At 38.4% G+C, this 115,343-nt stretch carries 105 protein-coding genes and 18 tRNA genes (1 of these 123 only partly in view); 50 read left to right on the top strand and 73 right to left on the bottom strand.

The window, feature by feature from the left end:
• Together BUA72_RS22175 and BUA72_RS22170 are read right to left on the bottom strand one after the other, a co-directional pair.
• Window positions 1-582, bottom strand: partial view of a hypothetical protein gene (locus BUA72_RS22175; RefSeq protein WP_072925249.1) — the 5' portion only. Its footprint begins 369 nt before the window's first position; only the first 582 of its 951 coding nucleotides appear in the window; it begins with the start codon at window positions 580-582; its stop codon lies off the left edge, out of view.
• 268 nt (window positions 583-850) lie between these two features.
• Window positions 851-1,285: an FKBP-type peptidyl-prolyl cis-trans isomerase gene (locus tag BUA72_RS22170; protein ID WP_051891234.1), complete on the bottom strand. Its 435-nt coding sequence runs from the start codon at window positions 1,283-1,285 to the stop codon at window positions 851-853.
• 381 nt (window positions 1,286-1,666) lie between these two features.
• On the opposite strand from BUA72_RS22170, the gene BUA72_RS22165 reads away from it, so the two are divergent.
• Entirely contained in the window at window positions 1,667-2,671 is a 1,005-nt protein-coding gene (locus BUA72_RS22165; protein WP_072925247.1) for a catalase family protein, read from the top strand.
• A gap of 74 nt (window positions 2,672-2,745) precedes the next feature.
• On the opposite strand, the gene BUA72_RS22160 is transcribed toward BUA72_RS22165, so the two are convergent.
• The 9 genes from BUA72_RS22160 to BUA72_RS22120 form a co-directional block, all read right to left on the bottom strand.
• On the bottom strand, window positions 2,746-3,159 hold the full coding sequence (locus tag BUA72_RS22160; protein ID WP_047454837.1) for a nuclear transport factor 2 family protein: 414 nt from the start codon (window positions 3,157-3,159) through the stop codon (window positions 2,746-2,748).
• A 3-nt stretch (window positions 3,160-3,162) separates the two neighbouring features.
• A complete protein-coding gene (locus tag BUA72_RS22155) occupies window positions 3,163-3,690 on the bottom strand; it encodes a TetR/AcrR family transcriptional regulator (RefSeq protein WP_072925244.1) in 528 nt (175 codons plus the stop codon).
• A 167-nt stretch (window positions 3,691-3,857) separates the two neighbouring features.
• Window positions 3,858-4,901, bottom strand: coding sequence for a TerC/Alx family metal homeostasis membrane protein (locus BUA72_RS22150; protein WP_047454834.1), 1,044 nt, complete (start codon window positions 4,899-4,901; stop codon window positions 3,858-3,860).
• Between the two features lie 175 nt (window positions 4,902-5,076).
• Window positions 5,077-5,685 (bottom strand): TerD family protein, encoded by a 609-nt coding sequence (locus BUA72_RS22145; RefSeq protein ID WP_034703446.1) that lies wholly within the window; start codon window positions 5,683-5,685, stop codon window positions 5,077-5,079.
• 59 nt (window positions 5,686-5,744) lie between these two features.
• Window positions 5,745-6,668: a hypothetical protein gene (locus tag BUA72_RS22140; RefSeq protein WP_072925242.1), complete on the bottom strand. Its 924-nt coding sequence runs from the start codon at window positions 6,666-6,668 to the stop codon at window positions 5,745-5,747.
• Window positions 6,669-6,708: 40 nt separating this feature from the next.
• Window positions 6,709-7,875: a toxic anion resistance protein gene (locus tag BUA72_RS22135; protein ID WP_175548927.1), complete on the bottom strand. Its 1,167-nt coding sequence runs from the start codon at window positions 7,873-7,875 to the stop codon at window positions 6,709-6,711.
• 2 nt (window positions 7,876-7,877) lie between these two features.
• Window positions 7,878-8,435: a TerD family protein gene (locus BUA72_RS22130; protein WP_047454832.1), complete on the bottom strand. Its 558-nt coding sequence runs from the start codon at window positions 8,433-8,435 to the stop codon at window positions 7,878-7,880.
• Window positions 8,425-9,249 (bottom strand): phosphoribosyltransferase family protein, encoded by an 825-nt coding sequence (locus tag BUA72_RS22125; RefSeq protein WP_047454831.1) that lies wholly within the window; start codon window positions 9,247-9,249, stop codon window positions 8,425-8,427. Before BUA72_RS22125 ends, BUA72_RS22130 begins: the two co-directional genes overlap by 11 nt.
• Window positions 9,250-9,255: 6 nt before the next feature.
• Window positions 9,256-9,924, bottom strand: a complete 669-nt coding sequence (locus BUA72_RS22120) for an HAD family hydrolase (RefSeq protein WP_072925240.1) — start codon at window positions 9,922-9,924, stop codon at window positions 9,256-9,258.
• 511 nt (window positions 9,925-10,435) lie between these two features.
• Between BUA72_RS22120 and fusA the strand changes: the two genes are divergently transcribed.
• The 5 genes from fusA to BUA72_RS22095 all read left to right on the top strand — a co-directional run bounded on the left by fusA (window position 10,436) and on the right by BUA72_RS22095 (window position 16,911).
• A complete protein-coding gene (gene fusA / locus BUA72_RS22115; protein WP_072925429.1) occupies window positions 10,436-12,502 on the top strand; it encodes an elongation factor G in 2,067 nt (688 codons plus the stop codon).
• Window positions 12,503-12,915: 413 nt separating this feature from the next.
• Window positions 12,916-14,445: a SulP family inorganic anion transporter gene (locus BUA72_RS22110; protein WP_072925238.1), complete on the top strand. Its 1,530-nt coding sequence runs from the start codon at window positions 12,916-12,918 to the stop codon at window positions 14,443-14,445.
• A gap of 638 nt (window positions 14,446-15,083) precedes the next feature.
• Window positions 15,084-15,521 carry a transposase gene (locus tag BUA72_RS22105; protein ID WP_047454826.1) on the top strand — a complete coding sequence of 146 codons (438 nt, stop codon included), beginning with the start codon at window positions 15,084-15,086 and terminating at the stop codon, window positions 15,519-15,521.
• Between the two features lie 12 nt (window positions 15,522-15,533).
• The gene (locus BUA72_RS22100; RefSeq protein ID WP_034727369.1) at window positions 15,534-15,881 is read left to right on the top strand and encodes a helix-turn-helix domain-containing protein; all 348 of its coding nucleotides are present in this window, start codon (window positions 15,534-15,536) and stop codon (window positions 15,879-15,881) included.
• 295 nt (window positions 15,882-16,176) lie between these two features.
• The gene (locus BUA72_RS22095; protein ID WP_072925236.1) at window positions 16,177-16,911 is read left to right on the top strand and encodes a DUF1796 family putative cysteine peptidase; all 735 of its coding nucleotides are present in this window, start codon (window positions 16,177-16,179) and stop codon (window positions 16,909-16,911) included.
• 816 nt (window positions 16,912-17,727) lie between these two features.
• Here BUA72_RS22095 and BUA72_RS22090 read toward each other — a convergent pair.
• The 4 genes from BUA72_RS22090 to BUA72_RS22075 all read right to left on the bottom strand — a co-directional run bounded on the left by BUA72_RS22090 (window position 17,728) and on the right by BUA72_RS22075 (window position 20,900).
• The gene (locus BUA72_RS22090; RefSeq protein ID WP_072925234.1) at window positions 17,728-17,964 is read right to left on the bottom strand and encodes a phosphate ABC transporter substrate-binding protein; all 237 of its coding nucleotides are present in this window, start codon (window positions 17,962-17,964) and stop codon (window positions 17,728-17,730) included.
• An 88-nt stretch (window positions 17,965-18,052) separates the two neighbouring features.
• Window positions 18,053-18,577, bottom strand: a complete 525-nt coding sequence (locus BUA72_RS22085; RefSeq protein ID WP_072925233.1) for a DUF6584 family protein — start codon at window positions 18,575-18,577, stop codon at window positions 18,053-18,055.
• A gap of 245 nt (window positions 18,578-18,822) precedes the next feature.
• On the bottom strand, window positions 18,823-19,350 hold the full coding sequence (locus BUA72_RS22080; RefSeq protein WP_072925231.1) for a hypothetical protein: 528 nt from the start codon (window positions 19,348-19,350) through the stop codon (window positions 18,823-18,825).
• A 32-nt stretch (window positions 19,351-19,382) separates the two neighbouring features.
• On the bottom strand, window positions 19,383-20,900 hold the full coding sequence (locus BUA72_RS22075) for a TROVE domain-containing protein (RefSeq protein WP_072925230.1): 1,518 nt from the start codon (window positions 20,898-20,900) through the stop codon (window positions 19,383-19,385).
• A gap of 656 nt (window positions 20,901-21,556) precedes the next feature.
• Between BUA72_RS22075 and BUA72_RS22070 the strand changes: the two genes are divergently transcribed.
• The 3 genes from BUA72_RS22070 (at window position 21,557) to BUA72_RS22060 (ending at window position 24,328) form a co-directional block, all read left to right on the top strand.
• Window positions 21,557-22,003, top strand: coding sequence for a VOC family protein (locus tag BUA72_RS22070; protein WP_047454814.1), 447 nt, complete (start codon window positions 21,557-21,559; stop codon window positions 22,001-22,003).
• Window positions 22,004-22,011: 8 nt separating this feature from the next.
• Window positions 22,012-22,818, top strand: coding sequence for a helix-turn-helix domain-containing protein (locus BUA72_RS22065; RefSeq protein WP_072925427.1), 807 nt, complete (start codon window positions 22,012-22,014; stop codon window positions 22,816-22,818).
• A gap of 82 nt (window positions 22,819-22,900) precedes the next feature.
• The gene (locus tag BUA72_RS22060; protein WP_072925228.1) at window positions 22,901-24,328 is read left to right on the top strand and encodes an MFS transporter; all 1,428 of its coding nucleotides are present in this window, start codon (window positions 22,901-22,903) and stop codon (window positions 24,326-24,328) included.
• A 79-nt stretch (window positions 24,329-24,407) separates the two neighbouring features.
• On the opposite strand, the gene BUA72_RS22055 is transcribed toward BUA72_RS22060, so the two are convergent.
• The 35 genes from BUA72_RS22055 to BUA72_RS21900 form a co-directional block, all read right to left on the bottom strand.
• The gene (locus BUA72_RS22055; protein ID WP_072925227.1) at window positions 24,408-25,757 is read right to left on the bottom strand and encodes an SWIM zinc finger family protein; all 1,350 of its coding nucleotides are present in this window, start codon (window positions 25,755-25,757) and stop codon (window positions 24,408-24,410) included.
• Between the two features lie 2 nt (window positions 25,758-25,759).
• Complete coding sequence (locus BUA72_RS22050; protein WP_072925225.1) at window positions 25,760-28,456, bottom strand: DUF6493 family protein; 2,697 nt, start codon at window positions 28,454-28,456, stop codon at window positions 25,760-25,762.
• Window positions 28,437-30,983, bottom strand: a complete 2,547-nt coding sequence (locus BUA72_RS22045) for a DUF6493 family protein (protein ID WP_072925223.1) — start codon at window positions 30,981-30,983, stop codon at window positions 28,437-28,439. Before BUA72_RS22045 ends, BUA72_RS22050 begins: the two co-directional genes overlap by 20 nt.
• Before the next feature lie 84 nt (window positions 30,984-31,067).
• A complete protein-coding gene (locus BUA72_RS22040) occupies window positions 31,068-33,326 on the bottom strand; it encodes a hypothetical protein (protein WP_072925221.1) in 2,259 nt (752 codons plus the stop codon).
• A 168-nt stretch (window positions 33,327-33,494) separates the two neighbouring features.
• Window positions 33,495-35,006 carry a slipin family protein gene (locus BUA72_RS22035; protein ID WP_228407937.1) on the bottom strand — a complete coding sequence of 504 codons (1,512 nt, stop codon included), beginning with the start codon at window positions 35,004-35,006 and terminating at the stop codon, window positions 33,495-33,497.
• Between the two features lie 100 nt (window positions 35,007-35,106).
• Window positions 35,107-35,304, bottom strand: a complete 198-nt coding sequence (locus tag BUA72_RS22030) for a hypothetical protein (protein ID WP_139259666.1) — start codon at window positions 35,302-35,304, stop codon at window positions 35,107-35,109.
• 605 nt (window positions 35,305-35,909) lie between these two features.
• Window positions 35,910-36,461 (bottom strand): 3'-5' exonuclease, encoded by a 552-nt coding sequence (locus BUA72_RS22025; protein WP_072925218.1) that lies wholly within the window; start codon window positions 36,459-36,461, stop codon window positions 35,910-35,912.
• Between the two features lie 74 nt (window positions 36,462-36,535).
• Window positions 36,536-37,081, bottom strand: a complete 546-nt coding sequence (locus BUA72_RS22020; protein WP_072925216.1) for a 3'-5' exonuclease — start codon at window positions 37,079-37,081, stop codon at window positions 36,536-36,538.
• Between the two features lie 126 nt (window positions 37,082-37,207).
• On the bottom strand, window positions 37,208-37,783 hold the full coding sequence (locus BUA72_RS22015) for a metallophosphoesterase family protein (protein ID WP_072925215.1): 576 nt from the start codon (window positions 37,781-37,783) through the stop codon (window positions 37,208-37,210).
• A gap of 325 nt (window positions 37,784-38,108) precedes the next feature.
• A complete protein-coding gene (locus BUA72_RS22010) occupies window positions 38,109-39,053 on the bottom strand; it encodes an MBL fold metallo-hydrolase (RefSeq protein WP_072925213.1) in 945 nt (314 codons plus the stop codon).
• A gap of 48 nt (window positions 39,054-39,101) precedes the next feature.
• A complete protein-coding gene (locus tag BUA72_RS22005) occupies window positions 39,102-40,118 on the bottom strand; it encodes an RNA ligase, Rnl2 family (protein ID WP_175548926.1) in 1,017 nt (338 codons plus the stop codon).
• Window positions 40,119-40,125: 7 nt separating this feature from the next.
• Window positions 40,126-40,596 carry a DinB family protein gene (locus tag BUA72_RS22000; RefSeq protein ID WP_083544270.1) on the bottom strand — a complete coding sequence of 157 codons (471 nt, stop codon included), beginning with the start codon at window positions 40,594-40,596 and terminating at the stop codon, window positions 40,126-40,128.
• Between the two features lie 247 nt (window positions 40,597-40,843).
• Window positions 40,844-41,215, bottom strand: coding sequence for a cyclic-phosphate processing receiver domain-containing protein (locus BUA72_RS21995; RefSeq protein WP_072925210.1), 372 nt, complete (start codon window positions 41,213-41,215; stop codon window positions 40,844-40,846).
• Between the two features lie 47 nt (window positions 41,216-41,262).
• The gene (locus tag BUA72_RS21990; RefSeq protein ID WP_072925208.1) at window positions 41,263-41,748 is read right to left on the bottom strand and encodes a ribonuclease H-like YkuK family protein; all 486 of its coding nucleotides are present in this window, start codon (window positions 41,746-41,748) and stop codon (window positions 41,263-41,265) included.
• Window positions 41,749-41,882: 134 nt separating this feature from the next.
• A tRNA-Trp gene (locus BUA72_RS21985) sits at window positions 41,883-41,953 on the bottom strand.
• A gap of 9 nt (window positions 41,954-41,962) precedes the next feature.
• Window positions 41,963-42,035: transfer RNA gene (locus tag BUA72_RS21980), tRNA-Gln, on the bottom strand.
• Window positions 42,036-42,042: 7 nt separating this feature from the next.
• Window positions 42,043-42,115, bottom strand: a tRNA-Phe gene (locus BUA72_RS21975).
• Between the two features lie 89 nt (window positions 42,116-42,204).
• A tRNA-Leu gene (locus BUA72_RS21970) sits at window positions 42,205-42,278 on the bottom strand.
• Window positions 42,279-42,448: 170 nt separating this feature from the next.
• Window positions 42,449-42,520, bottom strand: a tRNA-Glu gene (locus BUA72_RS21965).
• A gap of 85 nt (window positions 42,521-42,605) precedes the next feature.
• A tRNA-Tyr gene (locus tag BUA72_RS24575) sits at window positions 42,606-42,689 on the bottom strand.
• 347 nt (window positions 42,690-43,036) lie between these two features.
• Window positions 43,037-43,118 (bottom strand) — tRNA-Cys (locus tag BUA72_RS24570).
• 191 nt (window positions 43,119-43,309) lie between these two features.
• Window positions 43,310-43,381, bottom strand: a tRNA-Asn gene (locus BUA72_RS21960).
• 122 nt (window positions 43,382-43,503) lie between these two features.
• Window positions 43,504-43,577, bottom strand: a tRNA-Ile gene (locus BUA72_RS21955).
• A 107-nt stretch (window positions 43,578-43,684) separates the two neighbouring features.
• Window positions 43,685-43,756: transfer RNA gene (locus BUA72_RS24565), tRNA-Pro, on the bottom strand.
• 69 nt (window positions 43,757-43,825) lie between these two features.
• A tRNA-Asp gene (locus BUA72_RS24560) sits at window positions 43,826-43,897 on the bottom strand.
• 6 nt (window positions 43,898-43,903) lie between these two features.
• Window positions 43,904-43,977: transfer RNA gene (locus BUA72_RS21950), tRNA-Arg, on the bottom strand.
• 6 nt (window positions 43,978-43,983) lie between these two features.
• A tRNA-Lys gene (locus BUA72_RS21945) sits at window positions 43,984-44,057 on the bottom strand.
• A gap of 96 nt (window positions 44,058-44,153) precedes the next feature.
• Window positions 44,154-44,226, bottom strand: a tRNA-His gene (locus tag BUA72_RS21940).
• A gap of 1,028 nt (window positions 44,227-45,254) precedes the next feature.
• Window positions 45,255-46,274: a tetratricopeptide repeat protein gene (locus tag BUA72_RS21930; RefSeq protein ID WP_072925205.1), complete on the bottom strand. Its 1,020-nt coding sequence runs from the start codon at window positions 46,272-46,274 to the stop codon at window positions 45,255-45,257.
• On the bottom strand, window positions 46,267-47,973 hold the full coding sequence (locus tag BUA72_RS21925; protein WP_072925203.1) for a hypothetical protein: 1,707 nt from the start codon (window positions 47,971-47,973) through the stop codon (window positions 46,267-46,269). Before BUA72_RS21925 ends, BUA72_RS21930 begins: the two co-directional genes overlap by 8 nt.
• Window positions 47,963-50,344 carry a hypothetical protein gene (locus BUA72_RS21920; RefSeq protein ID WP_072925201.1) on the bottom strand — a complete coding sequence of 794 codons (2,382 nt, stop codon included), beginning with the start codon at window positions 50,342-50,344 and terminating at the stop codon, window positions 47,963-47,965. The genes BUA72_RS21925 and BUA72_RS21920 overlap by 11 nt, the downstream gene beginning before the upstream one ends.
• Complete coding sequence (locus BUA72_RS21915) at window positions 50,335-51,078, bottom strand: hypothetical protein (RefSeq protein WP_072925199.1); 744 nt, start codon at window positions 51,076-51,078, stop codon at window positions 50,335-50,337. The genes BUA72_RS21920 and BUA72_RS21915 overlap by 10 nt, the downstream gene beginning before the upstream one ends.
• On the bottom strand, window positions 51,051-52,184 hold the full coding sequence (locus BUA72_RS21910) for an AAA family ATPase (RefSeq protein ID WP_072925198.1): 1,134 nt from the start codon (window positions 52,182-52,184) through the stop codon (window positions 51,051-51,053). The genes BUA72_RS21915 and BUA72_RS21910 overlap by 28 nt, the downstream gene beginning before the upstream one ends.
• A 6-nt stretch (window positions 52,185-52,190) precedes the next feature.
• The gene (locus BUA72_RS21905) at window positions 52,191-52,907 is read right to left on the bottom strand and encodes a hypothetical protein (protein WP_072925196.1); all 717 of its coding nucleotides are present in this window, start codon (window positions 52,905-52,907) and stop codon (window positions 52,191-52,193) included.
• Window positions 52,897-53,544 carry a hypothetical protein gene (locus tag BUA72_RS21900; RefSeq protein ID WP_228407936.1) on the bottom strand — a complete coding sequence of 216 codons (648 nt, stop codon included), beginning with the start codon at window positions 53,542-53,544 and terminating at the stop codon, window positions 52,897-52,899. The genes BUA72_RS21905 and BUA72_RS21900 overlap by 11 nt, the downstream gene beginning before the upstream one ends.
• Before the next feature lie 298 nt (window positions 53,545-53,842).
• Here BUA72_RS21900 and deoD point away from each other — a divergent pair, with 298 nt between their 5' ends.
• Window positions 53,843-54,553, top strand: a complete 711-nt coding sequence (gene deoD / locus BUA72_RS21895; protein WP_034730597.1) for a purine-nucleoside phosphorylase — start codon at window positions 53,843-53,845, stop codon at window positions 54,551-54,553.
• A gap of 76 nt (window positions 54,554-54,629) precedes the next feature.
• Here deoD and BUA72_RS21890 read toward each other — a convergent pair whose 3' ends face one another.
• The 10 genes from BUA72_RS21890 to BUA72_RS21850 all read right to left on the bottom strand — a co-directional run bounded on the left by BUA72_RS21890 (window position 54,630) and on the right by BUA72_RS21850 (window position 60,957).
• Window positions 54,630-55,415, bottom strand: a complete 786-nt coding sequence (locus tag BUA72_RS21890; RefSeq protein WP_072925195.1) for a TatD family hydrolase — start codon at window positions 55,413-55,415, stop codon at window positions 54,630-54,632.
• Window positions 55,416-55,437: 22 nt separating this feature from the next.
• A tRNA-Ser gene (locus tag BUA72_RS21885) sits at window positions 55,438-55,508 on the bottom strand.
• Between the two features lie 55 nt (window positions 55,509-55,563).
• Window positions 55,564-55,633: transfer RNA gene (locus tag BUA72_RS21880), tRNA-OTHER, on the bottom strand.
• Window positions 55,634-55,638: 5 nt separating this feature from the next.
• Window positions 55,639-57,555: a hypothetical protein gene (locus BUA72_RS21875; protein ID WP_072925193.1), complete on the bottom strand. Its 1,917-nt coding sequence runs from the start codon at window positions 57,553-57,555 to the stop codon at window positions 55,639-55,641.
• Window positions 57,542-57,967: a hypothetical protein gene (locus BUA72_RS24150; RefSeq protein WP_083544269.1), complete on the bottom strand. Its 426-nt coding sequence runs from the start codon at window positions 57,965-57,967 to the stop codon at window positions 57,542-57,544. The genes BUA72_RS21875 and BUA72_RS24150 overlap by 14 nt, the downstream gene beginning before the upstream one ends.
• Before the next feature lie 115 nt (window positions 57,968-58,082).
• Window positions 58,083-58,152: transfer RNA gene (locus BUA72_RS21865), tRNA-Ala, on the bottom strand.
• Window positions 58,153-58,157: 5 nt separating this feature from the next.
• Window positions 58,158-59,522 carry an SDR family NAD(P)-dependent oxidoreductase gene (locus BUA72_RS21860; RefSeq protein WP_072925192.1) on the bottom strand — a complete coding sequence of 455 codons (1,365 nt, stop codon included), beginning with the start codon at window positions 59,520-59,522 and terminating at the stop codon, window positions 58,158-58,160.
• 68 nt (window positions 59,523-59,590) lie between these two features.
• Window positions 59,591-60,013 (bottom strand): hypothetical protein, encoded by a 423-nt coding sequence (locus BUA72_RS24690; protein ID WP_228407935.1) that lies wholly within the window; start codon window positions 60,011-60,013, stop codon window positions 59,591-59,593.
• A 93-nt stretch (window positions 60,014-60,106) separates the two neighbouring features.
• A complete protein-coding gene (locus BUA72_RS24760) occupies window positions 60,107-60,241 on the bottom strand; it encodes a hypothetical protein (RefSeq protein ID WP_262484418.1) in 135 nt (44 codons plus the stop codon).
• Window positions 60,242-60,243: 2 nt separating this feature from the next.
• A complete protein-coding gene (locus tag BUA72_RS21850) occupies window positions 60,244-60,957 on the bottom strand; it encodes a DUF434 domain-containing protein (protein ID WP_072925190.1) in 714 nt (237 codons plus the stop codon).
• A gap of 392 nt (window positions 60,958-61,349) precedes the next feature.
• On the opposite strand from BUA72_RS21850, the gene BUA72_RS21845 reads away from it, so the two are divergent.
• The gene (locus tag BUA72_RS21845; protein ID WP_072925189.1) at window positions 61,350-62,201 is read left to right on the top strand and encodes a DUF4822 domain-containing protein; all 852 of its coding nucleotides are present in this window, start codon (window positions 61,350-61,352) and stop codon (window positions 62,199-62,201) included.
• Between the two features lie 127 nt (window positions 62,202-62,328).
• Here BUA72_RS21845 and BUA72_RS21840 read toward each other — a convergent pair whose 3' ends face one another.
• Window positions 62,329-63,375 carry an MBL fold metallo-hydrolase gene (locus tag BUA72_RS21840; protein ID WP_083544279.1) on the bottom strand — a complete coding sequence of 349 codons (1,047 nt, stop codon included), beginning with the start codon at window positions 63,373-63,375 and terminating at the stop codon, window positions 62,329-62,331.
• A 267-nt stretch (window positions 63,376-63,642) separates the two neighbouring features.
• Between BUA72_RS21840 and BUA72_RS21835 the strand changes: the two genes are divergently transcribed.
• The 6 genes from BUA72_RS21835 (at window position 63,643) to BUA72_RS21815 (ending at window position 72,061) form a co-directional block, all read left to right on the top strand.
• Window positions 63,643-65,784: an outer membrane beta-barrel protein gene (locus BUA72_RS21835; RefSeq protein ID WP_072925187.1), complete on the top strand. Its 2,142-nt coding sequence runs from the start codon at window positions 63,643-63,645 to the stop codon at window positions 65,782-65,784.
• A 246-nt stretch (window positions 65,785-66,030) separates the two neighbouring features.
• The gene (locus tag BUA72_RS21830) at window positions 66,031-67,524 is read left to right on the top strand and encodes a catalase (RefSeq protein WP_072925185.1); all 1,494 of its coding nucleotides are present in this window, start codon (window positions 66,031-66,033) and stop codon (window positions 67,522-67,524) included.
• Between the two features lie 76 nt (window positions 67,525-67,600).
• Entirely contained in the window at window positions 67,601-69,868 is a 2,268-nt protein-coding gene (gene ccoN, locus BUA72_RS21825; protein ID WP_072925184.1) for a cytochrome-c oxidase, cbb3-type subunit I, read from the top strand.
• Between the two features lie 81 nt (window positions 69,869-69,949).
• The gene (locus BUA72_RS24555; RefSeq protein WP_175548925.1) at window positions 69,950-70,096 is read left to right on the top strand and encodes a bacteriocin-like protein; all 147 of its coding nucleotides are present in this window, start codon (window positions 69,950-69,952) and stop codon (window positions 70,094-70,096) included.
• A gap of 116 nt (window positions 70,097-70,212) precedes the next feature.
• Window positions 70,213-71,679, top strand: coding sequence for a T9SS type A sorting domain-containing protein (locus tag BUA72_RS21820; RefSeq protein ID WP_072925182.1), 1,467 nt, complete (start codon window positions 70,213-70,215; stop codon window positions 71,677-71,679).
• Window positions 71,680-71,866: 187 nt separating this feature from the next.
• A complete protein-coding gene (locus BUA72_RS21815; protein WP_072925180.1) occupies window positions 71,867-72,061 on the top strand; it encodes a hypothetical protein in 195 nt (64 codons plus the stop codon).
• 114 nt (window positions 72,062-72,175) lie between these two features.
• Here the strand turns inward: BUA72_RS21815 and BUA72_RS21810 are convergent, their stop codons facing one another.
• Window positions 72,176-72,763, bottom strand: a complete 588-nt coding sequence (locus tag BUA72_RS21810; protein WP_072925179.1) for a hypothetical protein — start codon at window positions 72,761-72,763, stop codon at window positions 72,176-72,178.
• 165 nt (window positions 72,764-72,928) lie between these two features.
• Here BUA72_RS21810 and BUA72_RS21805 point away from each other — a divergent pair, with 165 nt between their 5' ends.
• Window positions 72,929-73,327 carry a hypothetical protein gene (locus BUA72_RS21805; RefSeq protein ID WP_072925177.1) on the top strand — a complete coding sequence of 133 codons (399 nt, stop codon included), beginning with the start codon at window positions 72,929-72,931 and terminating at the stop codon, window positions 73,325-73,327.
• A gap of 126 nt (window positions 73,328-73,453) precedes the next feature.
• On the opposite strand, the gene BUA72_RS21800 is transcribed toward BUA72_RS21805, so the two are convergent.
• Both BUA72_RS21800 and mce read right to left on the bottom strand, forming a co-directional pair.
• Window positions 73,454-73,527 (bottom strand) — tRNA-Ile (locus tag BUA72_RS21800).
• A 62-nt stretch (window positions 73,528-73,589) separates the two neighbouring features.
• The gene (mce, locus tag BUA72_RS21795) at window positions 73,590-73,988 is read right to left on the bottom strand and encodes a methylmalonyl-CoA epimerase (RefSeq protein ID WP_072925175.1); all 399 of its coding nucleotides are present in this window, start codon (window positions 73,986-73,988) and stop codon (window positions 73,590-73,592) included.
• Between the two features lie 95 nt (window positions 73,989-74,083).
• Between mce and rbfA the strand changes: the two genes are divergently transcribed.
• From rbfA to BUA72_RS21760, 9 genes are all read left to right on the top strand, one after another.
• Window positions 74,084-74,443, top strand: coding sequence for a 30S ribosome-binding factor RbfA (gene rbfA / locus BUA72_RS21790; protein WP_034730673.1), 360 nt, complete (start codon window positions 74,084-74,086; stop codon window positions 74,441-74,443).
• Between the two features lie 4 nt (window positions 74,444-74,447).
• Window positions 74,448-75,653, top strand: coding sequence for an ABC transporter permease (locus BUA72_RS21785; RefSeq protein ID WP_072925173.1), 1,206 nt, complete (start codon window positions 74,448-74,450; stop codon window positions 75,651-75,653).
• A 70-nt stretch (window positions 75,654-75,723) separates the two neighbouring features.
• Window positions 75,724-77,526, top strand: a complete 1,803-nt coding sequence (locus BUA72_RS21780; protein ID WP_072925172.1) for an endonuclease — start codon at window positions 75,724-75,726, stop codon at window positions 77,524-77,526.
• 60 nt (window positions 77,527-77,586) lie between these two features.
• Window positions 77,587-78,324, top strand: a complete 738-nt coding sequence (locus BUA72_RS21775) for a shikimate dehydrogenase family protein (RefSeq protein WP_072925170.1) — start codon at window positions 77,587-77,589, stop codon at window positions 78,322-78,324.
• Window positions 78,325-78,400: 76 nt separating this feature from the next.
• Complete coding sequence (locus BUA72_RS21770) at window positions 78,401-80,206, top strand: DUF349 domain-containing protein (protein ID WP_072925168.1); 1,806 nt, start codon at window positions 78,401-78,403, stop codon at window positions 80,204-80,206.
• Window positions 80,207-80,269: 63 nt separating this feature from the next.
• Window positions 80,270-81,298: a bifunctional diaminohydroxyphosphoribosylaminopyrimidine deaminase/5-amino-6-(5-phosphoribosylamino)uracil reductase RibD gene (ribD, locus tag BUA72_RS21765; RefSeq protein ID WP_072925166.1), complete on the top strand. Its 1,029-nt coding sequence runs from the start codon at window positions 80,270-80,272 to the stop codon at window positions 81,296-81,298.
• Window positions 81,299-81,464: 166 nt separating this feature from the next.
• Window positions 81,465-81,647, top strand: a complete 183-nt coding sequence (locus tag BUA72_RS24285; protein WP_139259665.1) for a bacteriocin-like protein — start codon at window positions 81,465-81,467, stop codon at window positions 81,645-81,647.
• A 233-nt stretch (window positions 81,648-81,880) separates the two neighbouring features.
• The gene (locus tag BUA72_RS24865; protein WP_410493338.1) at window positions 81,881-82,057 is read left to right on the top strand and encodes a bacteriocin-like protein; all 177 of its coding nucleotides are present in this window, start codon (window positions 81,881-81,883) and stop codon (window positions 82,055-82,057) included.
• Window positions 82,058-82,135: 78 nt separating this feature from the next.
• On the top strand, window positions 82,136-82,738 hold the full coding sequence (locus BUA72_RS21760; protein ID WP_072925165.1) for an IMPACT family protein: 603 nt from the start codon (window positions 82,136-82,138) through the stop codon (window positions 82,736-82,738).
• On the opposite strand, the gene BUA72_RS21755 is transcribed toward BUA72_RS21760, so the two are convergent.
• Window positions 82,735-83,445, bottom strand: a complete 711-nt coding sequence (locus BUA72_RS21755; protein WP_047454732.1) for a zinc metallopeptidase — start codon at window positions 83,443-83,445, stop codon at window positions 82,735-82,737. The genes BUA72_RS21760 and BUA72_RS21755 overlap by 4 nt on opposite strands.
• 104 nt (window positions 83,446-83,549) lie before the next feature.
• On the opposite strand from BUA72_RS21755, the gene BUA72_RS21750 reads away from it, so the two are divergent.
• The 19 genes from BUA72_RS21750 to BUA72_RS21665 all read left to right on the top strand — a co-directional run bounded on the left by BUA72_RS21750 (window position 83,550) and on the right by BUA72_RS21665 (window position 102,360).
• A complete protein-coding gene (locus tag BUA72_RS21750; RefSeq protein WP_047454730.1) occupies window positions 83,550-84,683 on the top strand; it encodes a GNAT family N-acetyltransferase in 1,134 nt (377 codons plus the stop codon).
• A 126-nt stretch (window positions 84,684-84,809) separates the two neighbouring features.
• On the top strand, window positions 84,810-84,986 hold the full coding sequence (locus tag BUA72_RS24550) for a hypothetical protein (RefSeq protein WP_175548924.1): 177 nt from the start codon (window positions 84,810-84,812) through the stop codon (window positions 84,984-84,986).
• 121 nt (window positions 84,987-85,107) lie between these two features.
• Window positions 85,108-85,479, top strand: coding sequence for an NADH-quinone oxidoreductase subunit A (locus tag BUA72_RS21745; RefSeq protein ID WP_034730696.1), 372 nt, complete (start codon window positions 85,108-85,110; stop codon window positions 85,477-85,479).
• 95 nt (window positions 85,480-85,574) lie between these two features.
• Window positions 85,575-86,135: an NADH-quinone oxidoreductase subunit B gene (locus tag BUA72_RS21740; protein ID WP_047454729.1), complete on the top strand. Its 561-nt coding sequence runs from the start codon at window positions 85,575-85,577 to the stop codon at window positions 86,133-86,135.
• Between the two features lie 5 nt (window positions 86,136-86,140).
• A complete protein-coding gene (locus BUA72_RS21735; RefSeq protein WP_034730701.1) occupies window positions 86,141-86,635 on the top strand; it encodes an NADH-quinone oxidoreductase subunit C in 495 nt (164 codons plus the stop codon).
• Between the two features lie 60 nt (window positions 86,636-86,695).
• Window positions 86,696-87,919: an NADH dehydrogenase (quinone) subunit D gene (gene nuoD / locus BUA72_RS21730; protein ID WP_034730704.1), complete on the top strand. Its 1,224-nt coding sequence runs from the start codon at window positions 86,696-86,698 to the stop codon at window positions 87,917-87,919.
• 128 nt (window positions 87,920-88,047) lie between these two features.
• A complete protein-coding gene (gene nuoE / locus BUA72_RS21725; protein ID WP_034703555.1) occupies window positions 88,048-88,557 on the top strand; it encodes an NADH-quinone oxidoreductase subunit NuoE family protein in 510 nt (169 codons plus the stop codon).
• An 87-nt stretch (window positions 88,558-88,644) separates the two neighbouring features.
• A complete protein-coding gene (nuoF, locus tag BUA72_RS21720) occupies window positions 88,645-90,003 on the top strand; it encodes an NADH-quinone oxidoreductase subunit NuoF (RefSeq protein WP_034730706.1) in 1,359 nt (452 codons plus the stop codon).
• Between the two features lie 5 nt (window positions 90,004-90,008).
• Window positions 90,009-90,890 carry a hypothetical protein gene (locus BUA72_RS21715; protein WP_139259664.1) on the top strand — a complete coding sequence of 294 codons (882 nt, stop codon included), beginning with the start codon at window positions 90,009-90,011 and terminating at the stop codon, window positions 90,888-90,890.
• 43 nt (window positions 90,891-90,933) lie between these two features.
• Complete coding sequence (locus tag BUA72_RS21710) at window positions 90,934-91,932, top strand: NADH-quinone oxidoreductase subunit G (RefSeq protein ID WP_034730719.1); 999 nt, start codon at window positions 90,934-90,936, stop codon at window positions 91,930-91,932.
• 95 nt (window positions 91,933-92,027) lie between these two features.
• Window positions 92,028-93,092 (top strand): NADH-quinone oxidoreductase subunit NuoH, encoded by a 1,065-nt coding sequence (gene nuoH, locus BUA72_RS21705; RefSeq protein ID WP_034730721.1) that lies wholly within the window; start codon window positions 92,028-92,030, stop codon window positions 93,090-93,092.
• A 112-nt stretch (window positions 93,093-93,204) separates the two neighbouring features.
• Window positions 93,205-93,762 (top strand): NuoI/complex I 23 kDa subunit family protein, encoded by a 558-nt coding sequence (locus tag BUA72_RS21700; RefSeq protein WP_034703566.1) that lies wholly within the window; start codon window positions 93,205-93,207, stop codon window positions 93,760-93,762.
• Window positions 93,762-94,259, top strand: a complete 498-nt coding sequence (locus tag BUA72_RS21695) for an NADH-quinone oxidoreductase subunit J family protein (RefSeq protein ID WP_034703568.1) — start codon at window positions 93,762-93,764, stop codon at window positions 94,257-94,259. The genes BUA72_RS21700 and BUA72_RS21695 overlap by 1 nt, the downstream gene beginning before the upstream one ends.
• Before the next feature lie 4 nt (window positions 94,260-94,263).
• Window positions 94,264-94,593: an NADH-quinone oxidoreductase subunit NuoK gene (gene nuoK / locus BUA72_RS21690; protein WP_034730724.1), complete on the top strand. Its 330-nt coding sequence runs from the start codon at window positions 94,264-94,266 to the stop codon at window positions 94,591-94,593.
• A 3-nt stretch (window positions 94,594-94,596) separates the two neighbouring features.
• A complete protein-coding gene (nuoL, locus tag BUA72_RS21685) occupies window positions 94,597-96,510 on the top strand; it encodes an NADH-quinone oxidoreductase subunit L (RefSeq protein ID WP_072925163.1) in 1,914 nt (637 codons plus the stop codon).
• On the top strand, window positions 96,510-98,003 hold the full coding sequence (locus BUA72_RS21680; RefSeq protein ID WP_072925161.1) for a complex I subunit 4 family protein: 1,494 nt from the start codon (window positions 96,510-96,512) through the stop codon (window positions 98,001-98,003). The genes nuoL and BUA72_RS21680 overlap by 1 nt, the downstream gene beginning before the upstream one ends.
• A 99-nt stretch (window positions 98,004-98,102) precedes the next feature.
• Complete coding sequence (locus BUA72_RS21675) at window positions 98,103-99,488, top strand: NADH-quinone oxidoreductase subunit N (protein WP_034730734.1); 1,386 nt, start codon at window positions 98,103-98,105, stop codon at window positions 99,486-99,488.
• 171 nt (window positions 99,489-99,659) lie between these two features.
• Window positions 99,660-99,911 (top strand): hypothetical protein, encoded by a 252-nt coding sequence (locus tag BUA72_RS21670; RefSeq protein WP_139259663.1) that lies wholly within the window; start codon window positions 99,660-99,662, stop codon window positions 99,909-99,911.
• Between the two features lie 127 nt (window positions 99,912-100,038).
• Window positions 100,039-102,360, top strand: coding sequence for a GAF domain-containing protein (locus BUA72_RS21665; RefSeq protein ID WP_072925158.1), 2,322 nt, complete (start codon window positions 100,039-100,041; stop codon window positions 102,358-102,360).
• 82 nt (window positions 102,361-102,442) lie between these two features.
• Here the strand turns inward: BUA72_RS21665 and BUA72_RS21660 are convergent, their stop codons facing one another.
• Both BUA72_RS21660 and BUA72_RS21655 read right to left on the bottom strand, forming a co-directional pair.
• Window positions 102,443-103,366 carry a bestrophin family protein gene (locus BUA72_RS21660; RefSeq protein ID WP_072925156.1) on the bottom strand — a complete coding sequence of 308 codons (924 nt, stop codon included), beginning with the start codon at window positions 103,364-103,366 and terminating at the stop codon, window positions 102,443-102,445.
• 18 nt (window positions 103,367-103,384) lie between these two features.
• A complete protein-coding gene (locus tag BUA72_RS21655) occupies window positions 103,385-104,572 on the bottom strand; it encodes a Pycsar system effector family protein (RefSeq protein WP_072925154.1) in 1,188 nt (395 codons plus the stop codon).
• Between the two features lie 26 nt (window positions 104,573-104,598).
• Between BUA72_RS21655 and BUA72_RS21650 the strand changes: the two genes are divergently transcribed.
• Entirely contained in the window at window positions 104,599-108,312 is a 3,714-nt protein-coding gene (locus BUA72_RS21650; RefSeq protein WP_072925153.1) for a metallophosphoesterase, read from the top strand.
• A gap of 283 nt (window positions 108,313-108,595) precedes the next feature.
• Complete coding sequence (locus BUA72_RS21645; protein ID WP_072925151.1) at window positions 108,596-109,315, top strand: hypothetical protein; 720 nt, start codon at window positions 108,596-108,598, stop codon at window positions 109,313-109,315.
• 28 nt (window positions 109,316-109,343) lie between these two features.
• On the opposite strand, the gene BUA72_RS21640 is transcribed toward BUA72_RS21645, so the two are convergent.
• The 6 genes from BUA72_RS21640 to ruvX all read right to left on the bottom strand — a co-directional run bounded on the left by BUA72_RS21640 (window position 109,344) and on the right by ruvX (window position 113,828).
• The gene (locus BUA72_RS21640) at window positions 109,344-110,228 is read right to left on the bottom strand and encodes a hypothetical protein (RefSeq protein WP_072925150.1); all 885 of its coding nucleotides are present in this window, start codon (window positions 110,226-110,228) and stop codon (window positions 109,344-109,346) included.
• Between the two features lie 2 nt (window positions 110,229-110,230).
• Entirely contained in the window at window positions 110,231-111,313 is a 1,083-nt protein-coding gene (locus BUA72_RS21635; RefSeq protein WP_072925148.1) for an FUSC family protein, read from the bottom strand.
• Window position 111,314: 1 nt separating this feature from the next.
• On the bottom strand, window positions 111,315-112,082 hold the full coding sequence (mazG, locus tag BUA72_RS21630; protein ID WP_034730756.1) for a nucleoside triphosphate pyrophosphohydrolase: 768 nt from the start codon (window positions 112,080-112,082) through the stop codon (window positions 111,315-111,317).
• A gap of 124 nt (window positions 112,083-112,206) precedes the next feature.
• A complete protein-coding gene (locus BUA72_RS21625; RefSeq protein WP_072925147.1) occupies window positions 112,207-112,764 on the bottom strand; it encodes a DUF5606 family protein in 558 nt (185 codons plus the stop codon).
• A gap of 78 nt (window positions 112,765-112,842) precedes the next feature.
• Window positions 112,843-113,415 (bottom strand): peptide deformylase, encoded by a 573-nt coding sequence (def, locus tag BUA72_RS21620; protein ID WP_034730760.1) that lies wholly within the window; start codon window positions 113,413-113,415, stop codon window positions 112,843-112,845.
• Window positions 113,412-113,828: a Holliday junction resolvase RuvX gene (gene ruvX / locus BUA72_RS21615; protein WP_047454697.1), complete on the bottom strand. Its 417-nt coding sequence runs from the start codon at window positions 113,826-113,828 to the stop codon at window positions 113,412-113,414. Before ruvX ends, def begins: the two co-directional genes overlap by 4 nt.
• A gap of 115 nt (window positions 113,829-113,943) precedes the next feature.
• Here ruvX and BUA72_RS21610 point away from each other — a divergent pair, with 115 nt between their 5' ends.
• Together BUA72_RS21610 and BUA72_RS21605 are read left to right on the top strand one after the other, a co-directional pair.
• Window positions 113,944-114,420, top strand: coding sequence for a SixA phosphatase family protein (locus tag BUA72_RS21610; protein WP_034730788.1), 477 nt, complete (start codon window positions 113,944-113,946; stop codon window positions 114,418-114,420).
• Window positions 114,401-115,285, top strand: coding sequence for an archaemetzincin (locus BUA72_RS21605; protein WP_072925145.1), 885 nt, complete (start codon window positions 114,401-114,403; stop codon window positions 115,283-115,285). The genes BUA72_RS21610 and BUA72_RS21605 overlap by 20 nt, the downstream gene beginning before the upstream one ends.
• Window positions 115,286-115,343 lie beyond the last annotated feature (58 nt).

The raw sequence follows: 115,343 nt of genomic DNA, 5'->3' as shown, positions 1-115,343 counted from the left end.
GGCAAGACCGAAACCAGCTCCTACAACACCCCCGCTGATATCAATCGCGTTGCTCCATCCTCCATCTGACACAATACCGCCGGCAATAGACGCTGCAGCACCCGTTACAATGGAATAAAGAATCATTTTATTATTTCTGGAATCATTAAGGTTATCCACATAATTTCCGATCTGGGCTACCCTTTCTCCCTCACAATCGAATTCTGCAGCTACGGCATCCAGTTCGGTAAGCGCAATCGTGATTTTACTGTTGATCTTACTTTTAAGCTGTAAAACTTTCACCTGAGCGGCTATGGAAGAGTCTTTTTTCAGATCAATGATCTTATGAACCTCGTCAAGATTATCCAGGGCATTCAGGATAAGAATACTCTGATCGGAAAACGTTCCCTGAAGTTCTTTATTGGCCGCTAAAATAGAATCCGAATTATAGGACGGAACCCTGTTGCTGTAGTTATATTGGAAAGGTGCTTTGCAGTAGCTGTCTTTCAGTGTAAGGATGTTCTGCCTGATGACCTGGTTCTTTTTTGAAACACAGGAAGTCAATAAGCTGAATACGGCCAAAAGGTAAAAGAGTTTTTTCATTCAGTTTATATTTTTTCTTTGTGTGGTGTGGTAGTTGGATCATCGCAAAGGACGCAAGTTTTTTAAACAAATTCGAATGCTTTAAAGCGCAAGGATTTTATCTTCGATAAAATTTAAATCTGCTTATTTTGTATAATATTTTTCAGACTTTCGCATCCGTTAAAAAATATAGCAATCCCTGTTCTTTGAAATTGATCAACACGAATATAGTACAAATAAAAAAATTTACCTGAATTCAGGTAAATTTTTAAGCTATTTTTAAGCAGGATTATTTAATATCCAGCAATTCCACTTCGAAAACCAATGTAGAATTTGGTCCGATTTCTTTGCTGATCTGTTGATCTCCATAGGCTAAGTGCGGAGGAATGATCAGTCTCCATTTGCTTCCAACAGACATTAGCTGAAGAGCTTCCGTCCATCCTTTGATCACCTTGTTTAAAGGGAAAGATGCCGGCGTTCCTCTTTTTACAGAACTGTCGAAAATCTTACCGGAAATAGTAGTTCCGTGGTAATGGCATTTTACGGTGGATTTAGGTCCCGGCTGTGCGCCATCGCCTTCGGTAATGATCTCGTACTGCAGGCCGCTTGGCAACTGTACAACACTTTCTCTTTTACCGTATTCTTCCATGTATTCCTTACCGTCGTTAAGGTTCTTTTCTGCCTGTTCTTTTTTCTTTTTAAATAACATATCTGCTACTCCCATTGTTGATATTTTTTACAAAGATAGGGGTTTTGGAGAGAATGGAAGAGGGAAGCCGGAGGATGGGAGTTATGGAGGGAGATGACAGGGATAATGGTTAAGATGTTGTTTGTTGCTAGTTGCTGGTTGCTGGTTGGCGGTTTAGAATATAATGAAGAAAAAAATTGAAAAAGTCTTTTGGTTAAAGGGTAAATCAGGAGTTCTTCCATCTTCAGACTTCCATCTTCCATCCATTCTTCTAAACCACAGACTAGCAGCAACTTCCATCTTTTCTTCTTTCATATCCCGCCCCTATCTCCCTGTCTGTCGCAAAATTCAAATAATTTTAACATTAGGTTAACGCGGATTCAGAAACTTGGCGTTATAATTGAATTTAAAAACTAAATGCCAGAACCACTAAAATATAATAAGAAATTTGACGAACTTACCGAAGAGGAAAAAAAGCTTTTCGAAATCAATAAAAAAACCATTGCTGATTTCGTTGAACAGTCTTCTTCCATAAGTGATGTTGACTATGCCACCAGAAATGCCCATGCCAAGACTTATGCCGCAGCTGATGGTACTTTTTTCACCGATAAACACATTCCTGAAGAACTTCTTCCTTTTTTTGACGTTGAAAAATTTGACCTTACGGTCAGACTTTCCAATGCCAATCTGAAAATTCAGAACTCAGAAAAAGATATTCCTGCCTACGGATTTGCGGTCAAAATAAAGGACGAGAAAGGCGGGCTGATCGCGAATTTCCCTTTGGTTAATTTTCCTTTATTTCCCACGAATTCGGTTTCTCATTTCCTGAAACTGTTTACTGCGGTGAACCGGTTTTACATTAAAAAATGGAGCAGTTTCTTTTCACTGGCCACTCAGATGCTCAAAGTGATTCCTTCTGTTTGTACACTGTCGTTTGCACGAAATATTTTAAAGCTGCTGGGAAAAAGAAATGATTTTATTCTCTCTTTTGATTACCATTCTGTAGGTGCTTACCGTCTTGGTGACCATATGATCAAAATCAAGCTGGTTCCGAAATCTGTGGATAAAAATTTTGGGAAGAAATTAAAGATGAAAGAGGCGCTGAAACATTATTTTCAGGACCACGATTATAATGCCGATGTTCTTATCCAGTTTTGTTATAACCTGAAAGAACAGCCCATCAACAAGCTGAATGTAGAATGGAAAAATTCACCCTATATTAAAATCGGGGAAGTGAAAATAAACAAAGGTCAGCTTCTGGATCCTCGTGACTGCACCACCGAGCTCCTTTCATTCAATCCGTTTGAAAGCAAGATCTTTTTCCAGCCTGTCGGGAAGATTCAGAAACTTCGTGATGAAGCGTATAAAGTATCTGTGCAGACGAGGAGGAAGATCAATAAGCTGCTGCACAAACATCAATGAATTTGAAGGCGTAAACCTTAGCCATTCCGATACCTACAATAAAAGACTACTCTTTTCGGGCAGTCTTTATATTATTATTTAAACTTACGGTCTTCTTCTTTGATACTTACATCATTGATACTGGCATATCTTTTCTGCATAAGCCCGTTGTGATCAAACTCCCAGTTTTCATTACCATATGCTCTGAACCAATCTCCATCTTTAGTTTGGTATTCATATTCAAACCGGACGGCAATACGGTTGTCGGTATGGGCCCAATATTCTTTCTTAAGATGATAATTAAGTTCTTTCTCCCATTTTTTCTGTAGAAAAGTGACAATCTCTTCTCTTCCGTTAATGAAAGTATCTCTGTTCCTCCATTCGCTGTCAGTTGTATATGCTTTGGATACTCTTTCCGGATCCTGGCTGTTCCAGGCATCTTCTGCCATCTGTATTTTTTCTTTTGCCGTTTCAAGGGTGAAAGGCGGAAGCGGGTGTTTCTGTTCCATTTTTTAAGAAATTAAATGATTAATTATTTTTTTTGATCTTTCGATGAGTTCATTGGATTTAAAAAGCTGACTTTCTATGAGACTGCTTTCAAACAGTAGATAAATATGGTCTGAAAGTTCTTCCTCTTTCAACAGTTCTGAAAAATAGACTCTGAGATCCATTTTGTGATGCTGGATCACCGTTAAAATCTTTACATTATCTACAGGAATTTCCGATAAAATATTAAGAAAGCTGCAGCCCTGAAAATGTTCTTTTTGGTTCATATGGATCAGAAAATCGAAAGATTTTAAGGTTTTTGATTTCGGGGTTTCTTCCTGTTCACAAAAATGATTCAATTCATTGAACCAATATTCATGTCTTACATTAAGGAATTCTACACACAGGTCTTCTTTAGACTTAAAATGCTGGTAAAAACTTGCTTTGGCAACTTTTGCTTCGGAAATAATCTGATTAATGCCTGTAGAATTATATCCCTGTTTACGAAATAAATCAGAAGCTGTCTGAACAATTCTATCTCTTGGAGATGTCATATACTATCATTTATAAAACAAAGATACAACAAAAATCAATACAGACAGACAAGTCTGTCTGTATATTTATTATTATTTTAAATTCGAAAATAGGTGTGGCTTATTATAAAAAAAGCCCCTGAAATTTAATTTCAAGGGCTTCTATTTTTAAAGAAAATTCTTAAGATTTATTTATCTTCCAGTTTCTCTTTCTCATCATCTTCCTTTTCAGGGAACATAATAGATATAAGAACCGAAAGTACCAATACTCCTCCTACGATTCCCAATGAAACCGGAGACGGAATATGAATCCATGGTGCGATCAGCATTTTTACCCCGATAAATGACAGGATAATCGCCAGTCCGTAAGGAAGCTTGCTGAACATATGGATAAAGTTCGCCAACAGGAAATATAAAGATCTCAATCCTAAGATCGCGAAAATATTGGATGTATAAAGGATGAACGGGTCATTAGAGATCGCAAAGATCGCCGGAATAGAGTCTACCGCGAAAAGAACGTCGGTAAATTCAATAACCCCAACCACTACTAAAAGCGGTGTTGCCATTTTGATTCCGTTTTGGATCGTGAAGAATTTATCACCATCATAATTATCGGAAACTTTCCAGAAGCTTTTGATCAATCTTGCACCGGCAGTATTGCTGTAATCTTCGTCGTCATCGTCACCTCCGTCACCCCAGGATTTGATCCCGGCATAGACAAGGAACAGACCGAACAGGGCCATTACTACGTTGATCTGTACTGCTTTTCCGAAAACATTCATTTCAGGAAGATACGTCAGGTTGATCAACCCTACTCCAGCGAAGATAAATATCGCTCTGAATATCAATGCTCCAATGATTCCCCAGAAGAGAACTTTGTGGTGAAGATATTTCGGAACTTTAAAGAACCCGAAAACCAGGATAAATACGAATAAGTTATCCACAGAGAGGGCTTTTTCAATCCAGTAAGCGGCCTGATACTGCGTAAATTTCTCTACGGCCACAGCGTGGCTTTCAGGACTTCCGTCTGTATTGAAAACCCAATACACTACTCCGGAGAATATCATGGATAGTGAAATCCATACGATAGACCAGATGGTTGCTTCTTTGGATGATACTTCATGGCTTTTTTTGTTGAATACTCCTAAATCCAGGAGCAGCATGATAACTACCGTTACCGCAAATCCCCACACCAAGCCCGGGTGCAATTCTAAAATACTTTGATGTTCCACTTCAGTTTATGTTATTATATGATAAAAGCAATAGATGTACAGTATGCACAAATATTGCTAATTTTTAATGTTTTTTATTTGATATCAATAGGGTCAATAAGTTTTAGCTCAAGCCTGTAAAACTATTCATTTTTTTTGAATGAACCAAAGTACATTCTTACTGATGATCTACCGATTATAAATAATTCGCCTGAACCGTCTGGATCGTCTGTTCCAGCTTTCTGTCTGAAGTAGGATCTCCGATTGCGTTGAATTTCCATTCTCCGTTTCTCTTGTAGAAAACACCCATTACCATAGCAACGTGCCCTTTGAAAGAAGCATCATTAGCGATATCATATTTAGCGAAAACCTCTCTTACATTGGTAGGTGTTCCTTCATAGATACGGATAGAAGCGAAAGGAATTGTTCCGAAATCCTGTCCCTGGTAACTGTTCAATACCAATGCAACGTGTTCTACGTTAGGTTCCAGCTGGCTGAAATCTACTGTGATCACTTCATTGTCTAATCCGTCATCTCCATTCACATCTCCGGTAAGGTCATCACCGCTGTGTTTTACAGAACCGTTTCTTGATTTCAGGTTTCCGAAATAGATCACTTCCGTAAGCGTTTTGTTTGAATCAAATAAGATACAGCTTCCATCTAAGTCTACTGCTTCTTTTTTAGTTCCGAAAAGTCCTTTTTTCTCAATTGCTCCCCAGTTGATTCCCACACAGGCTTGGGTAAGCTCGGCACCGTTTTCCTTTTTCAGGTTGATTCTTTGACCTTTTTGTAAGTTAATAGCCATCTTTTTATGTTTAGTATTGTTATGTATTCTAAGGCGAAATGATTGGTTTTTCTTTCGCTTTAATTGTTATTCAAATTTAAATTAAGCATTGCGCGCAGGATATTCGTTTCTTCATCGAAATCGAATATTTTGCTCATAATATCTATATTTTCCAGGTTTTTGAGATAGTCTTTCAGCACATTGCCCACCTCTGCAGGGATCGTTCTTTTCCTTTCATTGATGGTATTTTCCAGCATCTCATTTTTTGTCTTCAGCTGATTGATGATTGAACTCTGATTCGACTGGTTCTCGGAAACATCCAGTTTTTCAAGATCCCCGTCAAACAGGTAGAGTTTTTTATCATCGATGCCGAAAATAAAATGATCATCAGACTGAAATATCTTGAAGAGTTCATACTCATAAGTCCCGATGAGATAACCGCAGACAAAACGCACTTTAAAACTCTGAATATTCAGTCTTCCCAAAAGCTTCCTTTCTATCGTATAATCTTTGTACTGATAGGCCGGAAAGGGCTTGGGTTTCAACTGCTCTTCATCTGCCTGGGTCCTGTAGAATTCCTGTCCGTATTTTTTATGGAAATACAGAACATTGTTCCAGTCTGCCGTAAAAATATCTTCAGTAAGGTCTTTGTAAAGCATTTTCAGATGCTGGGAAAATATACCGCTGTACATCTTCCGGTCGGTCTGAAAACTGTCTACCCGTCTTTCCTCAAAACCTTCAATATATTTATTATTAACGTCAATTTCATTAATCACAGCCAGCATATCATTTTCCTTCTGCCGTTTTATTTTGGTGAGAAGTTCTATGAGGCTGTCGGTATACTGCAGGTGGAAAAGTTCCAGCTTATTGTAGTCCAGAGCGGTATTTTCCTGAAACAAATTATGGATGATATCCGTTTTGATGTAAATAGATATAATATCAATATGTTCAAAAAAATTAGCAAGAAGTTTAAGCTTTGTTAATCTTCTTTTGCTCTGAGACATTATGGTTGCTGCATCATCCCCCACCTTGGTATCCTGTTAATTAACCTCTGACGTTTGCTTTTAATTCATGCTCCAGTGTCTGAAGATCCTGATCCAGTTTTCTTCTTCCTTCGGCACCCTGTTTTTGGATCTGTTTCACTTCATTCAATGTGTTGATAAGCATTGAAGTCGTTTCTCTCAATGTTTCTACAGATACAATGGTCTGCTCGTTGGCTCTCGCCACATTCACTGAATTCTGACCCAAACGTTCTGCATTTTTCTTCAGAATCGCTTCCGTAGTAGAAGATACCTTCTGCTGGATTTCGATATTCTGCTGCTGTCTGTACATCGCTACCGCCAGTGAAAGCTGGTTTTTCCAAACCGGAAGTGTTGTGGTAAGGATCGTCTGTGCTTTTTCAGCGATAGACACGTTGTTATTCTGTACCAGTCTGATCTGTGGAAGGGACTGCATCATAATGATACGCACCACTTTAAGATCAGCCATTCTTCTGTCTAATCTCGCGATGAAATCTCTCTTATCAGCGATCTGGTAATCCTGGTAGGTCTGTGGATCAGCTTCCATTTGAGCCAATTCTCCGGCAGCTCTTTCCATTCTTACATTACCGGCGATCACCAATTCTTCAATAGCTTTAATGGAATTCACATTGCTCTCAAAAATGGTCTGAAGAACAGCGTTATCTTTGGTAGAAGTGATGATTCCTGCATTTACCTTATGAGCGATTTGCTCGATATTGTTGATGATCTTATCATATTTCGTGAACAGATTTTCCACCTGCGTGATCACCTTTTTCATGAACGGGATCTTGCTCAGAAAGCTTTTCACTTTATTCTGCTGAAGTTCATCAACATCTACGTAGTTCAATTCTACCAATAGATCATTGATAAGTACGCCTACTTCACCTGAGTTGGATCTCCTTACATTTCCTAAGAAGCTGTCACTCTGATTGGATAAAGTTTTCTGAAGCTCAGCGCCGTAATTCACGATGGAACCAGGATTGGTCTCATCGATAGAATTGGCAAGAACTTCATATTTCTTACGCTCTTCTATCTGCAGCTGAGTCAGATTTACATTCCCTTCTCTGTCCACAAGAACCGCCGGTGCCGTATTTTGTACAGGCTGGCTCGGTGGAGTCGGAGCAGGTTCAAATGTTTTAAGAGGTTCAATGGATCCCATTGGATCTATAGGTTGATTTTCCTGATTGTCCATAATTACTTTTGATAAATTGATACGAATTTGTCAAGGCCGTCTCTCTGTCCTGCCCCAACAGCTTCAAATTTCCATTCTCCGTTTCTGTTGTAGATTCTACCGAATTCTACAGCAGTTTCAATAGAGAAATCTTCATCTAATTCATATTTCAGAATTTCTTCGTTCGTCTCTGAGTTGAAAATTCTGATGAAAGAATTTCTTACCTGTCCGAAGTTCTGCTTTCTAGCATCAGCATCGTGGATGGTTACCACTACTGTAATTTCCTGAATCGCTGAATCTATTTTTGTAAGATCTATTTTGATCTGCTCATCATCTCCTGAACCTTCACCGGTAAGGTTGTCTCCTGTGTGGATTACAGATTTGTCCGGAGATTCTAAATTATTATAAAAAATAAAGTGACTGTCTGAAACCAGTTTTTTGTCCTCGCCCAACAAAAATAATGAAGCGTCAAGGTCAAAACCTGTTCCTGTAGAAGTATTATTGATATCCCATCCTAAACCTACAGTGAATTTAGGTGCGTTAATGTTTTCTCTCTGTCCTTTTTGTAAGTTAATAGCCATAATATAGTTCCGTTTGTGTTAAAGTATTGATGTTATTTTCGTATTCTTTTATTAAATGATAATTGTTGCTGATTGCCAGCTCCAGAAGCAGGTCCATCTGCTCCTTTTTTACTTTAGACGTAAGATAGTCAAAATTACTTGAATCCAGGCCTAAAATATATTTCACGATCCTTGTGTTAAATTCAAAACTTGGCTTTATCATTACTTCTGCCACGTGTTTGATGTTTTTCACGGCATAATAATTAAAGAAATTTTCAATTTTCGGATCAAGGTCAAAATTCATCAGTTCCGCATAATAGAGGAACATAAAATCTGCCTCCACATGATATTCGTTCAAAATCCTGTTCACCGTAAATTCGTGGCTTCCCGTGATTTTTATATCGTCTATAAAAATACAAAGTTTTCCGCGTAAAAAATCCTTATCGATATAATAAGTATCATTCGCAATCAGATTTTTACGGTCTTCAAAATTAAGGTTCCCATAATCCGTGATATACGTGTGGTTACGGTTGATTTTGGAAATAATACTGGATCTCATTCCTTTCTGAAACAGGTACAGATCCAGATGCTTTTTAAAGAAAAAACATAAAAAATTAGAAGCCGTAGGAATGGCCATATACGGACTTGGAAGAACTACGATCTCTTTTTCTGTATTTAAAAGTTCCGCATGTTCAGCAATAAATCCGTTGAATAACTCTTTAGCAAACTTTTCAGCATACGACTTATCGCCATATTTGAAATAGCTGTATTCTGCGGGTGAAAAAGTGAACTCATCCGCGGAATGAATGTGGTGTAAGCTGTATCTTTTATTCATATCAATTTAGTGTTTAAGTAAATGGGCACTGAAGCCAAAATCTCTCGCTCCCTTATAATCTGCCACGGGATTGTCTCCGATATGCAGGATACGGTGCATCGGAAGATCCCGGTCTTTAAGATTGTTTTTCACTTCCTGAAAAATAAGAGGATTCGGTTTGGAAATATTGATCTCATCCGAATAAATATGGAAGTCTATATACTGATCCAGCTCTTCCTGAATCAGAAACTTTCTCATCGTTCTTCCTTTGATAAATCCTGTATTGCTCAGAATATTTACCGTTTTTCCTTCATTTTTGATCTGATCAAAAAATTCTTTTATGTTTTCGAAAATGACAACTGGCTTATATTCTAAAAACAGTTCTTCGCTTTTCAGATAAAACGCGTCCAGTTTTTCTTTATCCAATTGTTTTACATCTACATCCAGTGATCCCAGAATGAGTAAATACATTTCAAAAGTATCAATATTCCCTCCTGTAACCTCATTGATCGTATTGCAGAGATCATCGTAATATTTTACAGTTTTCGCAACCTCAGCAATCGGTTTATCAATAGTAAAAAACGAGGTGAATAGCTCAACTCTTTTTGTTTTAAATTCAGGATGAGATTTGATTAGGGTGAGCCACAGGTCAAAAGAAAAATGACAGTGGTTGTGAATGTCGATATCCGTTTTCAATAGTTTTAAGTTAAAAGTTTTATTTAGCTTTCTTGAAAAAGATTTAAAATTGTTTAATCATCAACAAGTGTTTAATTGGGTATTCTTCCCAAAGATAAAATTTTTCTCATAAAAGCATTACGTACTTCTCTGTTTTAAGAAATTTTTATGAATTTTCGCCTACTTTTCTACTGATGACAGTCGGCCTTAACAATTTGTTTAAATTCGCTGATCAAAAAATTTATCTGAAAAATTTTGGACAATTAAAAAATTTATCTAATTTCGCAACCGATTAAAAATCAACAATGTCAACAACAATGATAAATATAATAACTTTAAGCAACCCTGTGAGAGCTGTGTACTCTGGCAGCACTGAATATTTATCTGAATAGTTCCTTAGATCTTTTATTACTAAAAATATATTGAAGACCTATCTGTTCAGATGGGTCTTTTTTGCTGCCTTATTTCCAGACCTCAAAACGAGGAGAATACGTATCTGTATTCTCAAAATCAACAATTTAAATTCAGCAAAATGAAATATAACACAAGAAATATAGGAATCATAGCACACGTAGATGCAGGAAAAACCACTTTAACGGAAAGGCTTCTTTATTACACAGGCCTCATTCATAAGATCGGAAATGTAGACGATGGAAATACCACGATGGATAAAGACATCCAGGAGAAAAACAGAGGAATCACCATTTCATCCGCAGCTGTTTCCACTCAATGGGAAAAAGGAGAAACGGTTTATAACATCAATATCATCGATACACCCGGACATATCGATTTCGCAGTAGAAGTCGAGCGCTCTTTAAGGGTTCTGGATAGCGTTGTTGCTGTTTTCTGCGCCTCTTCAGGGGTCCAGCCGCAAACCGAAAATGTTTGGTTCCAGGCCGAGAAACATGGAATTTCAAAGATATGCTTCATCAATAAAATGGACAGAATTGGAGCTGATTTCTTCGCCGTTCTTAAGGAGATTGAAACGAAACTTAATGCAGTTCCTATGGCACTTCAAATCCCGATCGGAGCTGAAGCCCAGTTTGAAGGAGTGATTGATTTAATCAGACAGAAAGCTTTATACTGGACAGATGAAAACGGGGAAACCATTATTGAAAAGGAAATTCCTGAGGATCACAAATCGGATGCCGATGAATACAGGATGAAATTAATGGAAACCCTCGCGGAATACGATGAAACGTTCTTTGAGGTTTACATGAATCCTGAAAACAGCATTCCCTGGGAAATGATCACTGAAGCTTTACAGAAAGTCTGCAGATCAGGAGCTGCGGTTCCGGTTCTCTGTGGTTCTGCCTTTAAAAATAAAGGAGTACAGCCTCTTTTGGACGCGGTGGTCACTTATTTCCCGGCACCGGATCAACTTCCGGCCGTTCATGGGAAAAATCCTGAGACAGAAGAAGTCGTGGAACTGGTAAGAAATGAAACGGAAACTTTTTCAGGACTTGTTTTTAAAGTCGTGATCGATAAACATATGGGAAGGCTTGCGATGCTCCGTCTGTATTCCGGTTCGATAAAATCCGGAGATACGGTTCTGAATGTAAGAACAGGAGAAAGTTTCAGAATATCGAGAATTCTGAAGATGCAATCTGACAAAACCTTATCGATTGAGGAAGGAAAAGCAGGAGATATTGTGGCTTTAACAGGAATTAAGGATGCCAAAACCGGAGATTCTTTATCCGCGGTTGAGAAACCTGTCCTTCTGGAAGCGATCACCATTCCTGCCCCTGTGATCAGGGTTTCGATAGAGCCTAAAACGAACAGTGATGAGAAATCTTTCGGTTTGGTTCTGGCTAAAATCCAGGAAGAAGATCCGTCTTTAGTAGTGGAAAGAGACCGGCAGACCGGAGAAACTTTATTGAGCGGTCTGGGTGAGCTTCATCTTGAGGTCACTCTGGAAAAGATCCGTCTGAATCACGGGATAGAAGTCAATCAGGGGAAACCTAAAGTGTCTTACCGTGAGATTTTAACGGAAACCAAGACGCACAGGGAAAAACTTTCGAAGCAGAATGGCGGAAGCGGACAATTTGCCGATATCACTTTTGAAATCGGACCAAGGGAAAATAATGAACCCGGATTGGAATTTATTAATCTGATCAAAGGAGGCGTGATTCCGGGTGAATTTATTCCTTCCGTAGAAAAAGGTTTCAGAGAAGCTATGGAAAACGGACCCTTAAAAGGTTATCCTTTGGAAAGTATGAAGATCAGGCTTCTGGACGGTTCTTTCCATCCTCAGGATTCTGGTGCATTTGATTTTGAAAATGCTGCGAGAGACGGATTCAGAGCAGCTGCTTTATCATGCAGTCCTAAACTTCTGGAACCCATCATGCAGGTTGAAATCCAGAGTATTGAAGAGTACACGGGCGCTGTAACGGCTGATATCAACCGGAGAAGGGGAATTATTTCGTCCATTGATGAAAGATCAGGAAGAAAGATTTTCACGGCGGAAGTTCCGTTGGCTTCTACGTTCGGATATATTTCCGATCTGAGAACGCTGACGAGCGGAAGAGCTTCGATCAGCATGAAACTGTCGCACTATGCTTTGGTGCCGGATTTCATTGCAAATACATTAATAACCTAAAAGACAAGGGCTGTAAAGTGATTTTACAGTCCTTGTTTGGTTATTGCAGGTGAATGGTCAATGGTGAAATGTCAATGGTGACTTTTTGTGGTTGATATTTTTATTTCCTTCAGATTTATGAGATGACACAGACTTTTTAAATTTTTGAATCTCCAAACCTTTTAATTCTTACATTTTTAAATCTTTCAATCTTCCTCCCCCAAACTCCATTCGTTTTATTTTTCTACCTTTGTGGTCTGTTATGAAAATATTTACAGTTACATCTTCGCAAATCACACCGCCTTAAGGGTTAAGGTGACCTATTTTTCTTATATCCGGAATTTCTTTTGGATATTTATTCTTTTATATATCAATCAGTTTTAATCATAATACCTTATTTGTTGAAGGGTGTACTATAATAATTTCAATCATTTATGGAAAACATATTATCTGGTTTTCAATTGCGTAATGTAAATTTTAAAAACGAAATTCTGGCTGGCCTTACGGTTGCTATGACCATGATTCCTGAATCATTATCATTTGCCATTCTTGCAGGGCTTTCACCTCTTACGGGATTATACGCTGCATTTTTAATGGGAATCGTAACGGCTGTTTTTGGCGGCAGACCGGGAATGGTTTCCGGAGGTGCGGGTGCAACAGTTGTTGTTTTAATAGCATTAGCTTCATCTCACGGCGTTCAGTATCTCTTTGGAGCTGTGATATTGGCCGGAATTATTCAGATCCTGGTAGGAACATTTAAACTTGGGAAGTTTGTACGGCTTATTCCGCAGCCTGTCATGTATGGTTTTTTAAATGGTCTTGCCGTTATTATTTTTATGGCTCAGGTAGCTCAGTTTAAAGTTGTCAAAGAAGGTATCAGTACATGGATGGAAGGCTCAGCACTATTGATTATGGCAGGTTTAACGGCTGTTACGGTTATAATCGTTTTAGTTTTTCCAAAGATCACCAAGACTGTCCCGTCGTCATTAGTGGCCATCATTATTGTTTTTGCACTGGTTTATTTCTTTAATATTGATACCAAAAAGGTTATAGATATTGCTTCGGTAAGTGGTTCTCTGCCTTCTTTTCATATTCCGGAAATCCCGTTGAATATGAACACTTTAAAAATTATTTTCCCTTATTCAATAGTGATGGCCGGTGTGGGTTTAATAGAATCTTTACTGACCCTGAATATGGTGGATGAAATTACCAATACCAAAGGAAAATCTGATAAGGAAGCAGTAGCCCAGGGAATTGCCAATATTACCAATGGCTTCTTCGGAGGAATGGGAGGTTGTGCAATGGTCGCTCAGACTTTAGTGAATATCGGAGCCGGTGCAAGAACCAGAATTTCTGCTATTGTGGGTGCCTTAACGATTCTTTTTATTATCCTTTTCGGAGGTTCTGTCATAGAGCAGATCCCGATGGCTGCATTGGTGGGTGTGATGATGATGGTAGCCATCACCACTTTTGAGTGGGCTTCTTTCCGGATCATTACAAAAATGCCTAAATCTGACATATTTGTAGGCGTACTTGTCGCTGTCATCACGGTTGTTCTTCATAATCTTGCTTTAGCGGTATTAATAGGAGTTATTATTTCAGCGCTGGTCTTTTCATGGGACAGTGCGAAAAGAATCAGAGCCAGAAAATCAGTTGACGAATCGGGGAATAAAGTATATGAAATTTACGGACCTCTGTTCTTTGGCAGCACTACTGCATTTTTGGAAAAATTTGATATTGCCAATGATCCTGAGAATATTATTATAGATTTTAAGGAATCACGGGTCGTTGACATGTCGGCGATTGAAACACTCAATAAGATCACTGAAAAATACAAAGCACAGAATAAACATGTTATTCTTAAACATTTAAGTCCCGATTGTATCAAGCTTCTGAATGACGCCCATGGTTTCATTGAAGTGAATATTGAGGAAGACCCTACTTATAAAGTGATGCCAAAGTAACTTAAGAGAGACTGTTTTAAAAGACAGTCCTCGGACATGTCCTATTAGTTTATTACTTTTCCTGTATAATTCAAACTCCTTAAAATAATTCACACATATGTGTATTTAATTTGTTAATTTTCATTAAATTTTGCATTTAAGGAGATTTTTTACGCGTTTTTAAGAATTAGATTCTATTTTTTATTTAAATTTGAAAACGAACAAACGGATTATTTATTAATTAATCAAAAATCTATATAAGTAATGGTTTGTTTACACTAAGGTCAATAGTTAAAAATATTACGAATAAAACTGCATGAAAGAGCTTTAATAGGTTATATATTCTTACAGAAAAGTCTGAAGCACAAAAGAGGTCTTACCCGATCAATTGAATAAGAATACTACAGAGGAGATGAAAGAGAAAAAGTATTCTTAAGACATACATAACCTGAAAACTAATTTATCGGCAGACTGCCCCCATAGACTGCCGGCTGTACACATCAAGTATAGCACAGAGCTTAATATTCCCCTTTACTGCTGCCGTTGAGATTTTTCTTGGCGTGATTTTATTTAAAACAGTCTGTTCATTCACCGTAAAAGTGGAACAAATGACCTATTGGCTTTAATTCATGAATTTAATAAGAAATAGTACTCAAAACATGTTATATAAAGAAATTCACATAGGAAAGTTTATCAAGGAGATGGTTGATGAGAATGAGATACCCATGGAGAGGATCTGTAATTTTCTCAATAAGGATGATGAGTTTATTGAAAATGTTTACAAAAGCAAATCCATAGATGCAGAATTGCTTTTGAGATGGAGCAAGCTGCTGGAATATGATTTTTTCAGGCTTTACAGCTCACATCTTATCTTGTATGCACCACCGTCTGCTGTCAAGAAAAACCAGGATCAGAAGAAATCTGATAAAATTCCTTATTTCAGGAAAAACATTTATACTCAGGAAATCAAAGATTTTATCATGAAAAGAATTTTGTCCGGAGAAATGACGTATGGCGAAGTGATCAAAGAATATTCTATTCCAAAAAGCACCCTTCACCGATGGCTTCAGAAAAATAATGATAATACTAACGGATAAACACAACTCATTATGCGTCCCAATTACAAGAAGATCTACTATGATATGCTGAGACTGGAACATCCGGAAAAGCTGAAAGACCCAAAAATCAAGGAGCTCCTCGGAAAACTCAATACAACTGAAGATGTCCTGAATTTTAATGACAAGATTTTTGCACAGTCCAAAGAAAGCCAGATCAACAATCAAAAACTTAAAACCTATGATAAGAAAACCATGTTCAAGCTTTTACAGTATCAAAAAAAACATGGATTCTCTACCAGTTATATGTCCAGGAAATACAAGATCAGCAGAACGACGATCATGAACTGGAAAAAAACTTTCGAAGAAGAGATAGAAGAAGTAATCAATGCCGGCGAATAATTCACCGGCATTTTTTATAGAAGATTTATTTCGGGAATATTTTAAGTAAACAGTTCTGGAATAAAGAAAATTTTAAAAAAAATTTCAACTTTTATTCAAGATTTTTTACTCTCCACTTTAATTTTATCATAAAAAATTAAGCAGATAACTTTTAAAAAGCCAGTATAAATTCTACAAATTTATTTAATTGACAAAAAAAATTCAAAAAAACGAGTTATAAATTAATATCTATTTTTGTACAGGGTTAACATGGGGATAAAATCATTCCTGTGTTACCCGGTAAAAAACATAATTGATGAAAATCCCTGTACTCTTTATACCTAACACAAGGTATAAGTATTTTCTTGTCATTAAACGAAACTATGCATCTGACAAATATATTATTCCTATCGGAAGAGACTGTCATCCTGCTTATTCTTTAGAAAGACTCAACATTCGTGTTCAAAGCCTTCCTTACGACTGGATCCGGCAGAAATCAATTATGGGGCTGAAGATTGTACGGGAAAATATACAGGAACGTTTTACTTTTTTCCTCGATGATCTCAGGAAAAATGAAAAGGGAAATACCTATGCTGAAAAATATCCCGATGCAGAGTTTACTCATTCTAAAGCGGTCATCAGTGATCCTAAGCTGAGGAAAACTTTTGAAAGGCGATGCTCCAGAATGATGGATATTATTGAATGCCAATCTGTGGCGTATTTATATACTTTGTCGATTAATGGTTTTAAGACTTCGGAGGATGTTGATTTTTTTTGTGGTACGGTCCATGATTTTACGAAGATTCTGAAAACGGAAGATTCTCTTCATATGTACATCCGTTTTGATGAACACATTATAAATGAGGAAATATGTCATGCACTGCTTACGCGAATACAAAAAATACCACAAGTATACATTACCACCTATAGCCGGCAAAAAGAAAAGTTTGGAATCTGGGGCAATGAAAAGGAATACCCGAAACTCTATAAGAGTCTTCATCTGCCCATCAGGCAGATATTTCCGAAATTCTATTTAATCAACTATGAATAACGATGGCTTTTGCTCTTAAAAGATTAAAAGTTATGTTGAACACGAAACCCGTATCCCATATCCTGAAACTTGACTACCTGAATTCGGTTAATTATTGTAAAACAAGGCAACAGCTGAGCGTGTAGTCGTGCTCTAACCAACTGAGCTACTCTTCCTATGACAGACTGTGTTTTTTTGGTGGAAGAGACGGGACTCGAACCCGTGACCCCGTCGTGATGAGCGAAGTAACACTGTTCTACGGCACTTGTTTATTTTTTTTATTAAAAAGAGGCAAAAGGCGAAAAGACAGACGTGCACCTTTCTCCTTACTGTTATTCAGGCATATTGCACTTTTCTTAGATTTTTGAGGTCTAATTTCCTACTCGAAGTAAGCCTTTTCTACGGCACTCTTTTATTGAAGTCAAGGTTATCATGTTAGAATCTTTCTTTTTCACCTGCTCTGCCCAATTGAACTACAATCTCTTTACAAAAAGAGACGGCAGGATTCGAACCTGCAACCTGGTGAACCGTAATCGAAGTATGATTCTGAGACGACACTCAACTTTTTATTTTTAAATCAAGGTAATACTGAAAGGATCTTCCGTGCATTTGCTCTACCAGCTGAGCTACCTCTCCTTTTCGAGGGAAAAGGCAGGAATCGAACCTGCGTCCCAATGTTTCTAAATCCCGAAGTATGATCCTAAAACGACACTTGATTATTTGTAAGCAGGGCATTTGGCCAAACAGAAACTTACGACAGAGCGATACCCTTACGCCATCTGTTTCCAGAACAGGATTCGAACCTGTATTGCTGTCACCCAACGAAGCAATTCTGTTTTACGGCACCTGCTTTGTATTTTTCCAACGGGTTTTTCTGTATTTTTTCCAGTTTCTCTGGTAATTTTCCTGATGGGAATTCACCGTATCAAAACCGTGCGGAAAGCAATACGAACAGCCCATTTTATTTCCATACTTTAATCTTGAGATCTGTATTCCGGAAATTTTCTTTGGAAAATCAATGAGTCCGTATTCATTGATCCCAAAAGATTCTTTGAATGTTTTGAATTTTTTCATGTCTATTGAGAATTAACCTCAATACACAGTTCCTTTAAGACAAAGTTTATACATTTTCATGGTTACTTATTTTTTTATACTGTAAAATCTACCTAAATAATGAAATGATAAGTTCACGCAGCTTAACAAGTCCCAAAACCGGCAGTAAAATTACTGTTCCTATCAGTAAAAAGATTGCCACTTTACTTAGGAAGCTTGGGTTACTTTTTGAATCTATCAATCCCTTTTTATATTTTTGTTTATACTCAGGAATATAATTGGTCTTTTTTAAACTGTCCCTTTCGAGATCTTTTAAAACATTCCGTGCATAATCACTGAGCATCTTTTTATCACCTCTGAAAACAATATCTTTTAAAATAGCATTTCCAGAATAGCTTAAAGAACTTTTATAAATCTCCACAGCATTTTCCATTTCCATATCTTTCGGTTCAGATAAAATCCAAAACTTTCCCGCTTCATCTAAAAATCCTGCTTCATAATAAATCCGTCCCAGCTTTTCTCTTAAAGAAAGATCATCAGGATATTGATTTACAGCATTTCTAAGTCTGTCACATGCTTTTTTCTTTCTGCCTTCCTCAAGATCCTTCCCAATTTTGTAAAAGATATTTTCCATACTAATATTTAAAAAACCAAGCAATAAGTCATAAGCGTTTTTTGAATGTATTCAAATTGGAAGTTTGACGATGAAACGCTTAGTGTACGGCATTGGTCTGTCTGTACCGGGCATCTGGCGAAAAGACTCTGTTCAATGAAAAGTCGAAGAAGTTCTTTCCTTACGGCACCGGGTCAATAACAATTGCAAAGTTATTTCTGAAGTGCGCATTCTTTTTACGCAGTTTATTTTTTATTTGTATTTTTTTAAATACTGATATACAGTTTCTGTCCTTTTTTTATAACTTCTTCTGCGAAATTTTTAAAAACAGGATAATAATAGTTTTCAAAATCATCGTACAGATATTCTTTCCTGCTACAATTTTTGATAGATTCTAAAGTCAGCAGAAAATCATCTGCGTCGATCTCAGTACATTGAGCGCTGATATCCTGCCAGCCGTTGCATTCATTGTTTTGTCTTACAAATTCCGGCAATATGTTGTACTCTTCCGGGGTAATCCCTTCATAAAACCAATAATTTAAATATCCTCTGAAAGTTCCACCTCCAAAAAGTACTGCTTCCTGATTGCCTTCCGATTCTGTCAGCAACATATATTCTTCACCACAATCGGGTGCTCCGCAGCATGGACACAGACAAAGATGAGTTAAATCTTCTTTTATAAAAAGGCCTCTGTTTCCGGTTTCTTGATATGGATGGTTTTCAGACATGGTTTTAATGTATTTGTCATTGCGGAGAATGGAGTAACGAAGCAATCTCATCGGATTATTCATCATTCATCAATTATCATTTATAAAAACAGTGCCTTTTACAGCACCACTTTTTTAATTAATTGCACCGCAGACTTTCTGTCTTCCACAGCATTCAATACATCGAAAATCTTATCCGACCAACCTGCAATAAGATATACGTCATTTTTTCTGACATCTAACGGCTGGTTTCCGTAACCCGCTAAATCAAATATATATAATTTTGCATCCGGAGCTATCTTTTTATACTTATTCCAGGAATCTTCAAAAGAATGCTTGGTGTTTTTACTGTTCCACAACTGCGTATCGGTAAACAACATTACTTTATCTATTTGTTCTTTCTTTCTAATCAAGTCTTCAATCACCAGATAACCGTTGGTAGAATACCCTACTTCACCTTCACGCTTGTAAAACGCATTCACGTTTCTCAAAATACCGCTTTTAGGCATAGGAACTCTCATCCAGCTGTCACCGAATATACCCGTGATCACATTTTTACATTGTGACTGCAAAATCATAGACATCAATAATCCGATATCGTAAAGCAATACTTTACTTTTAGGAGAAACCGGCTTCTGCATAGAACCTGAAACATCCGCCGCGATCACCACCGAAGTATCAAAACCAAAACCTTTGATATTTTTTGCACTCACCATCACCGCATCTTCCAATGCTTCTAAAACAGATGACAAATAAGGTGATTTCTTAGCTTTCAATTCTCTGTAAGCCGCCAAAAATCTGAACGGAAGCTGTTTTGAATTAAGGACAGCTTTTTCATTGGATAGATAGCTGCAAACTTTAGCCATCGCATTAGAAGAAACTTCCGATTCCAAAATATTTCTAAGGTTTCTCAGTGTCGCCATATACCCCAGCTTATTGCTCAGGATCAATTCTTCCCACTTATTTTTAAAAGCAAGCTTTTTTTCCGTTTCATCTGCAAATTTCGTCTGACCTAATACGGAAAGCTCAACTTCCCACGTGAAAGGAGTTTCCAACGTATCACCCACAATCTTGTTAAAAACTGCCTGCTGATTTTCATCTTTTGCTTTCGGATGAACCAGGAACAACGCATCTCTAAGCGTTACTTCTGCCTTTCTGTTGTATTTTGCAAACTGATATTCATCAAATTTATTGAAAGACTTCGCAAGACCTTTCTGGATCTGCTTTGAAAGCCTGTTCAGTTTTTTCATTTCTGTTCTTTCGTTCGTCGTTTGGTAGTACGCCAAAAGTTCAGTGATTTCATCCGCTCTCTGCACCACCCCATCAACCGTTCTGCTGATTAAGTCAGTACCGGAGGTTTGCTTAGCGAGTTCGGCAGCCAATACCAATGGAATAGAACGCAAGTACATATCTTTCCTTGCATACACCGCCAGCTTTGCTACGAATTCCGGATCGTTTTTTTTGATCAGAGACTGAATTCTTACCAATCTGTCGCTCCCTTTTTCATAAGAGGTTTTGGATAATCCTGTTGTAACAACAGCACTGTATAATTCTTCAGCAGGTGTCATGGTAAATGCCTTTGCACCTTCGTAGTTCATTACGGTATTTTTCTCTTTGTTTAAAAAATTGAATTTCATGAGTTACTGTTTTTTGTTAAACATTTTTGGAGGGTCGTCTTTTCCTCTCTGATTTCTGATGCAAAGTAAAAACAGTATTGCGCATTCTTTTTGCGTAGTTAATTTTTATTCATATCTTTTTAGAAAATTGGGGGATAATTTAATCGTTGGTTGATATTTTATCAGTATTGAAAGGTTATGGTTCGTGTTTTTTTATTAACCACAGATTTCACAGATGTGCACAGATGATTGTGTTATTTGTGAAAAATATTTGTGGTATTTGTGTTTACATTTAGATTTTGGCTAAAGCCGGATGAATAAAACTATTGTGTAAGCGGGCTAAAGCCCGCTCCTATTGATGTATAGATTGTTTTTTATTAACCACGGATTTCACAGATGTGCACAGATGATTGGGTTATTTGTGAAAAATATTTGTGGCATTTGTGGTTAAATACAAGATTTTGGTTAAAGCAAAATGAGTGCGGCCTATTGTATTAGCGGGCTAAAGCCCGCTCCTATTGATGCTTAATGATAAAATCTTTTATCTTTTATCTTTTATCTTTTATCTTTTATCTTTTAAATAAAATTTTTCTATCACTCAATTCAAATAAAGGAATCAATAATCATCTGGTTTTGAAAAGGTATTGTCTAGCTTTGTGTACATTAAAATTCAGGCTATGATAAAAGGATTATATGAAACCCATGTTCAGGTAAGCAGTTTGGAAAATTCCATCCGGTTTTACACTGAGGTATTGGGTTTGAAACTGGCTCATATGGATAAGACGCGTCCTATTGCATTTTTATGGATCGGTGAAGGAAAAGATTTTATGCTGGGATTATGGGAACAGAAAGAAAACCTGCAGCCAAGACATTTTGCGTTCTCCAGCAGCAAAGAAGATATTTTAAATTATTCTGTAGATTTTTTGAAAAATAAAGACCTGAAGCCTTACAATTTTTTAAAGGACGGCATCGATGAACCTATGGTTTTTGCATGGATGCCTGCGCTGGCCATTTATTTCAATGATCCGGATGGCAATCAGCTCGAGTTTATCTCCATCCTGGAAGGTGAAGGAAAACCGGAATTGGGTGTTATTTCCTATGAGGAATGGCAGCGTCAGATATAAGAAATAATATGAATTCTGAGATCATCTTTAGTAACAGTACAGACGGACTACTGTTCAGCAGTCCTCAAAAAAACGACTATTATACCGTTATTCTCTGTCTTACGGGAGCTGTTTCCATTAAAATAGGATATCACAGTTTTGACCTTAAGCCCAGAATGATTTCTATACTTTCCCCTGACACTGTGTTTTCGTGTGAAAATGCCGACAGCCTGGAGATTCTGTCACTCTGTTTCCATAGGTCATTTCTCCGTAAAATATTTATTAAAGAAGAAATTACAGACGGTCTTCTTGAGCTTAATCCAAATTATCCACCTGTTTATCCACTTGAAGATTCTTTTGACCGGGTATCTGAAAAATTCAGACTTATCGAAAGAGAACTGAGCTCAACATATGCCTATCGCCTGGACCTTGCCCGTCTGGTTACTCTGGAAATCCTGTATGAGTACAACAGAGCTTGTGAGTTCTGTCTTTTAGGTTTTGAAAAAAATATGAACAGAGGATATCAAATCACTTATGAGTTCAAAAAACTGATTGGGAAACATTTCAGGGAATGGAAAAGTGTCGGAGATTATTCGTCAGTTTTAGGCATCAGTGCAAAACATCTGACAGAGGTCATCAAAGAAGAAACCGGACATACCGCTTTGCAGGTCATTCATGAAAGACTTCTTCTGGAAAGCAGGTATTTACTTAAACACACCTCTTATTCCGTAAAGGAATGTGCTTATGAATTAGGTTTTGAAAGTCCTTCCTATTTCACCCGTTTCTTTAAAAACAACACAGGAGTATCCCCCAACCAGTACCGTTGCATTCCGTGAAATGTGAAAGAAATACCGCATTTTAGGAATTGATAACTCTTCAATAACTTCCGAATTTTGTATGTATCAATGATTCACTAAAATGGAAAGTACAGATCATCATGCATCAACGCTGAACAAGGTATCCTGGCAGGATTTATTTTCAAATGGAAATGGTATAAAAGCAATAACTCTGGCCCTCGGAGTTATGCTTCATGCGACCAATGTATACCTTGCTACTACTGTTATGCCCTCCGTTATAAAAGAAATTGGAGGACTGGAATATTACGCCTGGAATACTACATTTTTTGTAGCCGCATCAGTCATAGGATCTGTGGTTTCAGCCAACAGACTGGCAAAACTGGGTCCAAAAAAATCCTATCAGATGGCTATCCTGTTATTTGCACTCGGCACATTGGTTTGCACAGCCGCCGGTTCAATGTACATATTGCTACTCGGCCGCTTTATTCAAGGGCTTGGAGGTGGATTGTTATTTGCACTGTCCTATGCGATGATCCGGATTGTTTTCATTAAAGATCTGTGGCCCAGAGCCATGGCGCTCGTATCAGGAATGTGGGGCATTGCTGCATTTTCAGGGCCATTTGTCGGCGGAATATTTGCGGAACAGGGGCAGTGGAGAATGGCATTCGGGGTTCTTCTGATTTTCTGTCTGCTTATATTTATTACGGCTTCCGTTATCCTTCCTTCAAAACAGAATAAACATACAACACCTCCAATCCCTTATCTGAAACTTCTTATGCTTGTCCTTGCCGCTTTCTCAGTTTCAGCAGGAAGTATTGCAGAAAGTACCATTTTTAATGTTGCAGGAGTGTTGGTTGCTGTTTTCTTTATTTATATTTTAATGGTAACCGAGAATAAAAATTCAGGACTAAGGCTTCTTCCGACAGGTTCATATTATTTCTCTACAGCATTAAGTAAAACTTATGTGGTCATGGCATTGCTGACCATAGCCACTTCCATTGAAATCTTTGTCCCCTATTTTGCACAGACCATTCAGGGATTCTCTCCGATAGAATCGGGATATCTTACCGTTCTGATTGCTATAGGCTGGACATTGGCATCCATTGCATTTTCCGGTGTAAAGGAAGCAACGGCTGGAAAGATTATTCTGGCAGGCTGTATTCTGATGTTTATAGGATTAGCAGGACTTACGGGTATTTCTTTATTATCCGGTTTTGACACATCTTACCTTCACCTGATTCTAAACTGCACTTTTCTATTCGCAGCCGGAGCAGGTATCGGGATGGGATGGCCTCATTTACTGACGCGCGTGTTTGCATTGGCACCTTCAGGACAGGAAGAACTGGCTTCAGCTTCCGTAACTACGGTACAGCTTATGGCAACGGCCTTTGGAACGGCCTTAGCAGGTCTTGCAGCCAATATTGGCGGAATACTGTCCCCGGGAGGGATACAGGGTGCACATCAGGCATCTATCATTCTGTATGGTACATTTTCCATTGCTCCTTTTTTAGCAGCGGTTGTTATTGCTGCTATAGTCCGAAAAAAATGATACTATTCTTTTACATTATAATGGTTGCGTCCGGTCGAATATCGGCCGGACGCATTTTTATCAACTATATTTTAAAATATCAGGCTTTAAGGCATACCACTTTTTTAACTGCCAAAACATGTTTGCATGGTCCTCTCTCGCCCTGGTATTTACTGAACCATTCGCAGGTACAGCGTTCTTTCCCATTATCGATAATAACCGTATGATGTACACCGGTCCCTTCTACTCTGGCTTCGGTTCTGGCTAAATTTTTATTTAAAATTTCCACCTTTCCTTCTGCAATGAGTTTTTCTGCATTTTTCATCCTTGGATTTAAACCGATAATCCGGTTGAGTTTAAATGGTAATCTACGGTAGAAAAATCCGTTATCATCAAGATCGTAGCCTAAAAGTCCCATGGCAGCCAATCTTCCTGTCAGGTTATCCGTTGTTTTAAGACTCATATTTTCCTCCACAGCAAAAGCTGAAGGATTAAAAGACTGATTCGCATAAGCGTATTTATCCAGTGCATCAATCCATTCATCGGAAATATCGTCAATCAGGCTGTCCAAAACGGCTCCTTCTCCTGAAAATCCTCTCCAGCTCTCCCTTGATAAAGAAAAACTAAACCTTATATTTCCCATATACAGCTGCCATGTGGTAGACTGCATATCTGCATGCGGAAATACCTGCATCTGGTCGATATAAGGAAGAAGCGGTTCCAGCAAGCGTAATCTGTTAAGCCCGCCAATACAGACTGCATCCGCCGATTTCACAGGAGAAAACATAGGTTTATTTCCTCTGATGATCAGATAATAGTCTGATTTTACCGGACCTTTCGGTATTCCTCTGAATAACTGCTGAGTCTGGATTTTATTAAAAGTATGAAGCTTTTCCGACTCGGAAAGATAGATCTGAACGGTACTGAGTCCTTTGATCCATTTTACAGGCAGCGGAACTTTTCTTTCCACTACTTTTTCTTCTTCTTTGTACAGTCCAACTTCTTTTTCCCCAACAGAAAGCATTATTTTTTCATTCGGCCGAATGCTTCCCAACGCAGTAATCATCGGTTGGTTAAAATCCACATTGGTGGTTCCGTTTTCCAGAAACTCACCGTGCAGTCCGTCAGGCAGAACATCTACCCTAGCGTACACTCCGGCACAGTGCGAAAATCCTTCAAACCGCAACCGCTCATTTCCGGCCGTAACGATAGGGTCTTTAAGCAAAGCCATCTGAAACGGCGACAGATTAAAGCTGGATTTCACAATATTGGAAAGGGTAATAAGGCATCTCGCCAGTATAAACGGCTGACTGACATCTCCCCAGAAAAAGCAGGGAGCATCCGTAGTCTTCTGAATTTCGCTGTACTTGGACAGAAATAATTCTTCAGATGCATCTTTTTTTATCAAAGACGATGGTCTCTGATAATTGTAAACAAGCGTATCTTCCATATCTATTTTTTTAGAAGAAGATTGCAGATTTTTTTCAGACTGGAATTCTCTTTCCAGCTATTCAGTTTTTCTTTTAAGTTTTTATCAGCTTCAGATTGGTTTAAAGCCAGAACCTCGTGGTAAATATCCAATATTTTTTTCAGATTGGTAACAGGGGTTTCCATCTGCAGCAAAATATGGGTAAGAAGCTGTTCCAGTGCCAGATTGTGGTCTTTGCTGACATTGAGCATCTGATGCTGTACCAGATCCGTAAATCTCTTCACAGGCGCCCATTCGAGTTTCTCATGCAAACCGGTCACACGGCCCAGCTGTACATTATCCATTACTTTATGCGAAACATGTTCCAGCCAGATCTCAGCAGCGGTTCCACGAATGACTTTATCGCCATCCAGGAAAATAGTTCCCAGAAACAGGTATCCCATTGCATCCAGAGGTTTTTTCATCTGATGAAGCGCCTGGGCCGTATTCAGAACCAGAGTTCTTTCATACACTTCTGCGATTCCGGAATAAAACAGACAGTCCTTAATGATCTTAGCAAAAACATTTCCAAGGGTATTCGGGAAACTCCACATGAATGAAGGGGTTTCAGAGAAATGTTTCTGCTCCGCAATAAAGAATTCCAGGAAAAGCGGATGTTCTCTTTTTTTCAGATGATATTTCGGAACATTGATGTTCAGTTCAACCGGATAATAGGAGTTCTTTTTACTGTCAATTGTTTTCCATTCATATGAGCCGGTAAGGAATTCATTAGGAATATCGTCATATCCGAAGTCTTTGAATTCTTTAAAAACAGTTCCCGGAGAACGGGTAATTCCGGCAGTCATCCACCATGATGGATGTTCAAATTTTCCTTTCGGAGCTGCATTTGGACTAAAAAAGAAAAGAAGCAGGTCTTTGTATTCACCTTTCAGCTTTTCTTCCACCAGCTTTAATCTGTCTGATGTTCTTTCAAGTGAACAACGCTGCAGTGCCAGCTGTACATCCAGATCATCAGGCTTTATATTTTCGTTTTGATAAATTTCAAATCTTTCTACCAATGCATCCGGACTTACCCAACATGGTTCATGGGTTACTGTAGACAATAACGGAGTTTTATCTCCTGATTTTATTTTATTGAAAACCTGTACTGCAATATGCTTGAAGGGCTTCATAGCCACCCCTCCGGCATAGATATCCCGGATAGGACCCAACTTTTTATGGTAGGTTGAATACACTTCTCTTGTCGCTTCGTCTTCCTGTGTTCTTTTATATATTTTTTCCAGATTCTTAAGCTGAACCGGGAATTTTTCCATTAAAGACAGTCCATAATTGATGATCAGATTGCACAGCAGCACATTAAAATGATGTACTTCCCATTTCGCAATAGTTTTACAGGCTTTCTGAAATACGGGTTCAAAAAGTTTTACGGATGCGTCATCTGCATCAGCAGCAAACTTGACAAGTCCACCAAGTGCCAGATCATAATAATACGTCCCCGGCTTTTCTATCGCCTGCGGAAGGAAAAACATCAAATCTTCAAAGCTGGCAGGCTCTTTAGCCCGGCTTTCTTCGCTGATCAGTTCCAGCTTTTCCTGCTCTACGGCATCCAGTTCCAATTGTTTATCTTCAATGTATTCAGCGAGTCCCGGTCTTACATTAGCCAAAACATTATCTGCATAATGTGATAAGGCTTCCTGGATATCTTCGGAAACAGGAATGTATTTCTGGATGATCTTTGCCGCTTTAGTCTGTATGCTTTCATCTTTGCTTACAAACGCTGCGCTCAAAGCCATTCCCAGGTTTTCAGTATCGGTTTTCTTTTTCTGAAAGATATTTTCTGTCACAGCAAGACTGGCTGCCACCACCGTTTTGACCTCTGAACTTAACAGGTTCGGAAGGAAATGGGAAAACTCACTGGTTTTGAATTCTGATTCCGGAACTATTTTTTTCAAATGAGCCAGCATGGTATTCACCGCCTTCGACTGTACGGAAGCCAATCCTGCCATCAGTTCGTCCTGAAGCATGATCAGTTCTTCGTTTGAAGGTTTCAGGATATTGAATGCATCCATGAACCATCCGGTCACGTTTTTATTAAAATTTCTGTTGGCTGCCAGAAGGCATTCCTTAAGAAATCTTTTTCTTTCAATTTTGTTTTCGGCAATCAGCTTTTGAACCAAAGGAAGCCATTCTCTTGTAAAAGGGAGTGATTTCGATGGAAATTCGCACAGATACCAAAAGTGGGTATTCAGAGTCTCCGGAGATTTATCCAGGTCATAGGGCTGAAGACTTAAATGGTATCCCAGCAGTTCAGGTCTGGGTTTTACATAGCCTTTTTCTGCCCACTCAAGAATATCCTGATAATTAAAAGCTGTAAATTCAGCTTCTATAGAATCATTGATAAATTCTGAAAACCACGGCGGGCATCCCCATTCCAGTATCTTACGGGTCTGTTCTTTGTCTCTGAAAAGGCTCCAGTAGTTTTTCCCGTAATGCTTCTGATCCATGCAGACAAATGATGCAATATCAATGATAGAGTGCTGATCTGCAGAACCGGCAGTATGGTAGGAGTTTTTCGTCATTACAATCTTACTGATCTCCCGGTCCAGCTTTTTTATTGTGGGTACCAGGGTTTTTCTTTCTTCTGTGCTTAGCTGCTTCAGAAACGGAATAATCTCATGTGCTTTTTCCTCATTAAGGATCTCATAAAGTCTTTCTTTCATTTGTTTTTAATTTGATGATAATTTTTTTCAGGTTATTTTCGTTTTTCCATTCTTCCAGCCTGGCAGCCACCGCACCATCAACTTCGGACTGATTAAGGTGCAGCAGCTCATAGTACATCTCTAAAATCTTTTTGAGATTAAAAACGGGACGATCTATCGCTGTAAGAATGGGTATTAATAGTTTTTCAAAAGCATGGTTGTGACTGGCATTCAATCCGATAAAGCCGGAAAGTCCATCCGTAAGTCTTTTCACCGTAACCAGTCCGTGACTGATCTTTTCACCGATCATTATTCCTAATATTCCGGGGTCAAAATCCTCTGAAACTATCTTATGAACAATCGCTTCAAAAGCCGTACCAGAGAAGGTTTTATCCTTGCTGAACATAGCCGCGGACAGGAATAAATAATGCATCTTCTGACATGGAAGATTCAACTTCATCCAGGCATCTAAAAATTCGGTATTGGTTCTGCTGTCATATTGATAAACAGCATTGGACAGGGTTTCGTTACATTTTTTAGCAAAAACAGCCCCCGAAAAGTACGGAGCAGTGTATAAAATCCGGATCAGATCCTGATCATAGATGCCGTGATAGGAGTTAAATAAATGATCCAGCAGCGGTGCATCTCCGGGAATTTCTTTATTTTCAATCGTTATTGTAAGCTCTGGAATTTCTTCTGCTATGTAGCCTTTGTATATTTTTCTGATGCCTAACTTTCTGTCGAAATTGCCTTCCAGATAAGACTTGTCGTAAATATTTCTATAATATTCCGGATCAAAAATGGGTTCCAACAGTTGTACATATTCTTCACTAAGCTGCTTGTGAGCATACTTTTGTGCTTCTTCGAAATTCTCTTTTCGTACCCGAAGCACTGCTCTCTGCAGATCGAAAGGAACGGGAAGTTCTTTCTGATCCTGGTATATTTTTAATTGATCTATAAGTATTCGAATATCAATCCAGCAAGGTGTATGATCCGCGACTGAAAGTAACGGAAGGTTTTTTCCTTGTTTTAAAAGATCAAATACTCCCAAAAGAATTTGATGATAGGCTTTAAAGATCAAAGGTGTACGCTTTCCAATCCAGTTTTCAAGAGCCGGAAATTCTTTCTTTGCTTTATTGAGTAGCGGAGATCCTTTTTTCAGTTTTAAAAGTGCGTATGCCATAAAAAATGTAGCATACAAATGGTGCATCCCTACACTTTCTTTTACTTTAAGGGCTGCTTTGAAAGCCGGTTCCAGCTGTGTAAGGTGCTCTTCACTGATCTCTGTATTGAACCTCAGCAAAGCATCTATAAAAAGATCAAGATCATTGGGCTTGTTTTTGCTGAAAACCTGTGGCGCAAAGAATATCAGATCACTGATGCTTTCAATAGGAGAAATCGGTTGAGATATATGCCAGGAAGTTGGTTCTTCAGCCTCTACAGATTCCAGAGCTTCATTATTATGGTTGATAAGGAATTTTTCAAGCTCTTTTTTAGGATCTGACAGTAGAGATTCTGTGTAAGCCTGTAATTCATTCTTATACTTTTCAGAACCGGGATCACCATATTTTGTAATGATTTTGGCTACTTTGGTCTGTATAGAAGCGTCTTTGCTCATAAAAACAGGTAGCACGAAAAGACAGATCTCTTCCCTGATTTTTTTATCGTTCTTCGCTATTTTCTCAACCGTCTGAAGCCATGTATTCAGAATATTTTTAACCTGAAGACTGGGTAAAGTTGCTGTAGCATTAAGAAAATCGAGTGTTTTAAAATCTGGTTCCGTGATAACCGGGCTAATAATTTTCAGTACCGGAACAAAAAGTGCCTGTTGTGAAGCATGGAAAACTGAGAATAGGTTCTCCTGAAGTGCTAAAATCTCCTGTGAATAAGGTTCCAAATATGAAAAAAGTTCCAGAAACCACATATTATGGTCTTTGGAAAAATTGAGACTCACTGCATTCAGGCAGGATTGTAAAACTTTTAAACGGTCAATTTTATTTTTTTGGACAAGATCTTTAAAGAAGACCTTCCAGTTTTTATCGTTTTTATAATGATACGTGATATTGGAAATATACTGAAAAAGGAGCCAGATATGAGCATCCAGTGTTTCAGGATAGGTGAAAAGAATTTCTTCTGCGGTATGGTCTGAAACCAATGATTCCGAAAGAAGATGGGCAGCAATTTCATCATCGAGGATAAGATAACCTTTCTGTTGCCATTCCAGGACTTTCAGGTAGTCAATATTCCTGAGAAACGGATAGCTGTTTCCGAGCCATTCCGGCGTGTAAGATTCGAATAATTCGTCAACGAGATGTATTGGGACGGCGTAATAACCGGGCGACAGTTTTGCATATTCGTCCCGGTGGGTGCTGCAGGCCAGAGCGGCCAGCATAGAAACGTGATTATGGCCCCAGTCTTTATTTAAAAATTTCTTTAAAATAACTGCAGTTTCCTTCTTTTCTTTTGGGGTCAGCTTTATGAGAAAAGGAACAATATCCTTGATTCTATAATTTAAATAAATCGTCTTCAATTCATCTTCAATAAGCATAATTCCAATCTTGAGGACTAAAATAACAAAAAATGACTGACAGACATTGAAATATCCCAGTAAAGTGATTTTTTTAACAAAAAATTATGCTTTCAACAGCAGTTCTGCGAGCATTTCCGAATAAAAGTTAAATGGAATTCTTCTTTCATCTTTGAAAAAACCATAAATATCCGTTTTCTCGTTGGACCCTGTTTTCCTGAAGGTTATATGATCGCCGTGACTGTCGTGAAACTGGCAATTGATTTCTTTATCTTCGAGGTTAATTGAAAAATGCGCAGTGATTCCGTATCCAAAAAAGTCTGATTCCACGGTATGCTCTTCTTTCTTTATATTATGAAAAAAAATGTTAAAAAATCCGTCCGGAAATATTCTCACGTAATCATTTAAAGATTGATCAGCACCCAGAAAATAATAAGTGTCAAATTTATTGACGGCAACGGTAACTGCTGAATCACCTCTCAAAACTGTCATCTCGCTTTCTGACGCTATTTCATCCCCAAATTTCAATTTCCTGACCGTAAAATTCATCAACGGGAACGCCGGATTTTCAGGAACCAGGCTGTCCAGATTTCTATGATAGTTCAGAAAAAACGGATTTCTTCCTGAATTGTTTGCCATAAATTTTTCTTTGGAATCCGTATGTTGGATATCATAACGGCTGTCCGTATAACTTTCCACATCTCCTTCTTTATTGAAATTCACTCTGACAAAATTTTGGCCCAATAAAGGAGAGACTTGCATATAGATCACTTTGAAAGCTTCTATCAATTTTTTTGAAAAACGATCACAGGTCATTCTGGAAACAACTCTGTAATAGTTGTCATACACCACTGTTCCTGATAATTGAGCTGCTTTCATGGCCCAGTCATTCCGGATGATAAAATCGTAAACCATATAATTATTAACCACTCTTTTATTGTAGTATATTTCCTCATCATAGTTTGTTGAATTTTCCAGATTGGAGCTGTCTTTTATATCATCATGATAGGATGCTTTGGTAACGTAGTATTTTCTTTTTCTGAGATCTTCTTTCGAATGGGCTTTGTAGGTTTTCCTTTTAACAAGCTTGCTATTTTGATAGATTTCTTCAGTATATTCATAAAGCGATTGGGTCTCTTTTTTAGAAATTACCTCATCCAGATGATTTTTATAAACAATCTTATATGTTTTTACAGGATCTGAAATTTCAGGAATCTCAGGAAATGCGGACAGGAAATATTTCCCGTATTCAGAATTAAAAAAACCGTTCTCATGCATTTCTTCCAATGAATACGATTCACCATCCCAATCGTCATATACGATCCTACAGGTCGGGTCCAGCTGCCCGTCTTCCTTATATCTGAAATCTTCCAGGTTTGAATATCGCGAATCACAATAATAGGCATCCTTTTCAAAGGCTACGGTCTTTCCGGTAACGACATCGATGTATTGTGCAAAGATCTTTTTTTCCAGTACATCAGTGACCCATATTTTCTTTTCGCTCAGTATATTTTTTCTGTAAAAATCGGATTCCCATTGGGTAAAACCATTTCTCTTTTCTTTTAAATACTGTACTTCAATTTCCAGAGAAAAGTCGCCATCTTTTGGTTTAAAACCCGTATCGTCATAGATCAGATAGGTCTTATTGATCCTTTGCAGATTTTCAAAATGTTCAATATAGGTAAGCTTCTGATTTCTGTATACTTTTTTATCAAAATTCCGTTTAAAGAAAGCTTCTCTAAGTGTCATTTCCTGGTCTTCATCATCTGTTGAAAAATAGCGCGCGGTTTCTAGTTCTATTCTTTCATCTGAAAAAGGGAACGGGAAAAACTGCAGATAATGATTCCATGATGGATCTGTACTGTTGATTCCGGATGCATCCATAAGAGACTGGAGAATTTCTTTCTTTTTCAGGTAAGGTCTTCCGTCTTCGAAATATTTAAATTCTACCGATTCCCCATTATTCAGATAGAAATATTTCTTCAGGAATACATTCCCGTTTGTATCGTGTATACTATATGAAGCCACAATTCTATCCTGCTGGTCATAGACAGAAAAATTTTCAATATCAAGTTCAAAACTTTTGTACCTTCTCTCGTGGACGAATTGACCTTCTCTATGATTTTTAGTCCTTATAATATTCACTCCGCCTGCCAGTACATGCTCCATCAGGATGTATTCATCCGGGATTTCCTCATCGGTAAGATACACCTTAACAGAATTGATATTCTGAAAATAAAACTGTTCGGTCTTTCTCAGCACATCATCAATATAGGTATGTTTTAAATATGATCTTTGCTCATGAAGACTGCTTTCTTCAAGTACTGTTTTATCTCTTTTTGTATATACTATTCTTGTGTCCATGATCTTTTCAAAATAATAAAATCCATCTCTTCAGCCGGTGCTAAAAATATGGATTTATCTCTTTTCTTTAGGTGTATTTCTATCTTTTCTCTTCTTTTGACCATTAGGATTTAAAAAGGGCAGACCGTTTTTACACGAGCCTACCCCTATAGTAACAGTTATCAGTTTTTATTTTGTGAAAATTTCTTTCAGCTGGGAAACGATGTTGCTGTTTCCGGAAACGGTAATATCACCAATCTTTTCTGCGATTTTTTCCATATACTCCATTTCTTTCAGCTTCCATAAAACTTCATTTTCTTCCATCAGTTTTGCAGTGTTCAGCAAACTTCTTGTGGAAGCCGTTTCTTCACGGCGCATGATGCTGTTAGCCTGAGCTTTTTTCTCAGCGATCAAAACCTGGTTCATAATTTCCTTCATTTCACCAGTTAAGATCACGTCACGGATACCCGCATCAAAAGCTCTGATTCCTAAATCACCGGCTTTTTCACCCAGATTTTCAAGAATTTCTTTACCTACCGCATCTTTCTTCAGCAACAGTTCATCCAGTGTCAAAGCTCCTACAAACTCACGCAATGCCAGCTGCATCAGAATATATAATTGCTTATCATATTCTTTATTTTCCATCAGTGCTTTTTCGATACTCTGTACCTGAAAACTCACATAAAAATTGATTCTCAGCATCGCTTTATCCTTAGTCAAAAGCTCCTGACCTGCAATTTCCATTTGCTGCATTCGCATATCAACCGTGTTGACATCGATGGAAATTTCATTATTCCAAAAACAGTAGGTTCCCGCTTCCAGAGTGTTCACCAATTTACCACCAATGATCAACAGTCCTTTATACTGATTCGGTACAGTAAATTTTCTTACGTAATGTCTCAACCTTGAATTTTCCAGGATGGTATTCGGGATATCCTCGGTGATTTCAACTTTCGTCAAATCCACTTTTTGAAAGGTTCTTTCCGTAATATCCATCCAGAATGCATATTGTCCAACGTTCAGAACATCCTTTAAAGTCCCGTTTTCATACATCAAAAGGATTTCACCATCTTTTACCTCTACGATTTCCAAAAGGTTTTTCAGGGTTTCATTTTTTAGTAAAGCAGCTACATTTTCATGCGTTCCAAACTGCGATTTTACTTCATAATTGGGATCAATTAACTTAACCTCAACTGAAATATCATTGTTCCAGAAGGAGTAAATACCGCTTTCCAATATCTGAGTTAATTTACCGTCAATTAACAATAAACCTTTGTTGTGATGAGGCACAAGAAACTTTCTTACAAAGCTTTTCACCTTTATATTTTCCAAAATTGTCTTGGAGATTTCTTCCGGGATCTCAATCTTGGTTAAGTCGATTTTCTGAAATTCTCTGTTGACCATTCCTTTCCAGAATGCATACTGTCCAACAGTCAAAACATCTTTAAAAGTTCCGTTTTCATGAACTAAAATGATTTCTCCGTCTTTCACTTCTACGGTTTCCAAAAGGTTTTTCAGGGTTTCATTTTTCAACAGAATCGGTAAATCTTCACCGGCTTCAAACCTTGATTTCATCTCATAGACTGTGACCGATTTATTTCCGAAGATATAATGATTACCTTCTTTAAGAACTTCAATTAAGTTTCGGTTTTTGAAGACCAAACCCATTTGGTAGGCTTTAATGTGTACATTTTTTATCATTTTATTATATTTTTAGTGTTGTTATTTCAATTAAAAAGAGAAAACCGAGTTTCTTTCTTCCAAAAAATGGCGGAAGCAAAGGAGTTTCAAAAAGCTCCAATCATTTCAGAAAACCGTTCTTAAACTTATTTTTCCAATCCGTAAGATCTTGGGCGTGTCCCTGGCCACCGCTGAAAGCAACAACTCGGGTCGCTACGTTCACTGCTATCTTTTTTGCATACAAAAAAGGATATCCGTTACCATCGCTCACGCGGAAAACCGTCCTTATCAGAAAATTTTGTTCAATTGCGGTATTCATCAACTGAATTTCACTTTCAGAAAAAATCTTTCTCACTGGCTTTTTCAAAAATGTTGATTCAACAACTGAAAAAACTCAGATTTTCTCTATAGAAATGTTTTTAAAGGAAAACATTGAAAACTTTGTAAAAAATAGATTTTCAGTCTATCTTCAACTACATGTGAAGTGTAGCGCTCTAACCAACTGAGCTATCTCAATCTAATTGAGAGAAGGAGTCGAACCTTCGCAAAAAAACTATTTACTCTATCCTCTTGAGTTATATTTCCCCTTAAGGAAACAGAAGGATTCGAACCTCCGTACAATAGTTAATGGTAGAAGTTTTTTGGTGAACTCCTCAAACCTTCGGGCCAAGCTGAACAGAACGAAAACAATGTTTTTCAACAAATTCTTCTGCAATGGTGTTATACAGAAACACACAACCTGACTTGCCTGATATTTTAACTGAAACCTGTCTTTCAAAATTTCAGTGTTGTTTCATTTTGATAATGCAAAGTAAAAACTGTATTACGCAATCATTCTGCGTAGAAAATAAAATTTGATAAAAAATAAAAAACTCCCTAAAAAAGGGAGTCATTGCTATACTGTTGTATGGTTAAATTGTTACATTAAGCCTGGTTTAAGCACCAATGCAAGATCTTCGCAATATTCTTCGCGTCATCTACACCTCTGTGGTGCGTACCTTCCAGCTTGAGATTCAGTTCACCTAAGGCCCTGCTCATTCCTACACTTTTTCTTACCGTAGGATGCAGCTGCCCGAACAATGTTTTTACATTGATATGGTCATCGCTCAACGGATAATCTACATTGAATCTTCTGGCCTGGTTTTGCAGCATATTCAGGTCATAGTTGCCATAGCTCGCCCATGTCAGGTCCTCAGAATCGTATTCCGCCCTAAGTATATCCAGAGCGTCTTCCAGCATGATGCCTTCATCATCCAGCATATTTTGTGTAATGGAAGTCAGTTCTGTACAGAATGTACTCACCTTTGAGTACTGTGGTTTCACTAAAATGCCTTCATTTTTTGAGACCTTCCCGGTGGCAGCATTCATAATGCACACGCCGATCTCGATGATCTCACTTTCCTGGCCTCTGGGCGGTCTGTCGTCCCAGCAGGTGGCTTCCAGGTCTATAATTAATATATTTTCTGTTGTTTTCATTTGTTTAAAATTTAATGTTGTAAAAGAGGGAAGATGGCTTTTGGCTTTTGGCCTATAGCTTCCGTCTTTAATATTTACTCCAAAATCTTCCGTAAAATTTTGGCAGCATTGTAAGCATCGTCTGCTCCGCTGTGGTGGTTTCCTTCGAAATCCATTTTCAGGTAGTCCAGAGCTCTTTTCAGGCCTATCATTTTATGGAGTCTGAAATGTTCTCTGAATTCTTCCATCACATTCAGATATTGTCCGCCAAAAGGAATCTCTATTCCAAGCCAGTCGCACTGTTCGAAAATCTGTTCCTTGTCGAAGTTTCCGAAGCCCGCCCAGGTAAGGTCTGAAGAATGATATTCATCCAGAATCTTTTCGCAGGCTTCTTCAAAATAGATTCCTTTTTCGTCAATAAGTTGCGGAGTAATTCCGGTCAGTTTTGTACAGAATTCATTGATTTCTGATCTTTCAGGAATAACATAAATGCTCTGTTTTTGGGAAATGGCCTTTGATTTTAAATCCAGTTTGCAAATCCCTATTTCTATAATATCGACTTTCTCTCCAATGGGAATTCTGTCATTTTCCCAGCAGGTAGCTTCCAGATCGATGATTAATATTTCGTTTGTTGTGTTCATTTCTTTTGTAAAATGTATAAAGTATTGAAGTACAATGTAAAATGTATAAAGTATGAAGTCTAATGGCATTACAATGGCCGCCACTCATTACTCATTACTCATTACTCATTACTCATTACTCATAGCTTATAAATCTCTACTGTCTCTTGCTCTAAACGGGGGCGTCCATTTTTTTCGCTTCATGATTTCTTTGACTTCTTCGTAAGAAATCGGGTAGAAATCGTGACAGTCTACTCCCACATCGAAGCTAAGGGCCATCTCGTCATCGGGTAAAGTTCCGTGTGAATGGCCGTAGAGCTGCCAAACTCCGCGGTGTGAACCGTTCCAGGTACGCATGGCGTAATGCAGGAGGATAATTTTCTGCTTGCCATTGCTGTTTTCCGGTTCATCAATTTTCAATTCATGATAATCTCTCACGGATTCAAATCGTTTGGGGTATGTGAGCGCAGCACCTTCGTGGTTTCCTCTGATCAAATGAATATTACCGTTTAATCTGTCGAGGATTTCTTTCGTGAAATCCGGTTTTCCTAAACTGATATCACCAAGGTGGTAGACGGTATCATTGGTACCGATTCTTTCATTCCATCTTTTGATCAGTTCTTCATTCATATGGTCTAAGGACTCGAATGGTCTCTCTGAAAATTTTATAATATTGGCGTGACCGAAATGATGGTCCGCTGTAAAAAATATATTTGGTTTCATTTTTTTAATAATTTGTTTGTTTAATTTTTACTACATCTTTTTTAACCACGGATTACACAGAATACACAGATGTTCTGTTGGTTTGTGTAAATACTCGGTGGTATTTGTTTTAAAAAAAAGACCGTTTTCTTAACCACGGATTTCACAGATTTACACAGATGATTGTGGATATTTGTGGTTTCATTTGTGGTATTTGTGTTTAAAAAAGACCGTTTTCTTAACCATGGATTACACAGATCTACACAGATGATTGTGCTTATTTGTGAAGATTAGTAGTGGTCTTTGTGTTTAAGAAAATCAATTCTTTTGTAGTTCATATTTTTAATTAATTTTCGTGAAATGCTTTATAAAAAGCAGTTTCAATTTCAATAACATCAGTTTCCGTATATCGTCTTGAAAAGTGAATGGGAATAGCTTTTTTCACCTGACAGTCTTTCATGATCTTTCCTGATGCAGAAGCAAAACTGTGGTAATTCAGCTTTGCAAATTCCTGATCAGAATCTTTATAAAAACTCTCGATATACACGAGGTCTGCCTCACTGAACACCGCTTTTATCTTTTCATAATTTTCCTGATCTGCCGCATGATCCATGATTACCCCAAGCCTGTAACCTTGATTTCTGGTCAGTAAATAAAACAGATCAGATGCTTTGTAAACGGTTCCATCAATCTCAATTTCCTTATCTTCATCATTATTTTCAAAAGCCGTTTTCAGTTCACTGATCCATTTTCCTTTTCTGAAGCCGGAAGCCTCTTCATGAAAGGTCACTGAATCCTTTTCTTTGAACAGATATGCAATGGAATCTGTTTTATGGTCAAGAATGGCAAACTCTACTTTTACCTGATCATCTTCAAAAAGAAAATTCTGCGTCTTTATCAGTTCCAGGTTCCAGTGCGGTGGACGAAGGATATACACATTAATTTCGTCAGGGGAAATGATCTCACGGATTTCATATTCAATGGCCTTTTCATCAATCAGATTCCATGTGTAAGATTTTAACCGTGCTTCAATCTGGTGATGGATATTTTTCGGTCCGCAGATCACAACTCTTTCTCCGCTACCTATCTGATGTCTGAAAATTCCGTCAAAATTCGAAAAATGATCAATGTGTGTATGGCTGATGAACACCGCTGAAACCGACTGTATTTCTTTTACCGTCAGCTGGCTGGCTTCACCGCAGTCACACAAATAATGTTTTGCTGTATTTGCTATTTTTATTAATATGCTGATGTCTTCTCTCAAAAGACTTTTTATCTCTGCCTGTATCATTGTATTAGTTTTTAAACATAAAAAAGTTCCGGTAAAAATATACCGAAACTAAACTTTAAGAGTCATAAACTCTTCTTTTATAAAATCAATCACTAAAGTATTCAACTTTTTGTTGATTCTTTTCTGTTCGTCTTTTTCCACTGAAGTGAAAGCATCCGGAAAATCTTTTCCAAAGTCTTCCAAAATATCCTGAGCAAAAAGACCTATGATCTTGCCTATCATTTTGGGTTCAAATTCTCCCACTTTGCTCACCACATTATGCAATCTGTTGACTGTAGCGTACCTCTGAATTTCTTCCCAGATATTCTGAGCATTTTCTGAAAAATCTGCCGGTTTTTGGACGTCTTTACGGTCTTTTTTCACCATTTTAGATCTTTCGACCCACTTATCATTCTTGTTTTTAAGAATAACTCTGGCACCGTTTCCAAAATATCTGGTTTTTAAAGTTTTGACAATCGTTCCTTCGCACATATTGTTCTCCATTTCGGGTAAGCCAAGCCAGCCCGGAATTTTAGAGTCAAATACATTCGGGAACCTCAAAGCGTCTTCCAAACTACCCTGAAACACAATTTTAGCGTAGAAAAATCCGGTTTCCTCAAAAATCTGATTCACCACATCGGTATCCAAATAAGTAGTACCGTTCAATTTAATATCGAATCCATAGAATTCGTTATGAGGTGCGTATTCAATACCTTTTTGTACTTTGATAGCCTCTTTTACAGGTTCTACTTCTCTATGTTTGTAGCCACCTCCGAACAGTTCACCGTAGATCACTACTGTTTCCAATTCTGGGTGAATGGTTTTCACTTTTTGGAACAAATCAATTACATTTTTTCTGTAACGTTCTAAAATAAGGTGTGCGTTGTAGAATTTTTCATCCTTTTCAATAAAGGCAGTTCTCTTCGCGATTTTAATATCCTTTCCATCGGTAAAGAAAGAGAAATTAGCACCGTGAACCTTTTCCTGCACAATGAAAACCTCATCCCCAAAACCCTGCAACCTGATCTGATCGATCACGCGGGTTTGGTAAGCGTTTTCTATAGAGTTATATGTTTTGAAAATCATTTTTTTTTTAGTTTTTAATAGTTTCTGATTCATTATTTTTCATTTGAGTAAGGTGTCGCTGAGCGTGAAGTGAAAGGAAATAAATGTATTCATATACATTGATTTTTCCCAGTCCATTCACTGTCATTGTCGTTTTACAGAGGAGACCTTCACCATTTTTCATCAGGTCTAAATAATTTAAACACTGATCATACTGCTGACTCATTAAATTCCTGATTTCACTAAGACTTAATTCTCCTTTCGGCTCCATATGTTCTGGTCTTATCCATTCAAAAGCACCGTACTCCCCTACTTTCTCAAATTTTTCATTATCGAAACTGTAGTTTTTTATTTCGGAATTCAGATCAAGCTCAAGATAATTCCGCATTGCTTTTTTTGTTCCTTTTTCAATGAGAATGAGTAAATAAAAGTTGGTAAGATAAATATGTTCCAAAATCTGTTGAACCGTCCAGCCTCCATTGGCAGGTAGAGCATTCAATGTTTTTTAATCTTTTTCAAACCACTTGTCCACCTCATCAAAATTGAGTTTCAAATGCGTTTTTATATTCTGAATTAATCTAAAAATATCCATTACAATGTTTATCGTTTTCCAAAAGGCCTGGAATATTTTCCTGCCTTTCTATCGATCATCTTCATCTTCTTTCTTTCAGTAATCTTTGATATTACGATTGTGCAAAGTAAAAAAGTAAGAACGCAATCTTTTTGCGCTGATCTAAAAATGTTGTTTATAGTTGTTTAAAATTTTCCAAAAGGCTTAGAATATTCTTCTTTCCCACCGGATTCATGGAATGACAATAGAATTTTGGGAGATCTAAATAGTTATCCATACAATATTCTACCAGCCATTTGGCACAATCGTAGCCTGTTTTTTCAGTGTATTCGTCAGCATTGGGCTTCAGATAATGAACATCTGCCAGGTCATGGTCAAAAGAAATGAGTTCCGGAAGTCCTTTTTCCATAATTCTGTTGACAAACTGCTCGTAATCTCGAACAATATGCCAGTCTTTTCTGAGGAAAATATCCTGTTTGGTATAATGAAACGCCTCAATCGGGTATCTTATATCATCCAGAAATAATAATCTTTTGGTGATTTCCATCCTGTTATTTTTTAAGCCCGAAAGCCTTTGAATACAATCTTTATTTATTACACCATCATATCAGCACAATTGGTGCTTGCGAATGCGTAAGGTTTTGCTTTAAACACATAGCCCATTCCCAGAATATAGCCCATAGCATCTTTCAATGCTGCATTTGACTTAAAATCAGGGTCGGTATTAATGTCTGCGTGTACCTCCATTTCCACACCATAAGCATCCAGAACGGCACAGATAGCGTAAGCAATTTCTACGGATCTGTTGACCTCGTTCAGCATTCGTTCTTTGATACTGATCTTCTGTATTTCTCTGTCTTTTCTGATAAAGGTAAACGCTCCTTTTCCCTCCCGTACAAATACTACTGCCGTAGCATAACTGATCGCTTCGCCGTACACGTGGGAATCTGAGCCCACACATACTTTCAGGCGGTGACCGTTAGCCTGTTCGCGGATGATGGCTTCTTCTACCAGCTGTGTGATAGATTTTTGGAAAAAATTTCCTTTCATATTCTGCCATACTTCTTGTTGCGTTTCCATTGTTTTACATGTTTTAAATTCTGTTTTATATTAATTTGTCAATTGTTAATTGTCAATTGTTAATTGTCAATTCGTTTCACTGTCAATTTTATAAAATTCACCATTGACGATTCACTATTGACCTTCATTTTTTGCACTCCGAACCGGACTCGAACCAATACCATCAGTTTTGGAGACTGAGATGCTGCCATTACACTATCAGAGTAGTTTTTTGTTGATTCATCAGGACTCGAACCTGAACAACAAGAGTCAGAGTCTTGTGTGCTAAACCATTACACTATGAATCATTTTTTGTGGATCAAAACCGAATTGAACGGTTCCCTTTTGCTTTTCAGACAAATGTGCAGACCTTCTACACCACTGATCCCTGTTTATATATAATGAGTAATTGGTAATGAGCAATCCCGACATAGTCCTATGGATATTTATCAATCATCTTTCATCATTCATGTTTTGTACAGAAAAAGGGATTCGAACCCTCAATATCTTGATCCTAAATCAAGCGCGTCTGCCAGTTCCGCCATTTCTGCAGGTTTTATAAGTAATGAGTAATTTTAAAAAATTGACTTATTGACCATTCACCATTGATTACTCATTGCTTATTACTTATAAATTTGTGAATGATCGGATCAATTTTATCTCCCCGATCTGAACTTTCATGGTATTATTATTCACAATTGATTTTTGACCATTCACATTGTACTCCATAAGGGAATCGAACCCTTATCATCTGCTCGAAAGGCAGGCGTCCTAACCGTTAGACGAATGGAGCGTTTTAAACCAACTGACCAGGAATCGAACCTGAACAACAAGAGTACTTTTCCTGCATGCTGCCGTTACATTATCAGCGGTTTTTGTGGAAGCGGTAGGATTCGAACCTACTCAGCAATAAAGCAACAGATTTACAGTCTGCCCCGGCTCTCCAACTCCGGCGAGCTTCCATTATAATGAGTAATAGGTAATTAGTAATGAGCAATTTTCTAACTTCTAACCTCTAATTTCCCTTTGAAGAAAAACAAAGCCTGTCTTAATTTTTTGTTTGATATAAGAACTTCTGCGCCTGACAAACTTTTATTTTTTCTTCTGAACTAACTAAATTTTATAAGTGATGAGTGATAATTGATCGGTAATCCTGTAACGACCACTCACTTCTAATTTCTAATCTCTAACCTCTAATTCCTATTTGGAAAAAAACAAAGCCTGTCTTAATTTTTAGTTTGATATAAGAACTTCTTCGCTCGACAAACTTTTACTTTTTCTCCGGAACTAATCTCATTTTAGTTATTTGAGATGGTTATGGGATTTAAACCCACTCAGCTTACGCAACGGTTTTGCAGACCGCCCCGACTCTTCCACTTCGGCGAACCATCAGATGTGATATAAATGATAATTGATGATTGATGGCTGATAATAAATCTAGAAACCCTCTAATTTCTAACATCTAGCTTCTCAATAAAAAAAGAAAAAGGCTGTCGGTATTTTCCATATTTGGCGTAAAGATCTTCTGCTCTTGACACACCTTATTTCTTCTCTTTTGAAACAATTAACATTTAGTTATCTGCGATTCCGGAAAGATTCGAACTTTCAACTTCCGGTTTAACAGACCGGCGCTCTACCATTGAGCTACGAAATCATTTTTTTTTATGTGAATGGTGAATAGTCAATTCGCTTTGCTTGTCAATTGTAATTATCAGAATTCACTTGCGAAGCAAAATTCACTATTGACCATTCACTTTTTCATTTTTTCATCTTTTGTAATTCCGGAAGGACTCGAACCTTCAACCTTCGGCGTATCAGACCGACACTCTAACCACTTGAGCTACGAAATTGTTTTTTGTTTATGAATGGTGAATCCGTTTTTACTGTCAATTTTTAAAATTCACTTGCGAAGCAAAATTCACCATTCACCATTCACTTTTACCCCTGGCAAAACTTGTCTGGAAAGCAAGATTCGAACTTGCGACCTCCCGCGTCCAAGACGGGTAAACAACCACCGTTATCTTTCCAGTTTTTAAGGTTCGGTTTCCAATTTTCTTTCCGGGAGACAGCCGGAGCTAAAATTTTCCTTGAACCTTTGCGGTCTATGCGGGAATCGAACCCGCAGTGCCCAAGAGACAGTCGGGCAGGTTAGCCTTTACCTCAATAGACCTTTTTGTAATTCTGAGAGGAATCGAACCTCTAACCTTCGGTTTAGAAAACCAACGCTCTATCCAGTTGAGCTACAGAATTGTTTTGTAATCCCAGAAGGAATTGAACCTTCAACCCCCGGTTTAAAAGACCGGTGCTCTGACCAATTGAGCTATGAGATTGTTTTTTATGTGAATTTAAAATTGACAAGCAAAGCAAATTGACAATTGACAATTGACCATTCACAGTAAACACGATTCACCATTCCTATTTACTTTGGGTATCTTCGGGGATCGAACCCTGTTCTCCGGTTCCACAGACCGGCGCTTTACCAAATAAGCTAAAGAAACCATAAAAAAAGCACCTCTTTTCGGGAGGTGCTGTATATATTTTGACGTGTCAGATCACTGAGACCTACGTATATAAGCACCTTTTATCAATAAATTCACTATTCAGAATACATGTATATCCTTTCGGATCCTGTCCGTCTAGTCTTGAATACTGATTAGATATGTTATGTAATTGTTTCATTATATTCCTGTTATTTAAAAAGTTTTTGAATTCTGAAAACCTGTTGCTTTCAATTTTCGGTTGCAAAGTAAGTATGAAAATTTTTAATCTGCAAATTTATTTTTCAATTAAATATTTGATAATCAATAAGTTAAATGTCGTTTTCAGCATAAAGAATAACCGTCCGCAATATCCTGCGGATCTCTTAAATACCTAAATGACTGTCTCTCATCGGGTTACTTATCACTCTTATTTATCGTATTAAATTGACATTGTTAATTAAAAAATTTTTGTTTTTACGGTTATTTTTTTTCATTCTAAATAATTTATGGCCTAAAACACAAGAAACGCCTCGAGTTATCGAGGCGTTTCTGCGGTATTTTGTTTAAATTTTTACGGGTTTATTGTAAATAATTTTCAAAGCAAGCACATTTCGCCTCATTCCATATCATCCATTCGTATCCGAATAATCCTTTTATTGAAGGGCTATCGCATAGATTTACATTGATATGTGCTCTTTGTAGTGTCATAATTTTATGGCGCAAAGATAGGAAAAATTGTTTTTCAGCAATGAAAATAATACTTTTGTTCACTGACCAGGGGGATAGTTTAACTGGAAAAACTACTTAGGTGCTGGCTTTTAGGCGGTGGCTTCGAGTACCTCAGCCACCTTGTATTTACCGGTATAAGAAATTTCTTCTAATCGTTTTAATGCTTGAATTTTTAAATTTTTAAATCTTTAAATCTTTAAATTTTAAAATAACGATCTCCTTCATTCATAAAGAAAATATTTCATTAAAACTAAGGCTACAGTTCTGGGTGGCTGAGGGCCTCGAAGCCACCTACCATTTTTTAAATCTTTAAATTCTTTAATTCCTCAACATCTTATTTCTCCCCGTTTTAAACCTCGAAATATCCTTTAAAATGACATTGTCATCAGGATTAAAATATTTCAGTTCATTGATGATTTCAGAACGGGTGCCTACTTTTTCTGCAATAATTTCATAGGCGATATTTCGCGTTACAGACTGTAGTTTCGGATCTTTCTTAAACTCATGCTTCATCGCTTCAAGATAGATTGTCTTTTTATAGGAAGGTGTTTTATGATAAAGCTTCTGAATTTCCGTTTCCAGTTTTCTGACATCAAAAACATTGGCGAAATAATTATTCAGACAGTTGAAGGCATCTTTATCTTCTTCCCAACCTTTCAGCAAAATTTTCTGGGCTTCCTCGGGCTGCTCCATTTTTTTGCTGTATACCAAAGAGGCTTTTACCATTTGATTATTGCCTGTATAGTCATCTGCAACCATCTGATAATAGATGTGTGCATTTTTTATATCACTAATTTCCCGGTAAAGATCCCCTACTTTTTCTTTCTGCTGCAGTTCTTTATACAGATCGATTGCTTTTTTGTACTGTTTTGCCTTTTCATAGCAGGAGGCCGCTTCTGATTTATTGTTTAATTTTTTCAAATAAACAGCCGCTGCTTCATTGTAGAAACCGCCGTCTTCCAGTGTTTTTGCGCCGCGGAAATTATCCTGAAGGAGGTTCATATATACTTTTGCTGCTTTTTTGTAATCTTTTTCAGCGATATATTTTTCGGCAAGTTCTTCATACCGGCTTCGGATTCTGTCGAATAAAGAGGCTTCGAGATAGAAACTTCCGCCTCCGGAACCGCGTCTTCCTGAGTTTTTTCTGTTTTGTTCTTTATCTTTTAAAGCCGTAATAACAATCATGATAATAAAGGCTATCACAAGGAAAATAGCCAACGTTCCTACTACACTCCAAAAGCTTTCGTGAAACAGCTGTGCTCCTATTCCAATGATTTTAAACACCGCCAGGATCATAAATGCGATCAGGAATTTGTCTATAAATTTCTGTTTATTCATCGTTGTCAGGGTTTAAAATGGTTTTGTCTTCGCTGAACAGTCGGTAAAGGAGAAGAATGACGCAGATCACCAGAATCCATACAAACCAGTTGTAACCGAACATTTTTATCAGTGGATAAAACAGATACACCAGCATGGACACAAGGAACACCGACAAAATAATCTTCACCCAAAGCGGAACACTGTCTCCGCCAAGGTTTAAAGATTTTCTTTTGAAGATAAAAGAATAGATTCCCACCGCTCCAAACATAAAAATCACAAGATATAGGATATCCGAAACTTTTGTTTCTTCAGGTGAACTGCTTTCGCCAGACTCCAGCTTTCCTATTTTTGAATCTTTCACCGGAGACGGAGGAAGTTCCATCATATCAAGCGTTCCATAGAGTTTTCCAAGAGAATCTGCCATGAGCACCTGCTTTTTCTTTAAAACAAATTTCACAATTTCCCCATTCACAGGTTTTCCCTTACTGTATTGTTTCAGGGAATCCGAAATACGGCGTTTCATCGTAGCTTCCTGCTGAACCAGATGTTTCGTTATCTTTTTTGAGTAAATAATTTTCAGAGAATCTCGACTGTTATGTTCTCTGCTGTTTAGTTTTTCGATATCATTCCCTACTTCTCCAAGGTTTCTTCCTCCGGATTTTTTATACTGTTCTCTTTCGTTTTTATCTTTTGACATGGCGGCACCGGCTGCAGAATATTCACGGGAGAGTTTTTTTCTTTCTTTTCCGTAAATGGAATCAATTTTCATATCAATATCTGTCACCCCGGACTGATATGCAATCATATCGGCGCGGGTTTTATCAGCACCGTTCATGATTGTACCGGATGAAACCAGAAAATCTTCTTTCAGCGTCTTGTCTTTATCTGAAGGCATAAAAATCCTGAACAGTATCGCAATGACGACAACAGCCCAGAATATTCTTCTAAAATTTCGGGTTCCGGCGGTTTCTTTTTTATCTCCGGAGCCTCCGAACAGGGTGCTCAGCCAACTGTTTCCAAAAGTAAAGTTTCCAAAGCCATCACCACGGGAAGTTCCCATAATATCCAATGGTACGCCCAGCTCTACCGCTCTGTCAGGATATTTTTCTATATATTGTAAATATTTTTCAATCTCTTTTTTATTTCCGTCCATTACTTTTTTAAGGTCAAAAGGCAGGTTCTTCATCCATTCTTCTTCATTCTTCGGCTGCTGAAGGGCGGCAAGAATTTTCTCATCATCCATCTCAACTGTAAAACTCTCAATATGCAGAGGGGTTTTCACACCATTCGAAGGTTTTCTTACTTTACCCTGTGCTATTTCAGGTTCCTGTAACACAGAAAGCCAATCTATTTCTTCCGACAGTTTTACAAATCCAAATTCCGGATGCATAATCATGAACCTAGTTCCTGCAGACTGCCAGTCTTCCGGATTGATTTTAGGATAAAATATAGTATTTTCAGGGATAAAAAGTTGATCGTCCACACACTGAAAATAGGCATTCTTCCCAATTTCCTGAGGAGCTTCATGATAAAATACCAACAGACATCCGTAAAGAACATTAGGCTGATCCGCCGGAATCGCATAGGATTTTACTTTATTGAGATCAATTCCCAATACTTCCATTTCGTGAAGCCATGCCCTTGGTGACGGATCTTTGATCAAAACCCCTTTCTTAGGATAGCTGTTTTTCGGAAAAGGTTTTATTCTAAGCTCCATAATCCAGGATTTGATCAATAAACGCTGTTAAATATTGGGAATACATTTCTTCCAGGGTTTTCACTTTCAAAAGCGTCTGTTTCGGAAGATAATATTCTGAACCGCCATATTCTGTATTGGTAGACAATGCCAGGAAACCATACTCCGTGGAGGGAATATAAAATGTTGGAATTCCAGTGTTGCTGCTCTTAAAAGTAAGCATTCCACGGGGATCTGTAATGATCTCACTGCCGTCCTGAAAGGTAAATTTATTTTTGTTCTGCTCTGCAAGAATTTTTACGGTAAACCGGTTTTTGTAAAGGTTCAGTGAATTGTCATACAATCTGCTCAGTTCATTTCCTGAGATCACCAGATTGTTATTTTCGTTGATTCCCATCCGGTTGAAATTACTGATAATCTTCATTCCGCTTCGGTTCAGCTTGGCCACTTCGGTTTCAGCTTTTGCAATATTTCTGTCTATTTCACGGTCATCATTAAAAACGGATTCTACGGATATATTTCCTTCCAAACTGATTTTATAAAGGGAAGAATTCGTAGGTTGATGCAGATAAAAATTCCGGCTGAAATAGGTCAGATGATACGAGCTCGGGATATTCAGTCCTGTAACGTTGAATTCAGAATATTCTTTCGTATTCAGATTCAGTTTGGAAATGAGTTTTTTATCCGGCTGATACTGGCAAAGGATAAACTGTTGCTGCTTATTTTTCGCCAGGGCAAACTGTCCTCTCGGTTTTACGGAAATATCTTCGATCAGGACCTCGCATCCATGATATGTTTTATAGTAATCATAGGAGCTGCGGTCATAATAATTATCAGAAAGGTACGTTTTCAGCAACTGCTTTTTTGAACTTAAAATGTAAAATTCCCCTTCGTATAAAAACTTGGCAATTGTATTGGACGGTGTTGGAAACAGGATCGGATAATTTTGAGGAAGATCCGTTTTCTTGCCATTAATGGTCGTCGCTTTCAGTTTACGTTGTGGCGGATTGGCCCACAATTCCTGCAGCGGAAGTTTGATCTTTTGAATATGTTTCCGGGCTCCTTTATGGTGTTTATAAAAATTCAGTTCGCCGTCCGAAGAGGTCGTGATCAGGAATTTCAGGCGGTCCCTGTTTTCGTGAATCACTTTCCGCACTTTTTCATCGGCAAGGTTTTCCTGATGAGTAATGAAAAACACTTCAAGATCTTTTTCCCGATGATCTTCATTAAAAAATTTCGCCAGCGCTTCCGAAACTTCCAGAATCGGACTTACTTGATTCAGGTTTTCAATAACGTCTTCCATTTTATCAAGAGACACCGGTAATCCGGCCTGTCCCAAGGCAAAAACTTTACATTCCGAATGGGCTTTCGGATGTCTGATCACCGCAATAGCCGATGCAAACGCCAATACTTTAGGTGTTCCCCAGTTTCTCAGAGAAGTATCAATTAAAATGGCTCTTTCAAATATATTTTCTTCCGGTGGAATCTCTCTCTGGATGTACAGGGCTTCATTATTTGCAATACGGTTCATAAATACTTCATCTTCATTGGCAAATTCGGAAAGCAGCATTCTGTGGAGGTCGCCTTTATTCGCCATATCAGAAATTCCCCCAATGGGTTGTTCCCCGGGAGATAAATGACGCATCGGAATTCTCAGTCCGCTCCAGATTCTTTTGATCAGGCTTCCTACCTGAAAAGTTTTCGGCTCTTCGATCAGTTGCTGGATAAAATCTTTATCGGTTTCTATGGTAGTTTCCTCTTCCACCACTTCATCATCCAGCTCAGGCTCATCAATGTGATCGCGCATGGCATCAATGATGGACTGTACGGTAGGAAATTTTTCATTTAGCAGATCAAGGGCACTTAAATCCCTGTTGATGGCAGATGGTCCTGCATATTTTTTCTCCGCACTTGCCGCCAGCATGTAGGGTCTCTTGTAATAGATGGTCAGGATCATTTCTGCTTTGCCGGGAGCGATCCTATTGTGGGCATCTTGAAAAAGAGTCTGAAACAGAACAATCCTGTTCTGCCCATGTTTGTAAACTCTGTTTAATGATTTCAGCTTTTCAAGGAACTCAATACTCTTCTCAGCTGTGAAGTCGAAGTTTCCAATGCTGTGAAAATTAGCCGTATGTTTCAGAGGACCAGCAAAATCTGTATAACCGTCCTGCATGGCATATAAAACCATCAGCAATGCCCCGAAAGGAGGCCATCCCTGCGACTGCAGCTCTTTCAGTATCTCCATGACATAAGGTCTGTAGGCTATCGCCCCAACGCCCGGAATAGAGATGAGATTATGATCATGGTACCCGGAATCTCCGGCGATATCCTCGTCGGTCTCCCACTCCCAAAAGTAGTTTTCGTATGACTGGAAATATTCGTTTAAATCCATTCTTTTGTTTTTTCAGTAAGGCGGAATGAGCTTACGGACAGTTTCCGGAAATCCTCTTTTTTCACAGGAAGATAAGTTCCGTCTTCATTCCATAACAGCCATTTGTCCGACGCTTTATTATATTGCTGCTGCAGGAGTGAACTCAAATTTTTAAATTTGAAATCAAAACCTGAAGGTAAAAGGTGGCCGTCTCTGGTCCAATAGGTTTTTCCGGGCAGACTCAACAGCGGTGTTCCGAGAAACAATGCTTTATCGTCAATCACTGCCCATTCTATTTTATCCAGTTTGAAATTCGGCTGTGCGGGAATACTGTCTTTAATTTCTGTTATTGAGCTTAATAATGCAATGGCAGGATGTTCTTCATTTCCAGGCTTCAATCTCACTTCCACTTTTTCACTGATCCCAAAATAATTATTGTTGGAAGCAGGAAAAGTAAGCCGTAATGCTTTATCTATCGGTGACCAAAGCAATGCTGTTCTCATCTTTTTACTTGGGACCAGTGCTTCTTTCTTGAATAAAAGTCCGTCACGCAGTTCGTACAGCATAAAATTAGGAAGCTGCTGAATATCTGCGGATACAGCCTGCTCTTCGGTAAAGCCTTTCAGCCAAACCGTCTCGTCGTCTACTGCAATCTGTACATTTTTCCAGTCCCGGATAGCGCCCAGAAAATCTTCATCGGCGCGGGGAAGTTCTGCCCAGAATTCTTTTATACCGTTTGAAGGATCTTCTGCCATAAGCTTTCAATTTCTTGCTGGATATACTGCTTCTGCTCCGGATTTCTGATCCAGTCGCAACGGGTCTGCAGGTATCTCAATTTATCTTTGATCACATTCTGTTCTTCAAAACTCAATGTTCCGTTGTTCCATTTTTCTATGAGGATTTGTACATCCTTCATTACTTCCTCCGGATTCGGAGTTTTGTTCTGCATCGCCTGTGGGTGGGATTTCGGGTTGTCATCTTTTTCAATGGTTTTGTTGATGATGCCTTCAAGGATCTCGATCTGTTCTTCCGTATCCCAGATATGTTTCAGCACCCAAAGGTCTGAAAGTACAGCTTCATTTCTTCCGCAGATCAGGGCACTGGCCGCAATCAGATTCTGAAGTTTTACTGCTCTACGGTCGGAAATGGCAATTCCCGTATTTCTTAAGCTGATAATTGTATTTAAATAGACTTCGTAAATAGGTCTCAAATCCACTGCTTTACACAGATTCTGAAGTTCTCTTATTTCGTCTGCAAGAATTTCGGGAATATCAGTTTCCGTTTCGTTTTCCAGCTTTCTCCCGGCAAGAAGAACCTGCTGAAGCAGTTCAGGATTTACATAATCTACATTAATTCTCACCAGAAAACGGTCAAATAATGCGTTCAAAGATTCATCTTCGGGAAGAACGTTACTCGCACCTACAAACATAAGCGCAGGTAAATGTTTTGTTTCTTTTCCTCTTTTGAAAATCTTTTCGTTCAGAGCCGTCAACAGTGAATTCAGGATGGCAGAATTCGCATTGAAAATCTCATCCAGGAAAACCAGTGAAGCTTCCGGCATCATGCCTTCGGTATTGGTAAGAAGTTCGCCTTCTTTTAGTTTTCTGATGTCAAAAGGTCCGAAAATTTCATTCGGTTCTGTGAAACGGGTCAGCAGATATTCAAAGTTTTTGCCGTCTTTCACTGTTTTGGACAGCGTTCTTACAATCGCAGATTTTGCGGTTCCCGGAGGCCCGTACAGAAATGCATTTTCTTTAGCCAGAAGACATATTCCCAGCAGATCTACCACATCATTTTTTCCTACGAAGGTGTCTTTTACGTAGTTGAGAACGGTATTGAGTTTTGTAATATTTTGAGTCATTAGTATTTATTTAATGAAAAATCTTAACAGTAAAAAGTATATAAATCCAATTACAATCAGTGAAAGAATAAGATCAATATAAAAAGTAAATGGAAGTTCTAGAAATTTAAAGCCTACAACAAAGTATCCAACTATGATCACAAGGCCCATAAGCGCCGATAGGAAGGAATACAGTGAGGAAATCATCAGGACCAATGAGATAAAAATAAAATATATTCCCACACTTAAAAAAATAAAAAAATGCTTCCCGTATGCGGTGTATTGGCTGTGAATAAAATTTACAAACCCAGAAAAGTCATTCTTTCCTGAAAACAGCAGCCAGATATGGTTTCCGAAATCTTTAAAAATCACAAGGGGATCATACCCTGAAATCCAACTGACAGCAACAATTAAAACGGTGAGCATAGTTCCCATCATTCCATGAAAAATAAAGGCATTTTTCATTGTCCGCCTATCATATTTCTTCAGTTCATCGTCATTAAGCCCCACATCCCCTCCTGAATCTGTTTTCACAAGGCTGGAAAGGGGAATATAGCCAAACTTAATTCTGAGATCATTTTTTATGGTGTAGGCATATAAGGGTTTTGAAAAGGACATGAACATCCAAATCTCATTCACTTTCGTTTTAAACATCAAAATATTGGCATAATATGCCAAAATACAGAACACAAAAAAGTAGGAAGCAACTATTCCTCCCAGTGCAACTGCAGTATTAATCTCCATGAGCAATTATTTTTAAATCCCGCCAGTAAACATCCTTATGAAGTCCAAAATCTGCCATAAGCAATTTATTAATATAGGGAATTTCTGCCAGCGAATAGGCTTTCTTTTCCACAATTCTTTCAAGATATAATTTCCTGTACACCTTATCCTGAAGCTCCTTTTCCCAGTTGATCTTATCTAAATTCAGCGGATATCCTATTCCGGAATAATGAAACTGTGTAAGAATATCTTCCAGAATCTTTACCAAAGGATCATACGGATCTGCGGTCTGCAATACGGAAGTAATTTGTGGTAAAAATCTCAGGGATAAATCCGCAGACAAAACGGAAGAAATATCAGACGATACTTTCTTCTTCGGAATCAGTTTATCCAGATCTTTTGATGTATTTTCGCGGATAAGGTAGAGCTGAGCACTGTGGTACAGAACTTTTGCTCCCCAAACTGCAGCTTCCTTATCACAATGTATAGCTGTGGATAAAAATTCCAGTCTCTCTTTTTCGAACTCTGCTTCAAAATAATCTCCGGCTTCCTGTTCTTCTTTTTTAGAAATCTCCTGAAGGTTTGAAAATACAGTAATCGATCCGCTGTTTCGCAGCAGAAAAATAGTGTCTAGAAATGGGGACCTGGTTTCCATCATCTAACAAAAATAAAACTATTTCGCAGAGAATCGTTGATCGTTACATAATATTTGAGGTGAATCATTCATAAATCTGCTGATTCAATTACTATTGAAAGTCTTTTTCTGTTTTTTTAGCTCTCGCGGATTGGGCAGATGATGCAGATCATTGCGTTGGTTTAATTTACACCTCATCGGTTTTGGAAACCTATGACGTTGGTTCGGGGAATTTATGCTTAGAAAACTTAGGACATTGAGCTACAAATCTTTAGATATTTCAATCTAAAAGTTGCTATCTTTGTCCCTTCAAAATAACATTATGAGTATTCACATCAGTGCAAAAAAAGGAGAAATTGCTAAAGTAGTATTGCAGCCGGGGGATCCGCTTCGTGCACAATATATTGCTGAAAATTATTTGGAAAATGCTAAACTGGTAAGCAAAACAAGAGGAATCTTTTATTATACAGGTCTTTATAAAGGAAAAGAGATCACTGTAGGAGCCAGCGGAATGGGCTTTCCGAGCATCGGGATCTATTCTTTTGAATTATTTACAGAGTATGAAGTAGATACCATCATCAGAATCGGGACGTGCGGAGCTTATACGACGGACCTTAAGCTTTTTGATATTTTAAATATTGAAAATGCAGCCAGCGAAAGTACGTATGCAAAATATGCATGGGAAATTGAAAATGATATTCTTCCTCATCAGGGAAATATTTTCGGAACGATCAATGAAACGGCTCAGGAGCTTTCTTTAGCTACCAAAGCGATCAATGTACACAGCAGCGATATTTTCTACAGAAAAGATCCTAATGTTCCTGCGATTGCTACCAAATACAACTGTCCGGCTGTAGAAATGGAAGCTTTCGGATTATTTGCGAATGCCCAGCATTTAGGAAAAAATGCAGCGACGATTCTTACGGTAACTGATATTATTCCTACGCATGAAAAAATTTCTGCTGACGAAAGAGAAAAAGCCCTTAAACCAATGATGGAACTGGCTTTGGAATCGGCAATAAAAAGTCTTTAACAGAAAAGAAAGTTAAGCTGCGGTTTTGCAGTTTCGCCATAAAAAAAGAGCTTTACTTCATTAGTAGAGCTCTTTTTTATAGTTTGAAAAAATTCCTGGCGGTTTCGGTGGTTTCCTCTGCGACTTCAGAAATACTCATCTTCTTCCAGTGGGCGATCGTCTGTGCTACATAAGGTAGGAAAGACGGTTCGTTCCTGCGGTTCTGCATTCGGGGCATATTCTTCGGAAGCATGAACGGGGCGTCGGTTTCTATCATCATCCGGTCCAGCGGCATGTATTTAATCACGTCTTCCAGCTGTTTAAATCTTTTGTCATCACTTATCGCGCCGGTAAATCCTAAATAAAATCCTTTATCAAGATAGGTTTTAGCTTCTCCAAGCGTTCCCGTAAAGCAATGAACAACCGCTTCTGGTAATCGGGAAAGATATTCATCGGTAATTTCATTAAATCTTTTAAAAGCTGATCGTTCATGCAGGAAAAGGGGTTTATTAACCTCAACGGCTAATTCCAGCTGGGCTCTGTAGCATTTTTCCTGAATGGGTCTGGGAGAGAAATCGCGGTCGAAATCCAGTCCGCACTCACCTACCGATACGACCTGATCTGATTGCAAAAGGTTTCTAAGTTCGCGGATGCTTTCTTGGCTAAAAGATTTGGCATCATGGGGATGAATTCCCGCTGTAGAAAATAAAATCTCAGGATATTCTTCTGCGATCTCCGCAGATTCTTTACTTCCGCGTACGCTGGTTCCAGTGAGGATCATTTGCTCCACCCCATTGTCCAGAGCGCGGTTGATAATTTCTTCGTGTTCGTTATAGAACTGTTTATTGGTCAGGTTAATGCCAATATCAATGTATGTATTCATTTGTTTTTGTTTTGTTTAAAAAGGGAGGCAAGCGGGAGTCGAACCCGCATATCACATTAGCAGTGTGCGTTTTTCCGTTAAACTATTGCTTCCGTTTATTTGAAAATTTGAGAGTTTACTATTTCTTCATTGTTTTAGTTTTTAAAATAGAAACAGACAGGGCCCGAACCTGCAACCTTCCAGTGAGGGGAATGTTTTTCCAGTTAAACTACTGTTTCTTTATTTATGCTTCCACTTCCAACAGGCTGAAATATTCTGAAGCGGTGAGCGCTCTGGGAAAGCCGCGTGGCGTAATTTCCCTTTCCAGTTCACAGATCAGAAGATCGCCCTGTCTTTTCAGACATTTGATGTGTGGAATAATATTTTCATGTATCCTGAAAGTAGATGCGATGGCGGTAAGTGCATTTCCTTTATATTCCTGTTCTATCCAAAGCCAGTGTTCCTTTTCTGTGGAAGGGCACCAGCATTTTACAGCGTAGGAATACTGATCTGTTTCACGCCATGTATAAATTCCTAATTTTTTATTTTCAATTTTATACACCTCATAACGGTTGATTCTTCGGATCTGAGTTTTATTTCCGTTTTGATCGTATTCGTTGTAATTCAGTTCCACTTCTTCCTCATTGATCTTTTCCGCTTCCAGGCGATTCATCAGATTTCCTACTCCAATATAATTAAAACAGAAGAGACGCAGATTTCTGTCCGTGGATTCGAAGAATTCTTCAAATTGTATGGTTTCCACTATATTCCAGAGTTTTTCTATTTTTTCCAGAATTTTGGTGAAAAACGGAGTTTCAAACCTCGTCCACTGGCGTTCATATTCTCTCGTCATAAAGTTCTGAAAACTGCTGTGACGCAGCTTCAGGATAGAAACCAGTTTCCGGATGGTATAATTCTGCTGATGCATCACATAGTTGAAAGACGCTCCGGAAAGGATCAGTTTATCTTTGGAAAGATACATTCTGTCATTGATCTTAAAATAAATATTTTTAGCCAGATGCTCAAAATGATCGTCTTTCTGATACAGATAGAAATTAATTTGCTTCAATGCCGGAAGGCGGGAACCGTTCTGTCTTTCATCACCGAAAAAATTAATATACTCCAGAGATTTAAAATTTACTTTAAATGCATTGATCAGTCTTCCATTAATTCTCTTAAGATGGTCAAATTCCAAAGAAGTATGCATCTCCAGATCCCCGACTTCCTGAATTTTAGGGGCAATCGTCTGGTGGGTTTTATACGTTCCTTTTACTTTTTCCAAAGATATAAAATGACAGGTTTCTCCCTGAATCTGAATATTTCCGTTCACATTCTTCAACAATGGAAATCTTACGCCTGAATTACGGTTTACAGAAATGTTACCTGAAGTTTCCAGCAATGGAAAATCTGCATAGCAACCCTGTTCCAATAGAATATTTCCCGTGATTTCCTGAAGCACAGGAAAAGAAGCTTTTGTCTTTTCAAATCTGAGGTGTCCGACTATTTTCTTCAGTTCCGGAAAATCGTGGGTAAAATAATGCCCGGTTTTGTCACGGCATTCCATATTGATCTGTCCCTGAAGAAATTCAAGGTAGGGAAAAGATACATTTTTACCGTAAACATTAATCCTTCCACGGATTTCATAGTGCGGAATAATAATATCGTTCCCGAAAATATCTATATTAAAAATACCTTCTTTCGGAAGAAATTCCACTTCGTACTGATGATTGATTGGGATGACAATTCTGGACTGCACCAGTTTTTTACCTCTTGCGATGACACTGGCTTTTTTAAGGGAAATATTTCCTCCTATCGTTGCCAGGTTTTTAAAATCAAAATCTATGATGCATTTGAAATGACTTTTTACTGTTTCCAACTCCCATATTTGGGCGAAACAATGAAGGGTAAAATTTTCTTCTACCGTCTTAAGATTGGGAAGAGAGCAGTCTGCCGCATCTACAGACAAAGACCCTTTGACTATTTTCAGGTTTGGAAACTGACATCCTTCTCCACGCAGAAGCAGGGTTCCGTTCAGTTCTTCAATGTCCCATGTGATGTTTCTGCCATATATTTCTACGGTCACAGGGTCATCAAAAGCCGTCTCCGGAAGGTCTTCCGCGGAGAATACTTTATATCTTGTCATGGGATCAGTCGTATGCATTTTCTGTCAGTTGGGTTATGGGATTGTATTCCTGCTGGATGTATTTTACAAAATGGTCACTTTCTATGCGGAGGATTTTATGTTCACCGTGAAAAATAAAGCCGTCACCATAGATTCTGAAAGTTTCCGTACTGCCATCTTTTTCAATGATCTTATATCCGGGTGCTTTCAGGGTATGTTGGTTGCTTGTCTTTTCCAGACAGTATTCTTTATAGGTTTTGATATGTTCTTCCAAGTTGTTGATTTTTTCACTTGCCTCTGAACTTTTTCTTAGGTAAGGCTTAATGTCAGATGATTCGGAAACATTCATGTTTTCTACAAAATGAAGGGTACTTTCCTGTGGGACAGGAACCACTGTTATTTCTTCAACAGGACCGTTTTCTCTAAAAAAATCAAATATCTTTTTCAACATGGCTTTTATTTTTTAATGGTAAAAAACAGAAAGAAAATCGGATTCGAACCGATAATTCGCTTCTTAGAAGCTGGTTTTCTCCGGGTTAAACTATTTCTTTACTTATTATTTTCTGTGAAACGGCAGGATTCGAACCTGCGCCTCTGGCTTGCCGAACCAGCGCTCTTCCATTGAGCTAACGTTTCTCCTTTTACCAGGCATTTATTTTATAATTTTTCAGCAGTACTCCGCTGTAATAATTTCCTTTTATTCCCTCAACGACCGGATGCAAAATTCGCGCAGCTCCGTCTACAGAATCCAGCGGCGGAATATATCCCTGCTCAAACTGTTTTTTTCGAAGACTTTCTTTCGCACCTGTAGAAATCCATCCTACATCCACGGCACTCATATAAATCTGATCATTTTCAAATTCTTTTGCAGAGGTAAGCGTCATCATATTCAGGGCCGCTTTTGTCATATTCGTGTGCGGATGAAATACCGTTTTATTATCGTAGCTGAAAATACCTTCCGAAGATGTGACATTGATGATGAATTTCTCCTGAAATGCTGAGTTTTTCATCAAAGGTTTCAGTTCTTTGATCAGAAAATAAGGCGCGATATGATTGATCAGATTTACCTCTACCAGTTCATACATGGAAACTTCTTCCAGTGTAGAATTCCAGCTCGTTTTTTCTCTGTTATCCACAGGCTGTCCGAAACGGGTAAGTGCCACCGGAGTTTCATCGTTCTGTGCATATTCAAGTTTTGCAATTTCGCTTGAAATTTCCGTCTGATTGGGGAAAAGATTCTGAATGTTTTTAAATTCAACACACTTTTCTTTCTCACGACTGATGATCGGAAGATAGTATTCATCCGGATATTTTATGGTTTGAGCGGCATTATTGATCAGGATATCCAGTGTATCAAAACGGGTTTTATAAAAATCTATAAAATCCTGTATCGCCTTTAGATTTCTCAAATCCAAACCGTATATCCAAAGACTTTCTTTCCAGTCTTCGTAATCTGCTTCCTGCTGCATCATTTCCAGCGCCAATGCGGGAAAACGGGTTGTCAAAACCAAATTGGCCCCGTTTCTCAACAGTTTCAGCGCGGTGGCCCATCCTACTTTTACTCTTCCTCCCGTCAGGATTACATTTCTTCCTTTGAGGTCTGCCATTTCAAAACGTTTTTCATAGTTTTCTGCGGCACATTTCGGACAAAGTCTTGTGTAAAAAGAATGGGCATACTGATAGCTTTGGTTACAGCAGTAGCAGTTTTTTGGGATCTGAAGCGGAGTGAGTTTTGTTTCCTCTTTTTCTTCATCATAGAAAGCTGAAGCACCTGCCAATGCTTTTTGCATCAAGACAGCATCAGAACTCACTGCGAGATCATGAGATTTCATCATGGAATAATTTTCCTGGCGGTTCTGTTTTTTTGCGTTCTTATGAATTTTCGTGATCAGTCCTGAAAATGTTTTATTGTCAGGATTGAGGAACGGATCGTCTTTCAAAGCATCCAATACCTTGAGACATGTTTCCCATTCGTTTTGTGAAAATTTTTGATCTGAAAAATTCATAGCTTCAGTTTATATCTGCAAAATTATCTGCGCAGTACGCAATCTTTTTACGCACTGAAATTTATTTGTTATTTGTTGATAAATTTTTCAAGAAAACCGATCAGCTGTTTCCCGCCGTGGCTCCACCGGATTCCGTGACCTTTTTTTTCCCTGACTTCAAAAACAAGCTCATGTTTGTAATGATAGAAAACATTCCACCAGGTTCTGTTGTCAAGAATATAGCTGATCTTTTCCATGACTTTTCCCTGTTTCTGCATATTATTTCCTTTGATTTCGCCCCAAAACTGATCATCCATTCTTCCGATATGCTTTTCACAGGCTCTCTGTGCAATGGTAATTTCACTGTTAAAAGGTTTCATGCAGGCTTCGATTAACATCTCTTTTAAAGGCGGAACAGCATTTTCATCCCGGATGCTGGCGGATGTCAGTCGCTGCCCAAGAATATTCAGCCAATGCTCAAATGGGATATTTTCAAGTCGTGATGCTTTCACCTCATCGGAGTCGTTGCTTTGGAATATATCGATGAACTGCTCAAAACTTTTCGTTCGGTCCGGTTTTATTTCTTCATTAAAATATGGAAGTTCCTATTCCAGCGTATTATCCTGAAATTTACTGATATTTTTTTCCACCGCCTGCAGATGTTCTTCAGCAAGAATGGCCTGGTATTTTTCTGTCCAGGAATCTGAAATTAACGGAATATAAGGTGTAAACAAATTCATTCTCAAATCATTTTGATGAGATTAACCTCCAGTTTTTCTTCTGTGATCAGATGTGCAATGAGATTGAACCATTGTTGACAATGATCCAGAATCCATGCATCTGAAGACACGGCAATTTCTGAATTTTCTGCTAAAAACTTATCCGGATTGAATTCCAGTGCTGCTTCCCAGTTCAGTTTGTTTTCTTCTGCAAAATCAAGGACGATTTGTTTAATCCTTCCGCTGTTGGAAACCGGTTTGTCAAAAATCCAGACGAGCTTCTGTACCTCAGCTTTCCTAAAAAATGCAGCCACCAATTCCACCGCTCTTTGAGTTTGGTTGACTCTTTTATACGTTCCGTGAACGCCTGAAAGATCGCGCAAACATCCGTCTGCTCCTTCAAAAATATAAGCACCGGACAGTAAACTTTCCATTAAAATCAATACATTGAAACCATCCAGATACAGGATTTTGTTTTTCAGATCCGAAACATCCAGCTGTTTATCTTTTCTATGCTGTATCTGCTGTTCAGATGCGGAAGCTCCGCGCAATGCCTGAATTTGACGTGTTTTCAGCTTATATCGGTTTCCCACGAGTTCAGAAGAAGCTTTTTCAGGATAATCTCTGCTTAATAGATACAACATATCCTGAACCGCCATTTTCAGCTTATCAACCTGTTTTTGCGAACCGAAAATCACATCATCACCGGTGTTTTTTCCGCGGTTTCTGTTATTCATACTCAAAAATAGTTTTTTAAGCGGATATAATGACAGGAATCTGTTTTTGACTGGCTATGATTTTAAATTTAACTCGAAGAGCCGGAAGATGGAAGATGGAGGCTGGAAGTACTGTTAGACGCTAATTTCAACAATTCCTGTAAAATTTGATGAAATTATAAAAAAATGAATAGGGCCAAGTTACAGTTTTGCTTTGGTCTTCAAAAAACTTCCATCTTCCATCTTCAAACTTCCTTACCTCATTATGACAAGATCTCAACTTTATCCCGAATTGGTATTAATTTATCAACATCTGAAAGGTGGAGTTATACATTCTACAACAAAAGAGATATTTCGTACAACGTTTTGATTTTCATAAGGAATATGTTTGCAGAGAATAAAAAATATAGATTATGAATACCTTGAAAAAATTATGTTACCTGCTGACAGCAATGCTTTTATCTGCTGCTTTTGTTTCATGCTCTGATAACGACGACATGGTCATGGAACAGATCACTCCCTCACAGAAACTTTCTTCCACTCCCTGGGAAACCACGGCTGCAAGAGACAAGAATGGTCAGACGGTGAACCTCAACGATGCCAGTGTAAACGGGTTTGTAGGTTTTGCTTACTTTAAAGCCGATGGAAATTTCGTGATTTACGGTCTGAATGACGTTTTAAGATCGAGAGGAACATGGTCTGTAGATCCGTTGGGAAAAACCAGAATCATCACGGCATTGAACCCAGACGGGACGACCATCTTTACCCGTTCTGTGGATATTCTGGTATTGAACAACAATGAATTCACGTACAGAATTCACACCAATCCAAGTGATCCTTCTGTTTATTACGATATTGTCCACACTAGAACGGCTCACGCTGAACCAGCGAATGGCCAGCTTACTTTAGCTTCTACCCCGTGGGAAACGACAGGTGCTAAAAACAGCAGCGGAAATCCGGTAGCTTTAACTGATCCTAGTGTTTCCGGTTTTGTTGGATATTCTTATTTTAAAGCGAATGGTACTTTTACCATTTACGGACTGAATAATGTGTTGAGATCTCAGGGAACATGGTCTATTTCTCCGGACGGAAAGAAGAGAACAATCACCGCTCTGGACGCGAACGGCAATGTACTTTTCACCAGAACTGTTGATATTCTTACGCTGAACAGTTCTGAATTTAACTACAGAATCACTCCTGATGCAGGAAATCCTTCTGTCTACTACGATATCATTCATACCAAAGTAGATCATAAGGAACCATAGATATTTTTTAAGTTAGTTGATCATGGATAGGCTTCGGCGGCCCAAAGGGCCGCCGAAGCCTTTTTTTTAATAAGCTTATGATCGTATCATCATGTTCAATAAAATCATTGAAACAGAATTATTTTTCTTACATCGAATCTTGCCACCATTTTTTCCACGTAATTTCTCCCAGCTGATTCAGATTTACTTTTTCACCAATCATCGGATGGGTAACCGGAATCTTGTTTTCTTCTGCATATTTTGAAACAAGTTCCAAAGGCTCAAACCACGGATGCTGAGCCAGTTTGAATTTTGAATTATGAACGGGAATAAAGTTTTTGGCTTTTAGTTCCTGTACTTCCTGAATAATCTGTTCGGGCAGGCTGTGAATGTAGGGCCATTTTTCGTTGTACTGCCCGCATTCCATTACGGCAAGATCAAAAGGTCCGTACTTCTCGCCGATCTCTGTAAAATGATTTCCGTAACCGCTGTCGCCACCCAGAAAAAGTTTTTTGGATGGAGTCTGCAGCACAAAGGAAGTCCAAAGGGAAATATTTCTATTCAGAAGTCTTCCCGAGAAATGTCTTGCTGGGGTCAGTGTAATACTGAAACCATCTGCCAGATCAATGCTTTCCCACCAGTTTTTCTCGATTATTCTTTCTGCTTCCCAGCCCCAGTATTCAAAATGCTGTCCCGTTCCCAGTCCGCAAATGACCTGGCCTACTTTGTCTTTCAGCGTCTGAACTGTTGAATAGTCCAGATGATCCCAATGATCATGGGAAATAAGAAGAACATCAATCTCCGGCATATCTTCCGGTTTGTAATGGTCTGAACCCGGAAATGCTTTTATAGAACCGGGCATTGGAGAAGCATTCCCGCTGAATACAGGATCTACCAGAAACTTTTTGCCATCAACCTGAATAAAATAAGAGCTGTGCCCGAACCATACGAGAACATTGTCTTCGGGTTTCAGGTTCTTCAGGTCTGTGGTTACAAACGGAATCGGGGATTTTGGGGTTACGTTTTCTATTTTACATAAGGTCTGCAGAAGTAATTTGGTCATACTTTCCCCTTCCAGCAATGCTGGCGTAGGAAGAATATTCTGAAATTTTCCGTTGGTATAATTGGGAAGTGTATTAAAATAGGCTTTTCGTTTTTCATTGGGAAACTGTCCCATTTGTTTTTTTAAATTCATTCCGTTGTTGTTTTTGTTCTGAACCTTCATCATTTAAGGATTAAATCAGAATAATAAATATAGGGATTAGATTCTTTATTCAAATAGATCAACGAATAAAGGATGTCGTTTACTTTATTTTTCCGTACGAAGCATAGATTTATGAATAGGTTTACACTACAAAAACATTAATTTATTGTCTTCCCTTATTAATTTTTCATTTATTTTCTCTGATTGATGTAACAAACATCCTGCAATAAGTGTCTTATTGGTGAAATATCACTTTGAATGAAGATAATTATATGTTCGGCAGCTTTACTGATGGGATCTCTGGTCTTTTCACAGGCTAAAAACGACACCATCAAGCAGAAGGAAAATCAAATTGAAGGCGTTACATTAACAGCAAGAAAACCTACTGTGGAATCTAAGGCAGACAGAACGGTTTTTAATGTATCCAACAGTTCTATCCTGGCAGGAAATACCACCTGGGACGTTTTGAGAATGACACCTTTAGTAAGTATTGACAATAATGATGCAGTGAAAGCAGAAGGTGAATCTGTTACGGTTTATATCAACGACAGAAAATCTGTATTTACTGGTAAGGAATTAAAGGAATATCTGAAAACCATTCCTGCAGATAATCTGATGAAAATTGAAGTCATCACAAGCCCGTCATCACGCTATGAAACAGCAGGATCAGTCATTAATATTGTTCTTAAAAGAAGGGATGATGAAGGAATGAAAGGCAGCGTAACCTTTAATAACAGACAAAACGCCAAAAATTCTCAGTATACGAACATTAACCTTAATTACCACAAGAAAAATTTCACGCAGACCCTGATCGGAAGTTATAGTGATAATACTTATTTCCAGAGAAATACCAGTCTTAATATGCTGTATAAGGATAATGATATTACGCAAAGCAGCAACGAAACTTTGGGACGCGGCAAAAGCCCATCCATGTCCTCTACTTCCGAATATGAATTGAATGACAAAAACAATATAGGTCTTATTCTGGAATATTATCAAAGTAAAAACACTTCAACTTCTGACGCAGATTTCCTCAGAACCAGGAACAGTCAGGATCCCGAATCTTATCATCAGGATCAGGATGTAACAGGTAGATACCGCACATTGGGGACGAATGTTTTTTATAAATATTATGACAAGGAGAAAAACAGAATTCTGGATGTCAACTTAGGTTCCAATTACAATTCTCAGGAGAATCTCAATGAATTTTTAAAAACATACAGCGATAACTCAAAAGTAAGTCAGTTGGGAATCAATTCTCATGAGCAGACCAGAAACTATTACATCAAAATAGATTATACCCAGCCTCTGGGAAAAGGCGGAAGCTTTGAAGTGGGCGGAAAAATGGATTTCAACAATAATGTGATCCCAAATACGCTTTCAGGAAACAATGTGGATAATCTCCGTACCAATGATGTTTTTCATTACGAAGACAATATCAATTCCCTGTATGCGAACTACAGCAAAACCTTCTTCGAAAAGCTGGAAACAAGAGTCGGAGTCCGTTATGAACATATCGATTATAAAATGAGAGAGGATATATCCGGAAAAAACAGAAAGGATTCCTACAGTACTTTGCTTCCCAATTTGTTATTGAAGTATTCTTTTTCAGATAAATATGACCTGACCCTGACCTACAACCGTAATCTTTGGCGTCCATGGTATTCGGAGTTCAATCCTTTTCTTGTTCCTACAAATGAGGGGACGTTCTCCCGTGGAAACATGGATCTGGAACCCAACCCGAGTCACAGGGTGTATATGAAGTTGGGAATTCTTAAAAAATACTTCCTTTCCGCAAGGTATATGTATACCGACAAGGATTACTGGACATCTTTAGCTGAGGAAGACGGCAGGCTGGTAACCCTTCCTGATAATTTCAACGGAAAAGTGCAGAAGTATTACCTTTTTGCGAATACCAACCAGACCTTCCTGAAAAACAAGCTGAATGTGAATGTCGGAGTCGGATGGTACTACATTGACAATCATGACTTTAATGAGATCAACGATTTGAAAGGGCAAAAATACATCAATTATGTAGGAGCCTCAGCCAATGTATCCTACACGAACCTGTTTAACAAAAACATCAATCTGAGTCTCTGGGCAGAGCTTTCTAACCAGAATAACGGAAATTCATACGCCAATAAAACGAATATTTTCCATAATATCTCTGCCACAAAAATATTCCCTAAAACACAGATGGAAGTCAGTCTTCAGCTGATGAATATTTTCAGCAGACCCAATTTTGACTCCACAAGCTACAGCCAGGAAGGAACCTCCAGAACTGCTACAAGATCCGACTGGTATGGATTTTCCCTTTCATTCGTAAAACGTTTCGGAAACCAGAAGGTAAAAGGAAACACGAAAATAGATGTTGAGAAAAACAGTGGCGGCGGAAAATAAAGTACCGATTTAACCTTGATAAGTCCTGAAAAAACATTTCAGAATTCATCAGACAAAAAATAAATTAAACAGCAGAAACCCCAGGGTTTTTGCTGTTTTTGTTTTTGGGCTTTCCATAAATCATGTCCATCTGTCCAAGCAAAAAACCATCATCTGATCCATTGGACCACAGCTTTTTAATCATTCTGGATGAGAGTAAAAAAATTGGAAGTGGGTAGCTTTACACCCAATTAAAAAGCTTTTCAGATGGAAAAAAACAATCTAACAAACAGAACGGGTGCTCCAGTCTCAGACAATCAGAATATTTTAACAGCCGGAAAACGTGGTCCAGCCTTACTTCAGGATATATGGTTTCTGGAAAAAATGGCTCACTTTGACCGTGAAGTGATACCAGAGCGCAGAATGCACGCCAAGGGCTCGGGAGCTTACGGAGTTTTTAAAGTTACCCACGACATTACATCCTATACAAAGGCCAATTTATTTGGTGAAACAGGTAAAGAAACACCACTATTCATCCGTTTTTCAACGGTAGCAGGAGAAAGAGGTGCAGCTGATGCAGAAAGGGATATCAGAGGTTTTGCCCTGAAATTCTATACCGAAGAAGGAAACTGGGACCTGGTAGGAAACAATACACCTGTTTTCTTCCTGCGTGATCCTTTAAAGTTTCCGGATTTAAATCATGCCGTGAAAAGAGATCCGCGCACCAATATGAGAAGTGCCGATAATAACTGGGACTTCTGGACGCTTCTTCCTGAATCTCTTCATCAGGTCACCATTACCATGAGCGATCGTGGATTGCCGAAATCTTACCGTCATATGGATGGTTTCGGAAGTCATACGTACAGTTTTATTAATCATGAAAATAAACGTTTCTGGGTTAAATTTCATTTCAAAACCCAACAGGGAATAGAGAATCTCACCAATGCTGAAGCAAAACAAATCATTGCTGAAGACCGGGAAAGTCATCAGAAAGATTTATATGAAAATATAGAAAACGGAAACTTCCCTACCTGGAAGATGTACATTCAGGTGATGGAAGAAGCGGATGCAGACACGTATCACATCAACCCTTTTGATTTAACGAAAGTATGGCCACACGGAGATTATCCGATGATCCCCGTTGGAGAATTCACCCTGAATCGAAATCCTTCCAATTATTTTGCTGAGGTGGAACAGGCGGCATTTAATCCGGCTACCATCATTCCTGGAATTGGTTTTTCTCCTGATAAAATGCTGCAGGGCCGTTTGTTCTCGTATGGTGATACGCAACGTTACCGTTTAGGGGTCAATCATCACCAGATTCCAGTGAATGCTCCGAAGTGCCCGTATATGGCTTATCACCGTGACGGAGCGATGCGAACTGATGGAAACTACGGAAGTAAGATCGCTTATGAACCCAACAGTTTCAGCCAGTGGCAGGAGCAGCCGGCTTATGAAGAACCACCTTTAGCTTTGTCAGGATATGCCGGACATTGGGACCACCGTGAAGATGATGATTATTTTTCCCAACCCGGAGATCTATTCAGACTGATGTCTGATGAGCAGAAAGAACTTTTATTTAACAATACTGCTGATGCTGTAGGAGGCGCCCAGCAATTTATCCAGATCCGTCACATCAGAAATTGCTATAAAGCCGATCCACACTATGGAAAAGGCGTTGCAAAAGCGCTTAATCTATCCTGGGAAACCGTTTGTGATTACGAGGGGTATGACATGAAAAAGCAGACGGATATGAAATAGGGAGAAATCCCTGTTTCTTCCCCTGACTTATCTGCTTTAAACTTATTAACTGTCCATCAAATACTGATATTATACAATGGAGATACAAAAATTTAGTTATGATAATAATATCGTGCGTGCTTTCCTGTATGCCACCGTCGTGTTTGGTATTGCAGGATTTATATTGGGGCTCACTACCGCTCTGATGCTTTTCTATCCTGAACTGCCGGAATTTCTCTTCGGTACGGATGATATGACGATTCAGAGTTTAAGAGAAGGAAATATTCAGGGGCTTGTGAATTCGCAGGGGATATTGGGTTTTGGAAGAATCAGAATGATGCATACCAATACGGTGATCTTTGCTTTCGTATGTAATTCTTTTTTCTGTGCAACATATTACAGTCTCCCAAGATTGTTAAAAGCTCCTATGTACAACGCTACCCTTTCGTGGATTCATTTCTGGTCGTGGCAGATCATGATTGTGGCCAGCTGGATCACGTTTGCTATGGGCTTCAATACTTCAAAAGAATATGCAGAACATGAATGGCCACTGGATATCCTGCTCACCTTTTCATGGATTGTTTTCGGAATTAATATGTTCGGAACGATTGCGAAAAGAAGGGTAAGACATTTGTACGTTGCCATATGGTTTTACATTGCCACATGGATTGGGGTGGCTTTACTGTACATCGTCAATAATCTTGAAGTTCCACTTGATTTCTGGAAATCCTATTCCTTGTATTCAGGGGTTAAAGATGCTCTGATCCAATGGTGGTACGGGCACAATGCCGTTGCATTTATCCTGACCACTCCTATTTTGGGAATGATGTATTATTTCCTTCCGAAAGCAGCGAACAGGCCCGTATTTTCGTATAAGCTGTCTATTATTCACTTCTGGTCACTTATTTTCGTGTATCTCTGGGCGGGGCCTCACCATTTGCATTATACCGCTATTCCTGGATGGACACAGGCTTTAGCCACAGGTTTCTCCATTATGCTGATTGCACCGTCCTGGGGAGGAATGCTTAACGGATTACTGACTTTAAGAGGTGCCTGGGAAAAAGTACGAGACAATCCGGTCTTGAAATTCTTTGTCGTTGCGGTCACCTGTTATGGGATGGCAACTTTCGAAGGACCGCTTTTAGCGACTAAAACTTTAAATAAAATTGGACATTATACGGATTGGGTAATTGGTCACGTACATTTAGGGGCTCTCGGATGGAATGGTTTTATGGCGTTTGGTATCGTGTACTATCTTGTCCCGATCATGTGGAGAACCAATTTATGGTCTGTAAAGCTGGCGAACTGGCATTTCTGGCTGGGAACTCTGGGCGTTCTGTTCTACGTTGTACCGATGTATATTTCAGGTTTTACCCAGGGGTTGATGTGGAAACAGTTTAATCCTGATGGTACTCTGATGTATAAAAACTGGCTGGATACGGTAACCGCCGTCATCCCTTATTACAAGATGAGGTTTCTTGGAGGGACATTCTATCTTACAGGCGGATTCCTGATGGTTGTTAATATTTTTAAAACCATAAGACAGGGCTCCTTCCAGAGAGAAGTTTCTGCGGAAGCTCCGGCATTGGCAAGAATACACGGGAGAAAAGCCGGAGAAGGTATTCATTTATGGATTGAAAGAAAACCGGTTATCCTTTCAATAGGCGCGTTTTTTACTTTATCGATCGGAGGTGCTGCGGAAATCATTCCCACGATGACGATTAAAAAAAATGTTCCTACGATTTCGGCGGTTAAACCTTATTCCCCATTAGAACTCGAGGGCCGTGATCTGTATATCCGTGAAGGCTGTAATGCCTGCCATTCCCAGATGATCAGACCTTTCCGGGACGAAATTGTGAGATTTGAAGGTAAAAACGGACAGTATTCGAAGGCCGGAGAATTTGTGTACGATCATCCTTTTCTCTGGGGCTCTAAAAGAACAGGACCGGATCTGCACAGAGAAGGAGTCAGAAACCCGGATTCATGGCACCTGAAGCATATGTACAATCCAAGATCAACCTCTCCGGGATCTATAATGCCGCGTTTTCCATGGCTGATCACCAATAAACTGGACCGTTCTCAGATGTTGAGCAAAATGGAACTGATGAAAAAATCATTTGATGTTCCTTACAACAAATCCCAGATCGACTCTGCAAACGCTTGGGCAGACGGACAGGCATCAGGAATTGTGAAGAGAATCTATGCGGAAGCAACGGATGTCAAAGAACAGCTGGAAAAAGAAAAAATGGCTAAAGGAAATCAGTTTGTTCCTCTCGAAAAACGGGAAATCGTTGCAATGATTGCCTATCTGCAAAGATTGGGAACGGATATTAAGACGACAGATGTTAAAACCGCAGGAAACTAATAGTAACAGAAGACTTTCATAAAAATATACATCATATTTAAATTATTCATACATTAGTGATTAATTACAAACTAAAATATTATGAAAAATTTAAAGAAAGTTTCAAGAGACAATTTAAAAACGATCAAAGGAGGTCTCTCCTATTGTAATGAACAACGGTATTGCAATATAAAATTCTGCTGTGCTGACGGAGTCTGCAGACATATAGATTCCGCCTACTGCCAATAATCTAATCTACTGATTTAAAATTCAATCATTATACCGTATACAAAGCTTCTGAACAATCAGAGGCTTTTTTGTTGCAGAGCCTTTAAAATCATATATTTGGCCCTTTAACGAAAACCATGAAAAAAATTCTCTTATTTCTAGGATTATCCTGTTTATCTACGTTTTCCGCTCAGGAAAATTTGTTAGATCCGAACTACGGGCAAAACAACGGTACTTCGATTTTTGCATTTTATACCAATGGACAGCCCAGCGGTGGTCTTCAAATCCATGACACGACCCAACTTCCGGACGGAAAGCTTCTGGCTGTTGGGGCCAGTTTTTATGCCCGCTTTACAGCAAATGGACTTTTAGATCTAACTTTTAATAATGGGTTGGGATATAAACTGATCTCCCCTGCCCATACCTATAATATGGTAGAACCTGCCGGAGACGGTAATTATATTGTGCTGGATGGCAGTACAGGCGGACAAATCTTAAAAATAGACGAAAACGGAAATTCTGTAAACGGTTTTACCACTTATAACGCATCCGGGGACTATGTGGATATGCATATTGATCCCAGTGGGAAAATTTATGTTATAAGGAGGGTCAGTAATAATCATTTCTTAGTCCGCCTGCTTCCCAATGGTCTTGTGGATACAACATTTGCGAATAACGGGGAGATCGCTTTAGGTTCAACTTACCAGTACAGACAAGTAAAGGTAAATGCCAACAACGAAATCTTTATTGGAGGAAAATATCAGATCGCACAAAACAACCGTTATATGCTGGTTTCAAAGTTTGATGCCGCAGGAAATCTGGTGACTACTTTCGGAACAAACGGACATTTCACACGCCCTGCAGGAGAGTATGTAGGTGATTATACCCGCCTCGAACTTCTGGAAGACGGAAAAATACAGGGCTTTACTTCAGGAAGTTTCTGCTTTGGAAACAACTGCTTTGGCCTGATCGCCTACCGTCTTCTTCCCAACGGAACCTTAGATACTTCCTATAAAAACGGAGGGGCATTCGTACTGCCAATACAGTCAAATTCCGATCCTGTAGAAGTTAGACGCATGCCGGATAACTCGTTTATGATCGGAGGAACCGGTTATCATACGATGTATGCCCTAAGGATGAAGGCTAATGGAGAACTGGACACTTCTTTCGGGGTGGACGGCAAAATCATTACCCCTATTATTGGCACCGGAAACTCCTTTGTCTATAATCGGGGTTTTGAATTATATGGAAATTCTATCGTACTGGTCGGCATCTATTCTATTTGGTACGGAGCCCAAACGAAATATGTGGGGACTGCACGGAAATATTTCTTCTCTTCAAACAATTTGGCAACCACAGATCCGGAAAAAAGCAGCGACAAGGTAAAAATTTACCCCAACCCAGTCGGAAACAATCTGCAATTCACATCCAATGATCCTGTCAACGGATTTGAAATCTATGATATGAACGGGAAAAGAATCATGTATTCTGCCACTCCTGTAAAAAATAATTTCATCAATGTGAATGCCCTGCCATCCGGAAATTATATTCTTAAGCTGGAAACTTCGAAAGAGATAATTACGGCTAAGTTTATCAAGGAATAAGACATCATTTCAGGGACAAGACTTTAAGATTGACAGATGTGAATGGTGAATTTTGCTTCGCAAGTGAATGGTGAATTTTGAGACAGATATGAGATTTTAGAGTATAACATCAACATTTATTATATGATTCACGGTATTGAGAAATAACTATTTTATGTAACTTTACCATCACTAAATTTTTAAACACATGAAAAACAAAACATTAAAATTAGCTCTGGCTTCTTTACTATTAATGAGTGCATTTTCTTTTGCCAAAGAAACTCATCAAAACAAGAATATCACCATCTCACATAACGATGGATCAAAAGGACATGGTCCAATAGGGACTACTACTCCACCGGACGACACCATCGATCCTACAAAACCAGACAGACCGAGATAGTATACAACACATACGATCTTTCATACGGCACGGCATTTCGCTTGATGCTATGTATATATAAATCAATCCAGGAATCAGTTTCCTGGATTTTTTTGTTTTCAGAAAGACGTAGGCTTATTCAATGGGATCAAAGTCTTCTGCCCACTCTACAATATCCGTATTATGAGTAGAAAAAATAATGACAGCACTATCGCCTACTTTATCATCTTTTTGAGATAAATCTGCGGAATATTTTTTACCATCCAGATAGAAATCGAAAAATGCATAGGGAGATCCCTTCCCTTTGTACTCTACAGCTTTTATTTTCACTTTCTGAGTCACCCCGTAATTCATCAGTTGGTATTTTTCGTGATTATTGGCGGAAATGACTAATCCAAAAACGGTAGCTCCACAAAAAATAAAAAATAGGGAGAGATAGCAGATATTTACCATTTGAACTTTCTTCGGACCTATGGTGTTTTTTAGAATCTGATATTTATGTCTGTCTGAAAGGGTTGAAAAACTAATATTCGCATGGGTCGGAATAATCATTTTGGTCAGAGCGATACTTAAAAGAAGCGACCCAATGGGAATGAGAAAAAAGGCTACTAGCCCTAAAAATCTTGCCCCGCTATCCGTCCACCAAACATTAAACCCGATAAATGCTCCTATTAAAATAGTGAAGAGACTGAGTAAGATGTTTTTTATGTTTTCTTTTGACATAGTTTGTATTGAGCGGGCAAAGATAAATAGTAAAGTGGTTAATATCTATTGCAGGTAAGGGAAAACAAAGGGGTTATATTAAAAAAAATGTAATCTGTATCCGTACCTGATGTATCACCCTATGAAAACATTTTGACAAGTGGTATCTTTGGAAAAAATTATTGCATGAAAAATTTTCTTATTTTCTTAATTCTTTTATTCGCTCAGAAAGTATTCGCACAATCTGAATGGATGTCAATAACCACTTCAGTTTCAGGAAGAGAATATCAAATTCGAAATCTTGAAAAAAAAGATAATCAACTCTATGATGTATGGGTAAAGAAGATTGATCCACCCATTAAAATCAAAGGAAAAAATGGAAAATACACTTACAAAAGTAAATACTCTATAAACAATTGGATTGTTTCGTGTGATACCAAGGAATATCAGAACATAACATTTGTCGAATATCATAGTAATGGCAAAATTTTATCTGAAGGCGGTTCTACTGAGGATACATATAAATTTATACCCGATTCAGTAGCTTATGGGGTTTACGAATATATTTGTTCTGAAAACAATTAACTACTCTATACGTAAAATAACAATAGTGGTTCTTTGATTCCAGTTAGCAATAAAACATTTTTTTAGACTGGGAACTAAAAAAAAACCGTAAAACTTTATTAAATAAAGAATTACGGTTTTATATTGTGGTCCCACCTGGGCTCGAACCAGGGACCACCTGATTATGAGTCAGGTGCTCTAACCAACTGAGCTATAGGACCTCAAAACTTGGTTAAATTTTGTGATTGCAAAAATAGCAAAATTTCTTTCACTACAAAACTTTTTATTGCTTTTCTTGACAAAGTTCTACCAGCACGCCATTGGTGGATTTCGGGTGCAGGAAGACAACTAATTTGTTATCAGCACCTTCTTTCGGTTCTTCGGAGATAAACTGGAATCCTTCTTTTTTTAATCTTTCTACTTCTTCCAGGATATTTTCTACACCAAAGGCCAGATGATGGATGCCTTCGCCCTTTTTATCGATAAATTTAGAGATCGGACTTTCAGGATTACTGGCTTCCAGCAGCTCAATTTTACTTTCTCCTGTTCCGTAAAAAGAAGTGACTACCCCTTCTCTTTCCACACTTTCTTTTTTATAGGATTCTTTTCCTAATAATCTGGCGAAAAGCTCATCAGAGACTCCTAAAGATTTTACGGCAATACCGATATGTTCTAGCTTCATAAAATACTAATAAATATAATTAAATCGTAAATTTGATACCGGAGCTGAATTTCAAAGGTATCAATTCAAACAAAAGTACTAAATTTGCATAACTTATGGAAAGTAACAGACAAAGAAAAGTAGCACAGATCATCCAGGAAGACTTCGCAGAGCTTTTCCGCAAACAGGCTTCAGAAAGCAAGCAAAGTATATTGGTATCCGTTTCAGACGTAAAAGTATCGGCAGATCTGGGTATTGCTAAAATTTATTTAAGCATTTTCCCGCAGGAATTCCGTTCCGCGGTGATGAAGGAAATTGAGGAAAACAAAGCTCAATACAGAAATTTTATCGGCCAGAAAATGGCAAAACAGGTACGTATCATTCCACAACTTAATTTTTATTTAGATACGGCTCTTGATGACGTTGAAAAATTAGAAAGAGAATTAAGAGGCGAAGGCGACAATCCTGTTTTATAAGATCTTGAAGAATATTGCATTTTACATAGCATCCAGATACCTTTTGGCAAAAAAAGGCAGTACCGCCGTGACGTTCATTACGTGGCTTTCGGTAGGTGCCATGATGGTTGCTGTGACTGCAATGTTCGTGATCATTTCAGTATTCTCAGGACTTGAAACCCTGAACAAAGACCTGATCTCCAATCTTCACGCTGACCTTACCCTGAAAAGTGCTTCAGGCAAAACGGTGAAAGATCTGGATAAGGTCACTTCTGTTTTAAACAACAACAAAGGCATCAGCAGTTTTTCCCGTGTCATTGAGGAAAAAGTTTACGTCAATTATAAAGGCAAAGGTGATATCGCTTATTTAAGAGGAGTAGATTCCGCTTATACAAGGGTCAACCCTATCGATAAAGATGTATTCTACGGAACATATCCAAGTTTCAAATATTCTAATGAAGTATTAATGGAAACCAATCTGCACAACAGATTATCCATTCCCATTGATTCCACCAGTAATTATGCCACGATATTCATGCCTAAGCCTGGAACCGGTATCATTAATAAAGAAGAAGACATCTATAATAAGAGAGATTTTCTTGTTACAGGAGTTTTCCCGGGGAAAGATCAGCTGGACAGCTATATCATTGCCCCTATTGAACTGACTGAGGAACTGCTTAGCTTACCCAAAAAATCAGCGTATCAGATTGTTATTAAATTAAAGAATCCTGAAAATGCAGATGCAGTAAAGCAGAGTCTTCTTAATTCTTTAGGGAAAAACATCGAGATAAAAACCAAGGAAGAGGAAAATGCAGCCTTCTGGAAGATGATCAATACAGAAAAAATGTTCATCTATCTGATTTTTGCGCTGGTGATCTTCATTACAACCTTTAATCTTGCCGGAGCTATTATTATTCTCCAGCTTGATAAAAAAGAACAGTCAAGATCTCTTATTTCATTAGGTTTCCCGATAAGCCATCTAAGAATGACCTATTTCTATACCGGGCTTCTCATTGTGATCTCAGGTGTGATTTCAGGGTTAATCATGGGAACTCTACTTTGCTATTTCCAGCTTTATACGGAATTCTTCAGAGCTAATGAATTACTTCCTTTCCCTGTAAAAATTGTTGGGAAAAATTATCTTATTGTAGCCCTTACGGCTTCTCTTTTCGGAATCATTATTTCATGGTTCTTTTCTAAGATCGGCAAGGACTATATTACTAAAAGTTAATACACTAGATTTAAAATAAAATATACTTCATTTTCAATTTTTTGTACCTTTACGGCCCAATTTTTTTTAAATGAAACGAATTTTATCCTTTTTTCTGCTGAGTTTTACAATTATCATTGTATCAGCACAAGCACCTGCCACCTATTATGACGGAACGGCAGGTCTAAGCGGTGTAACTTTAAAAAATAAGTTAAACCAAATCATTACGAACGGTCATCAGGCTAAAAGCTATGCTGGATTATGGATTGCTTACCAGACTACCGATCGCGACTACTTTTATGAAAATGACGGAAGTGTTTTAGATATTTATTCTGAAAATCCAACCGGCGCAGATCCATACAATTTCACCATCGGCACTAACCAGTGCGGGCAGTATTCCGTTGAAGGCAACTGTTATAACAGAGAACATATTGTTCCGCAAAGTCTTTTTGATGAAGCTTCACCAATGGTAGCTGACGTCAACTTCATCAGAGCAACAGACGGAAAAGTAAACGGAATGAGATCTAATTATCCTTTTGGGAAAGTGGGTACAAGCCCATCATTCACCTCTCAAAACGGATCAAAATTAGGTACATCTGCATCTGCCGGATATTCAGGAATTGTATTTGAACCTATTGATGCGTTCAAAGGTGATGTAGCAAGAATGATCTTTTATTTTGTAACGAGATATCAGTCCCAGCTTGCAGGTTTTACTTCTGCAAATGGAACAGGAGGTATGCTTGGAACAACAGCATTTCCGGGACTGCAAACCTGGGAACTTGACCAGCTAAGAGCATGGCATGCAGCGGATCCGGTATCACCTGCTGAAATTTCAAGAAACAATGCCACTTACGAATATCAGAGCAATAAGAATCCTTTCATTGATCACCCTGAATTTGTGGAGCTGATCTGGGGATCACAGGTTCCGGATTCTCAAGCTCCTACAGCCGCCACCAACCTTACTACTCAAAATCCTACTGCCAGTACGATATCTCTAAGCTGGACAGCTGCTACAGATAATATTGGTGTTGCAGGTTATGATGTATATGCTAACGGAATATTAAAAACAACGGCTTCAGGAACTACAGCAACGGTTCAGGGACTGACACCTTCTACGACTTACACTTTCTATGTAATTGCCAGAGATGCAGCAGGAAATTCTTCTCCGCAGAGCAATTCTGCAGATGGGACAACCCTTGCAGGGCAGCCTGGAGGAAATACAAGCTGTGGAACAGAAAATTTTGAAACTATTACAGGTGCTCCAAACACATATGCAACAACAATATGGACCAATAATAATATTACCTGGACTGCAACAGATGCAAGAACTGACCAGACTATTTCAGGGAAAGCAATTACCATCAGAAACGGAAGTCTTACAAGCAGCGCTATTTCAGGAGGCATTGGAAGCATATCTTTAAAAGCCCAGCTGAAATTTGGCGGGGATGCCGGTAATCTTAACGTTCAGATCAATGGAGTAACAGTAGGAACAATAGCTTACAGCGGAACAGCTCCAACAGCTCCAATTACAATTAATAATATTAACGTAAGCGGTAATATTGTCATTAAAATTGTAAATCCGATAACAACGAACAGAGTAGCTATTGATGACCTTACCTGGACATGTTTCGGTGCCCTTGGCACTTCAGATGTGAAAAAAGATCAATCTGAATTCTCAGTTTATCCTAACCCGGTAAAAAACAATGAATTATTTGTGAAAGGTGAAAACTTAAGCAAAATTTCAAAAGCTCAGATCTATGACCTTTCCGGAAAGCTTATAGAAGTGATTGAAAATCCTTTCAAAAACTCTAATAAAATAAACCTTAAAGGTCTTACCAAAGGAAATTACATCCTGAAAACAGACCGTTTCTCTACAAAATTCATTGTAGAATAAACTTGAAAAATATTTGATAACAAAGACCGATTTATTCGGTCTTTTTTTTATTTTTGATGTATGGAATCCAATAAAAAATTAGGGCTGATAGGAAGAAATATTTCCTATTCCTTTTCCAAAAAATTCTTTGAAGACAAGTTTCAGAAGCTGATGCTGAAAGACTTTACCTACGATATTTTTGATCTGAATGAAATTGATGAAGTAGAGAATCTCCTTACCGATCCGGAACTTTTAGGATTCAATGTCACCATCCCATACAAGGAAAAGATTGTTGATTATCTTGACGGGCTCAGTGATGAGGCTGAAAAAATTGGCGCTGTGAACTGTGTTTTGATTAGAGACGGTAAAAAAACAGGTTACAATACGGATGCTTTCGGTTTTGAAAAAACACTTCTGCTCCATAAGAAAAGTTATCAGGATAAAGCTTTGATCCTTGGAAACGGAGGCGCTGCAAAAGCTGTAAAATATGTAATGGATAAACACGGAATTCCATCCATTACGGTTTCCAGAAATTCTGAGATTAATTTTGAAAACCTCGACAGCAAGACGGTTTCCGACCATAAAATTATTATCCAGTGTACGCCGGTAGGCACATTCCCGAATGTGGAAGACTGTCTGGAATTCCCTTTTGACGGGATCACGCCGGAACACCTGATCATCGACCTGATCTACAACCCGAACTATACTCAGTTCATCATTAAAGCATCCGAAAAAGGAGCCAAAACTGTGAACGGATATTACATGCTTGAACAGCAAGCAGAAAAAGCTTGGGAAATTTGGAATTTTCAAAAAAAATAACCTAAATTAGTACCTTAATTGGCTTTACAGCTATATATCAAAAGGATATTAACGCCACTCACATAAAAGATTTGCTATGACTACAGAAAACAATCTTTCTGAAAACGAAGAAAATAAAATTCCTAACGAAGTATCTCAGGAGGAAACGTCAGAAACGCCCGTACCTCATGGTGAAACTACTCATGATGATGATGCAGAGCATATTGAAGAGGATCACACTGATGATATTTCTCTGGCTGATGCTTTGAAAGAAATGGAAAAAATCATCAATACGGCCAATGCTGGTGAAAATTTCAAAAGATTCAATCAGTTAAAAGAAAAAGCAAGTCATTACATCCATGATGAAGTGGAAGACAAGAAGCATGAATATGCAGAAGGCGGAAATGCTCCTGAAAATTTCAGCTACGAGCACCCTTTACAGTCTAAACTGTCTGCCCTGATCAATATTTTCAGAGAAAAGCACGACACATATCAGAAATCTCAGGATGAAGAGCAAAAGAAAAACCTCGATCACCGTCAGAGTATCATAGAAAGACTTAAAAATCTGTATACCAATTCTGAGCCGGGAACCAACCTTTTCAAATCCATCCGTGAGATCAAAGAAGAATGGTCAAAAGCCGGACAGGTAGCAAAATCTGAATTCAAGATCCTTAACAATAATTATTTCCACCACCTGAACCAATTTTATCAGATGCTGGATCTGAATAAAGAATTCTTAGAGCAGGAATTCAGCCACAACCTTGAGAAAAGACAGCACATCATTGCCCGCGCCAAAGAGCTAGAAAGCGAGCCTGTGATTCAGAAGGCCCTGAACGAGCTTCAGTACCTTCACAAACTTTGGAAAGAAGAAGCAGAACCGGTAGCAGAAGAATTCCGTGAAAAAACATGGGAAGAGTTTAAAGAAATTTCCAACAAGATTCACGAAAGAAAATCTGAGCTTTCTGCCGCTATTGAAGGAGAACAGAATGACAATCTGGAAAAGAAAAACCAGATCATCGCGGAAATCAAAAAACTATCTGAGCCTGCTGAAACGCCTAATCACGGTTACTGGCAGAACTCCATCAAAAGAGTGGAAGATCTTCGTACCGAATTCCTAAAAACAGGAAGTGTTCCAAGAAAACTGTCCAACCAGAACTGGAATGATTTCAAAACAACGCTTAGAGGTTTCAACACGACAAAGAACAATTACTATAAATCTCTTAAAGGTTCTCAGCAAGCCAATCTGGAAGACAAATTGAAACTGATCCAGACTGCTCAGGACAATATGAACAATGAAGAATGGGATATTGCTGTTCCGTTATTCAAAAAGCTTCAGGAAGACTGGAAAAAGATCGGGCACGTTCCAAAGAGCATGACCAATAAGATCTGGGATGAATTCCGTGATGCCTGTAATACGTTCTTCAACAATTACAGAGAGAAAAACAATGCGTCCAACGACAACTGGAAAGAGAATTACAAGCAGAAAAAAGAAATTCTCGAAGACCTGAAAACGGTTTCCAATGACGAAGGCAGCATTGAAAAAATTGAAGCCATAAAAACGGCCTGGAACAATATCGGGAAAGTACCGAGAGACAAAATCGCGATCAATACCGAATTCAACAGAACGTTGAGAGAAAAGCTGAAGCTGAATAAAATCAATGAGCTTGAACTGAAGGAAGAAGGATTAACAGAGAACCAACTTACCGATAAAGCAAGAAAGATCAAGAGCCAAATCTCTGACCTTGAGAGCGAAATTGTAAAACTGGAAAACAACCTGGCATTCTTCAAAAACCCGTCAAAAGAAAATCCACTTCTAAGAGATACCTTCAATACCATCGACGAGAAGAAAGTACATCTTGAAACTTTAAGACAAAATCTTCACAATATTATTGCAGGAGAATAATCTATTAAACAATATAATAAAGGCGGAGCAAAGAAATTTGTCTTCGCTTTTTCTTTTCACCCTATGAACAACGACGAATTATATATCAAAAGATGCATTGAGCTCGCCCAAAAAGCACTGGGCAAAACCTACCCCAATCCTCTTGTAGGCAGCGTGATCGTACACGACGGAAAGATCATAGGAGAAGGATATCACCATAAAGCCGGCGAAAATCATGCTGAGATCAATGCCATCAATTCTGTAGAAGATAAAAGTCTGATTCCGGAATCTACGATCTATGTTTCCCTGGAACCCTGTGCGCATTATGGGAAAACACCTCCATGTGCTTTAAAAATTAAAGAACTGGGATTCAAACAGGTGGTTATCGGTGCTATGGATTCTCATGATAAAGTGAATGGAAAAGGAAAGAAAATCATTCAGGATGCCGGAATAGAAGCCATTTCCGGAATACTGGAAAAAGAATGCATTGAATTAAACAAAAGATTTTTCACCTATCACGAAAAGAAAAGACCCTATATCATTCTGAAATGGGCAGAATCCGGAGACGGATTTTTAGATAAAGACTTTAAACCCACCGCCATTTCAAATGCATTGGTGAATCAGTTTGTGCATCAATTAAGAGCAGATGAACACGCCATTTTAGTCGGAACACAAACGGCTTTAAATGATAATCCAGGTTTGACCGTAAGAAATGCTGAAGGAGTGAATCCTGTACGAATTCTTATAGATTTTGACTTAAAAGTTCCCAAAGACTTTAAAATATATAATGACGAAGCACAAACGCTGATCATCAATTCGATAAAAGAAGAAACGGAAAGCAACGTTAAATTCATCAGAGTCGGGAAAGAGAATTTCCTGCCGGATCTTATGACTGCACTTTATAAGGAACAGATACAATCCGTTATTATAGAAGGCGGAAGCTATACCCTACTGCAGTTTATTAAGGCTGGACTCTGGGATGAAGCCATCATCATTCAAAACGAAGGTCTGAAACTTGAACATGGAACGAAGGCTCCTAAACTGGATGTAAAACCTTACGATATCAAAACATTTAGAGACAACACTATTTCATTTTATCTGCATGATCATTGAGATTAAAATCATACCAATTAAAATGATTTTAAACCATTTCTACATCAATCAATATTAACATGATCATAAATTCAATTTAACATAATAAAATTCTCTACAAATCATATTTTCAGCTGAAATTAATTAAGTAACTTAATGGTGAATTAACTAATATAAATCATCATACATGAAAAATCTAAAGAAAATTTCAAGAATCGGCTTAAAAAGCATTAGCGGTGGAGCATTTGTAACCTGTACGCTACCTAACGGACAATCTACACGATGCAGAGATAAGTGCCCTCAGGATTTTTGCGGTCCTACAAGTTATATGTGCTTAATTCCAATGGATCTTTGCGGAGATGGAATCTAGTTATTAAGTATAAAATTTAAAAAATCTAAGGAGCTGTCAAATATTTTGACGGCTTTTTTTATTGATCCTTCAGTATGTACATTTTTTTTAGATCTAATATAATCACAAAGAAAAACAACTATAAATACATATCATTCAAAAACTTAACCTAAAAATATTTTTTGATTTTTTCAATTTTATTGGATTTAATTGCTTACCTTTTTATTAAACTAACCATCAAATTCAATATTTACATGAAAAATTTAAGAAAACTATCAAGCAGAGAATTAAAGACCATTCAGGGAGGAATCCAGGGATGTTATTATTTAGCAAATGGCACCTACTTTTGTCCTTGCAGACCCGGTTACTTTAGATGCGTTCCCACGGACGCCAGTGAAGTCTGTAAACCAAATGGTACCATATGTATTTAAAATAAAAAGGAGCGGAAACGCTCTTTTTTTTATCAATATATAAACCGTAAATTTGCAGTTCAAAAGTTACGGAACGGTATGTTCGAATACAAAACGATAGAAAAACCCATAGAAAATACTTTATTAAAAGAAAAAGGAAGCAAGTTCATCGGATTTGCATTTCCTGTCAATAATGAAAAGGAACTGAAAAACGCGCTGGAGAAAGTAAGGTCAGAACATCCAAAAGCAACCCATCACTGCTATGCTTTCAGAATGGGGCTGGAAGGAGAAAACTACCGGGCCAACGATGACGGAGAACCTTCAGGAAGTGCAGGGCTTCCCATTTACAACCAGCTTTTAGCCCATGAAATCACCAATGTACTCGTTATTTCCGTGCGTTATTATGGCGGAACAAAACTCGGTGTTTCCGGATTGGTAAAAGCCTATAAAGAATGTGCAAAGATTACTCTGGAGGAAGCGAATATCATCATCCGGGAACTTGAAGCAGAAGTTGCAATTCAGTTCAACTTCAATCAGCAGAATACGATATTTACCCTGCTTTCTAAATTTGATGCGAAGGTTTTGAGTTTTGATGCTAATGAAAACTGCATATTGACCGCCTCTTTAAAATTGGCCCAAAAAGAAAGCATCTCAGATAAATTATCCGAGATGCAGTATGTTTCATTTGAATTTAAAGATTAATTTCTTCTTCCGCCAAGCAGTAAAGATCCCCAGTAAAGAAGTTGTGCCAGCGATCCGATGGCCGCCACCACATAGGTTCTTGCTGCCCATTTCAGACTGTCCTGTACGCCTACAAATTCTTCCTGAGTCACTGTGCCGGTATCTTTAAGCCATTTCATCGCTCTGTTACTCGCATCGTATTCAACGGGAAGCGTTACAAAAGCGAAAAGTGTCGTCATGGCAAACATGGCTACTCCAATCGCAAGAACGGCTGTATTTCCATTCGGATCTTCAATAGATCTTGTAGCCGCCATGATCCCAATACCTGCAAGCAGGACAAACTGCATCAGATTAGACGTTATATTGACAACAGGAACCAGTTTTGAACGCAGATTCAGCATTGAATATCCTACAGCATGCTGTACCGCATGACCGCATTCGTGAGCTGCTACTGCCGCCGCAGCCGCATTTCTCTGCATATAGACTCCTTCAGAAAGATTAACTGTTTTATCTGCCGGATTATAGTGGTCCGTCAGCTGACCGGGAACTGAAATTACCTGTACATCATTGATCCCGTTATCTCTAAGCATCTTTTCTGCCACTTCTTTCCCCGATAAACCATTTCTGAGATGTACATTGGAGTAATATTCAAATTTCGATTTCAATCTTGATGAAACCCACCAGCTCACCAGCATTGAAATACCGATAATGATATAATAACCCGTCATTTTATATAGATTTTTGTGTTTAAATTTTAACCATAATGATGTAAAAACTGTGCCAAAGTATTACATTTTATTATTTATATTTGTCCTCTAATTACCCTCTAATTATGTCAGAAGTTTCAGTTATTGAAGTAAAAAATCAAAGCGAATTAAAACAATTCGTAAGGTTTCCAATGGATCTTTATAAAAACAACCCCTATTATGTTCCTTCTTTTATCAAAGACGAATTTAAAATCTGGGACGCCAAAGAAAATCCGGCTTTACATTATTCAAAATCCAAACAGTATCTGGCTTTAAAAGACAATAAAGTAGTTGGAAGAATCGCTGTGATCATCAATCATAAGGAGGAAAAAGAACTGGGCATTAAAAAAGTCCGTTTCGGATGGATCGATTTTATTGACGATAAAGAAGTTTCCAAAGCTCTGATTCAAAAAGCCATAGATTACGCTAAAGAACATCATATAGATAAGATAGAAGGACCAATGGGCTTCACCAATCTCGATAAGGCAGGAATGCTGACGATGGGATTTGAAAAGCTGGCTACCATGATCGGAATCTATAATCACGCCTACTATCCTAAACATCTGGAAGATCTTGGACTGACCAAAGAAAAAGAATGGGTAGAATATGAGATGAATTTCCCGAAAGTTCTCCCCGAAAAAGTAGAAAAATTCAGCGGTCTGATCGCACAGAAATACAAGCTTAAGGTTCTTGATTTCAAATCAAAACAGGAAATTTTACCGTTTGTAGAACCGATGTTTAAGCTTCTGGATGAAACCTATAAACATCTTTCTACCTACACACCTATTTCAGACGAGCAGATTCAAACGTACAGAGAAAAATATTTCCCGTTTATAGACAAAAACTACGTCATCTGCGTCGTAGATGAAAATAATGAACTTGTTTCATTTGCCATCACCATGCCTTCTTATTCAAAGGCTTTACAGAAATCTAAAGGAAAACTGTTTCCTTTCGGATGGTGGCACTTTTTACAGGCAGGAAAGAAAAACGACCGCGCCAATTTCTATCTGATCGGAATTCACCCTGAATACCAGAGACGTGGTGTTACAGCCATTATATTCAAAGAGATTTTCGTTCGTTTTACCAGTATGGGAATTGATTTTGCCGAAACCAACCCGGAGCTGGAAGAAAACAAAAGCGTTCAGGTTCTGTGGCAGGATTACAATCCGGTGAACCATAAGAGAAGAAGAACTTACTCATTAATGATAAGCAATGAGTAATGAGCAATGAGTAATCGTTGATGGGTTATTAGTGACTTATTTCAAATTTAAAGCTAATAACTCATATTTTTCGTCTCGTAATATGAACCCCGTATCTCTTAACCCGTAACACGCATCCCCCACCCCATGAAACCACATCTCATAGTTTTCGCCGTTCTGATCTCAGCATTTATCGCCTATAACTTCTTTTTCCGCATCGAGGATGACAGAATAAATACGGTAGTTAACATAATCTTAGCCAGTATTCTTTTCGGATACATATCATTTATGGCCTATTCTCTGCTCAGAAAAATGAAGAAATAGACACTATTTTTATTGATTCTAAATTACCGGTTTTCCCTATTTTCAACCCACTTTTAGGCTTATTAATTTCATGCTTTCTTGTTTATTCGCTAAATTTGCAAATTGAGATAATAATGCAAAAATGAATTTACCTGAAAGTTATATTCCAATCCTTCTTCAAGCAGGTGTAGCAGTGGCATTTGTAGCCGTTTCTTTGCTTGGAGCCCATTTTCTGGGACCGAAACAGAAGAAAGGAAATTCTGTAAAAAACCAAAGCTGGGAATGTGGAGTTCCTGTGGAGGGCAATGCGAGAACACCGTTTTCCATTAAATACTTCCTGACTGCGGTATTGTTCGTACTATTCGATATTGAAATCGTATTTTTTTACCCGTATGCGGTTAACTTCAGAGAATTCGGAGTAGAAGGATTCCTGGCCGTACTTACCTTCGTCGCAATCTTCTTCATGGCGTTTTTCTATGTTTGGAAACGCGGTGCACTAGATTGGGATAAATAAATTTTAACATTAAAAGATTTAATGTATTTAACGAATTTAAAGATGGATAAGTTTTTAAATTTTTAAATGTTTGAATCTTTAAATATTTAATAAAAATGTCAGATAAAAAACCAGTAATAAGAACAGATGCACCTGCTCCCGAAGGATTTGAAGGAGAAGGGTTTTTCGCAACGAAACTGAGCAGTGTGATCGGGATGGCCAGGAAGTTTTCTCTTTGGCCTTTACCATTTGCAACCTCTTGTTGTGGTATCGAGTTTATGGCTACCCTGAACCCTACGTATGATGCTTCGAGATTTGGTATGGAAAGAAACTCTTTCTCCCCAAGACAGGCAGATATGCTGATGGTTTGCGGAACGATATCTAAAAAATTAGGACCTGTCCTAAAAGAAGTTTACACTCAGATGGCTGAGCCGAAATGGGTGGTGGCTGTTGGTGCCTGTGCATCCAGCGGTGGTATTTTTGACACGTACTCTGTATTACAGGGAATCGATAAAATTATTCCGGTAGACGTATACGTTCCGGGATGTCCTCCAAGACCGGAGCAGATCATTGAAGGCGTAATGCAGGTTCAGGCTCTTTGCGAAAGCGAAAGCATCAGAAGAAGAGATATGCCTGAATACCAGAAATTACTAGATTCTTACAACATAAGCAACTAAGGGAAATGACAAACGAATTTGTATTAGAAGCTATTACAAGAGAATTTCCGGATTCTGTGATTTCGAGTTCAGAACCTTATGGAATGCTGACGATTGAAGTAAAGAAGGAAGATATCAAAAAGATCATTCATTATTTAAGAGACTCATCACTGGAATTTAATTTCCTTACTGATATCTGCGGTATTCATTACCCTGAGTTTCCTGAAAAAGAGATCGGTGTTATCTATCACCTGCACAATATGATGGCTAATTTCAGATTACGTCTGAAGATCTTTATGTCCAGAGAAAATGTAGAAGTAGATTCTCTTGTAGAATTATTTGCCGGAGCGAACTGGATGGAAAGAGAAACTTTTGATTTCTACGGAATTAAATTCAAAGGACATCCTGATCTGAGAGCGATCCTGAATATGGAAGACCTTGGATACCATCCGATGTTGAAGGAATACCGTCTGGAAGATGGAACAAGAACAGATAAGGACGATAATATGTTCGGAAGATAAAAAGCGAATGGCCAATGGCAGCCAGCCAATAGCCGGAAGCAAATAGCTAAAGCAATCATTATGAAAGATAACTCATTATCTAATATACTTAACCAGTACGAAAGTAAGGAGCAGATTGACGGGCAGCTGTATACCCTCAATTTAGGACCTACCCACCCTGCTACCCACGGGATCTTCCAGAATATCTTAACGATGGACGGAGAAAGAATCCTTCACGCAGAGCAAACGGTAGGATACATCCACAGAGCATTTGAGAAAATTTCCGAAAGAAGAAATTATGCTCAGATCACTACCCTTACCGACCGTATGAATTACTGTTCAGCGCCTATCAATAACCTGGGTTGGCACATGACAGTAGAAAAGCTGATCGGCATAGAAGTTCCTAAGCGTGTAGATTATATGCGTGTTATTTTAATGGAACTGGCCAGAATCGGTGATCACCTGATCTGTAACGGGGTAACCGGGATGGATGCAGGAGCCATTACAGGTCTTACCTATATGTTCATCGAAAGAGAGCGTATTTACGATATGTACGAGCAGATCTGCGGAGCGAGAATGACGACGAATATGGGAAGAATCGGAGGATTTGAAAGAGATTTCACCCCGAAATTCCATGAGCTATTACAGGATTTCTTAAAAACTTTCCCGGCAAGATTCAAAGAATTCGGAACTTTACTGGAAAGAAACAGAATCTTTATGGACAGAACCATTGGTGCAGGAGCAATCTCTGCCGAAAGAGCATTAAGCTATGGTTTTACAGGTCCGAACCTACGTGCAGCCGGCGTAGATTATGACGTAAGAGTTGCACAGCCTTATTCTTCTTACGAGGATTTCGACTTTATCATTCCTGTAGGAACTGCAGGTGATACATACGACCGTTTCATGGTTCGTCAGCAGGAAATCTGGGAATCACTGAAAATCATCAAACAAGCATACGAAAATCTTCCTGAAGGACCATTCCACGCGGATGTTCCTGATTTCTATCTTCCTGAAAAGGCAGATGTTTACAAGAAAATGGAAGCGTTGATCTACCATTTCAAAATCGTTATGGGAGAAACTGAAGTGCCTAAAGGAGAAGTTTACCATGCTGTAGAAGGTGGAAACGGAGAATTAGGATTCTATTTGGTGAGCGACGGAGGAAGAAGCCCTTACAGACTTCACTTCAGAAGACCATGTTTCATCTACTATCAGGCCTATCCTGAAATGATCACAGGTTCTGTAATTTCAGACGCGATCGTTACCATGTGTAGTATGAATATTATTGCGGGAGAATTAGACGCATAATATAGTAGACAAAAAGATAACAGAAGAAAGATAAAAGACTTTCTTCAACCCAATATAAATACGAATTTAGAATAACGGACTTTAGAATCTTTTTTCTTTGTTCTTTACTCTTTAATCTCAGATAAAAAATGAGCGAAACAATAGCTTTTAAACCGGAAAGTTTAGAACAGGTACACAAAATTATCGCAAGATATCCTGAGGGAAGACAAAAGTCTGCTCTTCTTCCTGTACTTCACTTAGCACAGAAAGAATTCGGAGGATGGTTAGACGTTCCTGTAATGGATTATGTTGCTGAATTATTAAGTATTAAGCCAATTGAAGTATATGAAGTAGCTACTTTTTATACCATGTTCAATATGAAGCCGGTTGGTAAATATGTTTTGGAAGTATGCAGAACCGGACCATGTATGGTGTGCGGAAGCGAGAAAATTCTTGATCATATCAGAACCAAGCTGAACATTAAGGACGGAGAAACTACCGAAGACGGAATGTTTACCCTGAAACCTGCTGAATGTCTTGGAGCTTGCGGATACGCACCAATGCTTCAGCTGGGGAAATTCTTTCATGAAAATTTAACGATAGAAAAAGTAGATGAAATCCTTGATCTTTGCAGACAGGGACAGGTTGCTTTGGACTAAATAAATTTTAAATTAATTAAAAAAGGCGCAAAGCTGCCACACTGAGCTTGTCAAAGTGTAGAAGCCGTTCGCTAAAAGCATATAACAATGAGTAAAAAACTTTTACTTAAAGACGCACATATAGAAGGCATTCGCTACTTTGAAACGTACCGTAAACAGGGAGGTTACACCGCAGCTGAAAAAGCCTTGAAAATGACACCTGACGAAATTCTTGAAGAAGTAAAAACTTCAGGACTTCGTGGACGTGGTGGAGCTGGATTCCCGACAGGGATGAAATGGAGCTTTCTGGCAAAACCGGAAGGCGTACCAAGACACCTGGTTGTGAATGCCGATGAATCTGAGCCTGGAACTTTCAAGGACAGATATCTGATGGAATTCCTTCCTCATCTATTGATCGAGGGAATGTTGATCTCATCTTTTGTTTTAGGTTCAAATGTTTCTTATATCTACATCCGTGGAGAATATTCATGGATTCCGGATATTTTAGAAGAAGCTATTGAAGAAGCTAAAGCAGCAGGATTTTTAGGTAAAAACATCTTAGGAACAGGTTACGATCTGGAAATTTATGTTCAAAGAGGTGGTGGAGCTTATATCTGTGGTGAAGAAACGGCATTGCTTGAATCTCTTGAAGGAAAAAGAGGAAATCCAAGATTAAAACCACCATTCCCAGCTGTAAAAGGACTTTGGGAAAGACCAACGGTAGTAAATAACGTGGAATCTATTGCAGCTATCGTTCCGATCATTGATATGGGAGGAGCTGAATATGCTAAAATCGGGGTAGGAAGATCTACAGGAACGAAATTGATTTCGGCTTGTGGAAACATCAACAAACCTGGAGTTTACGAAATCGATATGACCATTACGGTTGAGGAATTCATTTATTCTGATGAATACTGCGGTGGAATTAAAGACGGAAAAAAATTAAAAGCCTGTATCCCCGGAGGAAGCTCTGTTCCGATTGTTCCTGCTAATTTATTATTAAGAACGGTAAACGGAGAACCAAGATATATGAACTATGAATCATTGGCAGACGGTGGTTTTGCTACCGGAACTATGATGGGTTCAGGTGGTTTCATTGTTTTGGATGAAGACCAGTGTATCGTAGAACATACCATGACTTTAGCGAGATTTTATCATCATGAGAGTTGTGGACAGTGTACCCCTTGCCGTGAAGGAACGGGATGGATGCATAAAATCCTGAAGAAGATAGAGAAAGGAGAAGGAAAAATGGAAGACATCGACCTTCTTTGGGATATACAGAGAAAAATTGAAGGAAATACCATCTGCCCATTAGGTGATGCAGCGGCCTGGCCGGTTGCAGCAGCGATCCGTCACTTCAGAGACGAGTTCGAATGGCATGTGAAAAACCCTGAATTATCTCAGACACAAAATTATGGATTGGCACATTATGCAGATCCTATTCCTGCTGTTGAAAAAAATGCGTAGCTGAAATGAAAAACTTATTGGTTGTTGCCATAATGATGTCGGGGGTTGCTTTCGGGCAAGTTAAAAAAGATACATTAGACAAAGAATATAAACTGGAGGTAACTCCATACAAAGCTGAAAAGAAAGAAAAACCCTTACCATTGAGTAAAAAAGGTCAGGTGTTTGTTTTCTATGGATGGAACAGAGGCGCTTTCAGCAATTCTGATATCCATTTCACGGGAAACGGCTACGATTTTCAGTTGAATAATGTACAGGCAAGAGATAAACCTACCAAGTTCGGAATCGTTTATATTGATCCAAGCTGGTTTACCGTAACACAGTATAACTTCAGATTGGGGTATTTTATAAAGGATAATCTAGCGCTTGTTTTAGGGATAGATCATATGAAATATGTGATGAAACAGGACCAGACGGCTAATTTTTCAGGAACAATTTCAGATCCGAAATATGCAGCAATGGTACAGAACGGACAGGTTAATTTAGCCGACAGCCAGTTCCTTACTTTCGAGCATACAGATGGATTGAATTATGAAAATTTAGGTCTTGAGAAATACAAAAATCTTATTCATAAGAAAAATATAGATTTAGTATGGTCTTACGGTGCAGGAATCGGGGTGATGTTTCCAAAAAGTAATATCAAGCTTTTCGGAAATGAAAGAAGCGACCGTTTTCACGTTGCAGGTATGGGAACCGACCTTAGAACCAGCCTTAACATGGTTTTCTGGAAAAACTGGATGATCAGAGCAGAGGCTAAAGCCGGATATATCAATATGTGGAATATCAAGACTACATTGAATAACAAGCCGGATAAAGCACGTCAGGATTTTGTTTTCGGACAGGTCCTTGCAGGAGTCGGGTATACATTTAACACGAAGAAGTATAATTAAAATATAGCTTAACGCCTTAAAAGCATAAGCGAAAGCATAGAATATGAGCGAAGAGGTTAAAAAATTCAAAATAACTATAGACGGACAGACTACTGAAGTTTTGCCTGGGACTTCTATTTTGGAAGCTGCCAGACAAATTGGTGGAAAATCTGTACCTCCTGCAATGTGCTATTACAGCAAATTGGAAACCAGTGGAGGGAGATGTAGAACTTGCTTAGTCGAAGTTTCGAAAGGATCTGAAGCAGATCCGCGCCCTATGCCTAAATTAGTTGCTAGTTGCAGAACTAACGTAATGGACGGTATGGAAGTGAAAAATCTTTCTTCTGAAAAAGCTCAGGAAGGTAGAAAAGCCGTTACCGAATTCTTATTGGTGAACCACCCTCTGGACTGCCCTGTGTGCGACCAGGCCGGTGAATGCCACCTTCAGGATCTTGGCTACGAGCACGGAAACCTTGAAACCAGAACTGAATTTGAAAGAAATACTTACGAAGCAGACGATCTTGGTCCGAATATCAAGTTGAATATGAACCGTTGTATTCTTTGTGCTAGATGTGTATTGGCAGCCAATCAGTTAACAGGTGAAAGAGAGCATGGTATTCTTTTCAGAGGAGATCACGCTGAAATTTCTACTTATTTAAATAAAGCTTTAGATAATGACTTTATCGGAAATGTTATCGACGTTTGCCCGGTAGGTGCATTAACAGACAGAACTTCCCGTTTTGCAAGCAGAGTTTGGTTTACAAAGCCAATGAATGCAACCTGCAAATGTGATAAATGTTCAGGAAAAGCCGTAGTTTGGATGAAAGGTGACGAAATTGTAAGAGTTACTGCCAGAAAAGATCAGTGGGGTGAAGTGGAAGAATTCATCTGCGATACCTGTCGTTTCGAAAGAAAAGAACTGTCTGACTGGAATATTGAAGGTCCTAGACATATCGACAGACACTCGGTCATTTCATTGAACCACTACGAAAAACCTAAGGATGAACTAAGAGTATTAGACAATCCTATGGCAAAAGAAATCAGTGAAAAAGACGAAAAATAATTAATAAGACTTCAGATCTCAGACAACAGACGTCAGACCGTAGATTTTCAATCTGATATCTGGCATCTGACATCTAGTATCTAAATAAATAAAAAATGGATTTACTAACATTTAAACTTATACTTGTACTAGCACTTTTCCTGCTGTCTCTTACGATAGCCGCCTACTCTACCTGGGCTGAAAGAAAAGTTGCCTCTATCATGCAGGATAGAATTGGTCCCAACAGAGCAGGGCCTTTCGGACTGCTGCAGCCACTGGCCGACGGTGGAAAGTTTTTCTTTAAAGAAGACTTTACTCCTGCCAATGCTGAAAAGTTTCTTTTCGTATTGGGACCGGCATTGGTTATGTTTATTTCATTGATCACAGGAGCGGTTATTCCCTGGGGTAAAAGTTTAAATATTGCAGGTACTTCTTTTGATTTACAGGTGGCCAACATTGACGTTGGGGTACTTTTCATCATTGGAATGGCTTCAATCGGTGTATACGGAATCATGATCGGAGGTTGGGCTTCGAATAACAAATATTCATTATTAGGTGCTATCCGTGCTTCTTCACAGATGATCTCTTACGAACTGGCGATGGGATTAGCATTGCTTTCTATCATCATGATGTCAGGAAGTTTAGATTTAAAAGAAATTACGGAAAGTCAGACAACTGGAAAATTATGGGGAGTTATTCCCTGGATTTCCGGTATGAACTGGAATATTTTCTACCAGCCGATTGCCTTCCTTGTATTCTTCGTAGCTGCTTTGGCAGAAACCAACAGACACCCGTTCGATTTACCGGAATGTGAATCTGAATTGGTAACAGGATATTCTACGGAATATTCATCGATGAAGTTAGGATTGTATATGTTCGGTGAATATGTGAACATGTTTATCTCCAATGCTTTCATGGTCGTTCTTTTCTTCGGGGGTTACAACTATCCAGGAATTGAATGGGTTACTCAGAACTGGGGTGAAAACGCTGCGGGAATTTTGAGTATCGTAGCATTTTTAACGAAAACGGTAATCGGAATTCTGATCTTTATGTGGATCAGATGGACGCTTCCAAGATTTAGATATGACCAATTAATGCACTTAGGATGGAAAACACTTATCCCAATGGCATTAGTAAACCTATTGATTACAGGTGCTGTAATTTTAGCATTTGCCAACTAGAATAATTTGAAAATGAGATGATGTGATGATGTGATAATATGGTGATGCGGGAAATAAAAACCCACTTCCATCTTCTAACATCTAACGTCTAACATCTAACATCTATAATTAAATGAAACTTACAAACAGATCAAAAGTTGTTTCCAACAAAGAAATGACCCTTGCTGAAAAAATCTACCTTCCTGCTATTTTTACCGGGATGGGGATTACATTTAAGCATGCTGTAAGAACCGTGATAAAAGGTGCTCCGGCAGTATATTCATATCCGGAAGTACAGAAGCCCAGAACCACTATCTGGAGAGGTCAGCACGTTCTGAAAAGAGACGAAGAAGGCAGAGAAAGATGTACAGCCTGTGGACTTTGTGCCGTAGCCTGTCCTGCAGAAGCCATCACCATGACGGCTTCAGAGAGAACGAAGGAGGAAAAAGGTCTTTACAGAGAAGAAAAATATGCATCAGTTTATGAAATCAATATGCTGAGATGTATTTTCTGCGGGATGTGTGAAGAAGCCTGTCCTAAATCTGCGATCTATCTTACAGACAGATTGGTGGATGTAGAAACCAACAGAGGATCTTTCATCTATGGAAAAGACAAATTGGTTGAAAAAATAAATGAAAGGATTGACATTACGACTAGACAATCCGAGAAACAAAAAAATGCGGTAAAATAATGGATCAGTTTTTATTTTTCTTGGTGGCGTTTTTAGCAGTAGCTAGTGCAGTGTATTTTGTGTTTGCAAGAAATCCGCTCTATGCTATTTTGTCATTAATTGTTACGATGTTTTCAATTGCGGGAATGTACATTCTTCTGAATGCCCAGTTCCTTGCAATCATTCAGATCATAGTGTACGCAGGAGCCATCATGGTATTATTCCTTTATATCCTGATGATGCTTAACCTTAATAAACAAGACGAAAGTAAGAAGAACAATACTTTAAAATTTGTTGGAGTTTTTACAGCCGGTCTTTTATTAATTGGAGTTTTAGGCGTATTCAGAGGCGTTCAGGACAATCACATTGTTGTTGAAAATGTAGACAAGGGTGTAGGTCTTACGAAAAATCTGGGCAGACTTTTGTTTAATCAATATGTTTTACCGTTTGAGCTTGCATCCATCCTTATTTTGGCAGGTATTGTAGGTGCGGTATTAATCGGTAAAAAAGATTTATAAAATTATGGGAGAAGTAAATACATTTATACAAAGCGTCCCTCTTAACTATTTCATCATGCTTTCTTCAGTATTATTCTGTCTGGGAGTATTGGGAGTACTGTTGAGAAAAAACGCTATTGTTATTTTGGGCTGTGTAGAGCTTATGCTGAATTCTGTAAACCTTTTATTGGCTGCTTTTTCAGCGTATAAAGGAAACGGAGACGGACAGCTTTTAGTTTTCTTCATTATGGTGGTAGCCGCCGCTGAAGTTGCGGTAGGTCTGGCAATTATTGCTATGCTGTATAGAAATACCCGTTCTGTGGATGTAAGTATATTTAATAAATTAAGAGGATAAGGAATGGAAAATTTAGTGTATGCAATAGTACTTTTACCACTATTAGGGTTTCTTATTAACGGTTTATTCGGGAAAAATCTTCCAAAAATATTTGTAGGCTCTCTGGCTACAGCTATGGTTTTCGGATCATTCTGTATCGCAGTAAGTCTTTTCTTGAAATTTGATTCTGAAAGTCAGCCTGTCATCGTAAAAGCTTTCGAGTGGTTTACGGTAAACGGGGTTCAGATCAATTTCGGATTCCAGATTGATCAGCTTTCATTAATGATGGTGATGATCATCACAGGTATCGGATCCCTGATCCATTTATATTCTATCGGATATATGAGCCACGACAAAGGTTTCTATAAGTTCTTTACTTATCTGAATCTTTTCATCTTCTCGATGCTGCTTTTAGTAATGGGAAGCAACTACCTGATCCTGTTCATCGGATGGGAAGGTGTTGGACTTTGTTCTTATCTGTTGATCGGATTCTGGTATACCAATGAAGAGTATGGTAAAGCAGCAAGAAAAGCTTTCATCATGAACAGAATTGGTGACCTTGCCTTACTGATCGGGATCTTTATGATTGCGGCTCAGACCAATGCAGTGGATTTCCTTACCGTAGCACAGAACTCTTCAAAATTTGAATTAGACGGAACAGTAATTATCTTTATTACGGCCAGTTTATTTATCGGAGCAACCGGTAAATCTGCTCAGGTTCCTTTATATACATGGTTACCGGATGCGATGGCCGGTCCTACTCCAGTATCAGCGTTGATCCACGCGGCAACGATGGTAACGGCAGGTATCTATTTAGTGGTAAGATCAAACTTCTTATTTACTTTAGCACCTACGGTTCAGGGAGGAATTTTATTCATCGGATTCTTAACAGCTGCTTTGGCTGGATTTTATGCACTTCGTCAGAACGACATCAAAAAAGTATTGGCCTACTCTACCGTTTCACAGCTTGGATTTATGTTCATTGCTTTAGGACTGGGAGCTTATACGACAGCGATGTTCCACGTAATGACGCACGCATTCTTCAAAGCACTATTATTCCTGGGAGCAGGTTCTGTGATCCACGCGATGAGCAACGAGCAGGATATGCGTTTCATGGGAGGTCTGAAAAAATACATCCCTATTACCCACGCTACATTCCTTATCGGAACACTGGCAATCTCAGGTTTCCCTTTATTATCAGGGATGATCTCAAAAGACGAAATTTTAGTAGCAGCATTCGCTAAAAACCCTGTTTACTGGGTGATCTTATTTGTTTTAGCGGCAATGACTGCAACGTATATGTTCAGACTGTACTACCTGACTTTCCACGGAGAATTCAGAGGTACGGAAGATCAGAAACATCACTTACACGAAAGCCCGTCTAATATGACCCTTCCGTTGATCGTTCTGGCTATCCTTTCTGTGCTTGGAGGTTTCATTAACCTTCCTCACTTCATTGGACACGGTCATTATGCTAAATTAATGGAATGGCTGAAGCCTGTTCTTACCGAGCAAAGCTACAACCAGATGGAAGCTACTCTTTCGGGAGTTCCGTTTGGGACTGAAATGATCTTATTAGGCGCTACAGTTCTGATGTTCTTCACCGTATGGTTTATCGTAAAAAATACCTACGTGAAAAAGAAAAAAATGGCTCTGGCAGAAGAAAGCTATACCGGATGGGAGAAACTTTCTGCTAAAAAATTATATGTAGACGAACTTTACAATGCATTGATTGTAAAAACTGTTGAAGGATTAGGACGCGGAGGAAAGATGTTTGATAAAGGGATCTTAGACCGTTTTGTAGACTTTGTAGGCGAAGGCGCTGAAGACAGCGGAAAAGCGATGAAGCGTATCCAAAACGGAAATGTAGAGACTTATATTCTTATCATGTCTTTAGCAGTGGGAATTATACTGATTGTTAACTTTATATTACAATAATGTCTGGTTTATTATTAACATTATTACTATTACCTCTAGTAGGTTCGGGATTAGTTTTTGCATGGAAAAATAAATCCAGCAAATATTTGGCGCTAGGAATAGCTTTGATCCAAATGCTTATTACATTCTACATCGCAGCGGATTTTGATTTTAATCCAACGGTGGACAGTGTATTGCAGCACGAAATCAACTACCCTTGGTCACAATTTATTAAAAGCTCACTTCATTTCGGCATTGACGGGATGAGTCTGCTGCTTTTACTGTTGACCAATATCTTAACGCCCATCATTATTTTATCTTCGTTTAACGAAAATGTAAACTACAGAAATACATTCTACGGTCTGATTCTGCTGATGCAGTTCGGTCTTGTTGGGGTGTTCACTTCTTTAGACGGACTGTTGTTCTACATTTTCTGGGAAGTAACCTTGATACCGATCTGGTTTATCGCCGGACTTTGGGGTCAGGAAAATAAAAGATTTGAATTCACAACGAAATTCTTCGTTTATACATTTGTTGGATCGTTATTTATGTTAGCCGGATTGATCTATGTGTACAACCACTCTGCATCATTCGCTTTAACAGATTTATACAATGCTCAGCTTAATGAAGTACAGCAGACAGTAGTATTCTGGTTCATTTTCTTTGCATTTGCAGTGAAATTACCAGTATTCCCTTTCCATACGTGGCAGCCGGATACCTATACCTACTCTCCTACTCAGGGGTCCATGCTTTTATCAGGGATCATGCTGAAGATGGCCGTGTATGGTGTTATCCGTTATTTGCTTCCGATCACTCCGCTTCCTATTGCAGGAATTTCAGGACAGATCGTAATTATTTTAGCTATTGTAGGAATTGTTCACGGTGCTCTCATCGCGATCATCCAGACCGATATGAAGAGAATCATTGCGTATTCTTCTTTCTCTCACGTAGGATTAATGGTAGCAGGGATCTTCTCTTCTGCAGTGATCACGTTAAGAGGAACATTCAATATTGAAGGAGCCGAAGGGGCACTGGTACAGACTTTTGCTCACGGTATCAACGTAGTGGGATTATTCTACTGCTGTGATATTTTATATAAGAGATTTAAATCAAGAGACATCAGACAAATGGGAGGTTTAGCCAAAGTGGCTCCTAAGTTTGCCGTGTTGTTCCTGATCATTATATTAGGTTCAATGGGAGTTCCATTAACCAATGGATTCATCGGAGAATTTATTTTGCTGAAATCGGTATATGATTTCAACGGACTGGCAGCAGTGATTGCAGGTCTTACTGTAATTCTTTGTGCCGTGTACCTGTTGAGATTCTACGGAAAAGCAATGTTCGGTGAAGGAGACGAAGCCGTTTTAAGTACAGCTAAAGATTTATCCGCTGTTGAATTTTCTGTATTGGCAAGTTTAGCGGTTTTCGTGATCCTATTGGGCATTTTCCCACAGCCGGTGATCGATATGGTGAGCAGTTCGCTGAAGTTTATCTACACAGCAATGGCTAATTAGAAGATTAAAAGATTTAAAAATTAAAAAATTAAGAGATTAAGAAATGAGGAATCACAAATTGTGTCTCAGCTCTCATGTCTCACATCTCAAATCTATATTATGAGTGTTTTAATTATTGTTTTCCTAACGGCAGTTATTGCGTTATTTTCGGGAGTTTTTGAACAAGGAAAATTCGCAAGATACATTGGGATTTTAGGATTGATCATCGCATTATATGTAAGCTTCTTACCTGAATGTGCTTTCTTCGAAAAGTACAGACACATGTATGAGTACACTGCAAATACGGCGTTATTCACCAAAATTTCTATTGTAACAACCTTATTGTTATTCTTCCTGGGAGGCTTTGCGTTCAGCAATCACAGAAGCCACCAGTCAGAATTATATGCACTGATGCTTTTTGCATTATGCGGAGGGATCGTCCTTTTCGGATTCCAGAATTTGGTTACTCTTTTCTTGGGAGTAGAAATTCTTTCCATCCCGTTATATGTAATGGCCGGTGCCAACAAAACTGATTTAAGATCAAACGAAGCTTCGATCAAATATTTCTTAATGGGTGCGTTCGCTACAGGTTTCTTACTGTTCGGGATTGCATTTATCTACGGAAGTACCGGAAGCTTTGACTTGTATAAAATACAGGATTTCGGAGTTAAAAATCCGCAGGACGTTATGTTCATCTTAGGTGTTCTGCTTATTCTTTGTGCGCTGGCATTCAAGGTAGCATTAGCTCCTTTCCACATGTGGAGCCCGGATGTATATGCAGGTTCGCCTTCACTGATCACGGCATTCATGGCGAGTGTGGTAAAGATCTCAGGATTCTTTGCTTTATTCAGATTAATGACCATCGGATTTGGAGGCGTTACAGAACATTGGATTAACATCTTCGGAGTATTCCTGATCATTACATTACTGTTAGCGAACGTTATGGGTCTTGCCCAAACCAACGCCAAAAGAATGTTAGCCTACTCTTCTGTATCTCATGCAGGATATATCGGATTGGTATTCTTCGGAATGACCAGCCTTTCTACGTACAACCTGGCATTCTATTTATTCGCTTACTCATTATCAACCGTAGGTGTTTTTATGTGTCTGATTTATGTAGAAAAATTAAAAAGAGAAACCTCTTTCGGAGCCTTCAAAGGATTGGCAAAATCAGAACCTCTATTGGCTACAGTAGCGGCGATCTCTATGCTTTCAATGGCAGGAGTTCCACTTACAGCTGGATTTATGGGGAAATTTGCATTATTCTCCCAGGCGATGAATTCTAAGCATGGCGTTTTCTTAGTACTGGTAGCTGTACTGGGTTCTGCAGTATCTATTGCTTATTATTTAAGACTGATCATTTCAATGTTCTTCTTCAAAGAATCTACATTCAAATCTTCAGAAAAAGTAACCCTTACGTACAATATCGTAGCGGTATTTATAATTGCATCTATTATTATGTTGGGTGTTTTCCCTGACCTGTTCGCAAGACAGTTCGGATTGTAAAATTCCCATATAAAAATATAAAAAGCACAACTTTTCAGTTGTGCTTTTTTTGTGAAGACCATGGGGAGAACTTAGAAATAAACTTTTATCAACATAATATGATTATGAAATACAGAATTTTTATTTTAAATCTCCATGAAAACCGTTAAATTTGATTATCCATTAATCACCATGAAAAAAATCCTTATCACCCTACTTACTGCTCTGCTCATCGCAGCCCTTATCTTTTTCATCAATAAAGACCAAAAAGATACTGTGAATTACAGAATGTTCGTTCTCCCTTTTGCGCTCATATTTTCTGTTCCTTTAATGAAATTTCTCTTTCCGGTAACCCGGGAATTAAAGATTGGAACTGCAGAATTCTATCCTAATCTTTATCGCAAAACTGCAGAATTTTTCAAAAAGAAAAGCGGCAACAGATAATGTTTTATTTATTTCTGAATATTATTTAGAAAAAATAAGGAAAGCAGCTCCAAAAGATCATTTTCGCCAATCCGAAGCCCATTTGGAAGTTGCGTTTTTTTCATAACTTTACTTTAAATTTCAGCTCTTGACCAATCTTTACAAAAAAGACGCTCCATTTCAGGTTCTTATATCATTCGAAAAATATTTGGATGTGCTGGAACATATCCGCTATAACGACCGTCTGGACTATCGTGTCAACTACGCTGAATCCCTGATTGACAGAACCAGAAATTTTAAGGAACTGAAAGACGGTTTCCAGGATGTTTCTCTTCTTGAAAAACACGAGGACCTCATCAGAATACTGCTTGCTGATCTCTTTCCTACCGGTCTTACCCACAATGAAATCAAGGCGGCCAGTATTCCACTATCCAAAACTACTTTCAATTACACCGAAAGATTCAAAGATATTCTGAGAGATGCCGGAAAGGATTTTGAAATAGAACTTAGGAATATTGGTGACGATGAATTTTATGTATTCTGCTGCTGTCTTATCCTTCAAAGCTATTTTAAAAGAGATATCAAGAGCACAATGCCGCTTTATTATGATATTCCAAACAGATTGGGAATCATGAAGCATTACAAAATCACAGTGAATTCAGATTTTACAGAGGTCTATCCTACTGAGCATGCAAAAATCCCGACGGATGATGTGTTGGATATGCTTTTGGAAAATCTTGATGATTTTAAACTCTGGAAAAAATATTTCCCTTCCAAATCATGGGTTTTAAAGGGATTTACTATTATTTCTCTGGTTGACTGTACTTCGGAAGTGGCCTTGTCTGATCTTAAATCAAGCATGATAGAAATTGATCCGGAAGATCTGAGTCCGGATGAAAACCTGGTTGAAATTTTCAAGTCTTATTTTGATGTTCCGGAACTTAATTTCGGATTAATGCTGTTCGACAAAAAAGATCAGAAACTGGGCAGACTCCCAATCTACGAAAATGTGTTCACCCATCATGTGCTGGATTTCTGGATCAATGCATTTGACGAAGAAACCCGAAAGAATACATTCAATAATTTAAATCACAACTCCAAACCGATTGTCATTTCTAATGTCAACAATCTGGAGGACGATATCAAATCACTTCCCTCTTTCAGTATTTTAAGGGATAATAATATCAACAGCTTCATGGTGATTCCCATCATGAAGGATAATGAATTGTTGGCCATTATGGAATTTACATCCCCGCAAGCCAATAGTTTTAACGGATTAAAGCTTAAAAAAATGGAGTTTTTCACCGATATGATTCTGTTCTCCCTGAACAGGTTCAGTTTTGAGAAAAACTACCAGATAGAAGCAATTATCCAGCGTGAATACACTTCCATCCACGACAGTGTAGTGTGGAAATTCAGGAATGAGGCTGAGAAATATTTCAATGCTTCGCTCGGAAAGAAAATGTATACGCTGAAACAGATTTCTTTTAAAAACCTGACGCCACTATTTGGGTTTTCTGACATCCGTTCTTCCTCCGAGAAGCGTTTCAATCTGATGCTGGAAGACCTCAACCAGCAACTGGAAAGCCTTCATGATATTTTCACGATGATCAATTCTGATTCGGAGAAATATCTTCTGGCACTGGATATTTTTGAGAATGAACTGAACAACGAGATCAAAGCTGATACGGAACAGCGTTTTCAAAGGTTCCTGAGAGAAGAGATTCATCCTTATCTTCAGGCGAAACTGGAACTGAAAACGGATGCTGAAATTAAGAATAAAATCAAAGATTATTTTCTGCAGATTTTCACTCAAACCAATCTGTTTTATGCCAACAGAAAAAGTCTGGATGACTCCATTACATTGGTCAACAGAAAACTGGCTGACATGCTGGATGAAGGTCAGGTGAAGGCTCAGCAGATCTTTCCTCATTATTTTGAAAGGTTTAAATCTGACGGTGTAGAGCATAATCTGTATATCGGGCATAATATTGCCCCGGATCTTGCTTATACCTCCAAAGAAGTTCATAAATTACGATACTGGCAGTTGAAGACCATCTGTAATATGGAACGTGAATTCCACCATTTCAAAAGAGATCTTCCGATTCAGCTGGATATCGCATCTCTTATTTTTGTTTATAATGAAAAAATAGATATCCGTTTCAGAATGGATGAAAAACGTTTTGATGTAGACGGTGCTTACAATTCTTATTACGAAATTGTAAAAAAACGTCTGGATAAAGCTCATGTAAAAGATTCATCGGAAAGAATTACCTGCCCGGGAAAAATCACCATCGTGTATTTCGGGATGGAAAACCAGAAAGAATATCTGGAATACATCAGCAAACTTCAGAAAAAAGGAATTCTTCAGAATGACGTGGAGTTCTTGAAAGTAGAAGATCTTCAGGGAATTACAGGATTATTAGCATTGAGAATTTCTCTGGATAATTCTTCAGTAAGCATTGAGTAAAAACCAATAAAAACCGGCTTAAATTTGTTTTTCAACCTCCAGAACTTCCCTCTTCAAACCTCCATCTTCCTTTCTTTCCTCATCAATCTATAAAATAAGAATCCGGCTTTTTAAGCTCGCCCTGCGGTATTCCTGCCTGCTCGAAAATGGAATATTCAATGGTTCTGCACATGCTATTTAACGCAAGATCATTTTCCTCTTCTCCAAATGGTTCCCCGATCTCCTGGATAATGGCATCCAAAGCAATAAAGGTATAACTGATCAACAGAACAATCAAAGGCATCATCCATCCCAATGAATCTACCAAGCCAAAAGGCAGCCAAAAACAGTACAGATAAACCGTGCGATGTAACAACACGCTGTAAGCAAAAGGCAGTGGCGTATTGAAAATTCTCTCACAACCTCCGGAAATATTGGAAAACTGATTCAGCTGATGATCCATGGAAGTCATGACAATGGTGTCTATGTTTCCCTTCCGTTGCTGCTCATTCAGCCAGTCTGCAATAAATCCGAGAATAATGCTTGGAATAAATTTCTTGTCCTTTAATTGTTCTACCTGTTCCGGAGAAAGAAGCCTCGTAAGATGTTCCGTCCCTGATTTTTCTCTCAATTGATAATTCAGAGACCAGCAGAACGCTGATATTAATTTGATGATCTTTTCTTTTTCTTCTTTTGCATCAGCCGAAGGATCATTCACCAGTGAAAGGATCTGTCGGGTAAAAGATCTGGTTTCTATCACCAATGAACCCCAGAGTTTACGCCCTTCCCAGAAACGGTCGTAGCTTGCAGAATTGCAGAAACCCATGAAAATGGCCAGTGCAAGGCCAAGCAGGGTAAAAATAGTAGGATTAAGATGAACTTTATAATCAAAAACTTTTCCTTTCAAATAATAGACAGAAAGTGAAAACAGCAAAATAATACTCAGCTGAATAATTATTTTCTTCAACACAGAACCTCTCCATATAAACAACATTTTCAGCCAATTGGTACGCTGTCTGACAATCATCTGTATCTATTTTTTTAATTAAAGGCTAAGAAACGCATAAGCAAAAGAAAGCACGGAAATAATAATTCCGGCCATAAATATCTGATACGTAACTGATAAAAGCTTGTATTTTCTGTCAAGAACTTTTCCAAGGAAATACAGGTCTTTCACCATAGAATCGTAGATGTAATCTCTATCCTTGATCAGATCTTTCATTGCATTGTGATAATCGTTGAATATCATTTGGTGAAAGTTTCCGAAGAACAGAAGATTCACTTTCCGGTCGGTAATGTCCTGGGCCGTAAAATTGGTTTTCGTCACATTCGGTTTTGTCGATAAAATCGCAAATATGATCGTTAAAACACTTGAAAGCAACAGTACAAAACTTGGAATGATCAGGTGTGCGTTCTTCGGGGTATCCAGCTTTGGAACCAATACGGAAAGACAAACTGAAATAATGATGGCATTAACGGAAAGAAGAATATTCGCCTTGCTGTCTGCAATATCACTCAGTCTTGTATGATTATTCAAAGTTACTCTGAACAGCGTGTCTACACTACGGTCAGATTTCGCTTCCTTAGATTCTTTTTTATTGTCTGAGATTTCTTTTTTGTCTTTGTCCTCCTTTTTATCCTCTTCTTTTTCCAGCTTCTTTTCTATCTTTTTGATATTTTTCTTTTTCAGAGGATCCCAGTTTTCCTTTGCATAGTCCGTGTAATAATGATGCCTGTTTTTCAGCATATCCAGATTTCCGGCATTCCATTCTTCATTGGAGAAACATCTTACGTTGGTAAGTTCCCATTCTTTTCTCAGTGCATCGGAGATATCATTGTAATCGTGACTTGCAAAGTGGCTGCAGTCTGCATCTTTAACGATCTTTTCCAACAAATTCTGTGGCTCGTAAGTGATCTTTGTCGCGAGAATCAGCTTAGAAACATCTTCAATAAAGGTTTCAGGATAGTTTTCCTGTTTCAGAAAATCGGCAAGAATGGTGACCCCTTTTTCCTCATGATTCTGGGCACAGTCTACATAGCCGGTATCGTGGAACCACAGTGCCAGCAGAACCTTTTCCTGGTCTTCTTTGGATACAGGCGTATTTCGCATGATCTCCTCAGCCTTATTGACGGTATAAGTCGTGTGAATAAAATTATGGTAAAAGTATACAGAAGATAACTTATCTTTGAATAAGATTTCGACATAATCTTTAGCTTTGTGTAAAATGCTCATTCCTGAATTTTTGTTAATGTAAATTTATGAATTTATCCTTTAAAACTCATTTAAAAAATACTTCTATTGCCTTTAGAGCAGTATTGTCTGCTGGAGTTCTCTATTCCTGCGCAACATATAACGTAAAAAAGGGTAAAAACTTATTTGAAGTTAAAAATTCTGATATAAAATCTGAAAATGATTTTAAGGTTTTCCTGATCGGGGATGCCGGAAACTCAGATGAAACTCAGGCGCAAAACACTTTAAATTTACTCAAAAACAAACTGGATTCCGCAGACAGCAACTCTATGCTGATCTTTCTTGGTGATAATATTTATCCCAACGGAATGCCGAAGGAGTCTGACAAAGATTATGCACTGGCCAAACAGAAACTGGAAAACCAGCTTGCCATCACCAAAAATTTCAAGGGAAAAACACTTGTTATTCCCGGAAATCATGACTGGAACAGTGGTCTGGACGGTTTAAAAGCTCAGGAAGATCTGGTGAAGGCCTATTTCAATGATAAAAAAGCGTTCCTTCCCAAAAATTCCTGTGGTATCGATGATATCAACTTATCAAAAGACATTAAACTTATCGTTATAGACACCGAATGGGCATTGGTCAACTGGGATCAGTACCCGGGCGTCAATAAAAACTGTACGATTAAAACCCGCGAAGATTTCTTCACAGAATTTAAAGATCTTGTGACTAAAAACCAGGATAAAAGAATCATTGTGGCCCTTCATCACCCGGTGATCAGCAGTGGTACACATGCAGGATTCAATTCTGCGAAATCGCATCTTTATCCTTTGAAAAGCAAGATTCCGGTTCCGGTGGTTGCGAGTGTGATCAACGTTTTGAGAAGTTCTTCAGGAGCAAGTCTTGAGGATATCAACAATCAGCATTATGCAGATCTGGCTAACCGGTTGAAAAGTATCGTTCAGGATAAAGAAAACATTATTTTCGTTTCCGGACATGATCATAATTTGCAGTATCACGAAGAAAGAAATATCAGACAGATCGTAAGTGGTGCCGGTTCTAAAACAGATCCTTCCACCATCGCTGAAAAGACTGATTTTTCTTACGGAGGCAGCGGTTTTGCAGTTCTTAATATCAGAAAAGACCAAAGTACAGATGTAGAATATTTCTCTACAAAAGACAACCATCTGAAAAAGCTTACCCATATTTCAGTGATCTCAAAACCGGATGTATTCGTCAACAATTATCCAACATCATTTCCGGGAACAGTTAAGTCCAGCGTTTATCCTGTAAAACTTACCCAAAAAGGAGGCGTTTACCGTTGGCTTTGGGGCGAACACTACAGAAAATATTACGGAATCCCGGTGGATGCTCCAACCGGAGATCTGGCTTCATTGAACGGAGGATTTACTCCTTTCAGAGAAGGTGGCGGAAATCAGTCGAACAGCTTAAGACTCAAGGCTGCGGACGGGCAGGAATTTGTAATGCGTGGCGTAAAAAAGAGTGCTGTCCGTTTCCTGAACAATATGGCTTTTAAAAAGAGTACTTTCGGGAATGAACTGAACAATACATTTCCTGAAAAGTTCCTGCTTGATTTTTATACGACCAATCATCCGTTTACGCCTTTTTCAGTAGGAAATATGGCGGATAAGCTGAATATTTTCCACAGCAATCCAAGATTATATTATATTCCGAAGCAATATGCTTTAGGAGAATACAATGAAAATTACGGGGATGAAATGTATATGATCGAAGAGCGTTTTTCTTCCGATCCTAAAACATTGGCTTCACTGGATAATGCCAAAGACATTGTTTCTACAGATGATGTTCTGAAAAATTTCACCAAAAATTATAAATATTCCGTAGACCGTGAATCGTATATCAGAGCAAGGTTATTTGATATGCTGATCGGCGACTGGGACAGACATTCAGATCAGTGGAAATGGGCGGAATACCAGGACGGAGATAAAGTGATTTACAAACCGATTCCTAAAGACAGAGACCAGGCTTTCAGCAAATATGATGGTGCTGCTTTCAAAATTATCATGAATGTTCCGGCGATCCGCCACATGAAGACTTTTAAAGAAGAAATCAAAAATGTGAAGTGGATGAATATGGAACCGTATCCAATGGATATTCTTTTCTTAAAAGGAGCCACTCAGGAAGAATGGACCGCACAGGCGAAATATATCCAGGAACATCTTACGGATGCTGATATCGACGATGCCTTCACCAATCTTCCGAAAGAAGTAAAGGATGAAACCATTGCAGATATTCAGAGAAAATTAAAAGTAAGGAAAACAAAGCTTCAGGATTATGCGGCTCAGTATTATGACGTGCTGCAGAAAAAAGTTTCTCTGGCAGGAACGGTAAATCCTGATCAGTTTGTTATTACCAAAAACGGTCATTCCGTTACGGTAAAACAATATAAATTAGACAAGAACAAAGAAAATCCTGAATTGGTTTTTGAGAAAACTTACGATGATTCCAAAACAAAAGAACTTTGGATTTACGGCCTTGAAGATGATGATATTTATGATGTTTCAGGAGATGGAAGACCAAAGATGAACATCAGGCTTGTTGGAGGCTATAATCACGATGTGTACAATATCGCTGACGGAAAGAGCGTGAAAATTTATGATTTTAAATCCCAGAAAAATACCTACAACGGTTCCGGGACGAAAAATATTTCTGATGATTATGATATCAACACGTACAACTACAAGCATCCGAAATACAATTTCTTTGCCGGGTATCCGAATTTAGATTACAACCCGGATGACGGAGTGATCATAGGGGTTCTGGCTAATTATACCGTGAATAATTTCATCCGCGATCCTTATACACAAAAACATAGTCTGAGAGCTAATTTTTATACGGCAACCGGCGGATTTAACGTTGCCTATAAAGGAATCTTCAAAAAGGCCATATCAGGCTGGGATTTCAATCTGGATGCAGCTTATACGACACCTAGATTTTCCGAAAACTTCTTCGGACTGTCTAACGAAAGTAAATACGACAAAGAAAATACGGAAAGGGAATACAACCGAGCAAGAATTTCCAAGTTTAATTTCGCTCCGTCTATCTCTAAAAAAAGCTGGATGAACCTTCAGCATCAGTTCCAGCTGACGTTTGAGGATAATAAGGTTCAGCAGAAAGGAAACCGTTTTGTAGACCAGTCTCCGGACGTAAGACCTGAGGTTTTCAAGAGCCAGCAGTTTGCAGGAGCCAACTATACATTCAGTTTCAAAAATTTAGATAATACAGCCTTCCCTACCTTAGGATTGGAATTATTAATGAATGCAGACTGGAGAACAAACCTTGCCCATACGGAAAAGAATTTCTTCACTCTGAACGGAACCCTGACGCTCGATCACAGACTTGATAAAAGAGGAAATTTCGTTTTTGCCAACTCCAGTAATGCGATGTGGATCAGCAATAACAATTTTGAATTCTATCAGGCCGCAAGCATCGGTGGAAACAATGGAATGAGAGCTTTCAGAAATGACAGATTCTCAGGGAAGTCTTATTTTACTAACAACTCTGAGATCCGTTGGGATTTCGGAAGGGTAAGAAACAATATTATACCTGCCAATATGGGCGTTCTTATCGGTTATGATATTGGCCGTGTATGGAATGACAATGAAGATTCTACGAAGTGGCATCAGTCTGTAGGAGCCGGTTTCTGGATGAGCGTTGTAGATATGTTTTCCGCAAGACTGAATTATTTTCACGGTTCGGATGGAGGCAGAATTTCTGCGGGTGTGGGGATGACTTTTTAAACTGGTTTGGTTTCCACTTTTCACTCCAAACTCTGCGTTTCATAACTCAGAGTGCTGTATTTTATATATTAACTCTAATTTAATTAAAATTTAAAATTCCTCCATTTTTATTTGTAAATCGTTACAAATAAAGCAAATACGATCAGGAAAGCCAATTCATATCATCCACGGCTTCAAACAATTACACCCATAGCCCAATATGTTTGTACATCTTTTAAAAATTCAATGTTTTAAAAAGAATCTATATTTGTTTTAAATTATTTCAACAAAAACAAACTATTGGATGAAAAAAACGCTATTATACATGGCATTATTTGTCATGTCCTTAAACGTACACGCACAAGTGGGTATAGAAACCCCAACACCACAAAGTACTTTACACGTCAACGGAAGCCTTCAGGTAGTCAAAGACTTTAATGTAGGCGGAAACGCAAAAACAAGAGGAAACTCAGGAAACCGCGGTGAAGTTTTAATGTCAACCGGAGCCGGATCTGCACCCACTTGGGGCACTATTGAATCTCAGAACTTTTTAAAAGTAGTATTTGTCGGGAATAAGACGGATACCAATCCAAGTACCGGAAGTTATACGGGAACGGGAAGTAACCCTGTAAGCACGCATGACAGCTATGCCAAAAGCTATGTTTATAATGTGAGCAATAAAGTGGATAATACTTATCTGAAGTATAACTCTACGACAGGATTATTTACAGTGGTAAAGCCCGGGTTTTACAACATCGTTCCGTATATTACGTATGATCTGAGCTTAAACGGAAACGGATACACCGCAGGAACGGCAAAATCGTCTATACAAAAGGTTTCTCCGGCAACGGAAACACTGGCGTCCATCTCTACAGGACACGGCGAGCGCACCCTTGCTGTGAATCACAACCTGTCATCTATTACGTATTTTAATAAGGATGATACCTTCAGAGTACGTTGTGTGTATACCCAAAGTTTCAGATTATCTGCCGGGAATATTCACATTTCTTATCTTACTCCATAAGATATTTTTGGATTTAACCCTTTTGCCATTATTTGGCTTGAGGGTTAAATTCAAATCTATATACATTTCCACCGGTATCTTTATCCTTTTCATCCGCAATCAGAAGAGTTTTATCATCAAGGAAAAGAATTGCTTCTTTTTGGGAATTGTGATTTAAAGATATTTTTTCAATTTTGGAAGTATTGAAATTATCTGCTGTAAATCCTGAAAGAACATGGATATTTTTATGGGTAAGCAGAATGATTTTATCCTGTGTACTGTTCAAAGCAGCTGAAGTAATAGCCGCATCGCTGTACTTCCCGTCAAGCTTTAATTTCCCTATTAATTTCGCTTCAAAATCCCCTTCTTTATTAGGAACCTGGAATACCAGAAAAGTTCCGTCAAAACCTTTGCTTCTGTTCTTGGTAAAAAGATAGAAGTTTCCGTTCATTTCTACGAAAGCTTCGCAGTCATACAGCAGATTTGATTTCTTTGGAGGAAATTCAGTCTGTCCTTCATAATGAAATTTTGTGGTCTGAACGGTCTTCGATACTTTTTGGGTCGCATCTTTTAAATCCAGCTTTAAAATAGCCAGATTCTGTCTGTCGTTCTCATTATTTCCAAAATCGCCAAGGTAAATATTTCCCTGAGCGTCTTTTGTAATATCTTCCCAGTCGTTGTTTTCAGCATTTTCTACCAGAACATCCGTTACCAGTTTGCCCTGTTTGTCCAAACCGTAGACTATGTTTTTATTTCCCTGGTCTTCTATAGCCCAAATGGTATTTTTATCCTGGGACAGAACCATCCCTGACACTTCTTTCAGTTTTTTAGGCAAGGTAAATTCCACTGTCAATTCATCAGTTTTAGGGGTATCCTGAGCTTTCGGATTACAGCTCCACAGTAAAAAAGCGGATAGGGTAAGAATACGCAACATAGCTATTTATTTAATTTTTTAAACTGAAAATACGAGTACCGTATATTTTTCTCTAAGTTATTAATAATCTGCTGATGGTGAAGAAAAAAACCAGCCGCCAGCCCGATTAAACTTCCGATAATGGTGTCCAGAAGTCTCGCATGCATCAGGTTTTCTACATGATGATGAACAAGGCTGCCCGTTTCCGTCAGAAGGATCGTTAATGGGGTTATAAATATCACGGCAAAACCGTAGTTTCTTACAATAAGCAATTCAATAATAAACTGCAGGATCGTAATAATGATAATCATTTCTATTTTTGCAGGATCAAACAGCAGGATGAGCCATGCAAAACCTATTCCAATAAAGGTTCCCAGGATCCTGTGCATATTCCTTTGGCGGACATGTTCAAAATTCCTGCCCTGAATAATGGCTACTGCAGCGATGGAGATCCAATAGGTATTTTCAAATTTCAGAAGATGTCCCACAATAAGCGTTAACATCATAAAGAAGCCGATAATGCTGCTTTCTACAAATTTAGTGTATCTTCTTTTATTAAATTTTCGTCTTCTCGGTACCGATAAAATATCACCTTTTTCGATAAAGACAGAGTACAGAAATGCCAACGTGCAGGATAAGATCGCTCCCATGGCTACAAGTCCAACCCGCGTAGGAATCATTTCAAGATCAAACTGATAGGTGCTTGCCATGGCCGCAAGCATAATAAAGAAAAAATTTCCGGGTGGAGGAATTTTAAAATATGAGGTAATAAAATGGGCAAGAAAGGATACAACTCCCAAAGACAGACCTGCCGCATACGCATTAAAGCTGAAAAAAAGACTGATCGTAAAGGAGAAAACCATACCGAATGCACACACTGCCAGATGCACCATCCTCTGAGTGATAGGCGCTGAAGTGAAATATAAAATCGTCAGAGCTCCCAAACTGGACAAGCTTCCATAATTAGGTTTTCCTAAAAAATATCCGATGAACAGACAACTTCCAATGTAAAGCGCTGCAAGGAACGGAAAATGCCATTTCCTTTCTGTTTTTTTGAACTCCAGCAAATACTGAAACCGGTGGTGTACGGGGCGCTGTACCTTCATATTATGGCATCAGTTTCGCTTTCTCCCATAGCACATCCATTTCTTCCAAAGACAGGTCAGCAAGCTTCAAATCGGATTCTTCTGCAAGCACTTCCATTTTCTGGAATCTTGAGATGAATTTTAAATTGGTTCTTTCCAGTGCAGAATCCGGGTTCAGCCCAGATATTCTGGCATAATTGATGAGAGAGAAAAATACATCTCCCAACTCCAGTTCTTTTTTATCCGGATCTGTTTCTTCGTGGAATTCCTGAATCTCTTCATCTACTTTTTTCCAGGCATCCTCCGCATCGTGAAATTCAAATCCGATTCCTTTTACTTTATCCTGAATTCTGTAGGCTTTTACCAAACTTGGAAGGCTTTTGGGAACACCGCCTAAAATAGATTTATTTCCTTCTTTAAGCTTCAGTTTTTCCCAGTTCTGCTTCACTTCTTCTTCATCTTTCACTTCTGTATCACCGTAAATATGGGGATGGCGGAAGATCAGTTTTTCATTTAAAGAATTGATGACATCTGCAATATCGAAACTTTCTTTCTCCGATCCTATTTTAGAATAAAAAACAAGATGCAGCAAAACATCGCCCAACTCTTTTTTGATTTCCTGTAAATCTTCCTGCAAAATAGCATCCGAAAGTTCATAGGTTTCTTCGAGCGTCAAATGACGAAGAGACTGCAACGTCTGCTTCTGATCCCACGGACATTTTTCACGCAAATCATCCATGATGTCTAACAATCTTCCGAAAGCTTCTAGTTTTTCCTGTCTGGTATTCATAAATCGAGAATTCAAAGTGATGCAAATTTAGGGTAAATCTTTAATTAAGCCGTTTTAAATTGGTGATAAAAAAATCTCTGTCAGAAAATTCTGACAGAGATTTATATTTTAAATCCAGGATAGATTATCCTTTTTTAGTGTGCGTACTTTTTGGAGCTGCTTTTGCTGCAGAAGTAGCTTTTACTTTTGGAGCGGCAGGCTTTTCAGTTTTTGGCGCTGCTTTTTTAGGAGCATCTTTGTCAAGAGTTACTTCTTCCTGTACACCATCCAATGTTTCAGGTTCTGCTTTTACGAAGCTTTCAGGAGTAATATATCCTGCTTTCTGAAGAAGGTTGTACCACTGAGCCAGTTTCTTAATATCTGAAGCATATACTCTGTCTGTATCATAGTTAGGAAGAGAAGCCGTCATAAAATCTTTAAGAATCTCGTCAGAAGATTTGTGAGAAATAGTTTCTTTATACTCGTAATTTTTAGCAATATTTTCAAAAACTTCGAACAAAGGAACTTCTTTATCAAATGTAAACATAGCAATATTATCCAGTAAACTCACTTGGCTTGAGTTTCCAATGCTTACTTTTTTCTTGGTAGTAACATCTTCAATGATAAAACCGTTTCTTAATTGAGAAACTAATTTGAAAAGTCCTGGCTTTCCAGAAATTGAAATTATTTTTTCTAACAGCATATTATTATTTTTTGTAAATTCTGCAATAGGCACGGGGCTTTTTGCTTTTTATTATTTTGTTTTTAATCCTTGTTTAAATTACTTTGGAAATCTCATTTTGTAACTGATGCTTACTTCACCCTGTGAGATTTTCGTCAGTTTACCTTTTACGAGTTTTTTCTTCAATACGCTCAAATGGTCGGTAAACAGTACGCCTTCAATATGATCATATTCATGCTGAATTACGCGGGCTCTAATATCGGAAAAAGTTTCTGTATGTTTCACAAAATTTTCGTCATAATATTCAATAACGATTGTTCCTTTTCTCTTTACATCTTCTCTTACATCCGGAATAGAAAGACATCCTTCATTGAATTTCCATTCTTCGCCGGATTCTTCAAGAATCGTTGCATTAATGAAAACCTTCTTAAAATCAGCCAGTTCGTCTTTGATATCCTCATAATCTTCGTCATCCGCAAGAGGCGTCACGTCGATCACGAACAGGCGTAAGTCCAATCCGATCTGCGGTGCAGCAAGGCCTATGCCGTTGGCACTGTACATCGTTTCAAACATATTATCTATAAGTTCCTGTAAACCGGGATAATCTTTGTCTATATCTTTCCCTACTTTTCTCAAAACAGGATCCCCAAAAGCTCTTATCGGTAAAATCATCTTATTCTTTGTTCTAAAAAATTCTGCAGTATGATAGTTGCACTTACTTTATCTATTAACCCCTTTTCCTGTCTCTTTTTCTTGCTTTTTCCGCTTTGGGAAATAAAAAAAGAAGCCATTTTAGAGGTAAATCTTTCATCTAAACGGTGGACCGTGATATCCGTAAATTCTTTCTGAAATGCTTCAATGAATTTTAAAATATCCGTCTCCACTTCGGAAACATTTCCTTTCAAGTCTGTAGGAAGGCCTACTACCACATCATCCACTTTGTTTTCCGTGAAATACTTTTTCAGGAATTCCATCAAAAATCGTGTCTCAACGGTATCCAGGCCGCTGGCAATAATCTGCATATCATCTGTTGCAGCGATGCCGCAGCGTGCCTTTCCGTAGTCTATCGCAAGGATCTGTCCCATAAGTGTGCAAATTTAGTAAAATTTAATGATTTTATTCATAACGCAGTTTTTTTATGAAAATCATGTTTTATTCCATTATTTTTTTTATAATTTTAATCTTCCAAAAAACGAAAATATGAAGAAACTCATCCTCGTAAGACATGCGAAAAGCGACTGGCCGGAAGAAACGGAGGACTTCGACAGACCTTTGGCAGACAAGGGATTGAAAGATGCGATGAACATGTCCAGATTCATGAAAAGCAATAATATTTCTATTGATCATTTTGTTTCAAGCCCGGCGGTGCGCGCACTGAATACGTGCAAGATCTTTAATCAAACCTACCAGCTTAAAGTGGCTACGGAGGATAAACTTTATAATCCTTCGGAAAGAAATTTTGAATCTGTAATCTACGACCTGGATGACAGCGTAGGCTCTGTGGCTCTTTTCTCCCACAACAACGGAATATCCAATTTTGCGAATTCCATCTCTGAAGATATTTTTCATTTCCCGACCTGCGGAGTAGCCGGTTTTGAAATAGACTGCAATTCGTGGTCTGAATTTGACGGTGCCAAAAAGAGACTGCTTTTCTTTTATGAACCAGGGAAAATATAATTTTATCTTTTTTTATCTGATTACACTCTTACTCTTTTTTTCTTGTCACAAAAAGGAGAAGACTTATATTGAAACCATTGCTGTAAACGATGTTCAGCTCCCTAAAGCCAAACCCGGCGACTGGAGATATTCGCGGGACGAAAAGTTTCAGACTTTCGACGATTTTCAGAAGCTGAAGAAAATAAAACCGGAACCGGGGAAAAATACAATCTATCTTCAGCCCATTGGAGAATTCAATGAATTGCAGAAAAAAGAAATAGAACTTACCCGTGAGTATTTAAGTACATATTTTCAGCTGCAAACGAAGGTTCTTCCCCTTTTATCCAACACTATCTTTCCAAAAACTGCGAGAAGAATTTTCAGAGACGGTCAGGAACAGATTTTGGCAGGACATGTTCTGGACAGCATTCTTATGAAGCGAAAACCTAAAAACGCCGTAGTCTTCATGGGAATCACGGAAAAAGATCTTTATCCAAGACCTGAATGGAATTATGTTTTCGGCATCGCATCGTATCAGGACGGTGTGGGAGTAACTTCTATGTACAGATTTGCAAACGGAGGCCTGACAGATTCTAATTTTAATGAAAGCCTCGAAAGATTAATCAAAGTAAGTTCCCACGAGATTGGACATATGTTCGGGCTCAACCATTGTCTGAATGCGAACTGTGTGATGAACGGAACCAATACACTTCCTGAAACTGATTTCCACTTTGCAAGAGCGTGTTCGCTCTGTCAGCAGAAATTACATTCAAGCATTCAATATGATCCTAAGAAACGGCTTCTGGATCTGAAACATTTCTTTGAAAAACAGCATTTAAATTCTGAGCTTTCCAGGGCTGAGCAGGATCTTCATCTTTTGAAATAATTTTTTCTGTATAAAATATCATTAATAAGGTTTTGGCTAAAGCCGGATTCTACCGATC

It is taken from the genome of Chryseobacterium sp. OV279, from assembly GCF_900128945.1.
Lineage (GTDB): Bacteria > Bacteroidota > Bacteroidia > Flavobacteriales > Weeksellaceae > Chryseobacterium.
The sequence above is the reverse complement of the archived record's forward strand: the minus strand, read 5'-3'. Positions and strand labels throughout refer to the sequence as shown.

Excerpts from the sequence above, each read along its gene's own strand:
- BUA72_RS21755 (WP_047454732.1), bottom strand. The coding sequence starts at position 83,445 with ATGACGGGTTATTATATCATTATCGGTATTTCAATGCTGGTGAGCTGG.
- nuoH (WP_034730721.1), top strand. The coding sequence starts at position 92,028 with ATGGATTTACTAACATTTAAACTTATACTTGTACTAGCACTTTTCCTG.
- BUA72_RS21670 (WP_139259663.1), top strand. The coding sequence starts at position 99,660 with ATGAAAAAAATCCTTATCACCCTACTTACTGCTCTGCTCATCGCAGCC.
- BUA72_RS21805 (WP_072925177.1), top strand. The coding sequence starts at position 72,929 with ATGAAAAATTTTCTTATTTTCTTAATTCTTTTATTCGCTCAGAAAGTA.
- BUA72_RS21700 (WP_034703566.1), top strand. The coding sequence starts at position 93,205 with ATGAAACTTACAAACAGATCAAAAGTTGTTTCCAACAAAGAAATGACC.
- BUA72_RS21890 (WP_072925195.1), bottom strand. The coding sequence starts at position 55,415 with ATGAATACATACATTGATATTGGCATTAACCTGACCAATAAACAGTTC.
- rbfA (WP_034730673.1), top strand. The coding sequence starts at position 74,084 with ATGGAAAGTAACAGACAAAGAAAAGTAGCACAGATCATCCAGGAAGAC.
- BUA72_RS21835 (WP_072925187.1), top strand. The coding sequence starts at position 63,643 with ATGAAGATAATTATATGTTCGGCAGCTTTACTGATGGGATCTCTGGTC.
- BUA72_RS22025 (WP_072925218.1), bottom strand. The coding sequence starts at position 36,461 with ATGAAAACAACAGAAAATATATTAATTATAGACCTGGAAGCCACCTGC.
- BUA72_RS22135 (WP_175548927.1), bottom strand. The coding sequence starts at position 7,875 with ATGGACAATCAGGAAAATCAACCTATAGATCCAATGGGATCCATTGAA.
- BUA72_RS24550 (WP_175548924.1), top strand. The coding sequence starts at position 84,810 with ATGAAACCACATCTCATAGTTTTCGCCGTTCTGATCTCAGCATTTATC.
- ruvX (WP_047454697.1), bottom strand. The coding sequence starts at position 113,828 with ATGGGACAGATCCTTGCGATAGACTACGGAAAGGCACGCTGCGGCATC.
- BUA72_RS22050 (WP_072925225.1), bottom strand. The coding sequence starts at position 28,456 with ATGAAAGAAAGACTTTATGAGATCCTTAATGAGGAAAAAGCACATGAG.
- BUA72_RS22030 (WP_139259666.1), bottom strand. The coding sequence starts at position 35,304 with ATGAATACCGCAATTGAACAAAATTTTCTGATAAGGACGGTTTTCCGC.
- BUA72_RS21735 (WP_034730701.1), top strand. The coding sequence starts at position 86,141 with ATGACAAACGAATTTGTATTAGAAGCTATTACAAGAGAATTTCCGGAT.
- fusA (WP_072925429.1), top strand. The coding sequence starts at position 10,436 with ATGAAATATAACACAAGAAATATAGGAATCATAGCACACGTAGATGCA.
- BUA72_RS21995 (WP_072925210.1), bottom strand. The coding sequence starts at position 41,215 with ATGGAAATCACCAAAAGATTATTATTTCTGGATGATATAAGATACCCG.
- BUA72_RS22075 (WP_072925230.1), bottom strand. The coding sequence starts at position 20,900 with ATGAAATTCAATTTTTTAAACAAAGAGAAAAATACCGTAATGAACTAC.
- BUA72_RS22080 (WP_072925231.1), bottom strand. The coding sequence starts at position 19,350 with ATGATGAATAATCCGATGAGATTGCTTCGTTACTCCATTCTCCGCAAT.
- BUA72_RS22005 (WP_175548926.1), bottom strand. The coding sequence starts at position 40,118 with ATGATTTTCAAAACATATAACTCTATAGAAAACGCTTACCAAACCCGC.
- BUA72_RS22090 (WP_072925234.1), bottom strand. The coding sequence starts at position 17,964 with ATGAAAAAATTCAAAACATTCAAAGAATCTTTTGGGATCAATGAATAC.
- BUA72_RS21850 (WP_072925190.1), bottom strand. The coding sequence starts at position 60,957 with ATGAATAACAGAAACCGCGGAAAAAACACCGGTGATGATGTGATTTTC.
- BUA72_RS21925 (WP_072925203.1), bottom strand. The coding sequence starts at position 47,973 with ATGGAGCTTAGAATAAAACCTTTTCCGAAAAACAGCTATCCTAAGAAA.
- BUA72_RS22065 (WP_072925427.1), top strand. The coding sequence starts at position 22,012 with ATGAATTCTGAGATCATCTTTAGTAACAGTACAGACGGACTACTGTTC.
- BUA72_RS22070 (WP_047454814.1), top strand. The coding sequence starts at position 21,557 with ATGATAAAAGGATTATATGAAACCCATGTTCAGGTAAGCAGTTTGGAA.
- BUA72_RS22040 (WP_072925221.1), bottom strand. The coding sequence starts at position 33,326 with ATGGACACAAGAATAGTATATACAAAAAGAGATAAAACAGTACTTGAA.
- mazG (WP_034730756.1), bottom strand. The coding sequence starts at position 112,082 with ATGAATACCAGACAGGAAAAACTAGAAGCTTTCGGAAGATTGTTAGAC.
- deoD (WP_034730597.1), top strand. The coding sequence starts at position 53,843 with ATGAGTATTCACATCAGTGCAAAAAAAGGAGAAATTGCTAAAGTAGTA.
- BUA72_RS22095 (WP_072925236.1), top strand. The coding sequence starts at position 16,177 with ATGAAAATCCCTGTACTCTTTATACCTAACACAAGGTATAAGTATTTT.
- BUA72_RS21815 (WP_072925180.1), top strand. The coding sequence starts at position 71,867 with ATGAAAAACAAAACATTAAAATTAGCTCTGGCTTCTTTACTATTAATG.
- BUA72_RS22155 (WP_072925244.1), bottom strand. The coding sequence starts at position 3,690 with ATGACATCTCCAAGAGATAGAATTGTTCAGACAGCTTCTGATTTATTT.
- BUA72_RS21770 (WP_072925168.1), top strand. The coding sequence starts at position 78,401 with ATGACTACAGAAAACAATCTTTCTGAAAACGAAGAAAATAAAATTCCT.
- BUA72_RS22085 (WP_072925233.1), bottom strand. The coding sequence starts at position 18,577 with ATGGAAAATATCTTTTACAAAATTGGGAAGGATCTTGAGGAAGGCAGA.
- BUA72_RS21840 (WP_083544279.1), bottom strand. The coding sequence starts at position 63,375 with ATGAATTTAAAAAAACAAATGGGACAGTTTCCCAATGAAAAACGAAAA.
- BUA72_RS21745 (WP_034730696.1), top strand. The coding sequence starts at position 85,108 with ATGAATTTACCTGAAAGTTATATTCCAATCCTTCTTCAAGCAGGTGTA.
- BUA72_RS22045 (WP_072925223.1), bottom strand. The coding sequence starts at position 30,983 with ATGCTTATTGAAGATGAATTGAAGACGATTTATTTAAATTATAGAATC.
- nuoD (WP_034730704.1), top strand. The coding sequence starts at position 86,696 with ATGAAAGATAACTCATTATCTAATATACTTAACCAGTACGAAAGTAAG.
- BUA72_RS22015 (WP_072925215.1), bottom strand. The coding sequence starts at position 37,783 with ATGAAACCAAATATATTTTTTACAGCGGACCATCATTTCGGTCACGCC.
- BUA72_RS21910 (WP_072925198.1), bottom strand. The coding sequence starts at position 52,184 with ATGACTCAAAATATTACAAAACTCAATACCGTTCTCAACTACGTAAAA.
- BUA72_RS22020 (WP_072925216.1), bottom strand. The coding sequence starts at position 37,081 with ATGAACACAACAAACGAAATATTAATCATCGATCTGGAAGCTACCTGC.
- BUA72_RS21860 (WP_072925192.1), bottom strand. The coding sequence starts at position 59,522 with ATGAATTTTTCAGATCAAAAATTTTCACAAAACGAATGGGAAACATGT.
- nuoL (WP_072925163.1), top strand. The coding sequence starts at position 94,597 with ATGGAAAATTTAGTGTATGCAATAGTACTTTTACCACTATTAGGGTTT.
- BUA72_RS21775 (WP_072925170.1), top strand. The coding sequence starts at position 77,587 with ATGGAATCCAATAAAAAATTAGGGCTGATAGGAAGAAATATTTCCTAT.
- BUA72_RS22160 (WP_047454837.1), bottom strand. The coding sequence starts at position 3,159 with ATGGAACAGAAACACCCGCTTCCGCCTTTCACCCTTGAAACGGCAAAA.
- BUA72_RS22165 (WP_072925247.1), top strand. The coding sequence starts at position 1,667 with ATGCCAGAACCACTAAAATATAATAAGAAATTTGACGAACTTACCGAA.
- BUA72_RS22130 (WP_047454832.1), bottom strand. The coding sequence starts at position 8,435 with ATGGCTATTAACTTACAAAAAGGACAGAGAGAAAACATTAACGCACCT.
- BUA72_RS21675 (WP_034730734.1), top strand. The coding sequence starts at position 98,103 with ATGAGTGTTTTAATTATTGTTTTCCTAACGGCAGTTATTGCGTTATTT.
- BUA72_RS24150 (WP_083544269.1), bottom strand. The coding sequence starts at position 57,967 with ATGTTGAAAAAGATATTTGATTTTTTTAGAGAAAACGGTCCTGTTGAA.
- BUA72_RS24285 (WP_139259665.1), top strand. The coding sequence starts at position 81,465 with ATGAAAAATCTAAAGAAAATTTCAAGAATCGGCTTAAAAAGCATTAGC.
- BUA72_RS21845 (WP_072925189.1), top strand. The coding sequence starts at position 61,350 with ATGAATACCTTGAAAAAATTATGTTACCTGCTGACAGCAATGCTTTTA.
- BUA72_RS21900 (WP_228407936.1), bottom strand. The coding sequence starts at position 53,544 with ATGATGGAAACCAGGTCCCCATTTCTAGACACTATTTTTCTGCTGCGA.
- def (WP_034730760.1), bottom strand. The coding sequence starts at position 113,415 with ATGATTTTACCGATAAGAGCTTTTGGGGATCCTGTTTTGAGAAAAGTA.
- ribD (WP_072925166.1), top strand. The coding sequence starts at position 80,270 with ATGAACAACGACGAATTATATATCAAAAGATGCATTGAGCTCGCCCAA.
- BUA72_RS22060 (WP_072925228.1), top strand. The coding sequence starts at position 22,901 with ATGGAAAGTACAGATCATCATGCATCAACGCTGAACAAGGTATCCTGG.
- BUA72_RS21740 (WP_047454729.1), top strand. The coding sequence starts at position 85,575 with ATGTCAGATAAAAAACCAGTAATAAGAACAGATGCACCTGCTCCCGAA.
- BUA72_RS21635 (WP_072925148.1), bottom strand. The coding sequence starts at position 111,313 with ATGAAGGTACAGCGCCCCGTACACCACCGGTTTCAGTATTTGCTGGAG.
- nuoF (WP_034730706.1), top strand. The coding sequence starts at position 88,645 with ATGAGTAAAAAACTTTTACTTAAAGACGCACATATAGAAGGCATTCGC.
- BUA72_RS22145 (WP_034703446.1), bottom strand. The coding sequence starts at position 5,685 with ATGGCTATTAACTTACAAAAAGGTCAAAGAATCAACCTGAAAAAGGAA.
- mce (WP_072925175.1), bottom strand. The coding sequence starts at position 73,988 with ATGAAGCTAGAACATATCGGTATTGCCGTAAAATCTTTAGGAGTCTCT.
- BUA72_RS21990 (WP_072925208.1), bottom strand. The coding sequence starts at position 41,748 with ATGGAAACGCAACAAGAAGTATGGCAGAATATGAAAGGAAATTTTTTC.
- BUA72_RS22100 (WP_034727369.1), top strand. The coding sequence starts at position 15,534 with ATGCGTCCCAATTACAAGAAGATCTACTATGATATGCTGAGACTGGAA.
- BUA72_RS21625 (WP_072925147.1), bottom strand. The coding sequence starts at position 112,764 with ATGCTGTTAGAAAAAATAATTTCAATTTCTGGAAAGCCAGGACTTTTC.
- BUA72_RS22140 (WP_072925242.1), bottom strand. The coding sequence starts at position 6,668 with ATGTCTCAGAGCAAAAGAAGATTAACAAAGCTTAAACTTCTTGCTAAT.
- BUA72_RS22010 (WP_072925213.1), bottom strand. The coding sequence starts at position 39,053 with ATGATACAGGCAGAGATAAAAAGTCTTTTGAGAGAAGACATCAGCATA.
- BUA72_RS21820 (WP_072925182.1), top strand. The coding sequence starts at position 70,213 with ATGAAAAAAATTCTCTTATTTCTAGGATTATCCTGTTTATCTACGTTT.
- BUA72_RS21920 (WP_072925201.1), bottom strand. The coding sequence starts at position 50,344 with ATGGATTTAAACGAATATTTCCAGTCATACGAAAACTACTTTTGGGAG.
- BUA72_RS21680 (WP_072925161.1), top strand. The coding sequence starts at position 96,510 with ATGTCTGGTTTATTATTAACATTATTACTATTACCTCTAGTAGGTTCG.
- BUA72_RS21655 (WP_072925154.1), bottom strand. The coding sequence starts at position 104,572 with ATGAGCATTTTACACAAAGCTAAAGATTATGTCGAAATCTTATTCAAA.
- BUA72_RS22055 (WP_072925227.1), bottom strand. The coding sequence starts at position 25,757 with ATGGAAGATACGCTTGTTTACAATTATCAGAGACCATCGTCTTTGATA.
- BUA72_RS21610 (WP_034730788.1), top strand. The coding sequence starts at position 113,944 with ATGAAGAAACTCATCCTCGTAAGACATGCGAAAAGCGACTGGCCGGAA.
- BUA72_RS24865 (WP_410493338.1), top strand. The coding sequence starts at position 81,881 with ATGAAAAATTTAAGAAAACTATCAAGCAGAGAATTAAAGACCATTCAG.
- BUA72_RS21715 (WP_139259664.1), top strand. The coding sequence starts at position 90,009 with ATGAAAAACTTATTGGTTGTTGCCATAATGATGTCGGGGGTTGCTTTC.
- BUA72_RS21760 (WP_072925165.1), top strand. The coding sequence starts at position 82,136 with ATGTTCGAATACAAAACGATAGAAAAACCCATAGAAAATACTTTATTA.
- BUA72_RS24760 (WP_262484418.1), bottom strand. The coding sequence starts at position 60,241 with ATGAATTTGTTTACACCTTATATTCCGTTAATTTCAGATTCCTGGACA.
- BUA72_RS22125 (WP_047454831.1), bottom strand. The coding sequence starts at position 9,249 with ATGAATAAAAGATACAGCTTACACCACATTCATTCCGCGGATGAGTTC.
- BUA72_RS21645 (WP_072925151.1), top strand. The coding sequence starts at position 108,596 with ATGAAAAAAACGCTATTATACATGGCATTATTTGTCATGTCCTTAAAC.
- BUA72_RS21650 (WP_072925153.1), top strand. The coding sequence starts at position 104,599 with ATGAATTTATCCTTTAAAACTCATTTAAAAAATACTTCTATTGCCTTT.
- BUA72_RS21915 (WP_072925199.1), bottom strand. The coding sequence starts at position 51,078 with ATGGCAGAAGATCCTTCAAACGGTATAAAAGAATTCTGGGCAGAACTT.
- BUA72_RS24555 (WP_175548925.1), top strand. The coding sequence starts at position 69,950 with ATGAAAAATTTAAAGAAAGTTTCAAGAGACAATTTAAAAACGATCAAA.
- BUA72_RS22170 (WP_051891234.1), bottom strand. The coding sequence starts at position 1,285 with ATGGGAGTAGCAGATATGTTATTTAAAAAGAAAAAAGAACAGGCAGAA.
- BUA72_RS21695 (WP_034703568.1), top strand. The coding sequence starts at position 93,762 with ATGGATCAGTTTTTATTTTTCTTGGTGGCGTTTTTAGCAGTAGCTAGT.
- BUA72_RS22035 (WP_228407937.1), bottom strand. The coding sequence starts at position 35,006 with ATGATAAAAAATGTACACATTAAAGCCTACCAAATGGGTTTGGTCTTC.
- nuoE (WP_034703555.1), top strand. The coding sequence starts at position 88,048 with ATGAGCGAAACAATAGCTTTTAAACCGGAAAGTTTAGAACAGGTACAC.
- BUA72_RS21930 (WP_072925205.1), bottom strand. The coding sequence starts at position 46,274 with ATGAATAAACAGAAATTTATAGACAAATTCCTGATCGCATTTATGATC.
- BUA72_RS22110 (WP_072925238.1), top strand. The coding sequence starts at position 12,916 with ATGGAAAACATATTATCTGGTTTTCAATTGCGTAATGTAAATTTTAAA.
- BUA72_RS21905 (WP_072925196.1), bottom strand. The coding sequence starts at position 52,907 with ATGGAGATTAATACTGCAGTTGCACTGGGAGGAATAGTTGCTTCCTAC.
- BUA72_RS21830 (WP_072925185.1), top strand. The coding sequence starts at position 66,031 with ATGGAAAAAAACAATCTAACAAACAGAACGGGTGCTCCAGTCTCAGAC.
- BUA72_RS21660 (WP_072925156.1), bottom strand. The coding sequence starts at position 103,366 with ATGATTGTCAGACAGCGTACCAATTGGCTGAAAATGTTGTTTATATGG.
- nuoK (WP_034730724.1), top strand. The coding sequence starts at position 94,264 with ATGGGAGAAGTAAATACATTTATACAAAGCGTCCCTCTTAACTATTTC.
- BUA72_RS21750 (WP_047454730.1), top strand. The coding sequence starts at position 83,550 with ATGTCAGAAGTTTCAGTTATTGAAGTAAAAAATCAAAGCGAATTAAAA.
- BUA72_RS22105 (WP_047454826.1), top strand. The coding sequence starts at position 15,084 with ATGTTATATAAAGAAATTCACATAGGAAAGTTTATCAAGGAGATGGTT.
- BUA72_RS21710 (WP_034730719.1), top strand. The coding sequence starts at position 90,934 with ATGAGCGAAGAGGTTAAAAAATTCAAAATAACTATAGACGGACAGACT.
- ccoN (WP_072925184.1), top strand. The coding sequence starts at position 67,601 with ATGGAGATACAAAAATTTAGTTATGATAATAATATCGTGCGTGCTTTC.
- BUA72_RS21875 (WP_072925193.1), bottom strand. The coding sequence starts at position 57,555 with ATGCATACGACTGATCCCATGACAAGATATAAAGTATTCTCCGCGGAA.
- BUA72_RS21640 (WP_072925150.1), bottom strand. The coding sequence starts at position 110,228 with ATGTTGCGTATTCTTACCCTATCCGCTTTTTTACTGTGGAGCTGTAAT.
- BUA72_RS21810 (WP_072925179.1), bottom strand. The coding sequence starts at position 72,763 with ATGTCAAAAGAAAACATAAAAAACATCTTACTCAGTCTCTTCACTATT.
- BUA72_RS21605 (WP_072925145.1), top strand. The coding sequence starts at position 114,401 with ATGAACCAGGGAAAATATAATTTTATCTTTTTTTATCTGATTACACTC.
- BUA72_RS21780 (WP_072925172.1), top strand. The coding sequence starts at position 75,724 with ATGAAACGAATTTTATCCTTTTTTCTGCTGAGTTTTACAATTATCATT.